The sequence below is a fragment of the Wolbachia endosymbiont of Drosophila willistoni genome, assembly GCF_040084705.1.
Classification (GTDB): domain Bacteria; phylum Pseudomonadota; class Alphaproteobacteria; order Rickettsiales; family Anaplasmataceae; genus Wolbachia; species Wolbachia pipientis.
Genome location: NZ_CP157591.1, coordinates 980,415 through 1,094,570, shown reverse-complemented (window position 1 = coordinate 1,094,570; position 114,156 = coordinate 980,415). Strand labels below are relative to the sequence as shown.

Annotated in this window: 124 protein-coding genes, 2 tRNA genes, 1 other RNA gene and 6 pseudogenes (2 of these 133 running past the window's edge); 88 read left to right on the top strand and 45 right to left on the bottom strand. The window is 35.7% G+C overall.

Going from position 1 to position 114,156, the window contains the following annotated elements:
- The 4 genes from ABL518_RS05645 to ABL518_RS05630 form a co-directional block, all read right to left on the bottom strand.
- Positions 1–145, bottom strand: the 5' portion of a protein-coding gene (locus ABL518_RS05645) for a 3'-5' exonuclease (RefSeq protein ID WP_006279435.1). Its footprint begins 677 nt before the window's first position; 145 of the gene's 822 nt are visible here — the first part of the coding sequence; it begins with the start codon at positions 143–145; its stop codon lies off the left edge, out of view.
- The gene (era, locus tag ABL518_RS05640) at positions 138–1,022 is read right to left on the bottom strand and encodes a GTPase Era (RefSeq protein ID WP_010082484.1); all 885 of its coding nucleotides are present in this window, start codon (positions 1,020–1,022) and stop codon (positions 138–140) included. Before era ends, ABL518_RS05645 begins: the two co-directional genes overlap by 8 nt.
- A 250-nt stretch (positions 1,023–1,272) precedes the next feature.
- Entirely contained in the window at positions 1,273–2,295 is a 1,023-nt protein-coding gene (gene cydB, locus ABL518_RS05635) for a cytochrome d ubiquinol oxidase subunit II (protein ID WP_095742744.1), read from the bottom strand.
- Positions 2,288–3,694 carry a cytochrome ubiquinol oxidase subunit I gene (locus ABL518_RS05630; protein ID WP_348994402.1) on the bottom strand — a complete coding sequence of 469 codons (1,407 nt, stop codon included), beginning with the start codon at positions 3,692–3,694 and terminating at the stop codon, positions 2,288–2,290. The genes cydB and ABL518_RS05630 overlap by 8 nt, the downstream gene beginning before the upstream one ends.
- A 995-nt stretch (positions 3,695–4,689) precedes the next feature.
- Here ABL518_RS05630 and ABL518_RS05625 point away from each other — a divergent pair.
- Positions 4,690–5,310 (top strand): superoxide dismutase, encoded by a 621-nt coding sequence (locus tag ABL518_RS05625; protein ID WP_010082437.1) that lies wholly within the window; start codon positions 4,690–4,692, stop codon positions 5,308–5,310.
- Positions 5,307–6,578, top strand: coding sequence for a M16 family metallopeptidase (locus ABL518_RS05620; RefSeq protein ID WP_095742743.1), 1,272 nt, complete (start codon positions 5,307–5,309; stop codon positions 6,576–6,578). Before ABL518_RS05625 ends, ABL518_RS05620 begins: the two co-directional genes overlap by 4 nt.
- Positions 6,579–6,584: 6 nt before the next feature.
- On the opposite strand, the gene ABL518_RS05615 is transcribed toward ABL518_RS05620, so the two are convergent.
- The 3 genes from ABL518_RS05615 to nuoE form a co-directional block, all read right to left on the bottom strand.
- Positions 6,585–6,902, bottom strand: a complete 318-nt coding sequence (locus ABL518_RS05615) for a hypothetical protein (protein WP_010082444.1) — start codon at positions 6,900–6,902, stop codon at positions 6,585–6,587.
- 191 nt (positions 6,903–7,093) lie between these two features.
- Positions 7,094–8,308, bottom strand: a complete 1,215-nt coding sequence (gene tgt, locus ABL518_RS05610) for a tRNA guanosine(34) transglycosylase Tgt (RefSeq protein WP_010082445.1) — start codon at positions 8,306–8,308, stop codon at positions 7,094–7,096.
- Entirely contained in the window at positions 8,309–8,809 is a 501-nt protein-coding gene (gene nuoE, locus ABL518_RS05605) for an NADH-quinone oxidoreductase subunit NuoE (protein ID WP_010962799.1), read from the bottom strand. It abuts the gene before it with no gap.
- A 224-nt stretch (positions 8,810–9,033) separates the two neighbouring features.
- Here nuoE and ABL518_RS05600 point away from each other — a divergent pair, with 224 nt between their 5' ends.
- Both ABL518_RS05600 and rnpB read left to right on the top strand, forming a co-directional pair.
- Positions 9,034–11,160, top strand: a complete 2,127-nt coding sequence (locus ABL518_RS05600; RefSeq protein ID WP_095742742.1) for a hypothetical protein — start codon at positions 9,034–9,036, stop codon at positions 11,158–11,160.
- A gap of 157 nt (positions 11,161–11,317) precedes the next feature.
- Positions 11,318–11,667, top strand: an RNA gene (gene rnpB, locus ABL518_RS05595) — RNase P RNA component class A.
- A gap of 51 nt (positions 11,668–11,718) precedes the next feature.
- Here rnpB and ABL518_RS05590 read toward each other — a convergent pair.
- Positions 11,719–12,489, bottom strand: coding sequence for a response regulator transcription factor (locus ABL518_RS05590; RefSeq protein ID WP_010962797.1), 771 nt, complete (start codon positions 12,487–12,489; stop codon positions 11,719–11,721).
- 325 nt (positions 12,490–12,814) lie between these two features.
- Here ABL518_RS05590 and ABL518_RS05585 point away from each other — a divergent pair, with 325 nt between their 5' ends.
- The 4 genes from ABL518_RS05585 to ABL518_RS05570 are packed head-to-tail and all read left to right on the top strand — an operon-like array spanning position 12,815 to position 16,248.
- On the top strand, positions 12,815–13,798 hold the full coding sequence (locus tag ABL518_RS05585) for an NAD(P)H-dependent glycerol-3-phosphate dehydrogenase (protein ID WP_010962796.1): 984 nt from the start codon (positions 12,815–12,817) through the stop codon (positions 13,796–13,798).
- Positions 13,799–13,817: 19 nt separating this feature from the next.
- Positions 13,818–14,300: a phosphatidylglycerophosphatase A gene (locus ABL518_RS05580; RefSeq protein WP_006279290.1), complete on the top strand. Its 483-nt coding sequence runs from the start codon at positions 13,818–13,820 to the stop codon at positions 14,298–14,300.
- The gene (locus ABL518_RS05575; protein ID WP_010082453.1) at positions 14,290–15,069 is read left to right on the top strand and encodes a GNAT family N-acetyltransferase; all 780 of its coding nucleotides are present in this window, start codon (positions 14,290–14,292) and stop codon (positions 15,067–15,069) included. Before ABL518_RS05580 ends, ABL518_RS05575 begins: the two co-directional genes overlap by 11 nt.
- A 42-nt stretch (positions 15,070–15,111) precedes the next feature.
- Complete coding sequence (locus tag ABL518_RS05570; RefSeq protein WP_070356889.1) at positions 15,112–16,248, top strand: hypothetical protein; 1,137 nt, start codon at positions 15,112–15,114, stop codon at positions 16,246–16,248.
- A gap of 3 nt (positions 16,249–16,251) precedes the next feature.
- Here ABL518_RS05570 and ABL518_RS05565 read toward each other — a convergent pair whose 3' ends face one another.
- Both ABL518_RS05565 and ybeY read right to left on the bottom strand, forming a co-directional pair.
- A complete protein-coding gene (locus ABL518_RS05565; RefSeq protein WP_010082472.1) occupies positions 16,252–17,040 on the bottom strand; it encodes a succinate dehydrogenase iron-sulfur subunit in 789 nt (262 codons plus the stop codon).
- 86 nt (positions 17,041–17,126) lie between these two features.
- Positions 17,127–17,579 (bottom strand): rRNA maturation RNase YbeY, encoded by a 453-nt coding sequence (gene ybeY / locus ABL518_RS05560; RefSeq protein ID WP_010082473.1) that lies wholly within the window; start codon positions 17,577–17,579, stop codon positions 17,127–17,129.
- Positions 17,580–17,603: 24 nt separating this feature from the next.
- Here ybeY and ABL518_RS05555 point away from each other — a divergent pair, with 24 nt between their 5' ends.
- Both ABL518_RS05555 and ABL518_RS05550 read left to right on the top strand, forming a co-directional pair.
- A complete protein-coding gene (locus tag ABL518_RS05555; RefSeq protein WP_255322244.1) occupies positions 17,604–17,735 on the top strand; it encodes a hypothetical protein in 132 nt (43 codons plus the stop codon).
- 15 nt (positions 17,736–17,750) lie between these two features.
- Positions 17,751–17,930, top strand: coding sequence for a hypothetical protein (locus ABL518_RS05550; protein WP_022626337.1), 180 nt, complete (start codon positions 17,751–17,753; stop codon positions 17,928–17,930).
- 33 nt (positions 17,931–17,963) lie between these two features.
- Here ABL518_RS05550 and ABL518_RS05545 read toward each other — a convergent pair whose 3' ends face one another.
- The 4 genes from ABL518_RS05545 to ABL518_RS05530 form a co-directional block, all read right to left on the bottom strand.
- The gene (locus ABL518_RS05545) at positions 17,964–18,362 is read right to left on the bottom strand and encodes an EVE domain-containing protein (protein WP_007549395.1); all 399 of its coding nucleotides are present in this window, start codon (positions 18,360–18,362) and stop codon (positions 17,964–17,966) included.
- On the bottom strand, positions 18,362–19,558 hold the full coding sequence (gene ftsZ / locus ABL518_RS05540; protein ID WP_010962790.1) for a cell division protein FtsZ: 1,197 nt from the start codon (positions 19,556–19,558) through the stop codon (positions 18,362–18,364). Before ftsZ ends, ABL518_RS05545 begins: the two co-directional genes overlap by 1 nt.
- 248 nt (positions 19,559–19,806) lie before the next feature.
- Positions 19,807–20,256, bottom strand: coding sequence for a hypothetical protein (locus tag ABL518_RS05535; protein WP_010082668.1), 450 nt, complete (start codon positions 20,254–20,256; stop codon positions 19,807–19,809).
- Between the two features lie 83 nt (positions 20,257–20,339).
- The gene (locus ABL518_RS05530) at positions 20,340–21,848 is read right to left on the bottom strand and encodes a YifB family Mg chelatase-like AAA ATPase (protein ID WP_095742738.1); all 1,509 of its coding nucleotides are present in this window, start codon (positions 21,846–21,848) and stop codon (positions 20,340–20,342) included.
- Between the two features lie 122 nt (positions 21,849–21,970).
- Here ABL518_RS05530 and ABL518_RS05525 point away from each other — a divergent pair, with 122 nt between their 5' ends.
- The 3 genes from ABL518_RS05525 to terL all read left to right on the top strand — a co-directional run bounded on the left by ABL518_RS05525 (position 21,971) and on the right by terL (position 26,557).
- Complete coding sequence (locus tag ABL518_RS05525) at positions 21,971–22,810, top strand: polysaccharide deacetylase family protein (RefSeq protein ID WP_010962787.1); 840 nt, start codon at positions 21,971–21,973, stop codon at positions 22,808–22,810.
- Positions 22,765–24,339 carry a penicillin-binding transpeptidase domain-containing protein gene (locus ABL518_RS05520; RefSeq protein WP_006280388.1) on the top strand — a complete coding sequence of 525 codons (1,575 nt, stop codon included), beginning with the start codon at positions 22,765–22,767 and terminating at the stop codon, positions 24,337–24,339. Before ABL518_RS05525 ends, ABL518_RS05520 begins: the two co-directional genes overlap by 46 nt.
- A gap of 766 nt (positions 24,340–25,105) precedes the next feature.
- A complete protein-coding gene (terL, locus tag ABL518_RS05515) occupies positions 25,106–26,557 on the top strand; it encodes a phage terminase large subunit (protein ID WP_010082396.1) in 1,452 nt (483 codons plus the stop codon).
- Between the two features lie 192 nt (positions 26,558–26,749).
- Here the strand turns inward: terL and ABL518_RS05510 are convergent, their stop codons facing one another.
- The gene (locus ABL518_RS05510; RefSeq protein ID WP_010962785.1) at positions 26,750–27,799 is read right to left on the bottom strand and encodes a class I SAM-dependent methyltransferase; all 1,050 of its coding nucleotides are present in this window, start codon (positions 27,797–27,799) and stop codon (positions 26,750–26,752) included.
- A gap of 101 nt (positions 27,800–27,900) precedes the next feature.
- Here ABL518_RS05510 and ABL518_RS05505 point away from each other — a divergent pair, with 101 nt between their 5' ends.
- Entirely contained in the window at positions 27,901–28,272 is a 372-nt protein-coding gene (locus ABL518_RS05505; RefSeq protein WP_022626336.1) for a hypothetical protein, read from the top strand.
- Positions 28,273–28,557, top strand: coding sequence for a DUF2610 domain-containing protein (locus tag ABL518_RS05500; RefSeq protein ID WP_010962783.1), 285 nt, complete (start codon positions 28,273–28,275; stop codon positions 28,555–28,557). It begins immediately after the preceding gene.
- Between the two features lie 6 nt (positions 28,558–28,563).
- Here the strand turns inward: ABL518_RS05500 and dapD are convergent, their stop codons facing one another.
- A complete protein-coding gene (gene dapD / locus ABL518_RS05495) occupies positions 28,564–29,394 on the bottom strand; it encodes a 2,3,4,5-tetrahydropyridine-2,6-dicarboxylate N-succinyltransferase (protein ID WP_010962782.1) in 831 nt (276 codons plus the stop codon).
- Between the two features lie 73 nt (positions 29,395–29,467).
- Here dapD and ABL518_RS05490 point away from each other — a divergent pair, with 73 nt between their 5' ends.
- Positions 29,468–29,896 (top strand): zinc-ribbon domain-containing protein, encoded by a 429-nt coding sequence (locus ABL518_RS05490; RefSeq protein ID WP_010962781.1) that lies wholly within the window; start codon positions 29,468–29,470, stop codon positions 29,894–29,896.
- 94 nt (positions 29,897–29,990) lie between these two features.
- The gene (gene rpe, locus ABL518_RS05485) at positions 29,991–30,668 is read left to right on the top strand and encodes a ribulose-phosphate 3-epimerase (protein ID WP_095742736.1); all 678 of its coding nucleotides are present in this window, start codon (positions 29,991–29,993) and stop codon (positions 30,666–30,668) included.
- Between the two features lie 146 nt (positions 30,669–30,814).
- Here rpe and tnpC read toward each other — a convergent pair.
- From tnpC to ABL518_RS05470, 3 genes and pseudogenes are all read right to left on the bottom strand, one after another.
- Positions 30,815–32,161 (bottom strand): annotated as a pseudogene (tnpC, locus tag ABL518_RS05480) (IS66 family transposase).
- 112 nt (positions 32,162–32,273) lie between these two features.
- On the bottom strand, positions 32,274–33,356 hold the full coding sequence (gene ribD, locus ABL518_RS05475) for a bifunctional diaminohydroxyphosphoribosylaminopyrimidine deaminase/5-amino-6-(5-phosphoribosylamino)uracil reductase RibD (protein WP_010962779.1): 1,083 nt from the start codon (positions 33,354–33,356) through the stop codon (positions 32,274–32,276).
- On the bottom strand, positions 33,356–34,555 hold the full coding sequence (locus ABL518_RS05470) for a deoxyguanosinetriphosphate triphosphohydrolase (RefSeq protein WP_070356885.1): 1,200 nt from the start codon (positions 34,553–34,555) through the stop codon (positions 33,356–33,358). Before ABL518_RS05470 ends, ribD begins: the two co-directional genes overlap by 1 nt.
- Before the next feature lie 47 nt (positions 34,556–34,602).
- Between ABL518_RS05470 and ABL518_RS05465 the strand changes: the two genes are divergently transcribed.
- Positions 34,603–35,064: a HesB/IscA family protein gene (locus tag ABL518_RS05465; RefSeq protein WP_010081891.1), complete on the top strand. Its 462-nt coding sequence runs from the start codon at positions 34,603–34,605 to the stop codon at positions 35,062–35,064.
- 39 nt (positions 35,065–35,103) lie between these two features.
- Positions 35,104–35,778 carry an ABC transporter ATP-binding protein gene (locus ABL518_RS05460; RefSeq protein ID WP_010962776.1) on the top strand — a complete coding sequence of 225 codons (675 nt, stop codon included), beginning with the start codon at positions 35,104–35,106 and terminating at the stop codon, positions 35,776–35,778.
- Positions 35,779–36,016: 238 nt separating this feature from the next.
- Here ABL518_RS05460 and ABL518_RS05450 read toward each other — a convergent pair whose 3' ends face one another.
- A complete protein-coding gene (locus ABL518_RS05450) occupies positions 36,017–36,715 on the bottom strand; it encodes an alpha/beta hydrolase (RefSeq protein WP_010081989.1) in 699 nt (232 codons plus the stop codon).
- A 155-nt stretch (positions 36,716–36,870) separates the two neighbouring features.
- On the opposite strand from ABL518_RS05450, the gene ABL518_RS05445 reads away from it, so the two are divergent.
- From ABL518_RS05445 to tsaD, 4 genes are all read left to right on the top strand, one after another.
- The gene (locus ABL518_RS05445) at positions 36,871–38,007 is read left to right on the top strand and encodes a cysteine desulfurase family protein (protein ID WP_010081988.1); all 1,137 of its coding nucleotides are present in this window, start codon (positions 36,871–36,873) and stop codon (positions 38,005–38,007) included.
- A gap of 528 nt (positions 38,008–38,535) precedes the next feature.
- Entirely contained in the window at positions 38,536–39,273 is a 738-nt protein-coding gene (locus ABL518_RS05440) for a hypothetical protein (protein ID WP_010081987.1), read from the top strand.
- 118 nt (positions 39,274–39,391) lie between these two features.
- Positions 39,392–39,556 carry a hypothetical protein gene (locus ABL518_RS05435; RefSeq protein WP_022626335.1) on the top strand — a complete coding sequence of 55 codons (165 nt, stop codon included), beginning with the start codon at positions 39,392–39,394 and terminating at the stop codon, positions 39,554–39,556.
- A 156-nt stretch (positions 39,557–39,712) separates the two neighbouring features.
- Positions 39,713–40,720 (top strand): tRNA (adenosine(37)-N6)-threonylcarbamoyltransferase complex transferase subunit TsaD, encoded by a 1,008-nt coding sequence (tsaD, locus tag ABL518_RS05430; protein WP_010962772.1) that lies wholly within the window; start codon positions 39,713–39,715, stop codon positions 40,718–40,720.
- A 352-nt stretch (positions 40,721–41,072) separates the two neighbouring features.
- Here the strand turns inward: tsaD and ABL518_RS05425 are convergent, their stop codons facing one another.
- The 4 genes from ABL518_RS05425 to ABL518_RS05410 form a co-directional block, all read right to left on the bottom strand.
- Positions 41,073–41,588 carry an IS110 family transposase gene (locus ABL518_RS05425; RefSeq protein ID WP_010081946.1) on the bottom strand — a complete coding sequence of 172 codons (516 nt, stop codon included), beginning with the start codon at positions 41,586–41,588 and terminating at the stop codon, positions 41,073–41,075.
- Positions 41,578–41,829: a hypothetical protein gene (locus tag ABL518_RS05420; RefSeq protein ID WP_010081945.1), complete on the bottom strand. Its 252-nt coding sequence runs from the start codon at positions 41,827–41,829 to the stop codon at positions 41,578–41,580. The genes ABL518_RS05425 and ABL518_RS05420 overlap by 11 nt, the downstream gene beginning before the upstream one ends.
- A gap of 521 nt (positions 41,830–42,350) precedes the next feature.
- Positions 42,351–42,908, bottom strand: a complete 558-nt coding sequence (locus tag ABL518_RS05415) for a hypothetical protein (RefSeq protein ID WP_251371757.1) — start codon at positions 42,906–42,908, stop codon at positions 42,351–42,353.
- Between the two features lie 99 nt (positions 42,909–43,007).
- Positions 43,008–44,435 (bottom strand): hypothetical protein, encoded by a 1,428-nt coding sequence (locus ABL518_RS05410; RefSeq protein ID WP_251371756.1) that lies wholly within the window; start codon positions 44,433–44,435, stop codon positions 43,008–43,010.
- 127 nt (positions 44,436–44,562) lie between these two features.
- Here ABL518_RS05410 and ABL518_RS05405 point away from each other — a divergent pair, with 127 nt between their 5' ends.
- Positions 44,563–45,918, top strand: a complete 1,356-nt coding sequence (locus ABL518_RS05405) for a phosphomannomutase/phosphoglucomutase (RefSeq protein ID WP_022626332.1) — start codon at positions 44,563–44,565, stop codon at positions 45,916–45,918.
- A 106-nt stretch (positions 45,919–46,024) separates the two neighbouring features.
- Here ABL518_RS05405 and ABL518_RS05400 read toward each other — a convergent pair whose 3' ends face one another.
- The 4 genes and pseudogenes from ABL518_RS05400 to ABL518_RS05385 form a co-directional block, all read right to left on the bottom strand.
- Positions 46,025–46,753 carry an Rpn family recombination-promoting nuclease/putative transposase gene (locus tag ABL518_RS05400; protein WP_095742735.1) on the bottom strand — a complete coding sequence of 243 codons (729 nt, stop codon included), beginning with the start codon at positions 46,751–46,753 and terminating at the stop codon, positions 46,025–46,027.
- The gene (ltrA, locus tag ABL518_RS05395; RefSeq protein WP_010082015.1) at positions 46,750–48,297 is read right to left on the bottom strand and encodes a group II intron reverse transcriptase/maturase; all 1,548 of its coding nucleotides are present in this window, start codon (positions 48,295–48,297) and stop codon (positions 46,750–46,752) included. The genes ABL518_RS05400 and ltrA (ABL518_RS05395) overlap by 4 nt, the downstream gene beginning before the upstream one ends.
- Positions 48,298–48,334: 37 nt before the next feature.
- Entirely contained in the window at positions 48,335–48,478 is a 144-nt protein-coding gene (locus ABL518_RS05390) for a hypothetical protein (protein WP_173862902.1), read from the bottom strand.
- Between the two features lie 438 nt (positions 48,479–48,916).
- Positions 48,917–49,162 (bottom strand): annotated as a pseudogene (locus ABL518_RS05385) (PD-(D/E)XK nuclease family transposase); the annotation flags it as partial.
- Between the two features lie 210 nt (positions 49,163–49,372).
- Here ABL518_RS05385 and ppdK point away from each other — a divergent pair.
- Complete coding sequence (gene ppdK, locus ABL518_RS05380; protein ID WP_179949430.1) at positions 49,373–52,108, top strand: pyruvate, phosphate dikinase; 2,736 nt, start codon at positions 49,373–49,375, stop codon at positions 52,106–52,108.
- Positions 52,109–52,192: 84 nt separating this feature from the next.
- On the opposite strand, the gene ABL518_RS05375 is transcribed toward ppdK, so the two are convergent.
- Entirely contained in the window at positions 52,193–53,482 is a 1,290-nt protein-coding gene (locus tag ABL518_RS05375; RefSeq protein WP_095742717.1) for an ankyrin repeat domain-containing protein, read from the bottom strand.
- Positions 53,483–53,605: 123 nt separating this feature from the next.
- Here ABL518_RS05375 and glpX point away from each other — a divergent pair, with 123 nt between their 5' ends.
- From glpX to ABL518_RS05340, 7 genes and pseudogenes are all read left to right on the top strand, one after another.
- The gene (gene glpX, locus ABL518_RS05370) at positions 53,606–54,523 is read left to right on the top strand and encodes a class II fructose-bisphosphatase (RefSeq protein ID WP_095742862.1); all 918 of its coding nucleotides are present in this window, start codon (positions 53,606–53,608) and stop codon (positions 54,521–54,523) included.
- An 81-nt stretch (positions 54,524–54,604) separates the two neighbouring features.
- Complete coding sequence (locus ABL518_RS05365) at positions 54,605–55,642, top strand: hypothetical protein (protein WP_182309092.1); 1,038 nt, start codon at positions 54,605–54,607, stop codon at positions 55,640–55,642.
- Positions 55,608–55,829: a hypothetical protein gene (locus ABL518_RS05360; RefSeq protein ID WP_251371799.1), complete on the top strand. Its 222-nt coding sequence runs from the start codon at positions 55,608–55,610 to the stop codon at positions 55,827–55,829. Before ABL518_RS05365 ends, ABL518_RS05360 begins: the two co-directional genes overlap by 35 nt.
- Positions 55,830–56,069: 240 nt before the next feature.
- Positions 56,070–56,213: a hypothetical protein gene (locus ABL518_RS05355; protein WP_173862902.1), complete on the top strand. Its 144-nt coding sequence runs from the start codon at positions 56,070–56,072 to the stop codon at positions 56,211–56,213.
- Positions 56,214–56,250: 37 nt separating this feature from the next.
- Positions 56,251–57,798, top strand: coding sequence for a group II intron reverse transcriptase/maturase (gene ltrA, locus ABL518_RS05350; RefSeq protein WP_010082015.1), 1,548 nt, complete (start codon positions 56,251–56,253; stop codon positions 57,796–57,798).
- A pseudogene (locus ABL518_RS05345) lies at positions 57,795–57,920 on the top strand (transposase); the annotation flags it as partial. The gene ltrA (ABL518_RS05350) and the pseudogene ABL518_RS05345, both read left to right, overlap by 4 nt.
- A gap of 140 nt (positions 57,921–58,060) precedes the next feature.
- Positions 58,061–58,264 carry a hypothetical protein gene (locus ABL518_RS05340; RefSeq protein ID WP_348994371.1) on the top strand — a complete coding sequence of 68 codons (204 nt, stop codon included), beginning with the start codon at positions 58,061–58,063 and terminating at the stop codon, positions 58,262–58,264.
- Between the two features lie 420 nt (positions 58,265–58,684).
- Here ABL518_RS05340 and ABL518_RS05335 read toward each other — a convergent pair whose 3' ends face one another.
- Positions 58,685–59,179, bottom strand: a complete 495-nt coding sequence (locus tag ABL518_RS05335; protein ID WP_010962761.1) for a hypothetical protein — start codon at positions 59,177–59,179, stop codon at positions 58,685–58,687.
- Between the two features lie 205 nt (positions 59,180–59,384).
- Here ABL518_RS05335 and carA point away from each other — a divergent pair, with 205 nt between their 5' ends.
- From carA to ABL518_RS05155, 36 genes are all read left to right on the top strand, one after another.
- Complete coding sequence (gene carA, locus ABL518_RS05330) at positions 59,385–60,584, top strand: glutamine-hydrolyzing carbamoyl-phosphate synthase small subunit (RefSeq protein ID WP_010962760.1); 1,200 nt, start codon at positions 59,385–59,387, stop codon at positions 60,582–60,584.
- 114 nt (positions 60,585–60,698) lie between these two features.
- Positions 60,699–60,781: transfer RNA gene (locus tag ABL518_RS05325), tRNA-Tyr, on the top strand.
- A 4-nt stretch (positions 60,782–60,785) separates the two neighbouring features.
- A tRNA-Gly gene (locus tag ABL518_RS05320) sits at positions 60,786–60,856 on the top strand.
- 78 nt (positions 60,857–60,934) lie between these two features.
- Positions 60,935–62,107 carry an elongation factor Tu gene (tuf, locus tag ABL518_RS05315; protein WP_095742716.1) on the top strand — a complete coding sequence of 391 codons (1,173 nt, stop codon included), beginning with the start codon at positions 60,935–60,937 and terminating at the stop codon, positions 62,105–62,107.
- Between the two features lie 14 nt (positions 62,108–62,121).
- Entirely contained in the window at positions 62,122–62,442 is a 321-nt protein-coding gene (rpsJ, locus tag ABL518_RS05310) for a 30S ribosomal protein S10 (protein ID WP_095742861.1), read from the top strand.
- A 9-nt stretch (positions 62,443–62,451) separates the two neighbouring features.
- Complete coding sequence (gene rplC, locus ABL518_RS05305) at positions 62,452–63,174, top strand: 50S ribosomal protein L3 (protein ID WP_348994370.1); 723 nt, start codon at positions 62,452–62,454, stop codon at positions 63,172–63,174.
- Between the two features lie 2 nt (positions 63,175–63,176).
- A complete protein-coding gene (gene rplD, locus ABL518_RS05300) occupies positions 63,177–63,791 on the top strand; it encodes a 50S ribosomal protein L4 (RefSeq protein ID WP_012673183.1) in 615 nt (204 codons plus the stop codon).
- Positions 63,788–64,075, top strand: a complete 288-nt coding sequence (locus ABL518_RS05295) for a 50S ribosomal protein L23 (protein ID WP_010962755.1) — start codon at positions 63,788–63,790, stop codon at positions 64,073–64,075. Before rplD ends, ABL518_RS05295 begins: the two co-directional genes overlap by 4 nt.
- 1 nt (position 64,076) lies before the next feature.
- Entirely contained in the window at positions 64,077–64,901 is an 825-nt protein-coding gene (rplB, locus tag ABL518_RS05290; RefSeq protein WP_015589143.1) for a 50S ribosomal protein L2, read from the top strand.
- A 3-nt stretch (positions 64,902–64,904) separates the two neighbouring features.
- Positions 64,905–65,189: a 30S ribosomal protein S19 gene (gene rpsS / locus ABL518_RS05285; protein WP_006279181.1), complete on the top strand. Its 285-nt coding sequence runs from the start codon at positions 64,905–64,907 to the stop codon at positions 65,187–65,189.
- 5 nt (positions 65,190–65,194) lie between these two features.
- Complete coding sequence (gene rplV, locus ABL518_RS05280) at positions 65,195–65,542, top strand: 50S ribosomal protein L22 (protein ID WP_007549821.1); 348 nt, start codon at positions 65,195–65,197, stop codon at positions 65,540–65,542.
- A gap of 39 nt (positions 65,543–65,581) precedes the next feature.
- On the top strand, positions 65,582–66,196 hold the full coding sequence (gene rpsC, locus ABL518_RS05275) for a 30S ribosomal protein S3 (RefSeq protein ID WP_095742714.1): 615 nt from the start codon (positions 65,582–65,584) through the stop codon (positions 66,194–66,196).
- A gap of 14 nt (positions 66,197–66,210) precedes the next feature.
- Positions 66,211–66,624, top strand: a complete 414-nt coding sequence (gene rplP / locus ABL518_RS05270; protein ID WP_010962752.1) for a 50S ribosomal protein L16 — start codon at positions 66,211–66,213, stop codon at positions 66,622–66,624.
- Positions 66,625–66,635: 11 nt separating this feature from the next.
- Positions 66,636–66,839, top strand: a complete 204-nt coding sequence (rpmC, locus tag ABL518_RS05265; RefSeq protein WP_095742713.1) for a 50S ribosomal protein L29 — start codon at positions 66,636–66,638, stop codon at positions 66,837–66,839.
- Positions 66,832–67,068, top strand: a complete 237-nt coding sequence (gene rpsQ / locus ABL518_RS05260; protein ID WP_007549925.1) for a 30S ribosomal protein S17 — start codon at positions 66,832–66,834, stop codon at positions 67,066–67,068. The genes rpmC and rpsQ overlap by 8 nt, the downstream gene beginning before the upstream one ends.
- 13 nt (positions 67,069–67,081) lie before the next feature.
- The gene (gene rplN, locus ABL518_RS05255; RefSeq protein ID WP_006279348.1) at positions 67,082–67,441 is read left to right on the top strand and encodes a 50S ribosomal protein L14; all 360 of its coding nucleotides are present in this window, start codon (positions 67,082–67,084) and stop codon (positions 67,439–67,441) included.
- Positions 67,441–67,758 (top strand): 50S ribosomal protein L24, encoded by a 318-nt coding sequence (gene rplX / locus ABL518_RS05250; RefSeq protein ID WP_006279347.1) that lies wholly within the window; start codon positions 67,441–67,443, stop codon positions 67,756–67,758. Before rplN ends, rplX begins: the two co-directional genes overlap by 1 nt.
- A 6-nt stretch (positions 67,759–67,764) precedes the next feature.
- Positions 67,765–68,298: a 50S ribosomal protein L5 gene (gene rplE, locus ABL518_RS05245; RefSeq protein ID WP_010962750.1), complete on the top strand. Its 534-nt coding sequence runs from the start codon at positions 67,765–67,767 to the stop codon at positions 68,296–68,298.
- Positions 68,299–68,314: 16 nt separating this feature from the next.
- A complete protein-coding gene (gene rpsN / locus ABL518_RS05240; protein WP_006279345.1) occupies positions 68,315–68,623 on the top strand; it encodes a 30S ribosomal protein S14 in 309 nt (102 codons plus the stop codon).
- Between the two features lie 21 nt (positions 68,624–68,644).
- Positions 68,645–69,040, top strand: coding sequence for a 30S ribosomal protein S8 (rpsH, locus tag ABL518_RS05235; RefSeq protein WP_348994369.1), 396 nt, complete (start codon positions 68,645–68,647; stop codon positions 69,038–69,040).
- Between the two features lie 16 nt (positions 69,041–69,056).
- On the top strand, positions 69,057–69,602 hold the full coding sequence (gene rplF, locus ABL518_RS05230; RefSeq protein ID WP_007551152.1) for a 50S ribosomal protein L6: 546 nt from the start codon (positions 69,057–69,059) through the stop codon (positions 69,600–69,602).
- Between the two features lie 5 nt (positions 69,603–69,607).
- The gene (gene rplR, locus ABL518_RS05225; protein WP_006279867.1) at positions 69,608–69,979 is read left to right on the top strand and encodes a 50S ribosomal protein L18; all 372 of its coding nucleotides are present in this window, start codon (positions 69,608–69,610) and stop codon (positions 69,977–69,979) included.
- Positions 69,980–69,991: 12 nt separating this feature from the next.
- Positions 69,992–70,504: a 30S ribosomal protein S5 gene (gene rpsE / locus ABL518_RS05220; protein WP_010962748.1), complete on the top strand. Its 513-nt coding sequence runs from the start codon at positions 69,992–69,994 to the stop codon at positions 70,502–70,504.
- 3 nt (positions 70,505–70,507) lie between these two features.
- Positions 70,508–70,978 carry a 50S ribosomal protein L15 gene (gene rplO / locus ABL518_RS05215; RefSeq protein ID WP_006279863.1) on the top strand — a complete coding sequence of 157 codons (471 nt, stop codon included), beginning with the start codon at positions 70,508–70,510 and terminating at the stop codon, positions 70,976–70,978.
- Positions 70,979–70,981: 3 nt separating this feature from the next.
- Complete coding sequence (gene secY, locus ABL518_RS05210) at positions 70,982–72,310, top strand: preprotein translocase subunit SecY (protein WP_095742712.1); 1,329 nt, start codon at positions 70,982–70,984, stop codon at positions 72,308–72,310.
- Positions 72,307–72,948 carry an adenylate kinase family protein gene (locus ABL518_RS05205; RefSeq protein ID WP_007550178.1) on the top strand — a complete coding sequence of 214 codons (642 nt, stop codon included), beginning with the start codon at positions 72,307–72,309 and terminating at the stop codon, positions 72,946–72,948. The genes secY and ABL518_RS05205 overlap by 4 nt, the downstream gene beginning before the upstream one ends.
- 59 nt (positions 72,949–73,007) lie before the next feature.
- Positions 73,008–73,376 carry a 30S ribosomal protein S13 gene (gene rpsM / locus ABL518_RS05200; RefSeq protein WP_010962745.1) on the top strand — a complete coding sequence of 123 codons (369 nt, stop codon included), beginning with the start codon at positions 73,008–73,010 and terminating at the stop codon, positions 73,374–73,376.
- A gap of 24 nt (positions 73,377–73,400) precedes the next feature.
- The gene (gene rpsK, locus ABL518_RS05195) at positions 73,401–73,787 is read left to right on the top strand and encodes a 30S ribosomal protein S11 (RefSeq protein WP_015589137.1); all 387 of its coding nucleotides are present in this window, start codon (positions 73,401–73,403) and stop codon (positions 73,785–73,787) included.
- Positions 73,788–73,808: 21 nt separating this feature from the next.
- Complete coding sequence (locus ABL518_RS05190) at positions 73,809–74,876, top strand: DNA-directed RNA polymerase subunit alpha (protein WP_095742711.1); 1,068 nt, start codon at positions 73,809–73,811, stop codon at positions 74,874–74,876.
- 7 nt (positions 74,877–74,883) lie between these two features.
- Positions 74,884–75,312: a 50S ribosomal protein L17 gene (gene rplQ / locus ABL518_RS05185; protein ID WP_007550873.1), complete on the top strand. Its 429-nt coding sequence runs from the start codon at positions 74,884–74,886 to the stop codon at positions 75,310–75,312.
- A gap of 23 nt (positions 75,313–75,335) precedes the next feature.
- Positions 75,336–75,686, top strand: coding sequence for a YraN family protein (locus tag ABL518_RS05180; RefSeq protein WP_012673177.1), 351 nt, complete (start codon positions 75,336–75,338; stop codon positions 75,684–75,686).
- Positions 75,687–75,727: 41 nt separating this feature from the next.
- Positions 75,728–76,288: an ATP synthase F1 subunit delta gene (gene atpH, locus ABL518_RS05175; protein ID WP_010962742.1), complete on the top strand. Its 561-nt coding sequence runs from the start codon at positions 75,728–75,730 to the stop codon at positions 76,286–76,288.
- Positions 76,285–77,826, top strand: a complete 1,542-nt coding sequence (gene atpA, locus ABL518_RS05170; protein ID WP_038198926.1) for a F0F1 ATP synthase subunit alpha — start codon at positions 76,285–76,287, stop codon at positions 77,824–77,826. Before atpH ends, atpA begins: the two co-directional genes overlap by 4 nt.
- A 9-nt stretch (positions 77,827–77,835) precedes the next feature.
- Positions 77,836–78,330, top strand: coding sequence for a transcription elongation factor GreA (gene greA / locus ABL518_RS05165; protein WP_010082628.1), 495 nt, complete (start codon positions 77,836–77,838; stop codon positions 78,328–78,330).
- 6 nt (positions 78,331–78,336) lie between these two features.
- Positions 78,337–78,990, top strand: coding sequence for a 3,4-dihydroxy-2-butanone-4-phosphate synthase (gene ribB, locus ABL518_RS05160; protein WP_038198925.1), 654 nt, complete (start codon positions 78,337–78,339; stop codon positions 78,988–78,990).
- 71 nt (positions 78,991–79,061) lie between these two features.
- Positions 79,062–80,342 (top strand): M48 family metalloprotease, encoded by a 1,281-nt coding sequence (locus tag ABL518_RS05155; protein WP_095742709.1) that lies wholly within the window; start codon positions 79,062–79,064, stop codon positions 80,340–80,342.
- A gap of 21 nt (positions 80,343–80,363) precedes the next feature.
- Here the strand turns inward: ABL518_RS05155 and ABL518_RS05150 are convergent, their stop codons facing one another.
- Together ABL518_RS05150 and fabG are read right to left on the bottom strand one after the other, a co-directional pair.
- Positions 80,364–80,699 (bottom strand): TrbC/VirB2 family protein, encoded by a 336-nt coding sequence (locus ABL518_RS05150; protein ID WP_095742708.1) that lies wholly within the window; start codon positions 80,697–80,699, stop codon positions 80,364–80,366.
- A gap of 95 nt (positions 80,700–80,794) precedes the next feature.
- Entirely contained in the window at positions 80,795–81,529 is a 735-nt protein-coding gene (fabG, locus tag ABL518_RS05145; protein WP_010962736.1) for a 3-oxoacyl-[acyl-carrier-protein] reductase, read from the bottom strand.
- A 265-nt stretch (positions 81,530–81,794) separates the two neighbouring features.
- Here fabG and ABL518_RS05140 point away from each other — a divergent pair, with 265 nt between their 5' ends.
- From ABL518_RS05140 to ABL518_RS05130, 5 genes are all read left to right on the top strand, one after another.
- Complete coding sequence (locus ABL518_RS05140; RefSeq protein ID WP_010962735.1) at positions 81,795–83,315, top strand: HlyD family type I secretion periplasmic adaptor subunit; 1,521 nt, start codon at positions 81,795–81,797, stop codon at positions 83,313–83,315.
- Between the two features lie 142 nt (positions 83,316–83,457).
- The gene (locus ABL518_RS05135; protein ID WP_010081854.1) at positions 83,458–83,721 is read left to right on the top strand and encodes a transposase; all 264 of its coding nucleotides are present in this window, start codon (positions 83,458–83,460) and stop codon (positions 83,719–83,721) included.
- 51 nt (positions 83,722–83,772) lie between these two features.
- On the top strand, positions 83,773–84,114 hold the full coding sequence (locus ABL518_RS06615; protein WP_095866567.1) for an IS3 family transposase: 342 nt from the start codon (positions 83,773–83,775) through the stop codon (positions 84,112–84,114).
- 84 nt (positions 84,115–84,198) lie between these two features.
- Complete coding sequence (locus ABL518_RS06610; protein ID WP_156768648.1) at positions 84,199–84,363, top strand: DDE-type integrase/transposase/recombinase; 165 nt, start codon at positions 84,199–84,201, stop codon at positions 84,361–84,363.
- Entirely contained in the window at positions 84,353–84,517 is a 165-nt protein-coding gene (locus ABL518_RS05130; protein ID WP_080717620.1) for an IS3 family transposase, read from the top strand. Before ABL518_RS06610 ends, ABL518_RS05130 begins: the two co-directional genes overlap by 11 nt.
- 23 nt (positions 84,518–84,540) lie before the next feature.
- Here ABL518_RS05130 and ABL518_RS05125 read toward each other — a convergent pair.
- A protein-coding gene (locus ABL518_RS05125) for an IS5-like element ISWpi1 family transposase (protein WP_095742620.1) occupies positions 84,541–85,373 on the bottom strand; the annotation gives its coding sequence in 2 pieces (ribosomal slippage) (positions 84,541–85,004 and positions 85,004–85,373; 834 coding nt in all).
- A gap of 90 nt (positions 85,374–85,463) precedes the next feature.
- On the opposite strand from ABL518_RS05125, the gene ABL518_RS05120 reads away from it, so the two are divergent.
- Positions 85,464–86,729: an ankyrin repeat domain-containing protein gene (locus ABL518_RS05120; RefSeq protein WP_010081832.1), complete on the top strand. Its 1,266-nt coding sequence runs from the start codon at positions 85,464–85,466 to the stop codon at positions 86,727–86,729.
- Between the two features lie 9 nt (positions 86,730–86,738).
- On the opposite strand, the gene secA is transcribed toward ABL518_RS05120, so the two are convergent.
- On the bottom strand, positions 86,739–89,399 hold the full coding sequence (gene secA / locus ABL518_RS05115; RefSeq protein WP_022626296.1) for a preprotein translocase subunit SecA: 2,661 nt from the start codon (positions 89,397–89,399) through the stop codon (positions 86,739–86,741).
- Between the two features lie 249 nt (positions 89,400–89,648).
- Here secA and ABL518_RS05110 point away from each other — a divergent pair, with 249 nt between their 5' ends.
- The 3 genes and pseudogenes from ABL518_RS05110 (at position 89,649) to ABL518_RS05100 (ending at position 94,043) form a co-directional block, all read left to right on the top strand.
- Complete coding sequence (locus tag ABL518_RS05110; protein ID WP_095742706.1) at positions 89,649–90,611, top strand: hypothetical protein; 963 nt, start codon at positions 89,649–89,651, stop codon at positions 90,609–90,611.
- Between the two features lie 20 nt (positions 90,612–90,631).
- Positions 90,632–91,463 (top strand): annotated as a pseudogene (locus ABL518_RS05105) (IS5-like element ISWpi1 family transposase).
- A gap of 45 nt (positions 91,464–91,508) precedes the next feature.
- Positions 91,509–94,043 carry a tetratricopeptide repeat protein gene (locus tag ABL518_RS05100; protein ID WP_348994368.1) on the top strand — a complete coding sequence of 845 codons (2,535 nt, stop codon included), beginning with the start codon at positions 91,509–91,511 and terminating at the stop codon, positions 94,041–94,043.
- 38 nt (positions 94,044–94,081) lie between these two features.
- Here ABL518_RS05100 and odhB read toward each other — a convergent pair whose 3' ends face one another.
- The gene (odhB, locus tag ABL518_RS05095) at positions 94,082–95,254 is read right to left on the bottom strand and encodes a 2-oxoglutarate dehydrogenase complex dihydrolipoyllysine-residue succinyltransferase (protein ID WP_010962667.1); all 1,173 of its coding nucleotides are present in this window, start codon (positions 95,252–95,254) and stop codon (positions 94,082–94,084) included.
- Between the two features lie 955 nt (positions 95,255–96,209).
- Here odhB and hemC point away from each other — a divergent pair.
- From hemC to ABL518_RS05080, 3 genes are all read left to right on the top strand, one after another.
- Positions 96,210–97,088, top strand: coding sequence for a hydroxymethylbilane synthase (hemC, locus tag ABL518_RS05090; RefSeq protein WP_010962666.1), 879 nt, complete (start codon positions 96,210–96,212; stop codon positions 97,086–97,088).
- The gene (gene murB, locus ABL518_RS05085) at positions 97,079–97,966 is read left to right on the top strand and encodes a UDP-N-acetylmuramate dehydrogenase (protein WP_010082163.1); all 888 of its coding nucleotides are present in this window, start codon (positions 97,079–97,081) and stop codon (positions 97,964–97,966) included. Before hemC ends, murB begins: the two co-directional genes overlap by 10 nt.
- Positions 97,967–98,062: 96 nt before the next feature.
- Positions 98,063–98,257 (top strand): hypothetical protein, encoded by a 195-nt coding sequence (locus tag ABL518_RS05080; RefSeq protein ID WP_244263355.1) that lies wholly within the window; start codon positions 98,063–98,065, stop codon positions 98,255–98,257.
- 110 nt (positions 98,258–98,367) lie between these two features.
- On the opposite strand, the gene ABL518_RS05075 is transcribed toward ABL518_RS05080, so the two are convergent.
- The 4 genes from ABL518_RS05075 to ABL518_RS05060 form a co-directional block, all read right to left on the bottom strand.
- Positions 98,368–99,165 carry an Rpn family recombination-promoting nuclease/putative transposase gene (locus ABL518_RS05075; RefSeq protein ID WP_095742704.1) on the bottom strand — a complete coding sequence of 266 codons (798 nt, stop codon included), beginning with the start codon at positions 99,163–99,165 and terminating at the stop codon, positions 98,368–98,370.
- Positions 99,162–100,709 carry a group II intron reverse transcriptase/maturase gene (gene ltrA, locus ABL518_RS05070; protein ID WP_010082015.1) on the bottom strand — a complete coding sequence of 516 codons (1,548 nt, stop codon included), beginning with the start codon at positions 100,707–100,709 and terminating at the stop codon, positions 99,162–99,164. The genes ABL518_RS05075 and ltrA (ABL518_RS05070) overlap by 4 nt, the downstream gene beginning before the upstream one ends.
- 37 nt (positions 100,710–100,746) lie before the next feature.
- Positions 100,747–100,890, bottom strand: a complete 144-nt coding sequence (locus tag ABL518_RS05065; protein WP_173862902.1) for a hypothetical protein — start codon at positions 100,888–100,890, stop codon at positions 100,747–100,749.
- A 240-nt stretch (positions 100,891–101,130) separates the two neighbouring features.
- Entirely contained in the window at positions 101,131–101,343 is a 213-nt protein-coding gene (locus ABL518_RS05060) for a hypothetical protein (protein WP_223823088.1), read from the bottom strand.
- On the opposite strand from ABL518_RS05060, the pseudogene mutL reads away from it, so the two are divergent.
- The 6 genes and pseudogenes from mutL to ABL518_RS05030 all read left to right on the top strand — a co-directional run.
- Positions 101,330–102,511: pseudogene (mutL, locus tag ABL518_RS05055) on the top strand (DNA mismatch repair endonuclease MutL); the annotation flags it as partial. The gene ABL518_RS05060 and the pseudogene mutL overlap by 14 nt on opposite strands.
- 68 nt (positions 102,512–102,579) lie before the next feature.
- On the top strand, positions 102,580–103,518 hold the full coding sequence (locus ABL518_RS05050; protein ID WP_190321206.1) for a helix-turn-helix domain-containing protein: 939 nt from the start codon (positions 102,580–102,582) through the stop codon (positions 103,516–103,518).
- Positions 103,519–103,688: 170 nt separating this feature from the next.
- On the top strand, positions 103,689–104,345 hold the full coding sequence (locus ABL518_RS05045; RefSeq protein WP_010082269.1) for a RadC family protein: 657 nt from the start codon (positions 103,689–103,691) through the stop codon (positions 104,343–104,345).
- A 116-nt stretch (positions 104,346–104,461) separates the two neighbouring features.
- Entirely contained in the window at positions 104,462–105,718 is a 1,257-nt protein-coding gene (locus ABL518_RS05040) for a hypothetical protein (RefSeq protein ID WP_010082270.1), read from the top strand.
- An 88-nt stretch (positions 105,719–105,806) separates the two neighbouring features.
- Complete coding sequence (locus ABL518_RS05035) at positions 105,807–106,727, top strand: helix-turn-helix domain-containing protein (protein ID WP_010082271.1); 921 nt, start codon at positions 105,807–105,809, stop codon at positions 106,725–106,727.
- A gap of 25 nt (positions 106,728–106,752) precedes the next feature.
- Positions 106,753–107,656 (top strand): annotated as a pseudogene (locus ABL518_RS05030) (helix-turn-helix domain-containing protein).
- A 326-nt stretch (positions 107,657–107,982) separates the two neighbouring features.
- Here the strand turns inward: ABL518_RS05030 and ABL518_RS05025 are convergent.
- A protein-coding gene (locus ABL518_RS05025) for an IS5-like element ISWpi1 family transposase (RefSeq protein ID WP_095742620.1) occupies positions 107,983–108,815 on the bottom strand; the annotation gives its coding sequence in 2 pieces (ribosomal slippage) (positions 107,983–108,446 and positions 108,446–108,815; 834 coding nt in all).
- Positions 108,816–109,049: 234 nt separating this feature from the next.
- Between ABL518_RS05025 and ABL518_RS05020 the strand changes: the two genes are divergently transcribed.
- Entirely contained in the window at positions 109,050–109,955 is a 906-nt protein-coding gene (locus tag ABL518_RS05020; RefSeq protein WP_010082202.1) for a DMT family transporter, read from the top strand.
- A gap of 320 nt (positions 109,956–110,275) precedes the next feature.
- Here ABL518_RS05020 and ABL518_RS05015 read toward each other — a convergent pair whose 3' ends face one another.
- The gene (locus ABL518_RS05015) at positions 110,276–111,070 is read right to left on the bottom strand and encodes a transposase (RefSeq protein ID WP_010082203.1); all 795 of its coding nucleotides are present in this window, start codon (positions 111,068–111,070) and stop codon (positions 110,276–110,278) included.
- A gap of 465 nt (positions 111,071–111,535) precedes the next feature.
- Positions 111,536–112,450: a patatin-like phospholipase family protein gene (locus ABL518_RS05010; RefSeq protein ID WP_010082204.1), complete on the bottom strand. Its 915-nt coding sequence runs from the start codon at positions 112,448–112,450 to the stop codon at positions 111,536–111,538.
- On the opposite strand from ABL518_RS05010, the gene ABL518_RS05005 reads away from it, so the two are divergent.
- Positions 112,449–112,970, top strand: coding sequence for a phospholipase D family protein (locus ABL518_RS05005; protein ID WP_095742646.1), 522 nt, complete (start codon positions 112,449–112,451; stop codon positions 112,968–112,970). The two genes, ABL518_RS05010 and ABL518_RS05005, sit on opposite strands and share 2 nt — an antisense overlap.
- Here the strand turns inward: ABL518_RS05005 and ABL518_RS05000 are convergent, their stop codons facing one another.
- The 3 genes in view from ABL518_RS05000 to ABL518_RS04990 are tightly spaced (at most 56 nt apart) and all read right to left on the bottom strand, a layout consistent with a single transcriptional unit that may run on beyond the window.
- On the bottom strand, positions 112,971–113,180 hold the full coding sequence (locus tag ABL518_RS05000) for a hypothetical protein (protein WP_019236585.1): 210 nt from the start codon (positions 113,178–113,180) through the stop codon (positions 112,971–112,973).
- Positions 113,181–113,234: 54 nt separating this feature from the next.
- Complete coding sequence (locus tag ABL518_RS04995) at positions 113,235–113,756, bottom strand: ankyrin repeat domain-containing protein (protein ID WP_095742854.1); 522 nt, start codon at positions 113,754–113,756, stop codon at positions 113,235–113,237.
- 56 nt (positions 113,757–113,812) lie between these two features.
- Positions 113,813–114,156: the end of a contractile injection system protein, VgrG/Pvc8 family gene (locus tag ABL518_RS04990; protein WP_095742647.1), read on the bottom strand. It continues 601 nt past the right edge of the window; 344 of the gene's 945 nt are visible here — the last part of the coding sequence; its start codon lies beyond the right edge, outside the window; it ends in the stop codon at positions 113,813–113,815.

Here is a 114,156-nt window from a genome sequence, read left to right as displayed (position 1 = left end):
GCCCGTTTGTTATTTCAAGATGATATTTTGTTAATGCATCCCTCTTCTCTTCTACACTACTATCATCACTAATATTGAGTAAATTTTTGCAGGAATTTACATCTGGTATAGTTTCAATATCAAATACCAATAAAGAATTAAGCATTGCCTATATACTCCTCCGGACGGTCGATCCAAGGTCGCACTTTCACAAATAAAAAGAGGTGTACCTTGCACTCAAATAATTTTTCTAGTTCAGCACGCGCTTCGATATTAATTTTTTTAATATTACTGCCATCTTTTCCTAGTACTATTTTTTTATGACTATCTTTCAACACAAATATGATCTGTTTGATGACTAAACTCTTATCTTTTTTTTCCTCAAATTGTTCAGTTATAACAGCTGTAGAGTATGGCAATTCTTCACGCAAGTTCAAGAATAATTTTTCTCTCGTAATTTCTGCTGATAAAAAATTTGTCGAGGAATCGGTTATTTGATCTTCTTCATAAAACCAGGGGCTCACCGATGCAACTTCAGACAAGTAATTCATCAAATCAGAAAGTCCATCATTCTTTAATGCTGATATCATAAAAACCTTTTCAAATTTATAAAGCAAATTCAGATGCTCATGCGCCATCTTTAATTCAGGCCTTTTTACCAAATCAGTTTTATTGATAACCAAAATGCATCTGCCTTTTGTGCGCTGCAGCCGCATAAATATAGTCTTAATTCTTTCTATATTTTTCAAATAATTGCTTACATCAACAAGCAACAAAGTGATGTCACTATCCTTAACTGCCGACCATGCAGATTTGACTAAAGCTTTTTCAAGTTTTGTTTCTGCTGAGAAAATTCCTGGGGAGTCAGTAAAGACAATTTGTGTGTTGTTGCATGTTGCAACACCCCTTATTTGCGTCCTTGTTGTTTGCACTTTAGGGGTGACAATTGCAATTTTCTTGCCTATGATGCTGTTAATTAATGTAGACTTCCCAGCATTTGGTAAGCCAGCTATGGTTACAAATAAGCATTTTTGTTCTTTCACAAAGAAAATTATAAAGAAAACTGAATGCCCGCGTCAAGCTACTTATATGACAAGAAGGATGACAGAACCCTTTTTGGTTAGCATGCAAAAAGGAAAAAAACTTATTCTACAAATTAAAAATACAATATACTCAAAAACTTTTCAGAAAATCCATAGGAGGGTTTGCTAATGAAGGCTCTTGAGTTGACGCCATTGCCTGAACGACTGCTTGATTTAAGGGTAACGTTTTAACCATAAGGTCACTAACTCCTTAATATCTGTGTTCATAATTTGATTTTCCACGAAAGACATAATAGCAATAACCAGTGTAAGTTAAAATGATTGGTAAAAGCGGTATTATAACAATGAGCATTAAAGATAAACTTGGCCCAGAAGCAGCTGCATCCAGAATGGTATATTGAAAAGGTATAATCCATGGGTAGATACTAATTCCTAAACCTAAATATCCCATAAAAAAAATAGCAATACTGAGAAAGAATGGACGGTACTCCCGTTTAGTATTCTGAAGATCAAACCACAGCATGAAAAATAGCCAAGATGTGAGTAATGGAATAGAAAATAAATAATAAAAATTTGGCATGCTAAACCAAAAGTTTTTAATACGTTCATTTAAAAATGGTGTCACTACACTCACTAGTCCCATGAAAATACCTACAAAACCAAGCGTATAAGAAGCAACCTTGCGTGCCCATTCTTGTGTTATATTTTCTGTCTTCATTATGAGCCATGTAGAACCTAAAAGTGCATATCCAAATATCACAGCAATGCCTGTCATTACACTAAAAGCACTTGCCCAATCAAATTGGCCACCAGAAAAGTTGCGTCCGTTTACTTCTACACCATGTATAAATGCACCTAAAATCATGCCTTGGCAAAATGCAGCACCAAGTGACCCAAAATGAAAGGCATAATCCCATAATCGCCTGTATTTTCCTTCTGCCTTAAAACGAAACTCAAAGGATACTCCGCGCACTATAAGGCCAAGCAGCATAATAATGATTGGAATATAAAAAGCAGGCATTAATATTGAATATGCAAGAGGAAAAGCAGCAAACAACCCTCCACCACCCAATACCAACCATGTTTCGTTTCCATCCCAAAATGGTGCAATTGAGCTTATCATGTGATCACGGCATTTATCTGACGGTGCAAAAGGAAGTAAAATACCAATACCTAAATCAAACCCATCCATTAAAATATACAGTAAAACAGCTATGGCAATTAGTAATCCCCAGATTAGGGGTAAATTAATTAAGGAAGAAAAATCAAACATAATTGTTGTCCTTTCCAGATGTACCAGCATCAATCACTGAAGCTCCAATACCGTGTTTATAAAATTGCTCTTCTTCTTTAATGACAGGAATTCCTTTGTATATAAGTTTCAGAATATAGTAACTACCTGCTCCAAATATAAGGGTATACATAACGATAAATGCAATCAAAGACCATGCAACCTGAGGACCGGTAATCGCAGATGAAAATGATTCAATTGTGCGCATAATTCCATATACAGTGTAAGGTTGACGGCCAATTTCAGTAGTAAACCAACCTGCAAGTAACGCTATGAACCCAGACGGCATCATTGATATCCACCATCCATGTAAGAAACAACTTTGGAATAATTTGCCACGAAGATACTGTATAACACTTACTGACCCAATTATGATCATTAAAATTCCAACTCCAACCATTACACGGAAGGACCAGAATACCCATACTACAGGTGGTCTATCTTCTTTTTTCCATTCCTTTAATCCTTTTACTTCTCCTAAAAAATCATGTGTTAAGATCAAGCTGGCAAGATTAGGAATTTTTATCTCGTAGTGATTAATTTCATTTTGCTGATCCGGATAAGCAAATAAAAGTAAGCCAGCCCCTTTTTCGGTTTCCCATATACCTTCCATTGCAGCAATCTTAGTAGGTTGATGCTTTAGTGTATTTAATCCATGCCTATCTCCCATGAACAGCTGAAATGGTGCAGCTAAAGCTACCATAATGGTTGCCATACCAAGCATAATTCTTGCTTGAGGAGCATGTCGTTTTCTCCAAAGATAAAATGCTCCTACACCACCAACCACAAAAGCTGTTGTAAGATAGGCTGCTGTTACCATATGAATAAAGCGATAAGGGAAAGAAGGATTAAAAATAATCTCTAACCAATTGGTTGGATATAGGAGACCATTCTCACCAATCGTGAATCCAGCGGGTGTTTGCATCCAACTGTTGGCCGCAATAATCCAAAAAGCTGAAATAAGCGTTCCCACTGCAACAATACAAGTAGAAGCAAAGTGCATACGAGAACTTACTCTATTCCATCCAAATAGCATAATACTCAAAAAAGATGCCTCCAGAAAAAAGGCTGTTAAAACCTCAAAGGAAAATAGAGGGCCGAGAACATTGGCTATGCGGTCAGAAAAAATCGACCAATTGGTACCAAGTTGATATGACATTACAACTCCAGATACCACTCCCATGCCAAAAGCAACGGCAAAAATCTTGATCCAGAATTTATAAACATCACGGAAACGTGTATCACCAGTCTTAAGCCAACACCATTCCAAAAAGGCTAGAAAACTTGCAAGCCCGATCGTGAAAGCAGGAAATATAATGTGAAAGCCTATTGTGAAGGCAAACTGAATTCGAGCTAGCAGCACAGAACTAAATTCAAACATTTTATCCAATACCCATGTATTACAAATAATAGCCAAATCTACCTATAATTCAATCCATTTTTTCACAAAATTGACCTTACCCAGAAAAAGTAGAGAGAAAGTTAAGACGTTTTTGTCATGAGAATAAATTGTGCAGGAATACAACTGTTCTCCCTTGTCATACCGTCACGGTATCTCTAGATCCCGCTAACACGTAGCGGAATGACGAATTACTTAACCATCATTACACCGTCATACCGCGATTCATTCGCGGTATCTCTTAGCCGCTAACAAGCAGCGGGATACTTAACCATCATCTACACCGTCATACCGCGATTCATTCGCGGTATCTCAAAGCATAGATCCCGCTGCGGGATGACGGTTGTTGTTTAGCTATAAATATTAAGAAATTCACCAAGTGAAAAAAAAGGCAAAAGAAGCCCCGTGGTTATTATCCGCTTTAAAATATTGGCGTTTTTTATGTTTTAAACGCTTGACAAGCGAGATTCAGCCGCTTTTAATTGCAACTAACTTACGCTGCAAATGTTTAAGAAATTTACTAAGCAGAAAAAAAGACAAAGAATCCCCGAGTTAGCTAGTCTTTTACTATCTCTGTCGAGTATTGGCATTTTTTGATGTCTTGTAACGCTTTATAAGCGCGTTCAGCTTATTTAGATAAAAATCTAGATGTAGATGAAGTTTTGTAAAGACATACAGTATCTATATACTGCAAAAAATTGAACATAAGACGCCGATACATTAAGTAATCCTTACCTTTTAATCTGCAGATTGGCGAAAGCAAATACAATAGCTTCAGTTTCATGATAAGGGGGTTGGCGAAGGGTGTCAAGTAACTTTTGCATTTAATCCATTTCTATGGCTTATATAATAATCGTTATTGTAGTATAATTTAGAATAATGCAATAGATACCTAAATGTTTTAGCTATTAATTATATGTTGCACAAAAGCATATATTGCCCTACCATCCAAGTAGGTTAGAAATAAAGAGGTTTTTATGAGTTTTACTTTACCTGAATTACCATACGATAAAACAGCTTTGGAGCCTTATATATCTGCAAAAACCTTAGATTTTCATTATGATAAGCACCATAAAGGATATTTAAATAAACTCAATGAGCTAGTTGAAAATACGGATTATCAACATGTAAAAATTGAGGAATTAATAACAAAAGTGCATGGTAATAGCGGCAACTTGCCTATATTTAATAATGCAGCACAAGTTTGGAACCATACTTTTTATTGGAATTCAATGAAAAAAAATGGTGGTGGTAAGCCTAAAGATGGTAGTCTTCTAGCAAAAAAAATTCAAGACGATATCGGTGGCTTTGATAAATTTTATGAAGAATTTTCGAGTCATGGAGTAAGCCAGTTTGGCAGTGGATGGGTATGGTTAGTGCTCGAAAAAGGTAGGTTAGGAAAGCTCAAAATCACCAAGACTCCAAATGCAGATTTGCCAATAATTTATGGCCAAGTGCCACTACTCACTATGGATGTGTGGGAGCACGCCTATTATTTAGATTGTCAAAACCGTAGAATTGACTACATAAAAGTTTTCCTTGATCATTTGATTAATTGGGATTTTGCAGAAGAGAACTTAGAAGAATATATGAGATGAATATACCCCGGGTAACAAAATTAGATAATGGTCTGCGCATAATAACTGAGCAGGTGCGTGATATTGATTCCGTAGCTTTAAGCATACGAGTTGGTGTTGGCAGTAGAGCAGAAAGTGCAAAGCAAAATGGAATATCCCATTTTTTAGAACACATGGCTTTCAAAGGGACGAAGACAAGAACTGCCTTTGAAATTGCAAAAGCTTTTGATGACATAGGTGGAGTTTTCAACGCTAGCACCGGTAGGGAAAGCACCACCTATTATGCAAAAGTCCTCAAGAAAGACATAAAAACTGGTATTGATATATTAATAGATATATTGATGAATTCCACGTTTCCAGAAGATGAATTGGAACGTGAGAAGGGTGTTGTAATACAAGAGATTTTTCAAACTAATGATTCACCAAGTGACATTATTTTCGACAAATATTTTGAGGCAGCTTATAAAGACCAACCATTTGGTAGGTCAATCTTAGGCACGCAAAATACTGTAAAATCTTTTACTCGAGGAGATCTAGATAATTACATAAATGAGCATTACTTTGGTGAGAATATGCTATTTGCCGTTGCAGGAAATGTTGAACATGAAGAAGTTGTTGCATTAACCAAAGATTTTCTCTCAAAGATTCATTCTAAAAAGCTGAAAAAAAGCCAAAATGCGAGCTGTACTGGTGGTGAGTATTTAGAACATCGTAAATTAGATCAGGTACACTTGCTAATTGGTCTACCTAGTGTTTCTCGCCATGACGATAAATATCACACGTTTCAAGTGCTTGATTCTATATTAGGGAGCGGAATGTCATCACGTTTATTTCAGGAAGTAAGGGAAAAGCAGGGATTAGCTTACTCTGTTTATTCATTTAATTCCAGCTATACTAATACAGGAATGTTTTCCATTTTTGCTGGTACAGACAGTAGTAACTTAGATAAGCTTTTAAAATCTATAACGACAGAGTTGAAGAAGTTGTCTACAGATGATCTGAAGGAAGAAGAAGTAAATAGAGTGAAAGAGCGAGTAAAATCCCAAATTTTAATGTCACGCGAAAGTGTTAGCTCACGTGCTGAAACATTGGGACACTACTACGGTAACTATAATAGGTACATCAGTAAAAATGAATTAATAGAAAAAATTAGTGCAGTTACCACTGCTAACGTAAAAAAAGCAGCAGAAGAATTGTTATCTCAGCATGGAAAAACCACTCTAGCTGCAATTGGAGAAATTGAATCATTGCCAAGTTACGATAAAGTGGTTTCTATGCTTAAAGCTTAGTGTACTTTAATTATGTTGCTTAAGCTCACTAAAAAGTTCAATGAACGGTTGCAAAATCCTTTCTATAAAAAGTTTGCTTTCTGGTTCATCGCGTATATTACTTATCAGTTTATTCAAAGTTTTCTCGCTGTTTCGTAAAAATAAATAGCTTTCTACTGCTTGCACACCAGACAAGACAGTCAAAATTCCTCCTATCACTAGACAAGCAGCTATAGCAGGTACGGTACCCACTGCAATTGCAGTTGCGATTAATGATAACCCAGCTAAGAATGTAACGGCTGAAACGCAAAACGCTATTTGATGTTTTTCTTTATTGTTAACCATAAATACCTCACAAAAACTATATTTTTAACATACCAGTGTTGTCATGTATTGTCAAGTTTTTAAAGAAGATTAAAAAATGCAACGCACATGTGCAAAAAACGCTAACTATGGATTAGCCAAGGAAGAAAGAGTAGGAAGAGGAAGGCTTTTTCTGTTTTAGGGAATATAAAATAAGCGTAGAAAAATATGAACTAGGTGTATAATTCACAGTGTAGTGGTGTCTCACTAATCCAATTATTTTTCTCCCGATCTAGCCTATCATCTAATATAGCCTGCCTTATTGATGCCATTAACTTATTCATAAAGAAAATATTATGAATGGTAACGAGCGTGTAAGCCAGGAGCTCTTTAGCTTTCAGTAAATGGTGTATATAAGCTCTTGAATGTTTTCTGCAGGTAAAACATAAACAGTCACTTTCAATTGGGTTGTTGTCCAGCTCAAATCGTTGATTCCGCAAATTAATATGCTCTTTGCACTTTGAAGAAATAGAATTTCTGTTTTTTACTTTAACAAGTGCGCCACCATGCCTTGCTAAGCGGGTTGGATGCACGCAATCAAACGTGTCAATTCCAAGCTCTACTCCGCGAAAGATGTCCACAATTCCACCAATACCAAGCAAATGAGTAGGCCTGTCTTTTTTCAGGTGGTCCATAGTGAAAGAAACTACATCATGCATCTGCTCTTTACTTTGACCAAGTGATCCACCTATTGCTTGACCAAAAAATGGCAAATCGTTGATAAAATCACAACTTTCTCTACGTAAATCTTGATACACTCCGCCTTGACTAATTCCATACAGTGCCTGCTTGCCATTATTGTTTTTTTCAAATTCATTTAAAGAACGTTCAGCCCATCTGTGGCTCATGAGCATTGATTTTGCTGTGTATTCTTTGCTTACGTGAAATGGAGTGCATTCATCTAAAACTAGGATTAAATCTGCACCTAATTTCTGTTGAATTTGTACAGATTTTTCAGGAGTTAAGCAATAAATTTTACCATTAATGTAAGAACGGAAAATTGCCCCATCCTCATTAATTTTGATCAAAGTTTTTTGTTTTTTTCTTATTCCTTTTATCTCTTCCGAAACTGATCCGTGGCCTAAGCTAAATATCTGATATCCACCTGAGTCAGTTAGCATTGGCCCATTCCATCCTATCATCTTGCGCAAACCACCAAGTTTTGCAACAGTATTCTCTCCTGGTTGAAGCATTAGGTGATAGGTGTTGGAAAGTATGATTTGGGTACCAGCTTCACTTATTCTTTCAATATCTGCAGCTTTAATTGCAGCTTTTGTTGCGCAGAATATAAAAGCGGGGGTTTCTACGCTTCCATTTGGAGTTTTAATTGTTCCAACTCTTGCAGAACCTGATTGCTTGATTCTCTTGAATGAAAATTCTTCTTTCATCTATTTGCCTGAAAGTTCTGTTATGATGTTTTCTACTTTCTCAGGAGTAAGATTTTCATAGAAGTCATTATTGATCTGCACAACGGGAGCATTAACGCATGCACCTAGGCATTCAACTTCTTTTAAAGTGAACAAATTATCTTTAGTAGTCTCACCGATATTGATTCCAAGTTTTTTTTTAAAGGTATTTAAAACTTCTTCACTATTGCACAACCAGCAAGGAGTTGTTCTACAAATTTGTATTAGATATTTGCCTACTGGTTTTAAATTATACATGGTGTAAAAATTTGCCACTTCATATACACGAATATGTGGAATATGCAGCATATCAGCAACATAACGCATAGCAGATTCAGAAACCCATCCGCATTGCTCTTGAACCAGATATAGTAAAGGCATAACAGCACTACCTTCTCTACCTTTGGGATACATCTCTATAAACTTTCCCGCTTTCTTGAGGTTTTCTGATGTAAAACTAAACTGCTCTTCTTTTTCTATCATTCATGAGACTCGTGTAAACTTTAACAGATTATACCTGTAGAACCAATGATTGCAATTGTTGGTTTTTTGAGAAATAGCATAAAGCTTCTTAGCCCTCTTCAAGCTTATATTTACCTTTTAGTATAAAATATTATATTAATTTTTTAATTTTAGTTAAAATTTTCATTGACATTAACACACAGGAGTAATCATAATAGCATTTTATTAATATTTTAAATAAAATTATGTCTATATTAAGAAGATTGCTCGGGATCAACTCAAATACACCGGAAATTAAAGAAGCGATAGGTTTTAATCCAACAAACGTAGAATTAATTGAGGGGAATGGAGTTGCTTACGGACTCAGCTATCAAGATAATGGTAATGGGAGCAGTAAAGTAAAATTACTTATTAGTCCATTATATCAATCAAAAACATACGAATGTGGTACAAATATCAGCGTAGCAAATGAATTCAAAGATCAATTATCTCTCACATTAATAGAAGATTCAGCTGAAATAGATAAAGTTGGAGTTATCTTTCCTGAAGAAGGAATTAGCGAAGAAGGAGAAAAATGCGTTAAAGGCTTATCTTTTAACACTTACGGAATTAAACAATCAGTTAATACTCCTTCAGTTGAACATTTAGATAAAAGAAAATTACAAAAGAATATTGATAATAATAGTCTTGCAAATGTGGGCAATAGTTACTTTCAACCAAGAGCAGTGAAAGTTGGTAATGGTGACGTAATTGTAATCGCCCATAACTTAAAGGATCAAACTTTAGTTTCTTGGTACTTAAAGTCAAGCGAGAGCGGAAAATTTAAGGTATTGACTGGAGAAAAAGGTGTTACAGAAAGAAAATTGTTCAATTTTGATAATCAGGGGCAATTGGCATTAAATGGAAACACGATGCTTTATTCGCAAGTGAGCAAAAGGATTACTAAGGAAAATCAAGAGGTGAGAAAAACACGTATTTTTAAATTTGATATGGCTAAAGTGATTCAGGGTCTGAAGGATAGAGTTAATGGCTTTTTACTTGGTAATCGAAAAGGTCAAATAGATAATAAAGCACTATCTCTTTCTAGAGAACATGAAATAAGCTTTTTGCAGTATGTTGAACAAACGGAAGGAAATGATCTAGTTGCTTTTCTTGAAAATGACCAATCAGCTAATGAGCAGAGGTTACATATAGCAACTCTACTTAAAAATGGATCAGTGTCAGATTTTCCTATCTATCAATTTACAGATCCTATAGAGCAATTATATATTAAAGGCAACGGTCAGGGTGGTTTTATCGTAACTGCGGTAAGTGGAGAAAATATTGTAACTTTTAATCAAAACGGCTCTGGAAAATCTTCTGAAGCAACAATAATACCGGCAAATAGCATCAAAACTCTCAGTGATTTTGTTAATATCATTAACGGTCGATTAACGCCAGATATTATTTCTAGTAGTACCGTGGCTCCTATAACTGTTGCAGAAACGGTTGTGACTTCTAAGAAGACGCCGACTGCTGCAATTACTAGCACAGCAGAAACCGACGCTGTGAAGACTACTAAATTGACAACGGAAGCCGTTGCACCTACTTCTACAATGAATAAACCTTCAACAGAGTCAACGACTCAAACAAGTACAGTAACAGTGGAGCCAACAACAGCAACAAAAACAACTGCTACTTCACAAGCAACCACGATTACTGCAACGTCAACTAATGTGCCTTCGGAAACTGAAATAAGTACTGTAAAACCTACAGCAGCGACTGGTGCGTCGACTTCTACGATGAGTAAACCTTCAACAGAGTCAACGACTCAAACAAGTACAGTAACAGTGAAGCCAACAACAGAAGCCGTTGCACCTACTTCTACAACGAATAAACCTTCAACAGAGTCAACGACTCAAACAAGCACAGTAACAGTGGAACCAACTGCGCCAACAACAAGCTCAGAGAAAACTACACAAACAGTATTTAGTATACCAAGTACTAGAACAAAAGAGTCAACAACTCCTATATTCACCACGACTTTACTTCCTCAGTCTACTTCTTCACCACAACCTACTCAACTTGCTATAGGGTCTAATAAGGCAGGAATGATAGGGGGATCTTTGGTTGGAGCAATAGGTATTGTTGGAATTATAGGATTCATAGCATATAGATATGTTAAGGGTCGTAATGCTGCTCCTGTATTAGAACTAACTGATTTGGGTTATAGAAGGCGATCATCTTCAAGTAGCGATGAAGAAATTTTTACCACTGGTAACAGAATGCGAACTATATATCAATCTGAAACAGTGCTAAATAGTATATCAGTAGAAAGTAGTAGTCGATCAAGAAGTAGCTCATCGTCTTCAAGCGGTGGACCAGGCTCTTGACTAACTGAAGCGGAGTCTAAAAGTGAAAAAAGCTTATCTTGGGATAGTGATGATGTGCCGGAATATCACCTTTAGCTATTTGTCTAAATGTTTTTAATATGTAGACTGTTAGGAAATTGTCTTTTGCTTTTGTGATTTTCATGTTAAAGTATAATTCCTAGGTGAAATAAGTAGCTGCTGTTGTGTGATAAACATAGCAGAGGAAAGTCCGGGCTCCAAGGAAAAATAGTGACGGGTAATGCCCGCCGGAGGTAACTCCAGTTATAGGGCTACAGAAAATTACCGCCTAAAATATTTTTAGGTAAGGGTGAAAAGGTGTGGTAAGAGCACACCATGGCAATGGCAACATTGGTAGTCGAGTAACCAACACTAGGAGCAAGATTAAATAGAAGTAGATTTTATGTTTTCCTCATATCTACTCGGGTAAATCGCATGCGGTAAATGGTAACATTTACTCCAGATAAATAGCTACATAAACAGAACTCGGCTTATATTTCACCTAGGCGTTCACATGATACGTGCGATATAAGCCATGCTATATTTAAATGTGTAGGCATTTCATGCGTTGTCCTTCACTTGTTCTGCTTGATAGCCATCACTACTTTCGCCTACATTAACATTAGAATATTCATCATCATCAATATACTCTTTCAGAACATACCCTCTGCCCCAAACGGTTTCTATGTGGCTTTTTCCATCATTTGCACTTTCAAGTTTCTTACGTAATTTGCACATAAAAACATCAACTATCTTGTTATCTGAAGGTTCATCCAAGCCATTGTAAAGATGATTTAAGAACATTTCTTTTGTTAGTACTGTTCCTTTACGCAGTGCTAGCAATTCTATCATAGAATACTCTTTATTAGTAAGGTGAACCGTTTTACCTTTCACCTCAACAACCCTGTGATCAAAATTGATATTTATATTACCAATCTTTATCACCGATTCAGGATGGCCTTTAGTACGACGCACTATGGCCTTAATTCGAGCTAATAACTCGCTTTTATGAAATGGCTTGGTTAAGTAATCATCGGCACCATACCCGAGTCCTTTAGCTTTGTGATTGACAGCGGATATGCATGAAAGTATTAAGACAGGAACTTTGATTTTTGCACTTCTTAGTCTTAACAATATATCATATCCGTCAATATCACCAGGTAAGTGTATATCTAAAATAACTAGGTCATAGTAATCTCCGTTTGAGGAAACCATATTATTGTTATAATCTTGTGCAGAAGTAACAACGTCACAGAAGTGTCCATCAGAAGTTAAGGCGTTAACTACAGTCTTTGCACTTACTTGATCATCTTCAATTAATAATATACGCATATTTTACACCCCATAAATAATTTATAATTTTAGTAATATATATAACTAAGGAAAGTAATAAATCAAATTTTTATTAACAAATGATCAAAATTACACTTATTAATTAATAGTAAATATATTGTTCCAAAGTTATATAAATAGATCTAAAATATAATAGACATACCATGATAGTAATAATATTTTTAGTAAATATTGAATTAAAGTTACTATTATTAAAAGAATACTTCGGTTAATAAATATTTAACTATTCTATATGTCTGTGTTATATTTTTAATTTACTTATCCTACTATTTTAAAGTATAAGTAATATTTTCAGGAATATTGTGTGGCAATATCAATTTTAGGTGCTGGTGCATGGGGTACAGCAATCGCAATTTCATTAGGTAGTAAGAAAGATGTGATTTTGTGGACTCACAATGAAACTACATTTGAATCAATCAACGGGAAAAGAGAAAGTGACAAGCTACCCGGTTGTCGAATTTCTGATAATGTGTCAGTAAAATTGGCTATAGAAGACATAATTAATGCTTCAGTAACAATCCTCGCTGTTCCCACTCAGTCTCTGAGGAAGGTATGTCAGCAATTGCATAATTGTAATCTGAAAAAAGATGTAGCAATAATTTTAGCTTGTAAGGGAATAGAAAAGTCTACATTAAAATTACCTAGTGAAATAGTAAATGAAATTTTACCTAACAATCCTATTGCTATTTTTTCAGGTCCTAGCTTTGCTGTAGAAGTTGCAAGAAAATTACCCTATTCAATGGTTCTTGCATGCCAAAATAACACATTAGGTTCAAAGCTAGTATCAGAGCTGCAACAAGAAAATGTTAAATTGGAGTTTAGTAACGACATTATAGGAGTACAGATTTGTGCAGCGTTAAAGAACGTTTTTGCTATAGCGTGTGGGATTGTTCTAGGTAGTAAACTTGGGTTTAATGCTCATGCAGCATTGATTACGAAAAGTATGAGCGAAATTAAGGCTTTATACTCAGCAAAAATTGGTGACGGTAGTGTGGATATAAATACACTACTTGGGCCAGCATGTCTGGGTGACCTAATTATGACATGCACATCCTTGAATTCAAGAAACTTATCTTTTGGGTTTAAAATAGGTAATAGTGACAATGGCTTTAATGTTCAGCAGATTTTGTCAGAAGGCAAGTCAGTGATTGAAGGTTTTAGCACTGCTGAGTCCATATTTAATTTAGCAGGAAAGCTAAAGATAAAAATGCCTATATGTGAAGCGGTCTATAGATTATTGTATGAAAGCGCCTCTATAGAGGATACTCTTTCTGTTCTTATAAGTTAATTTTGTATTTGGATATATTGTGAAATTTTTATATAAATTAATATCAACGTGGTGGCTGTCTGGAACAGTAAAAAAAATGCCAGGTACTGTGGGTAGTTTGGCTTCTTTTCCGCTTGTTCCTGTAATCCTGAGCAACAAAATTTTAGGTGCAGCAATTATTTCTTTTTTATTCTTAATTGGATTATGGTCTACAGGTAATTATATAAAACATTACAAGACTTCATGTGATCCAAAAGAGGTAGTAATTGACGAAGTGGTTGGTCAATTGCTGACGATACTTTTAGTTTCGATATTGTTAAGCCAAGAGATGAATTGTTCTTCATTGTTGTTGTGCTTTTTTTCTTTTAGGTTTTTTGATATAATAAAAACGTGGCCTATAAATTTAATCGATAAAAATACCAAAGGTCCTTTAGGTATTATGCTAGATGACGTTATAGCTGCAATTTTAGCCTGTGTTCTTATAGGAGCCTTTTATTGTTTATTGTTGGTGTATGCAGGATAAAAAAATTTATTATTCAAGCTTAATTGTTCAAAATCTAAAGGATTATATACTGTACACAGCGAATTTATCTGAGTGGGAAGTACACGATGAATTTGATAACATCATATTTACAATAAATGGTACCAGGGAGTCATTATTTAATTTTGTGTTCTGTGGAGATCAATGTACCGAGCTTTCTATACAAAAAACTCTAGATTATCTCAGAACAAGAGATATAGAAGCAACATGGGTAATAAATTCACATATGAAAATAAGAGATATTTTAGAAAAGTGTGAAATAAAACACGTTAGCACACAAAAAAAAGCTTTACTTAATATGAAAAATTACTTTTTACCTGCTGATGTTATTCCAAACTTGAGGTTAAATGCTGTGAATGGTAGCAACCTCTTAGAACAGTTAGATCTACACACTTCTAAAATTTTTTATCATGGCGTTGGAATTGTCAGCACATTTTTTCGCGGATTATCAAATTATGATGATAAGAACTCAAGATTAAGATTTTTTCTTGTAACACTAAATAATGAAATTATTGGGACATGCGGTCTTTATGTTCAAGATAGCGTAGCTGGTTTTTATAGTGATGGAGTTTTACCAATTTACAGGAATCGTGGAATAGGTACCCAAATGGTTTTAGAAAGAATAAAGATAGCTAAACAGCTTGAATGCAAATATATAGTAGCACATTGTATGAAATCTTCTGTGAACCTTTATAAGAGATTGGGCTTTCAAATGTTAGGCAATCTTTACTTATATACCTCTTCAGCATAATTCTGAGCGGTTACAAATTTTTACATTTGTTTTAAAAGTGCTATGTTTTTTTTGTATGAAGTGGTTTTAATATTGATTCTAATATTATTCTTTCTCTCTTATTCTAAATTAAAAATTAGTAATAAGATTAAGAACTTACAGCATCAAAATGTTATCATAAATAATTTAATTGATACTGTGAATGATGGGTTTTATATTTGGGATGCAAAAAAACGTATAGAAAAGTTCTCTCCCAATTTACTAATTTTGCTTAATACTGTTTTTTACTCATTTAATGAGTTTGTGAATTTTTTTGAGCAATCAGAAAGCTTAATCAAAAATTTTGTTGAGGCAAAGGAAATAAATAAATCTTTTACTCTAGATTTAAAGTCAAAAGACAGTGAGGTTTATTGCATATGTTACGGTAGAAGCATAATAGATGATTCTAACAATGTGATAGGTGTGCTGTTATGGATAAGGAATGTCTCAGACTGTAAGATAAAGGCTAACGGACTTGAGTTAGAAAATAGTAAGCTTACACAGGAAGTGGAGAGCTATAAAAACGTTTTCAACTCTTTACCATTTCCAATACTAAGATATAACAAGAGTAGAAAGGTGGAATTTTATAACTTGTTTTATGATAAATATGTAGATGGTTCTAAGAAATTTGCTATTACCGGTAGCGCTCATAGCACAAAACCAGGAAGACATGTCATAACTTATAAGAACGAACCTAAGGTTTTCGATTTTGTTAAAATTCCAATACAAGTTTCTGGTAGCATAGTAATGTATGGGAAAGATGTTAGTGATGCAGAGAAATTATATACTGAATTAAACAGTTATTTAGCTACACAGAAAAATTTGCTTGAGAGGTTACCGGTTGCTATAGTAATATATAGTAAGAATCAAAAGCTAAAATTTTATAATAATGCTTTTATAAAAACCTTTCAATTTGACCCAAAATTTTTGGCATCTTACCCAACTTATCACGAAGTTATGCTTTACCTCTTCGAATCTAAAAAGCTTTTAGAAAAAGAGGATTTTCAAACTATTAGTAACCAAAGACATGAGTTGTTCAAAAAATTATTTGAATCGTACGATGATACGATGCACTTCACAAACGGAAAAGCGTTCAGGGTATTAACAATACCCTACGCTTCGGAAGGTTTGCTGTTCTCTTACGAAGAATGCAAAAGATAATACTTAAACTCCTTCTCTCTCTACCATGAGCTGTTTTACTTTCGCTATTGCTCTTGCTGGATTAAGTCCTTTAGGACAAGTTTTTGTGCAATTCATTATTGTATGACAACGATACAACTTGAATGGGTCGTTTAAAACATCAAGTCTTTCACCTGTCTTATTATCACGGCTGTCAGCAATCCATCTGTAAGCTTGTAATAGTATTGCTGGTCCTAAAAATTTATCACTATTCCACCAGTAGCTTGGGCAACCAGTCGAACAGCAAGCACATAATATACAGTCGGACAAGCCATCTAATTTTTTTCTATCTTCAGAAGATTGAGAGTATTCTTTATTTGGTAGGGCAGGCTTATCTGCTTGTAACCAAGGTTTAATTGATTTGTATTGCTCATAAAATTGGCTCAAATCCGAGACTAGGTCCTTTATTACATACATGTGAGGTAATGGATATATTTTTACGTCACCTTTTATATCATGTATAGATCTAGTACATGCAAGAGTATTGGTTCCGTCAATATTCATGGCACAAGATCCACATATGCCTTCTCTACAAGAACGTCTGAAAGTTAAAGTCGAATCTATTTCATCCTTTATTTTTATTAATGCATCAAGTACCATAGGGCCACAACTATCCATATCAATAAAAAATGTGTCTATTCTAGGGTTTTTCTCGTCATCAGCAGACCAACGGTAAATTTGAAATCTTCTGATGTTTTTTGCTCTAGCAGGAATAGGATAAATTTTGCCCTTTTGATTAATTTTAGAATTCTTTGGCAAAGAAAACTGAACCATATCACTTACCTTTTATTGTTTATAGCTAAAACCCTTTGTAGATAACATATTTTATTATCATCTACTATATTTTTATTAAATTCCTTTTAAATCGCACACATATTGTAGCCAAGCGAAGCTAAAATCTCCCTTTCTAGATTTTTCATTATAATTTCTTCATCTTTTTTTTGGTGATCATAACCAAGTAAATGCAGTAATCCATGCACTAACATGTGTGCAATGTGAGCAAGAATGGGTATATAATACTCATGCGATTCTCTTTTTATTGTGTCTATTGAAATTGCTATGTCTCCTAAATCGCACTCATTAGACAATTGTTCATACGGAAATGATAGTACGTTAGTTGGCTTATCCATTTCTCTAAATTTTAAATTAAGTTGATGTAGCAAGTCATCATCAGCCAGAGCTATTGATATATTTGGTTTATAGTGGTCTATTTTTAATTCTTTTAGAGAAGCATTGATGACACCTAATACAAAATTTTTAGGATTTTCTATAATGCTGCACCATTTCTTGTCAAGAATATTTACTTCTAACATGAGTGACACATCAGTAAGGGTGTCATGCAAATAGCTGACACTGGAATCCAAAAAAGAAGAGTTATAGACCCTTGTGTCATGTACACAACTGTACGAATATTGTACACTAGAAGGATGTCATCCCAGTGTCTAGGCACTGGGATCCAGGAATTTTGATTAGACATCAAGTTAGTGAATATAAAAGTAGCTAATCTTATATTAAAACACAACGGCTTTAATGTGGTTGCATTAAGGCTGGATTCCAGTGTCAAGCACTGGAATGACACCTTTGTGTTTGATGCAAAATCGGCTATAACGTTTAATGCACTGCCTTCGAGACAAATATTCATACAGCTGTGCGTTGTGTGCTGAGATGACATCATTTAGGAACTGAAATGACAGGTATTACACATCACTCATCCTTATTATTTCATTCCATTCAATTTCCGAAACTGGGGCAATTGATAAACGTGGTTGTTTTAATATAGTCATATTTTTCAAAAGTGGGTTTTGTTTTATATTATTTAACGTTACTTGGTTATTTAAAGGTTTCAAAAACTTTACATTCACTAATCCGAACTTGGGATCATTAACATGATAATACTCTTTAAATACTTCAACGATTCCAAGTATTGCTTTCTCTTTACCTGTATGATAAAAAAACGCAAGATCGCTTGCTTTCATAATTTTCATGTAATTTTGAGCTTGATAATTGCGCACACCATCCCACTCAACTACCTGCTCCTTTTCCATTTTTTGCCATGAGTATTCACTTGGCTCTGACTTAAGTAGCCAAAATTGCATTATTTTTTTCTTCTTAAGTAAGCTGGTATATCATAGATATTGCTGCCCCACTTAGCTCCTTCGCTTACCTGTTCAGCTGGTTTTGTTTCCAGTGTTTTGTCTTGTGTACTTTCACTTTGACTATATGGCCACTTAAATTTCTCTTTCTCTGAGTCTTCGCTCTGACTTATAGGTGAAGTTTCTGATTTATTATTGCGACCATCAATGCCAGTTGCAAGAACAGAAACTCTAACTCTTCCCTCCATCGCTTGATCAAAAGTAGCACCAAATATTATATTTGCATTTTCATCTACTTCTTCACGCACTCTATTGGCTGCAGCATCAACTTCAAACAGAGTCATATCTCCGCCACCAGTAATGTTAATTAATATTCCTTGCGCACCTTTCATTGATACATTATCAAGCAATGGATTAGATATTGCAGCCTCTGCAGCACTAATTGCTCTATCTTCTCCTTCTGCCTCTCCGGTGCCGATCATCGCTTTGCCCATCTCGCTCATTACTGTTTCTATATCAGCGAAGTCAAGATTGATAAGCCCTGGCATGACCATCAAGTCAGTTACTCCTCTGATGCCAATGTGCAGAACATTATCAGCAAGTTTAAATGCATCAGAAAATGTAGTTTTTTCATTTGCAATTCTAAATAAATTCTGATTTGGAATGACAATAAGTGTATCCACGTATTTTTGCAGTTCTTCAAGTCCAAGCTCTGCAATGCGCATACGGCGCACACCTTCAAAACCGAACGGTTTAGTTACAACTCCAACAGTCAATATCTTTTTTTCTTTTGGCGCTCTATCCTTAACTGCGGCTCTTGCTTCTCTGGCTGCTTTTGCAATTACCGGTGCTGCACCGGTTCCAGTACCACCGCCCATTCCTGCTGTGATGAAAAGCATATGACTATCTTTTATATGCTCCATAATCTCATCAATTGACTCTTCTGCTGCACCTTTGCCAACATCAGGCAAAGCACCAGCACCAAGCCCCTTAGTTAAATTAATGCCAAGCTGAATTTTTTTATCACATAACGACTTTTCTAGTGCTTGAGCATCAGTATTTGCGACAACAAAATTCACTCCTTGCAAATTAGATTGGATCATGTTATTCACAGCATTTCCACCAGCACCACCCACTCCCACAACGGTAATCCTTGGGTGTAATATAGGCAACTCCGGCAGACTAAGATCAATAGACATTTAAATTACTCAAATTTAGCGAATTCACTTGATAATAAGTTACCGCTTTTTTAATAATATGCAAATACTTTTCACTTCTATAGGCGTAAATAGTAAACGGGATTTACTTATTCTTAACATTTATACTAATAAGTGCCGTTAATTATAATAACTAGATTCTTAGATGACATCACTTAACCGATGCAAAAAATAGAAAACGTTTATAAAAAGGGACAGAAACCTATCCCTTTTTATTTTGTTGAAGATTATTATAATGCCCGACCTTTCCCTTTCAATGCTTCAACTGCAACATCTTTTAATTTTGAGGCAACTTGATATGTTCCATAAACAGCAGCAACTGCAGCAATTGCCATTATGGCACCCGCAACTATCTGACCAGCAACACCTGTTCCGATAAATCCAGGTAATGAAGCAGCTATTGCTTGATTTGTTCCAACAAAGTAACTGGCAGTCTTAGCAAGAAACCCAGAAGCTTCTGCTGCACTAACAAAGCCTGCTTTCATATGCATTGCTGTAAAGACAACACTTGCAACTGCAAGCGGAAATAATGCTGTTCTCCCTTTATTATGCATAGCGTACTGACCAGCTCCACCAGCAGCACCAGGAATTCCCCAGTATTTTTCAGCTTGTATATATCCTGCTGAAATAGCATGAAAAATGCCATCCTCTTTTCTATACTCATAATTTGTTAATGCCATAACTCTACTCCTTAAATAGAATGTTAAAATTTCGTTAAGGAAGCATATAGTAAAAAAAATTGCCTGTCAAGTAAACTAATTTTTTAATATACCTTTATTCTGTAATTGAGCGCTTCAGCAATGTGTGCTCTTTTTACTTCTTCACTTTTTGCAAGATCTGCAATAGTTCTTGCAACTTTTAATACGCGTGTGTAGCCTCGATTGGAAATGTAATTTTCTTTCAGTACGTATTTTAGCAATTCTAACCCTGCCTGATCTGGTTCAGTAAATTTATTAAATGCTTCACCGCTTACTTCTGAATTGCAACGAATATTTAATTCACTATAGCGCTCAGTTTGAACTTTTCTTGCTGCTATCACTCTTTCTCTTATAATTTTAGTACTTTCTCCCTCCACAGAGATTTCAGGAGAGAGTATGCTAACGTTTGGCATTTCAATGCATATGTCTATTCTATCAAGCAATGGGCCTGATATTTTGTTTTTGTAATCTGTGCCACACTTTGGAGCTTTGTTGCACGATCTGCTTGCATCACCTAAATAACCGCACCTGCAAGGGTTCATTGCAGCTATCAGTTGAAAATTGGCAGGGTAGGTTATGTGAGCATTTGCCCTTGCAACGGTAACTTTTCTATCTTCAAGTGGTTGGCGCAGAGAATCAAGCACGAGTCTTGGAAATTCAGGTAGCTCATCAAGAAATAACACGCCATTGTGAGCCATGGTAATTTCTCCGGGTTTTGCATTCTTTCCTCCTCCTATCATTGCTGGCATGGAACATGAGTGATGAGGTTCACGAAAGGGGCGAGTTACTTTGAATATTTCATTACCAGTTTTTGTTATGCTGGAAATAATATTAACATCAATCATCTCCTGTTCGGTTAAATCAGGCAGCAATCCTATAAAGCGCTTAGCAAGCATTGATTTTCCAGTACCAGGAGGGCCAACAAGAAGCATATTATGCCCACCTGCTGCTGCAATTTCAGCTGCTCTTTTTGCAACAACTTGGCCTTTAATATCCTTCATATCGGGAACCAATCTTTTTTCTTTGGGTGCATCACTATATTTAAAAATTACTGGCTGAATTAATTGCTCACCCTTAAAGTGTCTGATAATATCAGTTAATTTCTCTATAGCTAGAATTGAAACATTCTTTACCCATGAAGCCTCTACTCCATTTCCCCTTGGGCAAATTACTCCTTTATTTGCCTGTTTTGCATTGATCGCTGTTGGCAGCACTCCTGAAACTGGAATAACTCTGCCATCAAGGGCAAGCTCACCCATAATGATATAAGACTGAACTTTTTCAACTGGTATCACATTCATTACAACAAGTAGTCCAATAGCAATAGCCAAGTCATAATGACTACCTTCTTTCAGTAAATCCGCAGGGGAGAGATTAACTGTAATTCTTTTTGGAGGTAGTAGTAGATTGATTGAATTTAACGCTGCTCTGATGCGTTCTTTGGATTCCGCAACAGTTTTATCTGGCAATCCAACAATATTAAAAGCTGGAATACCATTTGCCATATGAATTTGTGCATTGACATTTACTGTGCTAATTCCCTGAAGCGCAACGGTATTTATATTTGCAATCATAATATATTATATAAAATTGTTAATATAATATATTAAAGAAGTGATGAAGTAAAGGCTACAGCAATTAAAGATGGCTTAACTTAGCAAAAAAGTGTAGTATTCTATCACTTTGCTGATTACAAATGTTTATAAGGATAATCACTTTTTTCTTACTATATTCAAGTACGGCTTTTTGTAGTGATTGTAATTTTAATTTACCATACTGTGGGCTCAGTTGTAATCTAGATCTATCATATAGAAATTTAAGTAATATAAAAAAATTATTGAATAACGACGATAAGTTTGTTGCGCTTACGTTTGATGATGGACCGTCTAACAATAGAGTAAACGATATTATTAATGTTCTGGAAAGCTATGAAGCAAAAGCAACATTTTTTGTGCTTGGTGAACGTATAAATGAAAAAACGTCTGAAATAGTAAAGAAAATTCATGAATCAGGTCATGAGTTAGGCAATCACTCTTGGTCGCATAGGAAGTTGACATCACTTTCAAGTGAGGAACAATTGCAAGAATTGGAAAAGACAAATACAGCAATTAAAAATGCAATAAAACAAGATGTAAAATGGTTTCGTCCGCCATATGGATGTTATGACGATAATCTGATTGAAAATACTGATCAATTAAATATGTATTCAATATTATGGACAGTTGATTCGCTAGATTGGCAAGGTGATAAGCCAGAAACTTTAGTTGAAAGAGTTTTAAGTAATGTACATAATGGAGCAGTTATACTGTTTCATGATCACAATAACAGGTCAAACACAATTGAAGCTTTACCTCATATTATTAAAATACTAAAAAAATCAGGTTATAAGTTTGTGACCTTAAGTGAGTGGGAAAAAAGGGTTTGTAATACGGTAAAAGCCAGAAGTGTAACAATAAAAGAGGGGAAAAAAGTGTGTTTTGAAGGAATGTTATGTGGACAAAAAACAAAGTCTTTAACCGCAGAGCATTCATATTAGGTGGTATTCAGCTTACCATTTCTGCGGTTTTTAGTTGCAGGTTATATAATTTACAAATACGAAACAGACAAAAGTACGAAGCACTATCTAATAGTAATAGAATAAGAGTTGCTACTATTATGCCTAAGCGGGGCAAAATTTTAGATAGGAATAGCATTGAACTTGCGGTAAACAAAATTTCGTATGTTGTTTTGTTTGATGGTTCTGGTAAGGAAGTTGATTTGCAGACATTATCAGAAGTCGAGTCTAAAATAGCAAAATCGTCAGAAAAAATAACTGCTCTTTATAAACGTTATTACCCGTTTGGTTCAATGTGTTCTCATGTAATCGGATATACAAAAAGACAGCAAGGCATAAGCGAAGTAGGAATCAGCGGTATTGAATATACATATGATCATATATTGAAAGGCAAGTCAGGAAAATCTGAGCAGGAAATAAATTCTAAAAAACGCGTCATAAAAGAATTATCAAGCATACCACAACAAGACGGACAAGATGTACAACTGACAATTGATATTAATCTGCAAGAGAAAACCGCAGAGGTATTTAAAGATCACCAAGGCTCCGCAGTGGTAATTGATGTAAATAATGGAGAAATTTTAGCATTATATAATTCACCTTCTTACGATAATAATCTTTTTGCTAGCAGGCTATCAAATGAGACTTGGGAGAGCTTGAATGCTCCTTCATTGCCGCTCGTGAATCGTGCGTTATCATATCAAATTCCACCTGGTTCAATATTTAAAGTAATAGTTGCGCTTGCGGGTTTAAAAGACGGGATAATAACACCAGAAGAGAAATTCTCGTGCAAGGGCTATATGAAAATAGGTGAGCGGAAATTTCGTTGTCTGAAAAGCAAAGTCCATGGGTATGTATCTTTAAATGAGGCAATGGCATTATCATGCAACACTTACTTTTATAATATAGGGAAAAAAATAAGTGTAGACTCTCTAGTAGAAATGGCCAGAAAATTTGGTATTGGAAGTGGGCCACTGATTGGAACGTTTAAAGAAGAAGCTCCAGGGTTGTTGCCAGATAGAGATTGGCGTACACGAAAGCTATATTCGCAGTGGTATTTAGGTGACACTATCAACTTAGTTATAGGACAAGGGTATATGCTTACAACACCACTACAGCTTGCAGTTCTTGCAGCGAGGATTGCAACAGGAAAAGAGGTAATTCCCCGCATTAAGATGAATGAAACGATACAAGATTTTCCCGATATTGATGTGGATTGTGAGCATCTTAGCATAGTTCGAAAAGCTATGTTTGACGTGGTGAATTCTAAAACTGGAACCTATAAGAAAGGGCTAAGCGGTATACAAATTGCTGGCAAAACCGGTACACCAGAAATAAACTCTAAGGGCGAAAGTCATAAGTTATTTATCGCCTATGGCCCTTACCATAACCCGCGCTATGCAATCTCTGTGTTTATAGAACACGGCAAAGCCCCACGCCAAGATGTTGCTATAGCTAATGAAATATTTCAGTATATGCTTGAAACTATGAGTATTAAACTTCTTGCATAACCATATAACAAACTTTTATTGGGAATAGAAACGAAAAAACTTACTTGACACCCTTCGCCAGCGCCCTTATCATGATAGTGAGGCTATTGTATTTGCTTTCGCCAATCTGCAGATTAAAAGGTAAGGATTACTTAATGTATCGGCGTCTTATGTTCAATTTTTTGCAGTATATAGATACTGTATGTCTTTACAAAACTTCATCTACATCTAGATTTTTATCTAAATAAGCTGAACGCGCTTATAAAGCGTTACAAGACATCAAAAAATGCCAATACTCGACAGAGATAGTAAAAGACTAGCTAACTCGGGGATTCTTTGTCTTTTTTTCTGCTTAGTAAATTTCTTAAACATTTGCAGCGTAAGTTAGTTGCAATTAAAAGCGGCTGAATCTCGCTTGTCAAGCGTTTAAAACATAAAAAACGCCAATATTTTAAAGCGGATAATAACCACGGGGCTTCTTTTGCCTTTTTTTTCATTTGGTAAATTTCTTAATGTTTATGGCTAAACGACAACCGTCATCCCGCTGCTTGTTAGCGGGATCTATGTTAAGGTATAGTAGGGGGATCTATGTTAAGAGATACCGCGAATGAATCGCGGTATGACGGTGTAGATGATGGTTAAGTAATTCGTCATCCCGCTACGTGTTAGCGGGATCTATGTTAAGAGATACCGCGAATGAATCGCGGTATGACGGTTAAGTAAGGTGTCATTCCAGTGCTCCTTTTTTTGTCATCCCAGCGTCACGCGTTGGTTTCAACATTATATCATGAACTTTCTAAAATTCATTGAACTGTGCTTTCAAACGGTAGTGCCGGGGTGTGAGTATAACGATTATCAGTATATAAAAGTCATAGCAGACAGGCTGGAAGCAGCGAGCGCTGGTGAAGTGAAACGAATAATATTCAATATGCCTCCGCGCTCGATGAAGTCCATGTGCATAAGCGTTGCGTGGCCCGCATGGATACTGGGAAACCAACCAACTGCGAGAATAATAGTTGCAAGTTATTCTCAGCGGCTCAGCGAAAAGCACTCGCTCGACACCAGGTGCGTGATGCAGTCTAGTTGGTATAGAGCGCTATTTCCAGAGATAGAACTATCCAAAGACCAGAATACCAAATATAAATTTCAAACAGTGCAGAGAGGATACAGAATCGCAACATCAGTTGGTGGAACACTAACTGGTGAAGGTGGTGATTTTATCATTGTGGACGATCCGCTCAGTTCTGCTCAAGCTTTGAGTGAAACGCTTAGAAAGCGTGCCACAAACTGGTTTGATCAGACTTTAGTAACCAGGCTGAACGATAGAAAAAAAGGAGTCATCGTTCTTGTAATGCACAGGCTACACCAGGAGGACTTAACTGGACACCTTCTCTCCAAGCCAAAAAACATATGGCATCATATTTGTTTGCCAATGATTTCTGAAAATAAGCAGGTTATTTATTCAATCAAAAAGCCAATGCCTCCCGTTCCTGTCATCCGAGTAGCTCAGCACTGTGCGACCAGGCGATTATATAATAAACCAGCGTCACCTGTAAGGATATTATATTCAAGAGAAGAAGGTCAGTTGTTATATCCCCTCGATGGAGGAAAAGAAGAAGTTGAGATAATAAAAGCTGAACTTGGGAGTTACGCTTTTGCTGCTCAATATCAACAAAACCCTCTGCCGCTTTCAAGTGGTATAATTAAACCAGAGTGGTTGAAACGCTATAAAAAATTTCCTGATAATCTCTCGCATATAACACAAAGTTGGGATACTGCGGTTTCAACAAGTAACATGAGCAACTTTAGTGTCTGCACCACCTGGGCAAAAATGGATAATAAATTCTATTTACTCAACGTATATCGCGCAAAGCTTGAGTATCCAAAGCTTAAAGAACAGGTTTTGTCACTAGCTGCAAGATGGACGCCACACGCAATTTTAATCGAAGCAAAAACAAGTGGTCAACAATTGGTGCAAGAGCTAAAGACAAACAGTGATTTACCGATTATTGAAATAGTGCCACATGATGACAAGCTCACTCGATTTCATCAAATTGTTCCGATTATAGAGTCTGGCAAGGTTTTTCTGCCACATCAAGCAGTATGGCTGAACGATTTTGAGTATGAGATTTTAATGTTTCCTGAAACGCGCCACGACGACCAAGTGGACAGTACCGTACAATATTTGCAGTGGGTGAGAAACAGTACCTCTAGGGTTGCAGCTATACGAGCATTGTGATTTGAGTCTACCAGTACTGGGATGACAGCTAGGAGACAACCGTCATCCCGCTACTTATTAGCGGCTGAGATACCGCAGCGGTATGACGGTTCGCGGCGGCATGACAATAAGCTCGTCATTCCGCTACTCGTTAGCGGAATCTATGCTGAGATATCGCGGCGGTATGATGTAGGGAAACCTTTCTTGGGTTAGCTATATCAATAGCATTGCTTTAAAAAGAGTGCCCATATTTTCAGTCAACCTTAAGAATTCACTAAAGATCCTATTCTTTTGTTCATCACTTGCGCTTTTCATTAAAGCCTGGGTTCTTTCTTTTATGCCAAAAAGATATAAAAATTCCCTTTGAGTTAAAATCTCACAATCTACATGCTTTAATGGATCTCTTAACGCTTGAAAGTTCACAAGTGCGGTAATATCACTATTACCAACATTCTCAAGAAAATTAGCATACTTATGTTGTTTTATCGATTGCAAAGTGCTCTTATATGCGGGGTATACATAACCGTAATCTACAATCAAAGCAGCTCCTTTATTATTATATATCTTCTTCTCAAGTTTTTTTAATATTTCAACCCCAACTGAACATATTTCCACCACTGCACCATTAAAAAATTTTCCATTTGTCATCTGAGTAGCTGACACTGGAATCCATGATTCTTTTTTTCTGGATTCCAGTGTCACGCACTGGCATGACACCAAGAGACTGCCATCATCTTGTTTTGTCACCATATTTTCATACCACCCCTCATCATGATATACAAACTGATCTATCGGAAGAGCGTCAAAGAACTCATTTGCTAAAAAAATGGTTGGTTGTTCTGGTAGGTTGTCAATATTTTTGTGCCAATTAACATCTAAGCTTTTTAATTTTTCCTTTTGTATCTTCCGTAAAGTAGGGCTTATTTCAACTAAGTGGATCAACATTGAATTAAAAAAGCTGCTGTATTTTTTAGTGACTCTTATTATATCGTGAATGAGTGTTCCTTTGCCTGGCCCAAGTTCAACTAGAGAAAATTTTGATGGCTTTCCTAATTTTTCCCATGTATGCATTATCCAAACTGCAATTACTTCACCAAATAATTGGCTGATCTCAGGTGCGGTAGTAAAATCACCATCCTTACCAAGCGGTAATTTACTTGTATAATAGCCGTATTTTTCATGGTACAAAACGGCATTCATGAAATCACTGATGGATATTGATCCTTGACTTTTGTCAATTAATTCGTGTATATAAGTGAGCATGTTATTAATAAATGTTTAACTATAGCGTGCCATAATATAAAATAGTAGAGTATTTATATATATAGTATAAACTTAAGTTTGTGAGTAATAGTGCTTCAGTTATGGACGACAAAAACACCGATTATGTTGCCCTTATACCTCAAGATGATAGTATTGAATACAAATTTGAAGAAGCTGTCAATTTTATAGAAAACAAGGTTATAAATGCTGATGGGCTAACTTTAGCGGAAGTGTTTCAAGTGCTAGTTCAAATGCTAAATGGTGATCTAGAATTGGTAAAAAAAGTACTAGCATGTGCTAATATTATGGCAAAGCATGGAATGAAGGTAGCAAAAGAGTCGCAATTAAGCAGAGCTGATGTTCGCCGAGCTTTGGAAGGTAGAGAAAGTGTTGTCAATAGACAAGATTTTATAAAGAAACCACCTCTTCCACCTGCTATAAAATCGACCAAAAAGAAAAGTAGAGGTCTTTAAATGGCCGAATCTATAAAAAAATTTACTGTACAATGTGACTTCAAAGGGCAAAGTTCACCTTTTGCAATATATATAGGAAATCCAAAAAGCGATGCTCATCCAATTCATCATCAAGATTCCTGGCTTGTAAAAGAACGTGGAGGGAATATCCCTAATAAAGTAAAAGAAAGTCTACAAAAATTATATAAACTATCTCAAGAAAATGGAGTCTCTTTCTCAGAGTTATGCGCGTATGCCATTACTGTGGTTAGTAATAATGATAAAAAAAGTGACGACAAGGAGTAAGATAGTTTAATCCCTCAATATTTCATTTATAGAGATTTTCGATCTCGTCTTTTCATCCACTTTTTTTACTATGACTGCACAATAGGTTGAAATATTATTTTTAGATGGAATAGACCCTGGTACCACTACAGAATAAGGTGGCACTTCGCCGTAAAATACCTTGCTAGTTTCTCTATCAATAATCTTTGTTGATGCCCCAATAAACACGCCTATGCCAAGGACTGATCCTTCTCTCACTACCACACCCTCGGCCACTTCGCTACGTGCTCCAATAAAGCAATTATCTTCTATAATGACAGGTGAAGCTTGAATAGGCTCAAGAACTCCACCTATTCCCACTCCACCAGAAATATGACAGTTTTTTCCTATTTGCGCACAGCTACCAATCGTTGACCAGGTATCTATCATTGTTCCTGAATCAACATATGCACCAACGTTGATAAAACTTGGCATTAGAACAACATTTGTACCTATATAAGCAGATCGGCGAACAAAACACCCAGGAACTGCTCTAATTTTTAACCGGCGAAATTTCTCCTCATTCCATTCACTAAACTTGTTACCGATCTTATCAAACCAGCAATTGGTATTATCTATTATTTTATTTTCTTCGGTGAGAAAATGTAATAATATTGCTTGCTTTATCCACTTATGTACTACCCATTCTCCACTTGATAGCTTTTCTGCTACTCTAATTTTGCCACTATCAAGGAGCTCAATTACCTCTTTAATTGCTATTCTTGCTGTTTTCTTTAGATTACAGTCATTAAATTTTTCTCTATTTTTCCAAATATCTTTTATCTCACTCTGTGTTTTTTTTAGTTGCAAACCTTCCATTTGTTATATATATATTGATATTAAATTTGTAGCTCGTATCATTTGGGCTTGTTACTACTTATATGTAAGTGCTATGAAAATACAATGTAATAGTTGTACTAAAACTTACTTAGTATCTCCTAAGCAAATTGGCGCGTCTGGAAGAAAGGTAAAATGTACGAACTGCAATCACATATGGCATGAATATCTAGAAGAAGTGTCAAACAAATCGCACTCTGCTAATATACAGGAAAAAAAAGTTAGTGGAAGGAATTTTTTACAAAATCTAGCATTTACCACTCTAGCTTTTGCAACAGCTACAGGGTTATGCGTCGTAATTGCTAACGGCATCTTTCCTAGAGAGATGAACAAAGCATACAAAACGATCAGTTTATACAAGGATTCAATAAGCTATAAATTAGGGTACAAAAAAGAACAAACAGAAAGTCCAAATGTAAAAAAACTTGCTGTAAATAAGTTTTATCAAGACTACCTTTTTTTATCTAATTTAAGATCTAGTTAAATAGGCATACCGATATCGGTCTCTAGCTACTCAGATGGTGCTTAGGGTGACAGAGTTTTGAAAATAAGTTATTTTTTAGCAAAAAAGGCAGCTCATGAGTATTAAAATTGCACCTTCTATACTTTCAGCAGATTTTGCAAAATTAGGGGAAGAAGTAAGAAAAATTAGCGATTTAGGTGTGGATTACATACACATAGACGTTATGGATGGGAATTTCGTTCCAAATATTACAATTGGTCCTAGCGTTGTTTCTGCAATACGTAAATATAGCAATCTTCCTTTTGATGTGCATTTAATGGTCAAATCTCCTGGTAACCACATTGAAAGCTTTATAAATGCTGGTGCTGATATTATCACTGTACATGCAGAAGCAGAGACACACCTTGAGAGGTTGATAAGAGAGATAAAGTCATACAAAAATGTAAACGACGAAAAAAAACCGATTCAAGTTGGAGTTTCAATTGTTCCTTCAACTTCTCCAAGTGTGCTTGAATATATAATACATGAGCTAGATATTGTGCTGATTATGACAGTCAACCCTGGCTTTGGAGGGCAGGAATTCATTCATTCACAGTTGAACAAGATATCTACTATAAAAAAAATGATACAAGAGCGTAACCTTAAAACACAAATTTCAGTAGATGGTGGAATTAACTTTTTTAACGCAGCTGATATAATAAAAGCAGGTGCAGATATTTTAGTTGCGGGATCGGCGATATTCAAGGCTGAAGATATTAAGAAGGCCATAAACTATCTTAAAAATCCATCGTAGTAATCCTATATAGCTAAAGTGGCTTAGGTTTACCTACAATTTGAAAAACAACAAATTCGTCATTCCGCTACTCGTTAGCGGAATCTATGCTGAGATACCGCGGCGGTATGACGTAGAAAAACCTTTCTTGGGTTGTATCCGTTCAGCTAAGCGGTGTGAGAGATGATAGATAAGAGGTTTTGGAAAGGATTGAGACCCCTTTGTTTCCATGTCAAGTATAATGAAATTATCCGTTCAAGTTCCCCACTTCGATTGGGTAAAATATGAATTTTTGCGATAAACGACATAATGCCGTATCTGCTGTTCAGCATGGTTGTTTGTCAGCGGAATGTTTTCTGGGTCATCTAAAAATTTCCACATCATTCTTTCAGATTTCAAAATATTCTTTGCAACTCGAGAAGCTCCAATTGCTTCAGGTAAACGGCTTCAAGTAATACCTTGTACGTTTTCGCAACTTTCTGGCACGTCTGGTAAATCTAAAAACATCTATCTCATTTTTTAGCAAGGCCTTTTTTAGTGCAAATAATTCAGTGGCTACGTTTCTTAAGTAACAGCCCAGAACTTTAACTTCAACTATGTGCTAATCTTTCAAAATCTCTTGATAAATGTGCCCAACAGATTTGCCTATTCTTATCGGCAAAGTAGTTGTATGCTGCGTACCTGTCGTAAGCTATTGCGATTGCAGAACTTACTATTTTGTAAAACCTTCATTCCTCTTGACTCTGTCAATTTTATAAAACTTGCTGTATTACTGGCAAACATCCAGCACCAACCAAGTTTACCTTTGTTATAATGGCTCGTTTCATCGATATGCAGAACTTCACTTTTACTTACTTCTTGCTCGATTTGCTCATATGCTTCTTGGCATTTTTCTGCAACTCTAGCCTCGCTATTTGACACGCTACCAACACTGATGCCCAGGTTGAAAATATTTTTTATAATATTTGCTACTTCTCTTTTCGAGTTCTTGTAAAATCCGCTCAGCGCCGCAATTGTTGACTTAACTTTTGGACCAAATGTATCCGCAGTAACACCTTCTGGTAGCCTGCTACTTTTTCTTTTTCCACACTTGCAACAGCGGCCATTGGTATTCCACAACATAAGCTGGCAAATCAACTTTTTGATGAATGTATGGCTCTTTCGATATCGCAATTTCTCCTCCGCACTCGCAAGAACTCTATTTTCACCACTTCATCTGCTTCCATTTTAGGGCGATACTTTCCTTCATGCCCAATCTGTGCCCCTATTTTCCTGTCACTTTTTTTCTTTTTCTTCTTTAGCTTGTATAACTCTTTTGAGCTCGGTATCGATGAATTTTGTGAATTCAGACCTAGTCTTTCTTTCAATTCAGCATTTTCGATTCTTAGCGCCTTATTCTCAGATCTAAAATTTTCGTTTTCTATCTCTAACCTCTTTATCTCTGCTTTTAGTTGCTCTATCTCTATTTTAAAGCTTTCACAGAGCTTGAGAAGACTAGCTAGTAGATCAGACATATTTACCACACATACTACTTGTGATATTATGTTTTTAGCACTCCTTGTCTACTTTTTATTTTACCGCTCCGCTGAACGGATACCTTTTTTTTACTGTTTGAGTATGTAAGGATTATGACGACCTATCCCAAACCTCAACTATATCCTCACTAAACTCTATTATCTTTGTTTTTTTAAACTGATAACAGTTGTTAATGAATTGAATCCCTAAATCTCCTACAAAAGGAGTGGCATCATTGCCTAAAATTTTACCACTGCGGCATATTATCAACCTGTCGATTAAATTACACTTTAATAGTTCTGTGATTAACACTCCTCCACCTTCAACTAATAATCTTGTTATACCAATTTCTGAAACAAGTTTTAATGCCATGTCCTTTAGGCAAACCTTACCTGCGTTGCTTGAATTAACTACTAAGTAGTTAATGTTTTTTATTTTTTTCTCTACTTCTTTATTTGTGATGACCCAAGTTATTACTTTGTCTGCAGTCTTTGCAATGTTATGCTCTTCCTTTAATCTCCCTTGACTATCTATAATTAGCCTTATTGGCGATCTACTTCCGAGTCCTGGTAATCTGCAAGTTAAGAGTGGATCATCATTAATAAGAGTATTGCTGCCAATCATAATTGCATCATATTTCGTTCTGAGCTCATGCACCCAGTTTCTCGTATTTTCACTTGTTATCCATTTGCTATCGCCTGTAAATGTTGCGATTTTTCCGTCAAGAGTTGTTGCGACTTTGCAAGCTATAAATGGTCTATGTAATTCTTTAGTGGTGAAAAAACCGACATTCAGTTCTTTTGCCTCTTTTTGCATAATACCTTGCTCAACTTCAATTCCTGCTTCTTTCAGAGCTTTCATGCCTCTGCCTGAAACTCTACTATCTGGGTCAATAGTTGCAATTACTACTCTTTTTATGCTAGCTTTTATGATTTTTGCAGTGCAAGGCCCCGTGACTCCGTGATGACAACATGGCTCAAGAGTGATATATATAGTTGCGCCATGAGTTGAATCTTTAGCGTTTTGCAAAGCGACTACCTCCGCATGCGGACGCCCGCCAATCCCTGTGTATCCCTCACTAACAATTGTACCATCCTTTACAATAATACACCCGACAGCAGGATTTGGTGCAACATTTCCAAGATTTTTTTCTGCAAGCCTTAATGCAATTGACATGAAATGATCATCAGTCATTAGAAAGAAGTCATTTCGTATGAGGTATCAAAAATTCTTCTGTGCTCGTGTATAGCAAATCTATCTGTCATACCTGAGATATAGTCACATATTATTACTGAACGCTGAGATTCACAAGCGAGTTTGCTCCACTCTGTGGGAAGTAATCCTGGGTTTTCATAAAAACATTGAAAGAGTTCCTGTATTATGCGTTTTGCTTTGTTCATCGTTCTACTCAGTTTATAGCTTCTGTATATTTTCTCCATGTTGAATCTTTTCATTTCTTTTGTAGCATTCGCAACTTCTGGTGAAAATGTGACTAGCATTTTATTTAGACTTCTTACGTCTTCTACGCTTTTTATTTTGTGATCTTCAATATTTCTTTCAGTCTGAGAAACAACATCACTTATCATAGTTCCTATAGTTCCACTCAGTGATTCATGTATGAGTTTGCTCTGAGGCAATTCTGAATATCTGCTCCTTATGTCTTTAAACATTTTTTCAATTAAAGGAACATTCAGCAAATCTTCGATGGTTACTAAATTCGCCCTGAGTGCATCATCAAGATCGTGAACACTGTAAGCAATATCATCGGCAATTGAAGCAACTTGCGCTTCAATGCTTGAAAATTCTTCAAGTTTTAGATCATATTTTTTGTTGTATTCTAATAACAGCTGATTATTTGTAGAAGACTCCGCGTTTTGACCAAGCAAGGGACCGTTATGTTTTGCAACTCCTTCAATCACCTCCCAACTTAGATTCATACCATCAAAATCAGCATGTTTTTGTTCGAGGTAAGTTAAAATCCTTATAGCTTGAACATTATGATCAAACTCATACTTCTCGTTATCAAGATTCAAATCTTGAACTGATTTCTTTAGAGCATCTTCACCTGCATGACCAAATGGAGGATGACCAAGATCATGTGCGAGCGCTATGCATTCAGTGATATCCTCATTTAAGCCAAGTCTACGCGCAATGGACCTTGCAATTTGTGCAACTTCAAGGCTATGAGTAAGCCGAGTGCGATAGTAGTCGTGCTCATAATTGATAAAAACTTGTGTTTTGTACTCCAATTTTCTAAACGCATTAGAGTGAATGATACGGTCCCTATCACGCTGAAAGCAGCTGCGATTCTCATCTTCTGGCTCTTTGAAGTATCTCCCTTTTGTTTTGCTTGGAAAACATGCATAATTTAATAGAAAGTTATTGTTTGACATGTAAAATTTCTACTATAATAAGTTATCAATAATAAACGGTGGTTACTATGTCAACAAATTACAACATCAACTTAACTGATAATGCACTAAAAAAAATCCACTCTCTTGCAGAGCAGGAAGGGGATAAGAGTTCCATTTTACGGGTTGCAGTTTCAGGTGGTGGATGTTCTGGCTTCAAATACAATTTTCTTATGGATCAAATGAATAAAAATCTATCTTTGGATGATGAAGACGATGATTACGATGATGAGTTTGATGACGAAGACGAAGATGATGACTATGAAGAAAGTGAGGACTATAGAAGCCACTCCAGTTTTAGCGAAAAAGGTAAAGATATAGTAATTAATGATGAAAATGGAAACCCTGTATTAATGGTTGATAATTGTTCAGCAAAATTTTTAAATAACTCAGTTATAGATTATACTGAGGATCTCAGTGGTTCTGGTTTTCAAATAAAGAATGCCTTTGCTAAGTCTCAATGTGGTTGTGGTAACAGTTTTTCGGTTTAATTATTACTAAAACTTAGATGCCTTCTGGATCTTTTAAACATGGGTGGTAATGTAGCACTAGAACTAACTTCCGTAGATAAAAGCTTCAAGAACAATTCTGCTGTTGTAAAGGATATCAACTTAAGTGTCACAAGAGGGCAAGTAGTAGCGCTGATTGGCGATTCAGGTGCAGGGAAAACAACTATATTGCAAATCGCAGGCTTGTTGGACAAGCCAACTTCAGGTATAGTTACGATAGATGGAATAAATTGCACACAAGCCAGTAATAAGCATAAAACTCATGTAAGAAGAAATTTTCTTAGTTTTGTTTATCAATTTCACTATTTGTTACAAGAGTTATCGGTGTTGGAAAATATTATGCTTCCTCAACTCATTGCAGGAAAAAGCAAAGCTGAAGCAAAAAAAAATTCGCAAGCAATGTTGGAAAAATTTGGTCTGGAAAACAAAGCAAGTAGCATGGTATCTGAAGTTTCGGGTGGGGAAAGGCAGAGAGTTGCAATTGCAAGAAGCATTGTAAATTCTCCAAAGCTTTTACTTGCAGATGAGCCAACAGGAAACTTAGATCCAACAAATTCTTTTAACGTGTTTTTACTGCTACATTCATACGTAAAGGAAAATAACAGCTCTATGCTTATAGTAACACACAATCATCTCCTTGCAGAAAAGGCAGACTGCATTTTCCAATTGAGAGATCGATCATTAGTGAAGTTGTGAATAGGAAAAATAGCACAATTTCTATGCCTTATACTTATCTAACCAATGATCATTAACAGAGTACAACTCGCATGAAATGCTTTCATTGCTTTTTATACACGGACTTTTTAACTTACGCTGTTTACTTAGGGAACACCCCGATAACATAAACACAGCTAAAACAAAAAATAATAGCTTTTTAAACATAACAAAACCTTTTCATTTATATTACTACACTCATTTCTCTTGTTTGTAAAGATTAGGCATATTCTTTTACCCTTACCTCTTTTTTGACCTTTTGAAAAGAAATAGTTGCACTATTCAAGCGCAGTTTTATATAATTGTCCACGATTTGAGTCACTTCCTCTTCTTTATCCTTTAGAAAGTGATTAGTATCATCTATTATATAGTATTTCATGTGATCACTTCTTACTGAATTTATCAACCTTTTTGCTAATTCTGTTACATCGCTTTCTTCTGAGATTGTATCATTACTGCTTTGTATTATAAGCCCAGAAACTGGACAGGGAGAAAGAAAAGAAAAATCGTACTTAGTTACCGGAAGAGAAAGAGCAATAAAACCCACTATCTCAGGGCGGCGCATTGTTAGCTGCATAGCCACCCATGCTCCAAAAGAAAAACCAGCGATCCAAATTGGAACATTGCTAGGATTATGTTCCTGAAGCCAATCAATGGCTACCGCAGCATCAGTTAATTCTCCTATACCCTTATCAAAAGTTCCGGTAGATTTTCCCACACCACGAAAGTTAATTTTCAATGCAGAAAAATTGTTATCGATAAAAGACGTATATGTACTATGTACAATTTTACTATCCATATTACCACCATATTGAGGATGATGATGTAAAACCAGCACAACCGGCGCGTTGGCATCTTTGCTTTGGTGGTATTCACCTTCTATCTTTCTTGTTGCATTATTCAAAAAAACTTCAACCATGGTAACCCCTAATAAGAACCCGCTTGACAGGTATTAATGACGTGAGTTATTAATTATGTATTAATTTCGCTGTTTTTGCAATAAATTTTTTATCGTGTTAAAGCTAACGTACATAGTTATGGCTATAGTTGATGGTAAACTTATTTAAGTGACAGATGAGTCCATTCTCTTTAGAAAATAGTGGTTGCGTATATGCTGATTACAATGCAACTGCTCCAATTAGTGAAAATGTAAAAAAAAGTATATTTGAGGTCTTGTTAAAACAAACGCTCAATCCATCATCACTACATAAAAGAGGACAAGAAGCGAGGAAGATTCTTCAGGATGCAAGAGATAACGTACGTGGTGCTATTGGCGTCTCAAGTGATAAAGAAATAGTTTTTACGTCTGGTGCAACTGAAGCGAATAACCTTGTTATGAGAGGAATAGCAGGCTACCTGCATATAATTTCAGCTATAGAGCATCCTTCAATTCTTAATTCTGCATGTAATCCATATATAATACCTGTTAATCAGGAGGGCATTGTTGACTTTTTAGAGCTAGAAAAAATTCTAAGCGAACTTAAAGGAAACAAAGCAATAGTTTCAGTTATGATGGCAAATAACGAAACCGGAGTTATTCAACCTATTGAGGAAATAGCTGAAATAGCCCACAAATTTGGAGCAATTTGCCACACTGACACTGCTCAAAGTGTTGGGAAAATTAAAGTTAATATGGAAGATTTAGGAGTGGATTTACTCACTTTATCCGCCCATAAATTTGGCGGTGTAGCAGGCAGTGGAGTTTTAATATTCAATAAAGAACTTGCGATAGAACCTATTATAATAGGTGGTGGACAAGAGAAGGGATTTCGTGGTGGTACGGAAAATATTGTTGCGATTGCAGGCCTTTCTGCTGCACTGCAAAATATTCCAGACCTTCTATCAAAAATGGATGAAGTAAAGGAGCTACGTGATCAATTAGAGTGTGAATTATTAAATCTTGCCAGTGACATAAGAATCTTCGGTAAAAACTCTAAGAGGCTGCCAAACACAAGTTTTATTTATATGCCAGGAGTAAAGAGTGATGTGCAGCTTATGCATTTTGACTTGAATCATATTGCAGTTAGTAATGGCTCCGCATGTTCTTCTGGAAAAGTTGAGCCTTCCCATGTTTTGCTTGCAATGGGGGCAACAAAAGAGCAAGCGGAGTGTTCAATTAGAATCAGTATAGGTCCAGAAACTAAACCACAAGACATAAAAAAAATAGTGGATTGTTGGTATAATATCTACAAGCAGAACACCTTGGTATAGATAATACGTGGTATCATGCAGGCACTGGCCGAGCATTAGATGTAAAAAATTACTTTACAACTCCGCGGTATCTCTAGATCCCGCTAACAAGCAGCGGGATGACGGTTGTTAGGCTAGCTGTCATCCAAGTAGCTGACACTGGTTCCTTTATGACGGCAGTGCCCCTATGGTGTCATTCCAGTGTCCTGACTACTTGGATCTAGCAAGCTTTGCTTGCAAATAAGTCTAATACGTGTCGCGTTTTATGCCAAAACACAATTGGAGTTACATGCAAAATAGATCCCAGACTGGGATGACAAAAAAAGAGCACTGGAATGACACCATTTGCTGTGCAATTTACCTTCAAAAATGAATGTTCGTACAGCTATGGATTCATTCGCGGTATCTCACCATAGATCCCGCTGACAAGCAGCGGTATGACGGTTATCAGTAAACATGAATTACTTTAGCTATGCAATCAGGCTTCCTAAAAACACTTTGTAGCCAATCAATTCTTGAGTATAAAAAGAATTCCTTTAATAATAAGGTATGCTAATCAGGAATTTAATAAAACAAGCAACTCAAGTAGGAAGCAGTGAAAATGCAATACGGTATGTCGAATATCTCTATCAATTTGAGAAGTTTAGAAACACATTAAACCTCACTTTATCACTAATAAAGCAAAACAGGCTCTCATTTGAAATATACCAAGAGGGATTAGTGGATATGGAAGAGGGAGTGTGTAAGACAATCAGGTCTTCCAGTGTAAATAGATATGTTATTGTACTGAGGAAGTCAAACCCATACATTATAGTGCATGAACTTTCACACATGGTTGAAAATGAACTGAACTTAAGTTTGGAACAGGAATTTCTCCATAAAGTTTACCAGGATATTGAGCAGAACCTAAAGCAAGCAAATATTCTTGTGCAGAAAATTATCGGCCAAGTTATATTTAAGGAGATACAGGCTTATCAAACTGCAAAATCACGTGCATCTGAATTATTTGCACGCTATTTTGAGCTATTTGCTTGGGCGCAGGAGGTTTACCCTAAAGATAAAGAATACTTAATCCGCACTCAAGACTTAAACAAAGTGTTCCTTGCTACTGGCCAATGGAAAAAGAGCTACCTTGATTCACAAATGATGGAGAGAATAGATAAGGAAATCAAGGAATACAGCAATAAAACTGCCACTAAAGACGTAACCAAAGTGCAAAGCAGTTGGACTAATAAATTTTCTCCTGGGGGCAAAAAAATTAGCTCTATATTTGGAGATGATGATTAGCTTATAGTGCAGGTTTTCCTACGTCATGCCGCCGCGAACCGTCATACCGCGATTCATTCTTTTGGTGTACGAACATTGCAATTTGCAGGTAATTTGAGTAGTAGATGGTGTCATTCCAGTGCTTGACACTGGAATCCAGGAATTTGGATTGGGCACTAAGTTGGTGAGCATAAAAGTGGCTGATCTTATGTTAAAACACAACGTTCTTGATGAGATTACGGCAAGGCTGGATTCCAGTGTCAAGCACTGGAATGACACCATTTGCTGTGCAGTTTACCTTTAAGAATGAATGTTCGTACAGTTGTGCGCGGTATCTCATCAGCTAACACGTAGCGGAATGACGGTTGTCGGTAAATCTTTTAGCTATAGAAGTTAACTTTGCAGTTAACTTCTACAGCGTTTCAAAGTATAGTTTTGGTAATACAGTAACTAAATATACATGAAAACCATTTTAGCTGTTGAAACAAGCTGCGACGAAACTGCAGTAGCGATTGTAAATAGTGACAAGCAAGTCCTTGCTCACGAAATTCTCTCCCAAGCAGAACACAAAAAACGTGGTGGGGTGATCCCTGAAATAGCTTCACGTGCTCATATGGAGCATTTAAGTGGTCTAATAAAAAGCGCCGTGGAAAAATCTAACCTTAACTTTTGTGACCTCAATGCAATTGCAGCAACATCAGGACCAGGACTCATAGGTGGATTAATAGTTGGTACAATGATGGCTAAAGCAATTGCGCATGTAGCACAAAAACCATTCATTGCAGTGAATCACTTAGAAGCGCATGCATTGGTTATTAGGTTACTGCATGAGGTAAAATTTCCATTTTTAGTCCTACTAATATCAGGTGGTCACTGTCAATTTTTAATTGCACAGGATGTAGGTAAATACATTAAACTTGGAGAAACGCTCGATGATTCACTAGGAGAAGCATTTGATAAAGTTGCTAAGATGCTGGGTTTAAGCTACCCAGGAGGCCCATTAATTGAAAAGTTGGCTAAAAAAGGCAATGGCACAAGATTCAAACTGCCAAGGGCAATGATAAAACGTTCTGGATGTAACTTTTCGTTTTCTGGGATTAAAACAGCAGTAAAAAACTTAGTACAAGAACTTAAAATGAGCGAGCAAGATGTGTGTGATGTATGTGCTTCGTTTCAAGAGTGTATTAGTGACATACTGCTGGACAGGGTTAGTAATGCAATTATTATGGCCGAATCTTTAAATATCAAAATCAATGACTTTGTGATTACCGGCGGAGTTGCAGCAAATAATTTCTTGAGAGAAAAATTAAAACAACACATAAACTTAAACATATTTTTTCCCCCTAACGACCTATGTACAGACAATGCAATTATGGTTGGATGGACAGGAATTGAAAGGTTACAGAAAAATTATATAGATCCACTTAATTTTGCACCAAGACCTAAGTGGGAGTTAGAGAGTTATTAAAAGCTCTCAATTCTGAATTATAGCTAAAGTGACTTAGGTTCTCTAATTGCACATAAGTCAACAATAATTTTCACACAAATCAAAACAGCATATCTTCTCCATAATCCTTGGTAATTTTACATAAGTGAAAAGTAGCATATGGTTCTCTCCGCGGTCTGAGATGACAATAAATTTGTCAAGCCGCATTATACTTGTTAGGCGGAAGTGGACGGCAACATGTTTACCACGAAGTCTAACTAAGTTCTTGCTTGTCCCTTCCATCGGCATTGCTATCTTTATTTTCAATAAAATTATTGTCCTATGCTCTTTTGATATTTATTGATAATAAAATTCTGTTTTATCAACCAACATCCTATGCATAATTACAGCTAATTTTCTTGCTACTGCTACAATTGCTTTTTTCATTCCTTTTTTCTTCGCAACCCCAGTTTTTTAATTTAAATGTCCTCTTGGTAACTGTAAGCATTGTTTGTGCAGCTTCATATAACATACTTCTACATTCCGCTGGTCCCATCTTTGATATGCTGCCATGCCGATCAACTTCTCCAGAAGAATATTGCCTTGGTGTCAACCCTATATATGCTCCAACTGTATCAGATTTCTCAAACCTATGTGGGTTATCAATTGCAGCTTTATACGTCATTGCTACTATAATCCCCACTCCTGGAACAGTAGTTAACAATTTACAATCATCGTCTTTTTCACCTTGTTCTGAAAGCATTTTGTCAAGCTTTCTTAATGACTTTTCTATTGCTTCCAAACTACAAACTAACGCTTCAATTGAACTCCTACTGATTTCATCCAAATTATTTATTGCCTCTTGTATTCTTAAAGCGAAAGTTTCAAATTTTGATCCTTTACCGACCATGTATCTTCAACAACCCTCTTATTGTTCCAATAACCTGCTGTTTGCTACACATTAGCTGTCTTCTGCTTCCAAGCGCTATTTTAATTTGACAACTGATTTTACTAACACTTCTCATCATCTGCGCTATACCCCTCGCATCGTTTTTATCATTCTTATTGATTCTTGCAGACAACGCTGCTGCCATATGCCTTGCGTCTACACAAATTACTGGTAATCCAAAACTCCTTAACTCTTTGCACATTGATATTGACAACTATCCACTTTCTATTCCTATGGGTTCGTATTTTTTGCCTTGGCTAATCTGCTATTGCCTTACTTTCGCTTGCAACAACTTCTTCCTTAACAACTTTTCCTTTCTCATCAACGATACTTATAAAAGTTTCTTTTAATGAGATCGCTATAATATTTCATGACCTACTGTAAAAGTTTAAATTATTTTTGAAGAACCAATTCATTGAATTTGTTACTTCGTGCTAAAATAATGGAGTATGTCTCTCCATCATTCAATAGCAATTACAGTATGTTTAGCTATAATTTGAAAAACAAAAATTCGTCATTCTGCTACTAGTTAGCGGGATCTAGAGGTACCGCGGCGGCATGACGTAGGATTGCTGTCATCCCGCTGCTTGTTAGTGGCTAAGAGATACTGTGAATAAATCACGGTATGACGGTTAAGTATCCCGCTACGTGTTAGCGGCTGAGATAACGCGAATAAATCGCGGGATGACGTGTTGCTTGGGTCAGCTATAGAAGCAAAACTCATCATTTTGAAAGAGGAGGAGATTTTTCCGGACCCTCAGCAGGGATTGATTTTGGATCTGATAATTCTGTATTTACCTTGATTGGCTCTAATGGAGTTTTCTGCTCTTCCGGTTTATCATCTGGAATTGGAACAGGCCAATCCATAATGTTTTGCGGTATAACTTTTGCTTCTTTAGCTTCTTTTTGACCTGTTGAAGATGATGCATCAACTCCTGCATTTTTGGTAACTTCTTGTTTTAGTTGTTTATTTTCTTCTTGCAGTTGCTTTAAATTTTTCTTTAACTCGTCAATCTCTCTTATTTTTTGTTTTAATTGTTCAGATATAGTTAGTTTGTCTCTAGTCAATTTTTTGTTTTCTTGTCTTAACCCACTAGCTGTTCTGCTTGAGTTGTTGTTTACAGCTTGTATACCTTGGTCTTGCTGCTGCATGCTTGTTCCTCTACTTTCATATTCAACTTCAGTTTGAGTTGCCTGACCTTTTTCCTGCTGTAATATGTTCTGCAGTTGCTCTAGACTCTCTTTGACAGATGCCAGCTCTTCCTGTGTACACGTTAACATCCCTTCCTTTTCCTTAAGTTGATATTGAAGTTTTTCTATTTCCCTCTTCGTATTTTCTTCGCTTAGCTCATCTGCAAGTGATCTTCCAGGTTCAAGTTGTCAAATTTCCCTCTCTAAATCTTCCTTTTCTCTCTGTAATTCATTTAATTCTTTAGACAATTGGCTCGCCGTTTCAGCCAATGTATTGTTTTCCTTTTTTGTTTCCATTAACTGTTCTGCCAACTGCTTTTTATGATCATCCTTTAAACCTTCCACTATTTTCTTCAGGTCATTCTCCAAATTTGCATTCTTTTCCTTTAGTACAGTTAAATTAGCTTCACTTTGCTTCAATTTTCTCTGTAATTCTTTATTTGCCTCATTTGTTTCACCTTCCTTATCTTTCAACTGATCATTTAAGTTCTTTATTACATCATTTTTATCCTGTAGTTCTTCCTCTTGTTCCTTTATTCTTTGACCTCTTTCAAATATCGCTCGCTGTTGTTCATTGACTTTATCTCTCAAGGAGTCACGTTCTAATCTTAGATCCTCAAGCTGCTTTGCCTGCACTGCAAAATATTTAGCAAATGTTTCTTTTTCTTCCTCTAATTCCTCAACTTCATCTTTTAATCCTTCTTGCTCATACTCTTCTTCATCACCAGACATATCATCCTCAAATATTTCATCTTCATCACTAAATTCACTGCTGGTGGATATAGAACTTCTACGTGAAGAAGGTGTGCTAGGAGAGGAATACCCACTGCTGCTTGGTGTAGGTGACTGTGGTGATATATGTAGATCTTTTGTAAATATTTCCTCTGCTGGTACTTGCTGATCGTCTACACTCTTGGATATGCCAGTAAAAGCTTGATACAGAGTTTTTCCGTTGATAAAAACTTCTTTATTTTGTCCAACTAACTTTAATACTTCTTCTGAACTCGTTATTCCTCCAAATTTTGGCTCACCAATAACACTCTGTATACCACCAGAATCCAATTTTACGGTCATGCTACAGTCTATGCTGTTACCTTCAGAATCCTTAGCCTGCCAATTAATGGTCATTTCACATGAGCTTGAACCAGTAAAATCATAGTGCCTTTCGCTGCCTTTTTTGGTTGCAGTTATTTGACTATCTTTCCCTAAAGATATGTTATAAACCTTACCTTCACTGCTGGTCCTTAAAATATTGCTAATTTCTATTGGTTTTTCTTCATTTTCAAATCTAATTTTGAAGTCATTATCCTTTGTTGGATACACTAAGAAATTTTGACCAGGCAGAGACGACTTAAGTTCTTTATGCATTGCGTCTATTGATTGCTCAAATTTTTGGAACTCCTTTTCCCACTTTAAATTTATCTGTCCTGTAATGTTCTCATCTTTGCGTAAAGGACCAATAAAGTACCAGATTAAATTTTCTTCCTCCAGTCTTTTGATAAAATCCTGAAGATCGTTGCAAGATTCAATGACATTTAAAGTATCATTTTTCTTTTGTTCATCTACATCTAAACTTTGACTTTCAGCTATAAATACATTTTCGTTTTCCTGTGGCATAATTTTACATTTTAAAAAATATACTATAATATTAACAGATTTCTTTAAAAAATCAACTAATTGTTGGATAAATAAACTTGAGCATTTGGCCAAAATGTTATATAGTAGTCACTTCAAGAAGTACAGTATGGACAATACCATTATAAGAAAATACGATATTAGAGGTATAGTAGGCAAAGATTTGCAGATTAATGATGGGTACGAGATAGGTAGAAAGTTTGGCCAAACCGTAGCTAGTGTTTGTGTCGGCTACGACAGCAGAATAGATTCACCAGGTATAGAAAGAGAATTAATTAGGGGCTTAACTTTATCCGGTGCAAATGTTATACGCGTTGGGCTATGCTCTTCACCTATGCTTTACGCTGCAACACAAATCACACAGGCGGATCTTGGTATCATAATAACTGCCTCTCATAACCCCAGCGAATATAATGGCTTTAAATTTTTTAGTAATAAAAAAGTCTTCTCAGATCAAGAAATGAAGGAAATTATAAGCAGTCCAATTAAAAACAGCACAAGAATTGGAAGCTTAATTAACATAAATATATATAGTGAGTACATTAGCATATTGAAAAGTGCAGTGAAGAACGATACTACACAGAAATTAAAAATAGCCTGGGATTGTGGAAATAGTCCAGCAAGTGGAATTATAAGGTATATTGAAAAGATCTTGCCTGGTCATACGCACATCGTAACCAATAACTCTATAGATGGGGCATTTCCACTGCATGATCCAGATCCCATAGAGGAAAAAAATCTTGCTCAATTAATTGACATTGTGAAGGAATATGGATGTGATCTTGGCATTGCGCTAGATGGCGATAGCGATAGGGTGCGCTTAATTGATAATAAAGGCAACGTTGTTTCCAATGACCATTTATTTATAATTTTTGCACGTGAAGTGTTGGAGGAATATCCAGAAAGCAAAGTTATTGCTAACGTAAAAATGAGTATGAAAGTGCATGATTTTGTTAGCAAGTTAGGAGGGCAAGTTATCACCTGTGCTACTGGACATTCACTAGTTAAGAAGAAGATGGTAGAGGAAGAGGCAAAGTTTGCTGGTGAATTAAGCGGGCACTTCTTCTTTTCTGAGCTAAGTTTTGATGATGGGCTATATTCTGCTGTTAAAGCAGTTGACATTTTGCTTAAGAAAAACCAAAGCCTATCTCAGGTGATTGAGGATTTACCGAAGTTATATATCACTCATGAAGTGAAGATTGTAGTGAAAGATGAGAAAAAGTTTCAAATAATTGAGTCAATAAAGAAAACACTGGAGCAGCAAAATATTGTATTTTCAGATCTTGATGGTGTTAAGGTAACCGATAATAAAGGTTGGTGGCTTCTTAGGGTATCAAATACGCAAAACTGCATTACAGCAAGATGCGAAGGAGAGACTTTAGAGGGTTTTGAACTTACTAAAAAGGTTTTGTTCCATTACATTGATGAAGCAAGGTCTTTAAATTGTAGCTACTCACAGAAATAAATTTGATTTATAAAATTGACATGAAAGTATAAAGATAAATAGGCTAAATGTACTTATCACCTGGTCAGGCTGCAGCATTATTTCGTGTAACCGTTTGCGGGTCCACTTAATTCTGCAATTCTTTGATCTCACTCATGGAGAGGCCAGTAAACTTAACAATAGTGGTGACATCAACATTATTAGCTAGCATTGTTTTTGCAACTTCAATTTTTCCTTCCTTTTTAGCATCATCAAGTTTTTGTTCAAGAACAGCCCGTTCATCACGAATACGTTTTATTTCCTGTTCGTAGGCAATAAATTCTTTCTCTGACCAGTTGAATCTATTTAGTTCTTCATATGCCTTTTTAATTATTACATCACTACCTATTATCTTTTCCAATTCTTCTTCGCTAGTTTCATCTGCATATTTAAAATAATAGATCCATTTTTCAACTATACTCTCCAATTGGTCTTCTTTAGTTTTAGGAAATTTTGGTAACTCAATAAATGTAAAATAAAAATCTTTTAAATCATGTTCATAGCTATCTTTGTCTAACATTACATGATCTGACTTATACTCAGATTTATTAGGAAAGAGAATACAATCAGCAATAGCTATAAAAATGATTTCTTTAAGACCCTGATATTGATCACCTTTATCAGCTTGCCTTGAATAAGCTTTAGCAGCATAAAGTTGTGCGCGTTTTTCAAAGCCTTTATCACGAGCGAGCTGGTTAGGTAAGGAAGTAGTATTGCTACTACTCCCTCCCTTAGAAACGCAGCATGCAGGTTTCCCCACACTACGCTTGAGCCCCTTATCTAAGTCCTTCTTTTCTCGAACCGGCTTGTCCTTCATGATTCCTCAGAAAACATCATTCTTAATGGTGACACCAACAGTAGAGAACCTTCTCTTGAGAAAGAGCTTGCTAACATTTTTGTTTGTTTCACTCTTTCATCAAAATACTTTTTCCATTTTAAGTCAAGTGGATTTGCATCCGCCCTGATTTTAACATGTCGTCTGATAGGTATATCAATCAACCTAAGCAGTCTTAAATACCTTATCTCTTTCGGTTTGTTCTTGCATATGGGTGCAGCAAAGACCCATTGGCGTTGTTTCATTACCTTGAAGTAACGATTCTTTATCCAACGTAATCCTTTACGAGGATGTCTTTTCTTTGCCCATTTCCATAGAGCACACATAATTTCATGGTCTATTTTGTTAAAAGCTCTTTTCGCACACACATGGCTGTAGTAATTTCCCCATCCCCTTAATAGGGAATTGAGCAACTTGATTAGTACGGCCTGAGTGTTCGCTATGTTTGCCTTTATCAATGTACGTGCTTTATTAAGAAGTTTCTTAATACTTTCTTTTGAAGGTTTTATAATTAACTTCTTATTATACCTGCGTACATTACAACCAAGAAAGTCAAACCCTGTTGTAATAGATGTAATTTTTGTTTTCTCTTCGGAAAGGATAAGACCTCTCTCCTGAAGAAAGGACGATACTAGAGGTTTTACTTCATTTTCCAGTACTTCACGTGTGATTCCTGAAATGATAAAGTCATCTGCGTACCTGATTACATTTACTCCACTTCTGATTTTGCTTCTTCTTTTACTGCCAAGTTTACCAAATTGACTTTCCAATGATTTTTCAAGTCCATTTAGGGCTAGATTTGCTAGTATTGGAGAGATGATACTACCTTGTGGGGTACCTGCAGTTGTGGAATACAGAGTTTTTGATTCTAGGAAGCCAGCTTTTAACCAGCTATGAAGAATTTTCTTCTCCATAGGAATATGCTTCATGAGCCATTCATGGTTAATGTTATCAAAACACCCTTTAATATCACCTTCGAGTATCCATTGTAGTTGGTTACGGCTTGCCAGTAACAAGTGACAAGCCACAGTAGCGTCTGCGCAGGATCTTTTTGGTCTAAAACCATAAGAGTGACGATCACTGATCGTTTCAGCTATCGGTTCCAAAGCAAACAAGTATAATGCTTGCATGGCTCTATCTTTTATCGTAGGGATTCCAAGAGGTCTTCTTTTGCCATTAGACTTACTGATGTATATCCGTTTTAGCGGAGAAGGTTTGTATCCTCTTTGTTTTAATAGCTTTATTCCTTGAAATTTTGTGTTGCAAGTTGACCATATTTGACGATCTACACCTGCTGTGTTTTTTCCTTGGTTTTCAGTTACTCTCTTAAACGCCAAAGCTTTGCCGCTAAAAGAGCGTGTGAGAAGGTGTTGTAAAGTTTTCACCTTACCCCATCTGCCTTGTTGGACAGCCTTAACAATACGCCTCTGTAGCCTCATAACAACTTTTTGGCATTTCTTCCAGGGTAACTGGTTCCATGCTTCGGAGTTATTGGTAGGTACACTTACAGTTGTACTTGTAATCATCTGCTTTCCTACCTTAAGTGGTTAACAAAGTTTCTTGTCATGAGGGACCAAATGGAAGTCTGCTCGTTTTCACGCGAATTAATGTTACAAATTCTATCCATTTCGTTACAAAATGGCATTCGCTTTCTCCATTATCCTTTACCTGCACATCCATCAGCATTCCTTGCGGGTTGCCTGCCATATAGGCGAAAATACAGGCTTATCCTGTTCCTTTTGTCATACAATAGTGGGTTAGGTGGCTTCTCTATACCGGTGATTTGCGTACATCCAGAAATGAAAAATGTCACATTACCTTTTGGTCGGAGCTTATCAGCATCTTTAGCTCTTTAATCGTTACGATACTTATGAAGCTTCACTTACGTTCACCATACCACTAAGCCTAGCCCTCCAACCACATGATGCTTGTAGTTTATGCTTTCTCTCACGATTGAGCATCTTCTTTATCAAGAGGAGGTTCATTGTCCGCGTCGCTCGGCACCAACTGGTTACCCAATTCGCACTGATGCGTAGACTCAGATGGCAAAACATCTGGTTCAATAAGCTTTAGAATCCTTTCAGTTTCTTTCTGAATGAATTCCTCTCCTTTTAAACAATATGACCGAAGGCTTTCAGGTCGCACCATTTCAATCACATACCTAGCCCCACTAGAGTCCCTGCAAAGAACATCAACTATACTTTGCTTATCAGAGGCAATTTCAGGATCCATTATAGTACTGAGGAATTCTATTTCTTTTATTTCATCTTTGCCAGTGAACCCCAAAATATCATTGAGAAAGTGAATGAGGATGTCTTTATTTTTTTCAGTACCAAAAATACGCCGGAACGCAACATCATTCTTGGGGTCGAGAAATTTAGAAAGAGCCATAAAAAAATTTTTAAATGTATCTTTATATTATATATTCTTATTAATAATAATTCAATAATTTGTCGTCTTTTTTGTTAACTTTACTGATGTTGTTGTAAGGAACGTTGTTGCAAAATTTTGTAAAATTTATTATCCTAAGGTTTCAAGTTCTCACAGGTTTATTGGAGCTATATGTACAATGTGTTTATCAGTGAAAATCCGGAGAAAGTGATGGGGGAAAAGTTAATACATTACTTTAGCCAGGGTAAATGCGAAGGCAATGCAGAAATGAAAAATCTGCTGGGAGGAAAGGGGGCAAATTTAGCAGAAATGTGCAATGTTGGCATTCCTGTTCCACCTGGTTTCACAATTTCCACCTCTGCTTGCAAAGTCTATTATCAAGACAATAGATCTTCTGTTATCCAAGTAGCTGACTACTCGGATCCAGAAAAAAATGTGGTCACGCACTGGAATGACATATGTAGTGGAATCAAAAACTACATGGCGATGCTCGAAAATGACATCGGTTGTAAATTTGGGGATTTAAATAATCCCTTATTAGTTTCCATACGCTCTGGTAGTGTTAGTTCAATGCCGGGCATGCTTGATACTATTTTAAATGTTGGTCTAAATGATGAAACCGTTGTTGGGCTTGCAAAAAAAAGTGGCGAACGTTTTGCTTACGATAGCTACTGCCGTTTCATCATGATGTACTCCAATGTTGTACTACAGCTTGATCATCACCTATTTCAAGATGTTGTTGATAATAAGCAGCAAAAGAGTGGAGCAAAAAGCTTAGCTGATCTTGATGTTGATGTTTTAAAAGAAATTGTTAACAATTTCAAAAGGATAGTACATGAAAAAACAGGAAAACATTTTCCGCAGAACGTTGAAGAGCAATTGCTCAGCTCAGTGAATGCAGTATTTGCTTCTTGGAAAAATGATAGGGCTGTTTCCTATAGAAAAATACATAATATTCCTGAAAACCTTGGAACAGCGGTCAACGTGCAAGCAATGGTTTTTGGTAATTTAAATGATAATTCTGCAACTGGTGTGATATTTACACGAAATCCTTCAACTGGAGAAAAAAAATACTTTGGTGAATTTCTGATTAATGCTCAGGGTGAGGATGTGGTTTCTGGTGTTTATACTCCTATGCCAATTGACGGAGAGCAAAAAAACACCATGGAGAAGTTGCTGCCAAGTGTCTACCGAGAATTATGCGTGGTATGTGAAAAACTTGAAAGGCATTATAAAGACATGCAGGATATCGAATTTACTGTGCAGGACGGTAAGTTATGGATTTTGCAGACTAGGTCTGGCAAGCGCACGGCTGAAGCTGCTATTCGCATAATAGTTGATATGGTAAACGAAGGAACGATTACAAAAGAAGAAGGAATATTGAGAATTGATCCAAAAACCTTTGACAATTTATTGCATCCAGTTCTTGACGTTAAGAGTGACCAAAAAGTAATAGGGAAGGGGCTGCCGGCTTCTCCAGGGGTTGCTTCTGGGTATGTAGTGTTTAGTGCAAGTGATGCTGAAAAAGCTGCAGAGCAGGGCAAAAAAGTGATTTTAGTAAGGTCAGAAACGAGTCCTGAAGATATTAATGGAATGAATGCTGCAAGTGGCATAGTAACAGCACGGGGAGGGATGACCTCGCATGCTGCTGTTGTAACCCGTGGAATGGGTAAGCCATGCATTTGCAGTGTGAGTGGACTTTATATCGATAAAGATGGAACTTTCTTTTCTGTAGGGGATACAAAAGTAAATAAAGGTGAACCAATTACCATCAACGGAGGAACAGGGGAGGTTATGCTTGGCATTCTCCCTACAATTTCACCTGAATTATCGCAAGAATTCAAAACGGTAATCAACTGGATAGATGAAATCAAAACGGTCAAAGTGAGAGCGAACGCTGATACTCCAAAAGACGCAAAAATTGCAAAAGAATTCGGTGCAGAAGGTATAGGCTTATGTCGCACAGAACATATGTTTTTCGCTAGTGATAGAATCGAATTCATTCAAAAGTTGATAATAGCTGACGATGAAAATGAAAGGGCAAATGCGCTCATTAAACTAGAAGAAATGCAAAAGTCTGATTTCAAAGAAATATTTTCTATTATGGAGGGCAGGGAAGTCACTATACGGTTGCTTGATCCACCTTTGCATGAATTTTTACCCAATGATCAGTCTACTATAGAAAAAATTGCCAAATCACTTAGTAAGTCAGTTGAGTCAGTAAAAAATAAAATAGCACAGTTATCAGAAAAGAACCCAATGCTTGGCCATCGAGGTTGTAGACTTGCTATTTCTCATCCTGAAATATATAGCATGCAGATTAGGGCAATACTTAGTGCTGCAAGTGAATTAAAGAAAGAAAAGAAGATAGAAGTGGAGCCTGAAATCATGATTCCTTTTATCATGAGCGAGAAAGAATTTATTCTGATATGCGAGCTAGCAAAGAAAGAATCCTCTGTTATCTCAGCTGGGATCCAGACGCAGATTCCAGCTTCACGCGCTGGAATGACATCAGACAAGGCTTATTCAATTGGAACGATGATAGAACTACCAAGAGCAGCACTGATTGCTGATAAGTTAGCAAAACATGCAGAGTTCTTTAGTTTTGGCACTAATGATTTAACGCAAACAACCATGGGACTTTCAAGAGATGATTCAGTTAATTTCCTCGATTCTTATAAGGAAAGCAACATATTCGAAAACGACCCATTTGAAGTGCTGGACATCGAAGGGGTAGGGGAGTTAATCAAGATGGCCATTGAAAGAGGCAAAAAAACCCGAAAAGAAATAAAACTGGGTATATGTGGAGAGCATGGAGCAGATCCAAAATCTATAGAGTTTCTCATCGAATCAGGGGTGGATTATGTTTCATGCTCACCCTATAGAGTACCGATTGCAAAGTTAGTGGCAGCACAGTTTAGTGTTAGATCTAAATTTGCTAGGTAAGTATAGTGGCAGTGTTGGCTACTCATATGGTTTGAGCCCACCAGAGGGTGTCATTCCAGCGCGTGACGCTGGATCTAGTTTTTATTATGGCTTTCTGGATCCCAGTGTCTGGGCACTGGGATGACATCCTGTTACACGTTCAACTTCATTCTCTCTCATCTCCCTATAACTTGATAATGTAGAATTTTTTACATGCAACCCGGTGTATATTGCAACCAAAGCAGCTATGACACTGCAAACTACTGCACCAGCTACAAATGGAACCATTACAGCAGCAGTAATGAATAATCCTGTAATAACAACTCCAACAACATCTTTTGTCAATGAGGTGTAAAAATCCTTTTTGCTCTCTTTATATTTAGTTTCTTGTTCATTTGGCATAGAAAATTGAGCATCTACGAAGCCGTTAGCTTTATTATCATTATTTGGTGTGGCAGTTTGCTTAGTATTTGTTTCCTCTGGTATTACAGGCGTTTTGTTTTTGTTATTATGATTATCACCATTGGTACTGGTTAGAGGAACTGTTGCTATAGGTCTACTACCAATGTTCCCATTACTGCTGCAAGGTTTTGCTCTGTTTTCTTCATTAAGCTTACCACTATTCAAGAACGCATTAACAATTTCAGTTTTACCTACCTGTATGGCCACTTCTAAAGCCTCTTTCCTGTTTGCAGGACTCACGTAACCTAAAATTAGCTCAACTTCTTGGACATTACCTTGAACAATAGCAGAATTCAAGGCATGCAATTTTTCTTCTTCATTAAATTTGCCACTATCCAAAAGTACCTTAACAACGTCAGCTTGTTTTGTTATTGCAGCTATATCCAATATAGTCCTGGAAGCAGTATCTGTAAGATGGATTACAGCATCTAAATCTGTAAACAATTTTACAACATCTAGAAATACGCTACGATCGCCGGTAATATTGGACTCTCTTACAGCATTTGCAAACGAGTCAAAAATTGCCGAATTTGTTTTTTTTCCTTGTATTAGTTGCCCGTAAAGTACTTCAGCAGTCATACCAGGGTTTATGGAGTTACTAGAATCTACTTCATTACTGTCTGCTCTATTCTCTTCCACATTAGGTGCCTCTTCTTCCTTGTTTATCGCTGCGGTTATTTGCTCTTGTTGAAGGGGTTTACACCCATTTTGGAGGAGAAAATCCTTAACGCGTGTGTTGTTATTTTCGGTTGCATGTTTTAGAAGTAAGTCTTCTAATGAATTGTCTCCTTCACATTTATCTTGGAAATTAACTTCTTTCCACTTTGGTTCCTTTTGCAAATCTTTAAGACTAGCAATTCCCTTATCATCATATTTTACAATTGTAGCTATCTTTCGATACAACTCTCTAATATCATCATTACTATATACCATAACTAAACCTACTACTATATGTTAGTTTATTACAGCAACTTTCCCACAACCAGTCAAGACATATTGCAGTCTAAAGTTGCATGATATATATTGGATTCTTTATTTATGATTCTCGAGCAAATGATGGAAGATTTAGCTTATAAATTAGTTAAAGTGACCGAAGCTGCAGCACTTGCTGCATATAAACTAGCAGGCTTCGGCGATGAAAAAAAGGCTGATCAGGTTGCAGTTGATGCAATGCGTACAGTATTAAATTCAATGGAAATAAATGGTACTATCGTAATTGGTGAAGGTGAGAGAGATGAAGCGCCGATGCTATATATTGGCGAGAAGGTTGGCACTGGAAATGGTCCTGAAATCGACATTGCCGTTGACCCACTTGAAGGCACTACGATTTGTGCTCATTACAAATCAGGGGCAATGTCCGTTCTTGCTGCAACGAAAAAAGGTAATTTTTTACATGCACCTGATGTTTATATGGAAAAGATAGCAGTAGGAAAAAATCTTCCAGAGGGTGTAGTCTCACTAAAAAATAGCATTGAAAAGAATCTAGACAATTTAGCCAAGGCAAAAAAATGCAAAGTGAATGATCTCGTGGTAACTGTACTTAAACGTGAAAGGCACAATGAATTAATAGAGAAAATCAGGAAATTAGGAGCAAAAATTAAACTAATAGATGATGGCGATGTTGCAGCCGTAGTTTCACTAGTAAATGGCAATCATGATACGTATATCGGAATAGGAGGGGCACCAGAAGGGGTGCTTGCGGCTGCAGCGCTGAGTTCAATCGGTGGGCAGATGGAGGGAAGATTAATATTTGACACGGATCAATTAAAAGAAAGAGCAAAAAATTTAAATATCCATGACCCAGAAAAAATCTACACCGTAAAAGATATGGCAAGAGGTGAATCAGTGTTTATTGCAACTGGAGTAACAAGCGGAGAACTTGTGGATGGAGTTGATAACATATGTTCAACTAGTTCTTTAATAATTCTACCTAATAAGCTGATAAAGCTGCAAACAATGCAGAACTTATGTTAGCTTTTTTAGTTTCTAATTTTAGCTTTACAACATTTAGCATTAAGATATAATCAAGTTTACTTATAACAATAGAGGTGTGAAATGTTTTCTAGTATTGTAAATCTATTGAATGGTTTTTACAAAAATTCGAGTACCAAGGAAAGTGAAGAAAAGTTGACTCTTCTATCTCCTCAAGCAAATCTTCAATTCGATGAGACTCAGGTACAAAGTGTGCTCTCAGATTTTGAGAAATTGGAGTTTAAGGATAATAAGTGTTTTGACAAAATAGCAGACGATTATGAAAAGAAGGGGAAGAGTTCCCTCTTTAATTACGTGATATTGAATAAGCGGAAAGAAATAATCGATATATTAGATAGGAATCTTCCTCTTCTCGAAGAACAGGAGGAGTTTAGAAAGAAATATAGTCAATATGTTTTTCAAATTGACAAAGGAATGAGTTATGGAAAAGAACTTCAAGATAGACTTCAGTCTTTTAAAGATAGGGCAGAAGAAGTGTTATCAGATTTTGAAAAATTGAATTTCAATTTTAAGGATAATAAATGTCAAGATTCTTCTGATTCTGTAAATTATAATAACGGCCGGCCAGCGGATCCATTTGACAAAATAGCAAACTATTATCGACGGGAGAAGGAGAGCATTTTCCTTTTTAACTATGTGGTATTAAGTAAGCAAAGAGAAATAATGGATATATTGGATAAGAAGCTTACTTCTAAAGATCAGGAGGAGTTAAAAGAAAATTTTAAAAAGAGGTTGGGTAGATATCTTCTTCGAATTGACGAAGCAATGAATGATGCAAAAGAATTTCTAAACAAAGATGATCTAATTGGTTTCTTTGATGGATGTTATTGGCCAGACAAAAAGGCAGGACATCTTGTTAATCATTATGATAATCTTAGTATCAACATTACTAAACCTGGACAGAGTTTAGAAACTAGTCGTCTTTTTAGCGAAAAGATTAAAAGGATGGAAACAATTAAAAATGAGGTACAAAGAGTAAAAATATACAGTAATGATAAAAGAATAGTAACAATTGAGAAGAATGAGAAACAACAGAGGAACTACTCCTTTACAAAATTTGCAATATGTGACATCGAAATTAGTTGGTTTGGTGCGACCTGAAAGCCTTCGGTCATATTGTTTAAAAGGAGAGGAATTCATTCAGAAAGAAACTGAAAGGATTCTAAAGCTTATTGAACCAGATGTTTTGCCATCTGAGTCTACGCATCAGTGCGAATTGGGTAACCAGTTGGTGCCGAGCGACGCGGACAATGAACCTCCTCTTGATAAAGAAGATGCTCAATCGTGAGAGAAAGCATAAACTACAAGCATCATGTGGTTGGAGGGCTAGGCTTAGTGGTATGGTGAACGTAAGTGAAGCTTCATAAGTATCGTAACGATTAAAGAGCTAAAGATGCTGATAAGCTCCGACCAAAAGGTAATGTGACATTTTTCATTTCTGGATGTACGCAAATCACCGGTATAGAGAAGCCACCTAACCCACTATTGTATGACAAAAGGAACAGGATAAGCCTGTATTTTCGCCTATATGGCAGGCAACCCGCAAGGAATGCTGATGGATGTGCAGGTAAAGGATAATGGAGAAAGCGAATGCCATTTTGTAACGAAATGGATAGAATTTGTAACATTAATTCGCGTGAAAACGAGCAGACTTCCATTTGGTCCCTCATGACAAGAAACTTTGTTAACCACTTAAGGTAGGAAAGCAGATGATTACAAGTACAACTGTAAGTGTACCTACCAATAACTCCGAAGCATGGAACCAGTTACCCTGGAAGAAATGCCAAAAAGTTGTTATGAGGCTACAGAGGCGTATTGTTAAGGCTGTCCAACAAGGCAGATGGGGTAAGGTGAAAACTTTACAACACCTTCTCACACGCTCTTTTAGCGGCAAAGCTTTGGCGTTTAAGAGAGTAACTGAAAACCAAGGAAAAAACACAGCAGGTGTAGATCGTCAAATATGGTCAACTTGCAACACAAAATTTCAAGGAATAAAGCTATTAAAACAAAGAGGATACAAACCTTCTCCGCTAAAACGGATATACATCAGTAAGTCTAATGGCAAAAGAAGACCTCTTGGAATCCCTACGATAAAAGATAGAGCCATGCAAGCATTATACTTGTTTGCTTTGGAACCGATAGCTGAAACGATCAGTGATCGTCACTCTTATGGTTTTAGACCAAAAAGATCCTGCGCAGACGCTACTGTGGCTTGTCACTTGTTACTGGCAAGCCGTAACCAACTACAATGGATACTCGAAGGTGATATTAAAGGGTGTTTTGATAACATTAACCATGAATGGCTCATGAAGCATATTCCTATGGAGAAGAAAATTCTTCATAGCTGGTTAAAAGCTGGCTTCCTAGAATCAAAAACTCTGTATTCCACAACTGCAGGTACCCCACAAGGTAGTATCATCTCTCCAATACTAGCAAATCTAGCCCTAAATGGACTTGAAAAATCATTGGAAAGTCAATTTGGTAAACTTGGCAGTAAAAGAAGAAGCAAAATCAGAAGTGGAGTAAATGTAATCAGGTACGCAGATGACTTTATCATTTCAGGAATCACACGTGAAGTACTGGAAAATGAAGTAAAACCTCTAGTATCGTCCTTTCTTCAGGAGAGAGGTCTTATCCTTTCCGAAGAGAAAACAAAAATTACATCTATTACAACAGGGTTTGACTTTCTTGGTTGTAATGTACGCAGGTATAATAAGAAGTTAATTATAAAACCTTCAAAAGAAAGTATTAAGAAACTTCTTAATAAAGCACGTACATTGATAAAGGCAAACATAGCGAACACTCAGGCCGTACTAATCAAGTTGCTCAATTCCCTATTAAGGGGATGGGGAAATTACTACAGCCATGTGTGTGCGAAAAGAGCTTTTAACAAAATAGACCATGAAATTATGTGTGCTCTATGGAAATGGGCAAAGAAAAGACATCCTCGTAAAGGATTACGTTGGATAAAGAATCGTTACTTCAAGGTAATGAAACAACGCCAATGGGTCTTTGCTGCACCCATATGCAAGAACAAACCGAAAGAGATAAGGTATTTAAGACTGCTTAGGTTGATTGATATACCTATCAGACGACATGTTAAAATCAGGGCGGATGCAAATCCACTTGACTTAAAATGGAAAAAGTATTTTGATGAAAGAGTGAAACAAACAAAAATGTTAGCAAGCTCTTTCTCAAGAGAAGGTTCTCTACTGTTGGTGTCACCATTAAGAATGATGTTTTCTGAGGAATCATGAAGGACAAGCCGGTTCGAGAAAAGAAGGACTTAGATAAGGGGCTCAAGCGTAGTGTGGGGAAACCTGCATGCTGCGTTTCTAAGGGAGGGAGCAGTAGCAATACTACTTCCTTACCTAACCAAAAGATGAATCTGGAAAAGACCTTAACTGTACTGTTGTTCTAAATATAAATTTAGGTCAAGTTAGTATTAAAAAATCAACTATTGACGGTAAAGATGTTGAACCAAAGAAAATTTTAGAGTTAGCTAAGCAAAACGAGGCTGTGCTTATAAAAGGTAAAGCTTTACATGAAGTTTTAGCAGCACATTTCATTAAGCAAACACCATGTGAGGAAAAGAAGGATATGCAATCGCACGAGAATATCGTTGTACCTGGTTCCAGTGCACCTCGCTCTATTAATGAGGAAATAACTGTAGAGCATCCGTTCGGGAAAGCGGCAAATAAAGATAATCATAGAGAAATGTGAGTTTACAACAAATGGTGCCATGAAAGTAGCTGATACATAACTGTACGAACGTTTGTTTGCGAAGAAATGTTATAGCAGGTTTTGCCTCAAACACAAAGGTGTCATTCCAGTGCTTGACACTGGAATCCAGCCCTTTTACGCAGTCCCATTAAAAACGTTGTATTTTAACGTAGGATTAGCTACTTTTATACTCACCAACTTAATCTCTAATCAAAATTCCTGGATCCCAGTGTCTGGGCACTGGGATGACATCCTCCCTAGTGGATTCAAATCACAATATTCGTATAGTAAGCACTGACCACTTTTGCTTCAATATTTGCGATGCCCCTGAACAGATACAATTATTCTATTATCAGGAGGATGCCATTAATCGCTTTATATAATGCTACTTGTAACACTTATGCCCTGAACGGAGACAGTTTAGGCTGTTATGCCTGGCGGCTTTGTTGGAATAAGTTTTTCAACACTGCTAACAATAAAATTGATTGTATCGTCAGCTACCTTATCGAATTTATCATTTATCTCTTTTCCTATTTCTTGATTTTTAACATATTCGTGTAGAGCTAAAGCAGTTATAGCTGCACATGCTGCAATTAAGCCAGTTTGTGCTATAATGAATAGTGATAATCCTCCTACGAATATAGATGTTAATCCAATAGCCAGGTTTATAATTTTACTTTGTGTTGTTTGTTGCGTCGCTTGGCTTTGATCTGCCTGTTTATCCTCTAAAGCATTCGATATTGTTTTTAAGGCAACTTTTATCGCTATTGCTGCAACTGAAACCATAATTAGCCCTATAGCTATTTTTGCTAAAAGAAGAATCGACGGTAGCATCATTACAAATAATAGCGCGCCAATTCCTCCAGCTAACCACTTCTCATTTATTTTTTTTGATTGATTTGTACCAGTATTCATTATTACCCTCCACTTTACTTATGATTTACCTATATCTAATACGAAATATGAAGGTAGTCAACTATATATTTTATATGAAAGATTGTATTAAAAGTTTTTCATGTTATTTTTTGCTGCTTCGTGGTTAAATTTGGAATTTTAGAAAGAGTTACGTATTATTTGAAATTCTTGTATACTGTTTTGAATCAGTTAAATAGATAATGAAGTGCAGGACGCAGTTTTAATTTTACAAGATGGCAAGTGCTTTTGGGGAAAATCAGTAGGTAAAAAAGGCAAGTGCATAGGCGAGGTTTGTTTTACCACTGGTATGACCGGTTATCAGCATACTATAACTGATCCTTCTTTTGCCGATCAAATTATAACGTTCACTTTTCCTCATATTGGTAACATTGGAATAAATCATAAAGATAATGAAGGAAAGAAAATTTTTGCAAGTGGTGTGGTTATGCGTGAACTTTCTTCTATGTCCCACCCTTCTTCATATATCAGTTTAAATGATTGGTTAGAGAAAAATAACGTGATTGGGATATCAGGAGTTGATACTAGAGCTTTAACAAGACATTTGAGAGAACATGGATCTCAAAATGGAATGATATGCTCATCGAGTAAGGCGCATGCATTAGACAAATTGAAGGAATACAAACCTGTAAATGGGATAGAAATAACTAATAAGGTTAGTTTAAATAACAGTTTTGAAAATAATAGACTAGCGGAGCACTTTGTCATCCAAGTAGCTGACTACTCGGATCCAGCAAAAAATATATGGATTCCAGTGTCACGCACTGGAATGACATCAGATAGAGCTATTGACCTTAATGCAAAATATAGGATTGTAATCGTTGATTTTGGCGTAAAAATCAGTATAGTTTCACGCTTAATAGAACTTGGTTGTACAGTTGAATTAATCAGACCAAGCACAGGTTTTGCTCAAAAAGTGTTGAGTATGAATCCAGATGGTATAGTGCTTTCAAATGGTCCTGGTGATCCGCAAGAAATAGGAGAAAGTGTAGTTTCAGAAATAGACATTATTATAAAATCTAAAATACCAATTTTTGGCATATGCATGGGCCATCAATTACTTGCGATTACTTTGGGGGCAAAGACCATCAAGATGGATATAGGTCACCGAGGGAGTAACCATCCAGTTTATGATGTAATTAGTGGAAAAGTTGAGATCACTAGCCAAAATCATGGTTTTGTTGTTGATTCAGCTTCTCTTCCAAGTAATGTTGAAATTACTCACATTTCTCTATTTGATAATAGTGTAGAGGGAATAATGATGAAAGATTACCTAGTCTTTTCTGTGCAATATCATCCAGAAGAAGCGCCAGGTACGCATGATTCGCATTATTTGTTTAGGCGTTTTATTGGCAATATTGTGTTATATAAAATGAAATCTGCATGATTTTAATCAGGGTAGGTTTTATTGCTTGATTTTTTAATTTTAGGCGTTTAGTATTAAATACAATAAGAGCTTAAGTTAAGATGCTAAAATAGTATTCTCTTAACAAATTTTTGCGGAGGAGTGACCGAGTGGTTAAAGGTAACAGACTGTAAATCTGTCCGCGTGAGCGTACGTAGGTTCGAATCCTACCTCCTCCATTGTGCGGGTATAGCTCAATGGTAGAGCTCTAGCCTTCCAAGCTAGTGACGTGGGTTCGATTCCCACTATCCGCTCTTTTTTTTGTTGTATTTTTATAAAATCAACATATTATTTATTGATGTATTTGTATTTTAGGTAGAAAAGTTTAAATTATGACAGCAATAGTGGAAGCATTTGGAAAGCCGCATGTAAATGTGGGAACAATAGGACATGTGGATCATGGGAAGACGACGTTAACAGCGGCGATAACGAAGCATTATGGAAATTTTGTAGCGTACGATCAGATAGACAAAGCGCCAGAAGAAAGGAAGAGGGGGATAACGATAGCAACAGCGCATGTTGAGTATCAGACAGAGAAAAGGCATTATGCACACGTTGATTGTCCTGGACACGCTGACTATGTAAAGAACATGATAGTAGGTGCAGCACAGATGGATGCGGCGATATTGGTAGTGTCGGGGGTTGATGGGCCAATGCCACAAACGAGAGAGCATATATTGCTGGCGAAGCAGGTAGGTGTTGGATATGTCGTGGTGTATATAAATAAAGCTGATGTTGCTGATGCTGATATGATAGATTTAGTAGAAATGGAAGTGAGGGAATTACTGAGTAAATACGGATTTCCAGGGGATGAAGTGCCTGTGGTGGTTGGTTCAGCGCTCAAGGCGCTGGAGGATGACAGCAGCGAATATGGAAAGAAATCAATAGATAAATTGATGGAAAAGTTAGATGAATATGTAGCGGTTCCACCAAGGCCTGTGGATTTACCATTTTTATTGCCAATCGAAGATGTATTTTCGATATCGGGGCGAGGAACAGTGGTAACAGGAAGAATAGAGAAGGGAGAGATAAAGACGGGAGAAGAGATAGAGATAATAGGTCTGAAAGCGACGCAAAAGACGATATGCACAGGTGTTGAGATGTTTAAGAAGTTGCTGGATAAGGGAAGTGCAGGACTCAATGTAGGAATATTGTTAAGAGGAACAAAAAGAGAAGAAGTGGAGAGAGGGCAAGTATTAGCGAAACCGGGGACGATAACACCGCATAGAAAGTTTAAGGCGGAGGTTTATATATTAAAGAAAGAGGAAGGAGGAAGGCATACACCATTTTTTGCGAATTACCAGCCACAGTTTTATTTAAGGACAACGGATGTAACTGGGAGCATAAAATTGTTAGATGGGAAGGAGATGGTAATGCCAGGAGATAATGTGAGTGTAGAAGTAGAATTGCAAGTACCGATAGCAATGGATAAGGGATTGCGTTTTGCGATAAGAGAAGGCGGTAGAACTGTTGGTTCTGGTGTTGTTTCTGAAATTTTGGAGTGAGTGTAGTAACTAAGATGAAGCAAGATATATATATTAACATTAAGGCTTTCGATTGTTCTTTATTGGAGGAGTGTGTTCGAAAATTTGTTGATGAATTAAAGCGGTCCAGTGCAAAATTATCTGGTCCGATTGCGTTGCCAAGGAAAGATTCTAAATTTATTGTTAATAGATCTCCTCACGTTGATAAAAAATCTCGTGAACAGTTTGAAATGAGAACTTCTAGGCGTTTGGTTGTTTTACATGATCTTACTCCTACTATGATGCAGATGCTTACAGGTTTATCTTTTTCTGCTGGCGTAGAAGTGGATTTAAAAGTCAAGGAAGTTAAGGTTTAGGAGAAGGAAATGAAGAGAATAAATTCGCTGAGGAGAATTGGTTTACTAATGATGAATGTTGGTCATACTGCTATGTATTCTGACAATAGTCGCATGGCTGTAACTTTATTGCATCTCAGCGAAACTCATATTATTGATATAAAAGGACAAGATAAATGTGGCTATAATTCAGTCATTTTAGGCACAGGAGATTTTAAAAATATAGCAAAACCTCAGTTGGAATATTTAAAGAAAAAGGGTATAAATAATAAATGTAAGTTATACGAAAGTAGATTAAATGACCTGTCGGGAATAGAATGTGGTAAAAAAGTGGGAATCAATCATTTTGTGGTTGGTCAATATCTTGATATTACGGGTTATTCTATAGGTAAAGGATTTGCTGGTGTGATGAAGCGGCATAATTTCAGTGGGCTTAGGGCATCTCATGGTGTTTCTATTGCTCACAGATCACAAGGTTCCACTGGCCAATGTCAGGATCCTGGTAGAGTATTCAAAGGAAAGAAAATGGCTGGTCATTTAGGTAACAGCAGGATAACTGCACAAAATATGAAGATATTATCCATTGATCATGAAAATAGTATAATTGCTGTGAAGGGTAATAATGTTCCTGGGTTTAAAAATTCCTATGTTTTTGTAAGAGATGCAGTTAAAAAATCTTTACATAAAGATGTTCCTTTTCCGGTAGGTTTACTGTTAGATGTAAATGATGATGCTAGTAATTTGGTAAGTTAGTTATGGAATGTAATTTAGTTAATCTATCTAATGATAATGTAGGTACTGCTCAGCTCAATCCTTTGATATTTTCTGCTAAGCAAAAATTGAGTATTTTGCATGATATAGTGAGATGGCAATTAGCGAAGAGAAGAGCTGGTACTCATAAAACAAAAGGTATTAGTGATGTCTCTGGTACAACAGCTAAACCTTATGGTCAAAAACGTACCGGTAGGGCAAGACAAGGGAGCTTGCGATCTCCTCAATTTAGAGGTGGTGGGATTATTTTCGGCCCTGTTGTGAGGAGTCATACTTATTCTCTTAATAAGAAGGTACGCAAATTTGGTTTAAAAATTGCTTTATCTCTAAAGTATTTAAATAATCAAGTAATTATTCTGGATAATTTAAATATTGATGTGAAGAAAACGTCTGAAATGTGTAAATGTATTAAAAATTTTAAATTTTCTTCCTTTTTGATAGTTGGTGATTATGGAGATGATTTGTTGCGTGCGGCTAAAAACTTGCACTATGTAGACTTAATCAAACCTATTGGGTTAAATGTTTTTGATATATTGAATCACGAATGCGTGATGTTGACAAAGGATACTTTAAAGCATCTTGAAGGTAGATTGTTATGATCAAATATAATAATATAATAAAATCTTCTATAATTACAGAAAAGGCCTCTTTTTTGAGGGAGAAGTTTAATAAATATTCTTTGTATGTTTTTGTAAATGTAAATAAGCGTCAAATAAAGTTGGCAATAGAGTCTCTATTTGATGTTAAAATTTCTTCTATAAATGTTGTTAGAATTAAGCCTAAATATAGGCGTTTTAGGGGTGTGGTTGGTTGTGAAAAACAGAAAAAGAAAGTTTATTTTTCTTTGATGGATGGTCAAAAATTAGATATAATGAGCGTTTAGTATGGGTATGAAATTTTTTAATCCTGTTACTCCGTCTTCTCGTGGGACTGTGTTAGTAAGTAAAGTTGGTTTATCAAAAGATGAGCCAGAAAAGTCTCTTACATCCGGTAAAAAGTCCAGTGGTGGAAGAAATAATCATGGTAGAATTACAACTCGTCATAGGGGTGGTGGTCACAAAAAGAAGTATAGAGTGATAGATTTTAAGCGTAATAGAAGTGGTCAAGGTATAGTTGAAAAAATAGAGTATGACCCAAATAGAAGTGGGTTTTTGGCGTTAATATCATATAAGGAAGATGATATTAAGTCTTATATATTAGCTCCTCAAGGTATGAAGCCAGGTGATGTTGTTACAGCTGGGAATGATGCTGATATTTTGCCAGGGAATTGTTTACTACTCAAGCATATACCTGTTGGTTCTTTCGTTCATAATGTTGAGCTGAAGCCAGGTAATGGTGCTGCGATTGCTAGAGCTGCTGGTTGTTATGCACAAATCGTTGGTCGTGATGGCCAATATGTTTTATTACGACTCAGGTCTGGTCAAATTAGGTTGATTTTATCTTCTTGCAAGGCTACTATTGGTGTAGTATCTAACCCTGACCATAAGAATAGAAAGTTGGGTAAAGCTGGGAGAAGTAGGTGGCTTGGGATTAGACCTACTGTACGTGGAGTTGCAATGAATCCAGTTGACCATCCTCATGGAGGCGGGGAAGGAAAAACCTCTGGTGGTCGTCATCCTGTTACTCCTTGGGGTGTTGCAACAAAAGGAAAGAAAACTCGAAGGAGAAATAAATCTAGTGATAAGTATATAAAACAATTGAAAGGTTAGTTTATGAGTAGATCTGCATGGAAGCCTCCTTTTTGTCATCCTTCTATATTAAAGTCGGTGAATAATGCTTTAAACAAGGGGTTTGTTAACATGGCTATAAAAGTTCATTCCAGGGCTTCTGTAATTCTTCCTAATTGTTTAGGTTTAAAGTTTGCTGTTTATAATGGTAAGGATTACATTCCTGTGAATGTTAATGATCAGAATATGATAGGTCATAAGTTTGGTGAGTTTTCACCCACTCGTAAATTTACTGGGCATAGTGGTGATAAAAAGGCGACAAGAAGGTAATTGATATGAAAAACAGAGATGTAATAGTTAAAGCTGGTTCTAGGGTTTTAAAATCAACTCCTCGTAAATTGAATTTGGTTGCTGGTTTAGTACGTAATAAAAAAGTTTCTTTTGCCACTGTGCAATTAAGATTTTGTGAAAAGAAAGCTGCAGGTCTTATAAGGAAGGTATTAAATTCTGCGATTGCTAATGCTCAAAATTATGGATTGGATATCGATAATTTATATATAAAAGAAATTTTAATAGGTAAGTCTCTTACTTTGCGTAGGGTATGTCCAAAAGCTATGGGTAGAGCTAATAGAGTTAGTAAACGTTATAGTAATATAACTGTAAAATTGGGGGAAATTATATGATTCATAAAAATAGAAAATTAATAAGGAAAGTGCAAAAATATGGGAAACGTTAATCCTAAAGGATTTAGGTTAAAAATAATTAATACTTGGTCATCTATTTGGTATGCTGAGAAGGGTTATAAACAAGGGTTGCATCAAGATTTATCTATTCGCAGTTATATAAATGAATCTTTTAAGCATGCTGGTGTTTCTAAAGTAATTATAGAGCGTACGATCGATTTGGTGTCTGTAATAATACATTCTTCTAGACCTGGAGTGATAATAGGTAAGAAAGGCTCGGATATTGAGAAGATAAAGCAAAAGATAGCTGAAAAAGTAAAAAATAATGTGGAAGTGAATGTAGTAGGGGTTAAAAGGTCTGAAATAGATGCAGTTTTAATATCAAACAGCATTGCACAGCAGTTAGAAAAAAGGGTTTCATTTAGAAGAGTGATGAAAAAAGCTATTCAAAGTTGTTTGAGGATGGGTGCTAGAGGTATTAAAGTAAGTTGTTCTGGGCGCCTTGGCGGAGCTGAGATAGCTCGTACTGAGTGGTATAAAGAAGGCCGTTTGCCTTTGCATACTTTACGTGCTAATATAGATTATGCTTTTGCTGAAGCAAAAACTATATATGGCATCATAGGAGTTAAGGTCTGGGTTTATATTGGTAACTAATTAGGTATATTGAAATGTTTATTCCTAAAAAAAGTAAATATAAAAAAGTATTTAAAGGACGAATTAAGGGTAACACGAAAGGTGGTAGCACATTATCTTTTGGAGATTATGGTCTAAAGGCTATGGAAGCAGGTAGGATTCAATCTAAGCATATTGAAACTGCAAGGCGTGTAATATCTAGAACATTAAAACGCTCTGGTAAAGTGTGGATAAGAATTTTTCCTGATACCCCTGTTAGTAAAAAGCCGGCGGATGTGCGTATGGGTAAAGGGAAAGGTAGTGTTGAGTTTTGGGTATTTAAAGCTAAGCCCGGTAGAATGTTGTTTGAAATTAGCAGTGATGTTCCCATGCATTTAGCAAGATTGGCGCTTGAAAAGGCAACTGCTAAGCTTCCTATGAAGTGTAAATTTGTATCTAATCATAATTAAATGGAGTTGCAATGGATATAGCTGACATTGAATCGAGGTCCTCGCAAGAATTGCATGAAATTCTTGTGAATTTGAGAAAAGAGTTTGTTAATTTGGTTTTTCAAAAGAAGCTGGACCAGTGCAACAATATTTCGCGTTTTAGCTTAATAAGAAAGAGCATAGCTCGTATTTTAACTACATTAAATAAAAGAAGAAGAGAGGAAAAGAATGCCTAAAAAGGTTTTTTGTGGTACTGTAACTAAGGCTAAGTGTGATAAGACTGTAAAGGTTTCGGTATTACAAGTGTATAAGGATGAGCTGTATAAAAAGGTTATAAAAAAATACAAGAAGTATACAGCACATGATGAGAATAATAGTTGTAAAGAAGGGGACAAGGTTTTAATACAAGAACACAAGCCTATTTCTACTACTAAAAAATGGGTTATTGTTAATAGCTCACATTGAATAGGATGTTTATATGATTCAAAAAAATACATTGTTGGAAGTAGCTGATAATTCTGGCGCGCGTGCAGTGCTTTGTATTGGTTTATTGGGTGGTAGAAAGTCTGCATCTATAGGTGACACAGTTATTGTATCTACTAAATCTATTACTCCAAGAGGGAAAGTTGAGAAGGGAAAAGTATATAGAGCAGTTGTGGTGAGGGTGAAAAGCCCTATTAGGAAATCTGATGGTTCTGTAATTCGTTTTTCTAGCAATGCTGTAGTTTTGATTAACGATCAAGGTGAACCACTTGGCACTCGGGTGTTTGGTCCGGTAAAAAAGTTATCATCTGGTTCTTTTATGAAGATAATGTCATTAGCTGTTGAGGTTTTATAATGAGTGCTAAAATAAAAAGTGGTGACGACGTTATAGTTTTAACTGGTAAAGATAAGGGAAAAATTGGTAAGGTAATCAAAGTTATAGCACGTGATGCTAAAAAGAAAGTAATTGTTTCTGGAGTGAATGTGCATAAGAGACATACTAAACCAAAAGCTGGTAGTAGTGGTGGTATATTAAATAAAGAGTTAGCTATTGATATATCCAACGTTGCAACATTGGACCCTAAATATAAAACTCCAACTAGAGTGGGGTTTAAGGTTATAGACGGTAGAAAAGTGCGTTTTGCAAAAGTTTCTGGAGAAGTGATAGATTAGGTTGATATGTTTAAAGAATTGTATAAAGATAGCATAGTAAAGTCCTTGAAGGATAAGTTTAATTACGGCAATATAATGCAAGTGCCTAAACTTGTCAAGGTGTGTATCAATATGGGCGTTGGAGATGCTGCTACAGATAGTAAAGCAATAAATGAACCACTTGATAGCCTATATTTGATTGCTGGGCAGAAGCCTTTATCAACTTTTGCAAAAAAATCTATTTCTGGCTTCAAGATCAGAAAAGGTGCTACAGTAGGTTGCAAAGTAACTTTGCGTAGAGATAAAATGTATGAGTTTTTAGAAAGATTGATATATATTGCTTTGCCAAGGGAAAAAGATTTTAGAGGATTTAGTGTGAAGCAATTTGACGGTAATGGTAATTTTTCCTTTGGTATAAAGGAACATATCTCGTTTTTAGAAATAGACTATGATAAAATAAGTAAAATTAGAGGTATGGATATTAATATTATAACAAGTGCAGTTAGTGATAAGGAAGCAAAGGAATTATTACTGGCTCTTAAATTTCCTTTTTTTGATTAATTGAGAGGAGAAATATATGGCAAAAAAATCTATGATAGAAAGAAATCTTCGCAGAATAAAGTTGTGCGATCAATATAAAGAAAAAAGAGAAAAATTGAAATCTATAATAAATAATAAGAATTTGTCTATTGTAGAAAGGTTTACAGCTCAAAATAAATTAATTAAAAAATTGCCTAGAAATTCTTCTAAAACCAAAATTAGAAATAGGTGTGCTTTAACTGGGAGACCAAGAGGAGTATATAGAAAATTTGGTTTATGTAGAATTGTTTTGCGTGATTTATGTTCTTTTGGGCAAATTCCAGGAGTTACAAAGTCTAGTTGGTAAATATAATATAAGGAGTATATTGTGGCGTTATCTGATAGTATTGGTGATTTTTTAACAAGGATACGTAATGCTCAATTGGCAATGCATAGGGCAACAAGGGTACTATTTTCTAAGATGAATTCTTCTATATTGGAGATTTTAAAAGAGGAAGGGTATATCCTTGATTATGAAAAGCAAGTTGTAGATAACTTACCTTCTTTCATTGTACAATTGAAGTATTATGAGAAGTCACCTGTAATTAGTGACATAGTTAGGGTGTCAAAGCCTGGTTGTCGTCGTTATTCTAAGTATAAGGACATTTCTAAAGCATATAATGGTCTTGGTATTTTTATTATATCGACACCCAAAGGAGTGATGACTGATTATAATGCACATAAATTAAAGGTTGGTGGAGAAGTTTTGTGTCGTGTGTTTTAAATAATAGGAGAAATTCATGTCTCGTATAGGTGCTGCTCCTATCAATATTCCTGCTGGTGTTTCAGTTGAATATAATAATGGTAGTATGTTAATAAAGAGTGCTAAGGCTGAAAAGGAAGTTAGCTTGATCAGGGATGTTGTGTGTCAGATTATTGATAATCAGCTATTGCTTTCTGTTGATCAAGATAAAGATAATTATGATAAAATAAAGCCTATGTGGGGCACTTATAGGAGTAATATTAATAATATCATTAACGGCATGGTTGATGGTTTTTCTGTTAATCTTGAGATTAACGGTGTGGGATATAAGGCAGAGTGTGATGGTAAGTATTTGACTTTATATCTTGGTTATAGCCATAATGTTAAATATAAAGTGCCTAAAGATGTTGAGATTAAGTGCATAAAGCCAACTCACTTAGTAGTTAGTGGTATGGATAAGCAGAAGGTCTATATGGTGGCGTCTGATATATGCAAAATTAGAAAATATGATCCTTATAAAGGTAAGGGTGTTGTAATAAAAGGCAAATTTATGCTGCGTAAGGTTGTAAGTAAAAAGAAGTAATAAAAATGAAAAGATCGTATAATTTTTTAAGTAATTCTGAAAAAAGGAAGTTACGTAATAGAGCGAAGCTTGACAAGAGCGCTGAACGTTTACGTATATCCATATTTAAATCTAATAGGCATTTTTATGTCCAGTTAATTAATGATGTAAAAGGAATAACTCTCACTTCAGCTTCTACTTTGGATGCTAAAATTAAGGATGTATGTAAAGGGAAAGTCAACGCTGAAACTATAAAACAGGTTTCTTCTTTAATGGTTGAGCGTCTGTCTGGCATGAAATTAGAGCAGCAGCTTACGTTTGATCGTGGAGCGTATAAATACACAGGATTAGTTTCTCAATTTGCTGAGGCTTTAAGAAGTTCTGGATTTGAATTTTAGAAGGTTTTGAATATGGCTATAAAGAATTTACAAAATAATAATGATTTATCAGAGCTTTTAGTTTCGGTACGAAGAGTGACAACGGTTACCAAAGGTGGTAGAAGATTTTCATTTTCAATTTTGGTTGTTGTTGGCGATGAGAAGGGTAGGGTAGGGTGTGGAATAGGTAAGCACGCAGAAGTTGCTGAAGCAAGAGTCAAAGCTGTAAATGCTGCAAAGAAATCAATGATTAGAGTATACTTGCGTGAAGGTAGAACTTTGCATCATGATATTAAAGCTAAATTTTGTTCTGGTGAGATAGTTTTAAGAACCGCAAGAGCCGGAACAGGTATTATTGCTGGTGGAGCGATTAGATCAGTTTTTGAGGTGTTAGGTATAAAGGATGTGGTAGCTAAATCCACTAGATCAAATAATCCTCATAACGTTATATGTGCGGTGTTTAAGGCTTTTGATAGTATGTTATCTCCTCGTCAGGTAGCAAGCAAAAGAGGCAAAAAGATTAGCGAGATAGTTGGAAACAGGTAAAGTATGAATAATGCTGTAAAATTAAACTCTATATTTACTAAATTATCTAAGAAAAAGAAGCCTAAGTTGCTGGGTAGAGGTATCGGTTGTGGTAAAGGTAAAACATCCGGTAGAGGGCATAAAGGGCAGAAGGCTAGAAGTGGAGTTTCTATAAATGGTTTTGAGGGTGGACAACAGTCTATATATACTCGTTTGCCTAAAAGAGGTTTTAAGCCTATACGTAGGAGCATATACTCTATAATTAATGTTGGCGATATACAGCGCTTAATGGAAGCTAAAAAAATAGTGAAAGACTCTGTTATAGATAAGGAGAGGCTGTATAAATTAGGTTTTATAAAGTCTATTAAGGATAAAATTAAACTTCTTAATAAAGGTAAGTTGAGCGAAAAATTTGTGTTTCATGTTGATTTTGCGTCAGAAGCTGCAAAAAAATCTGTAGCTTCAGTTGGTGGTAGTGTGGAAATACTATCGTAAGTCATGGGCAATAAATCAGCATTTAATAGCTTGGATCCTACGTTGTTATATAAAGGCGATTTATTAAAGCGTATATTTTTTACGCTAATAGCTTTAATTTGCTATCGCTTGGGTACTTATGTGCCTATTCCTGGAATTAATCTTGATGTAATTAATGATATATTTCCCAAAGATGGCTCAGGCGTTTTTGGAGTATTTAATTTATTTTCTGGTGGTGCATTGGCTAGAATGACAATTCTAGCATTGAACGTTATGCCATATATAATGGCTTCTATCATTATTCAGTTACTTTCTTCTGCGATTAAAGGAATGAAGGAAGTTAAGAATGATGGAGAGTCAGGCCGTAGAAAGATGAATTCTTATATACGCTATCTGACCATAGTAATTTGTGTATTTCAATCAATTCCAATTTTGGTTGGATTGGAAGGGATGAATAGGGAAGGGGTATTGGTTGTAATCGAACCTGGTGTTATGTTTCGTACAATAGGTGTTTTCAGCCTTTTAGGTGGAACTATGCTTTTAATATGGCTTGGTGAACGAATCAGCGCTAGCGGTATAGGCAATGGTATCTCATTAATCATTTTCACGGGTATAATATCAGAGTTACACAGCTCTTTGTCATCTTTGTTAACGTTAAATAAAAACGGTAGCGTATCGTTATTTATTATCCTTTTTGTTTTGGTATTGTTTTTTTTGCTGCTACTCTTAGTCATTTTTGTAGAGTCTTCTTATAGAAAGGTTATTGTTCAACATCCTAAAAAGCAATTTAAAAGATTACATAATGACGATTTTACTTATATTCCATTGAAGATTAATTTATCTGGTGTAGTACCAACCATTTTTGCTAATGCAATTTTATTGACACCTATTTCAATTGCAAATTTCTATAAGGGGCACGCTTTTTCTGATTTTATTTTGAATTACTTTATGGCAAATAAAGTAGTATATATTGTAGCCTATTTGGTGCTGATAGTATTTTTTAATTTTTTCTATACCAATTTTATATTTAATCCAGAGGAAAACGCAGATTTTCTTAAAAAAAATGGTGGTTTTATACCTGGTAGAAGGCCTGGGAAACATACTTCTGATTACCTTCAAGATATAGTTTTTAAGTTGACATTCATTGGCTCTGCGTATTTGGTAGTCATATGTACTGTACCTGAAGTTATGAGATATTATTATGATATACCATTTATTTTTGGTGGGACGAGCTTACTGATTATAGTGAACGTTATTACTGATACTATTATGCAAATACAATCTTATATTTTTTCAAATAGGTACGACAACTGGATAAAGAAATATGAGTCTAAAACGAGGAAAGTAAGATGATCATTACGATTTTTGGTCCTCCAGGTTCTGGTAAAGGTACTCAGTCAAGCTTGTTAATAGCAAAATATAATTTAAAATTAATTTCAGTAGGGGATTTATTAAGGAATATTATATCTAGCAGTAGTGAGTTAGGTAAAAAAATAAAGGGTACCGTGGAATCTGGTAATTTAATTCAAGATGAAATTATATGTGGATTATTACGTGACCAGCTTGCATTAGTGGATGATAATTGCTTATTAGATGGTTTTCCGAGAAATTTAAACCAGGCTCATTTTTTGACTCAAGTTTTGCAAGAAAAATATAATAGGGATGTTGACATTGTAGTTGAGCTGCAGCTTGACGATAATATTGCAATCGATAGGTTAAAAAATCGTCTCGCGTGTTTGGACTGTAAAAGCATATATAGTGTATCTTCTTTTAAGAGTACTACTTGTGCTAAATGTAAAAGTACGAGGTTAGAGAAAAGAATTGATGATGCTGATATGTCTGCAATTAATAAGAGAATAAGTGAATATCACCTTCAAATGAAAGGTTTACGCGAGTATTATAAAGGCAAATTATTAACAATTGACGCTAATTTGAGTGTTGATGAGGTAACGCAAGAGATTGAAAGTAAAATTTCTTGTAATTTGGTTTGACTCTGAGTTGTTTTATGGTATAAATTAAGAGTTGTTATTAATAAAGTATCGAGGTACCAGTGGCACGTATTGCAGGCATAAATATTCCAGTGAGGAAATGTGTTCCTTTTGCATTAACTTATATATATGGTATAGGTATTGCTACTGCGAATGTAATTTGTCACGCTTGCGAAGTTGATAAGCGCAAACGTGTTTCAGAATTACGAGATGAAGATATAGAAAAGATCAGCGGTTTCATTAGACAAAATTATGTTATAGAAGGTGAGCTCAGAAAAGAAGTGGCTATGAACATAAAATCTTTAGTGGAAATGGGATGCTATAGAGGGGTGAGACATAGAAAAGGTTTACCTGTGAGAGGGCAAAGGACTCATACTAATGCTAAGACTCGTAAAGGTAGATCTCGGTTGCCTATTGCTGGGAAAAAATAAAATTTATTATTATTGTGAGTTTTAATGAAAAAAGTCAAAACGGTTAGTAAGAGTAAGAAGGAGTTTATTACTGGTGTTGTCCATATTCGTGCAACTTTTAATAATACTTTTGTAAATGTAACTGATGTTCATGGTAATACGCTATGTCAAACTTCTGTGGGTGCATGTGGTTTTTCAGGTTCGAGAAAATCCACACCTTATGCTGCAGGTAAGGCTGCGGAGTCTGCTGCGAAGAACGCAATGGAGAGATTTGGTATGAAGGTTGTCTCTGTAATAATTCGCGGCCCTGGCTTTGGTACCGAAGCTGCGGTTAAAGCACTTCAGAGCTGTGGGTTGACTGTGACTTCAATTGCAGATAAAACCGCAATTCCTCATAATGGGTGCAGGTTAAGAAAAAAAAGAAGAGTATAGGATATTTGAAAAGGTTGTTTTATGTATTATAATAATGATGTTTCTCTCTGTAGCAATTTAGATAAATTGATTAAACCTAGTTCAGTTAAGGTAATATCAGATGATTCAAGTGAAAAAAGTGATATAGTGCTAGAACCGTTGGAAAGTGGTTTTGCTTTAACATTAGGCAATGCATTAAGACGTGTAATGTTATCTTCTCTTAAAGGTAGTGCTGTTTATGGAATAAAAATTGAAGGTGTAACTCATGAGTTCACTTCAATTCAAGGGGTGAGAGAAGACGTAACTGATATAGTATTAAATATGGGTACGTTGAGGTGTAAATTAAATGGTGCTTCTAATAAATGCTTAAATTTAAACGCTAAAGGGCCTTGCCAGGTATTAGCTGGGATGATAGAAACTGATGATCAATGCTCTATTGTTAATAAAGATTTGTTAATATGTACGCTGGGGCAAAATGTGGAGCTTAACATGACCATATATGTGGCTAGCGGAAAAGGTTATCTTCCTGTAACTAAATATAAAGAAAATGAACTTTTGAAGCTTATGAGTGAACAGGATTTAATTGGTTTTATTCCAGTTAATGCTTTGTATAGCCCTGTCAACAGGGTTTCGTACAGGGTAGAGAACAGTCGTGTTGGCCAAGTGACTGATAAGGATAAGCTGATATTGTCAATTGAAACTGATGGTACAATTTCTCCGAGTCAAGCTGTTGACTCTGCTGCAAGAATATTACAGGAGCAACTTCAGCCCTTTATTAGTTCTGATGTAAGTTATAAAAAATCGCAGGTTTCTTCGTCTAGTGGTGCTAAAGATTTGGGTTATGACCCTGTCTTATTGCGTAAGGTAGATGAAATGGAATTATCTGTCAGGTCTCATAACTGTCTGAAAAACGAAAACATCACTTATATAGGTGATCTTGTACAAAAGACAGAAGGTGAAATGTTAAGAACTGCTAATTTTGGCAGAAAGTCTTTGAATGAGATTAAGGCAGTTTTGACTAATTTTGGCTTGTCTTTGGGTATGAATGTGCTAAACTGGCCACCTAAGGATATAGATGAGTTGGCTAAACAACATACTGATGAAGATTAGGTGATATATGAAACATGGAATAAAAAAACGTAAACTATCTCGTTGTACTGAACATAGATTATCGACGTTAAAGAATCTATCTATCTCATTAATTAACCATGAGCAGATTGTAACTACTTTACCAAAAGCTAAGGAACTTCGTCCATATGTCGAAAAGTTTATTACAATTGCTAAGAATAAGAATACTTTACATGGTAGAAGACTTTTGCTTTCACGCCTTCATAATAGTAAGTTAGCAGTTGATAAGTTATTAAACGTCTTAGCCAGCCGTTATCAAGATCGTAAAGGTGGGTATTCTAGAATAATAAAATTTAGCACTCGAAAGGGTGATTGCGCTTCAATGGCAGTGATAGAACTGGTTGATAGGGATATTGCAGCAAGAGGTAAGGTTTATAGTAAAAATAAAGAAGGAGGCAAAGTAGTTACACAAAGTTAATTGTTATCATAATTGTTCTTCTTGTGGTAAGTAGGTTACGCTACTTTGTAGGTTACTTTGGCGAGTTATTAGTTTTAGTATATTTAAAACTGAAATGGTATAATGTTATAAAACGCCGTTACCGTTGTAAGTTCGGTGAAATTGACTTAATTGTATCTAAAAAAAAGGAGCTGATTTTTATAGAAGTTAAAACAAGTTTACTTGGAAAAGAAATACCGATATCTCATCTTCAATGTCAGTCTATTATAAATTCTTCTAAGTATTTCTTAAGTAAAAACCTTAGTTTTTTAGATTATTCAGTCAGATATGATTTATATTTTCTTTCCTTAAAGAGAAGACCTGTTTATATAAAAAATGCTTGGATTGAAGAATGAAAGATTTGTAGCTGAATTAATTTAGATTTACTGGATTTAATATGAAAAAGACCCAATACAATAATTTAGTTTCATCTTACGCTAGAGTGCTATTTCATGTCTCAGGAAGCAGGTTAGGTATTATAAGGAAAGAAGTAGAATTTTTGTTGGCTTTTTTTAAGGATCAACGTGATGTTTTTGTGTACCTATCTCATCCTATGATTTCTTTTGCACACAAAAAAGAAGTGATGCTTTCTATAAATGAGCACTTGAGTGAGAATTTAGTAAAATTTATTATGGTTATATTTGCAAATAAACGCTCTAGTTTATTGATCCTTATATTAGAAAAATTCTTAAGTCTTGCAAGAGAAAATGAAAATGAATTCGAAATTACTATAAAGTCAGCAGAAACTTTAAAGGAATCTGATATAAAAATAATTACTGAATCTTTGAGCTTTCTTGGTAAAATAATAAAAGTAAGCAATGTGGTTGACCCTTCTATACTAGGTGGCTTCGTAGTTAGGTATGGTTTTAATTTGATCGATGCTTCGCTAAAAAGTTACTTGGATAGGTTAGTTGACTTAAGTAAAATGGAAATATTAAAAGTAAGGAATTTTGTATGAAGAACAGTATGAATGTTTCTGAGATAGCAAGTATAATAAGAGAAAAGGTTGAGACGTTTGATAATCCTATAAAGCGGGAAAATATAGGTGAAGTAATTTCAGTAACAGATGGTATCGCATTGGTTTATGGGCTGGAAAAAGCAAAATTCGGTGAAAAGGTATTTTTTGCAAGTGGTGTAGAAGGAATAGTTCTCGATTTAGATCATAATACGGCTGGAATAGTTGTGCTTGGTAATGACCGTGATGTGAAAGAAGGGGACGTTGTAAAATGTAGTGGTGATGTTGTGCAGGTGCCTGTAGGGCATGAATTGTTAGGGAGAGTTGTAAATGCGTTGGGCCATCCTATGGACGACGGTGGGGAAATTAGAGCCAAAAACAGAATGGATATAGAATCTAAAGCGCCAGGCATTATTGATCGTAAGTCTGTGCATGAGCCACTGCAAACAGGAATTAAAATTATAGATTTGCTAATTCCAATAGGTAGAGGGCAGCGTGAATTAATTATTGGTGATAGACAAATTGGTAAAACTACTATTGCGCTTGATACTATTATCAATCAGAAGAAGATTAACGATGAGGTAAACGAAAATCAAAAAGTTTACTGTGTTTATGTTGCTATTGGGCAAAAAATTTCAACAGTAGCAAAAGTGGTAAATAAGCTGAAAGAAAGCGGAGCATTAGAGTATACAACTGTAGTTGTGGCTAGTGCATCTGACTGCGCGCCTATGCAATTTTTAGCACCTTATGCTGGTTGCACTATTGGGGAATTTTTCCGTGACAATGGAATGCATTGTTTGATTATATATGATGATTTATCTAAGCATGCTGTGGCATATAGGCAGATGTCTTTATTGCTCAGACGTCCTCCTGGTCGTGAAGCTTACCCTGGAGATATATTCTATGTACATTCTCGCTTGCTTGAAAGAGCTGCTAAAATGTCTGATAAAAAAGGGCAGGGTTCTTTAACTGCTTTGCCAATTGTCGAAACTCAAGCTGGTGATGTATCCGCATATGTGCCAACAAATGTTATTTCAATTACCGATGGGCAGATCTTTCTTGAGTCTGAATTATTTTATAAAGGATTTCGACCTGCAGTAAATATAGGTTTGTCGGTTTCACGGGTTGGTTCTGCTGCACAATTAAAGTCTGTGAAAAAAGTTGCTGGTTCTATAAAGCTAAGCTTAGCTCAGTATAGAGAATTAGAAGATTTTGCAAAATTTGGTTCTGATCTTGATGCTAGTGTTCAATTATCCTTGAATAAGGGTAAATATCTTGTTGAGTTATTAAAGCAAAAACAACATTTACCTATGTCAATAGAAGAGCAAGTAGTGCTGATGTATATTTTTTCTAACCTGTATAATCAGTTAAGTAAAATACAAATAAGTAACGTTAATAAATTTGAACATGATCTTGTTAATTATTTTCGTACTGTACACCCTGGGGTTTTAAAAAAGTTGTCAAATGACATGAATGGTGATATAAAAGGTGATATTTTTAATATTGTGAGTAATTTTGTTACTCAATTTAATTGCGTTTAGGTGGTAATTATGGCTTCATCTATTATTAATAAATTTCCTATGACGAGGGAAGGTTTTGAGGATATACAAGCCGAACTTGAAAAATTAAAGGAAGAAAAGCCTTCTGTTATACAAGCTATTTCTGATGCTCGTGATCAAGGTGATTTGTCTGAAAACGCAGAGTATCATGCTGCACGGGAAAGGTTAGGTTTTATTGAAGGCCGTATAATGGAGATAGAAAGTAAGCTCTCACATGCGGAAGTAATAGAAGTAAAAAATTTGTCTGGTGATTCAGTAATATTTGGTGCAACTGTGACATTAAGAATGTTAAGTGATAATAACGGTGAAGTGGAATATGTTTATAAGGTTGTAGGCGAATATGAAGCTGATGTTTCAAAGCAGTTAATATCTACTAGTTCACCACTCGGGAGTGCCTTAATCGGCAAAAAAGTCGGTGAGTATGTGGAAGTGACAGTGCCAAATGGAGAGAAATTGTATAAAATAGTTAAGATTGAATTTAAGTAAATTATTATGGTACAGGCCACTTATGCTTCAATGAGTCTACCCGGTATTTCTTCTGTGGAAGATGTATTAGAGGATGCTCGTTCCGGTAAATTGTTCATTTTAGTTGATGATGAAAGTAGAGAGAATGAAGGTGATTTGGTTGTCTTAGCTGAAAAAGTAAAACCAGAACATATGGCTTTTATGGTTAGATACGGTACTGGTATTGTATTTTTAGCTATGACAAAGCTTCATATGAGTAAACTAAATCTTGAGTTTATGAGGAAGAGCAATGTAGATGAAAAGCTTACTCCTCATACTGCATTTACTACGTCAATTGATGCGCGTTATGGCATTACAACAGGTGTTTCTGCTCATGATAGAACGCATACGATACTTACTGCCATTGATGAAAAGAGTACTAAGGACGATATTATTACTCCAGGGCATGTTTTCCCTATTATTGCAAATGAAGGCGGGGTTTTAGCACGCAATGGTCACACTGAAGCAAGTGTTGAAATAGCAAAGTTGGTTGGTCTTAATCATGCAGCTGTAGGGTGTGAATTAGTGAATGATGATGGCTCTATGATGCGCTTACCTCAGTTGCTTAAATTTGCTGAACAACATAAAATTAAGTTAACTACCATCGACAAACTTATCAGTTACGTTAAAAAATTAAACTAGCGTTTATAAATTTGTATAATTTAAGTGTTAAAATATAAAATTCCTGTAAATTATACAAGCACAGAATTTTCATGTTTAGAATTGCTAAGTTTTTGACCTTATTGTTCTTTCTTGCATATTATAATAATGCTTACTCTATTAACATTATTAGAGATAGTGAGGTGGAAGCAATAGTGAAAGAGCTAGCGCAACCTTTATTTTCTGCTGCAGATATTGATCATGATCAAGTGAAAGTTTTTGTAATTAATGACAGTTCGATTAATGCTTTTGTAATTAACAATAACAGTATCTTCATTCATTTAGGGCTTTTACGATATTCGGCTAAACCTTATGTCTTGCTTGGTATATTAGCACATGAGATTGCTCACATATCTGCTGGTCATATATTGCAAATGAGTAGTGCTATGGGTTATTTTCAATCGATAGCAATGATTAGTTATATGGTAGGATTAGTTTCTAGTATTATCATTAACCCTCAGGTTGCTGGTGCAATTTTGCTTAGTGGTGTAGCACTCAGTTCAAGGCTATTTTTTAACTATTCTCAAGAGCAAGAAAGTGTAGCAGATAGCTATGCTTTAAGGTACCTTGATGAATCTGGCTATGATAATTCAGGTATGAAAGAGATTTTTGATTATTTTAAAAGTATTGAGCATGAGAATACCGAGGAATATTTCCGTACTCACCCACTTAGTGAGAAACGTATATTTGCTGTACAGAATTATAAGGTCAAAAACAACGTAAAACCAATTTTTGCGGATAAGTTACTAAAGTTTGAGCGTGTGGTTGCAAAGCTAGACTCTTTCTTTGCTCCTATTCATGTGTTATCTAATAAATATGAAGATAATTCTGAGTATGTAAATGCTATAGTTTGCTATAGGCAAGGAAAGATAGAGGAGGCTATTGCTAAAGTTAATTCATTGATTCAAGAGTCACGCAATGACCCATACCTATATGAATTAAAAGCAGAAATGCTATACAAGGCTGGAAATTTAAGTGAAGCAATAAAAATGTATGAGGAATCGCTTAGGTATTTATCTGAGAAAAACAGTTATTTAGTGAAACTTGCATTATCTCATACTTTATTATTACACGGTGATGCAAAAAAGGCAATTTTTTACCTGGAGCAGATTTTGAATGTAGAACCAAATAACGCTTTTGTCTGGAAATATTTAAGCGTTGCATATAAATGTGACGCTGATACGGCAATGCATTATTTTTCTTTGACAAAAAAGGCTTGTATTGAAGGTGATTTAAAGCAATTTACAAAATATGCTGAGCTAGCTGTTAAAACTTTACCAAAAGATAGCCCTTATTTGTTGCAAGTTGAAGATATGAAGCGATTTAATGGATAACAAAAAAGCATTTCTGTACTTTTATGGGTTTCTCTTTCCACAATTTTCCAACATAGCTTTTGCTTCATCGCTTACATTGGGCATAATTTTCGTTATGATAGTTTTAGCGCCAAAAAATACACCACAGAACATGCCAAGAGCAAAGAGGGCTGGCCACGGCATCCTGCCAAATATTGCAAGCAAAGCTGCACCAATTATTACTACCGTCATAAGTGGACCGCCTATCCCCCAAACATAACCAATAATATTGCATATTACTTTAGTTGTGTCATCCATATCAGGGTTAGCTGCATAACCTGAGAAAGAGAAAAGCAATACTACGCAAAAAACACTAAAAAATTCCATTATAGAGCTCATTTTTTTGCCTCTAAATAATAAATTAACGTAAACCTACACCTACACATATTTTTATTTTAAAGTAAAAATTATAATTTGTCCATACATAAGTGTTGCTACATAAATAACCCACCATTAATGTTAAGCACATGCCCTGTTATATATTTTGCTTCATCACTTGCTAAAAATAAGACCCCTGCTGCTATTTCTTCCCCTGTTCCCATTCTTTTCATTGGAATATTATCTAATATTTTTCCCTTTTGCACTTCATTTAAAACTTCAGTCATTTTAGTATCTATAAACCCAGGAGCAATACAATTTACTGTTATATTACGACTTGCAACTTCTTTTGCTATAGATTTGCTCATAGCTATTATTCCAGCTTTAGACGCTGCATAATTTGCTTGCCCGGCGTTTCCTGTCAGCCCTATTATTGAGGAAATATTTATAATTCTTCCCCAATTATTCTTAATTAGTTTCCTGCATGCTTCTCTACTCAGCTTAAATGTAGAACTCAAGTTAATATCAATTACTTTTTGCCATGTTTCATCTGTCATTCTCAATAATAAACTGTCTTGCGTAATGCCCGCGTTGCATACAAGCCCGTCAAAGCCTTCCATCAACTCACTTGCTCTGTTTACTAGTTGATTTACTTCCTCAGCATTTGATAAATCACAAGGGAGTACGTGCATATTTTTTTCATATTGTTTAGCAACTTCTTCGAGCACTTCTTTTTTTGTGCCAGAAACACATAAAGTTGCTCCGGCTTTGTGCATAATTTTTACAATTGCTTGCCCTATTCCGCCTGATGCACCAGTAATCAGGAACTTTCTGCTTTCCAATCCAAACATAATAACTTTATATTATCTTAATTCCTAACAGAATATTGACTAGTTGGCAATAGATTTCTTACATAATATAAGTAACTCAGATATTCACAAAATAAAGGAAAAGTTATAATAAAGTTAAACGTCAAAAAATTTTAAAAACATAGTTATGCAGGAATTGTTACTAAATAGTTTATTCTGGTGCTCTACAGTCTAAATGGAATGCTTAAATTATAGATTCTTTGTTTTTGTGTGTTATCTTGAGTTAACACAAATTCACAGTAGTATTATGATCAGTAAGTTAAAAAAGCTTAGCACTGGATTTTCTTTGACAGGCTTGATTGGCCATAGTGATAATATAAATATGCAAGGAGCAAAAAATAAAAAGAAGAAGTACCCAAAATTTTTGGATAAGACGTTCGCATTGATTGATGCGATGATAAATTTTATTTTAAAACGTGAAAGTAATAACGTAAATGAAGTTCTGAGAGTAACATGGGGACCACTATTTTTTGGTCTGGTAGTAATACTTATCTTTTTTGGGATAGGTGGTATTTGGTCGGCTATAGCTCCAATTGACGGTGCGGTGCATGCAAGTGGAGAAGTTATTGTATCTTCAAATAGGAAAATAGTTCAACACTTGGGTGGAGGAATAATAAGCAAAATTTTAGTCAAAGAGAGCCAAGCAGTTAAAAAAGATGAGCCTCTAGTTTTGTTGAGTGATGTTAACGAGAAGGCGAATTTAAGTATTATCAAAGAGAAGCTCTTATCATTTTTAGCAACAGAAGCAAGGCTTCTTGCAATCAGAGTAGATTTGGACACGCTCGAGTTTCCTGATGAGGTTAAAAAATTATCTCACGATGAACTTGTAAATAAAGCGATAAAGAATCAAGTAAAGTTGTTCAACTCTCAGAGAAAGAGCATATTGGGAAAAACAGACATACTGCAACAACGTATAAAGCAGTTAAATGATGAATTAGCGGGGCTAAACTTTCAACTAAATGCAGCTCATAAGCAATATGACTTGATAACTGAGGAGTTGGAAACAAAAAGACAATTACTTGATAGTGGCCATATAAGCAAACCACACATTTTAGCTTTAGAAAAGCAGTTTGCTGAAATTGAAGGCAGAGTTGGACATTACCGTTCTGCAATATCTCAAGTGCAGCAAAAAATTGGAGAGAACGAATTAGAAATTATAAACGTGAGAAACGATTCTCAAGAAAGAGCAAACGCTGAACTTAAGGAAGTTAGTACGTCTATTGCAGACTTGAAAGAGAGGCTGATGGTTGCTGAAGATTCATTAGCACGTACAATAATTAAATCTCCTCAAGATGGGATAGTCACAGATATAAGATACCATACTGAAGGTGGTGTTATACAATCTGGAGTTCCGATCATGAGCGTAGTGCCATCGGATGATGACCTAATAATAGATGCTAAAATTCAGACCAGAAACATAGAAGAGGTACTGTCGGCACAAAAGAAAGATAGCAACATAGTCTCTATTGATGGGCTAGAAGGGCTAAAGGTTAAAGTCCGGTTAAGTGCTTACAGTGCACGTCGTTTAAGTTTAATTAGTGGTATAGTAAGCCATATTTCTCCTGACGCTCTTGATGATCCAAGACTAGGGCGTTATTATTCAGTACGTGTAGTGATACCAAAACCAGAGCTTGCTCAGTTTAAAAACGTATACCTATACCCTGGTATGCCAGCAGAAGTGTACATAGTTACTCAATCTCGTACTCTTTTATCATTCTTGTTTACGCCTATAATTGCAACAGTCGATAGGTCTTTTATAGAAAGGTAGCTCACTCGTTAAAGTAGTAGTGAAAGTGCCGTAATAAAATTTAGGTACATAATTAGACAATAGGCTTCTTGACCTTACCCAGAAAAAGTGGAGAGAAAGAAAGGAGTTTTTTCGGGTAAAATAAAATTTTGGAGGATTAGAAATGGCAAGAGAATGTACGGCAGAATTCAAATTGGAAGCTGTTAAGCTGGCAAATGAACAAAGAAAGGTAGGTCAACCAGTTGCAAAAGTAGCAAGAGATCTAGGAATAAGGGATAGTGTATTAGGAAAATGGATGAAGAAATATAACGAAAAAAAGTCAGCGGCAAATGCATTTCCAGGTAGAGGTAACATGGCTCCTTACGACAAAGAGAGGTTTGATTTACAAAGAGAGTTAGCAAGAGTAACAAGGGAAAGAGACATTTAAAAAAAAGCCCTGGCCAGTCAAAAAGAGTAAAATATTTTTTCATAAAAGAGCATAGTAAACACTATAAAGTGCAGGAATTATGTAGGGTTTTCTGCTAGTGGCTACTATAAGTGGACTACAAGGAAAATAAGCAGTAGAGAATCAGCAAATAAAGAGTTATTAGCAGATATTCAAAAAATATATCAAGCTTCTAAATGTAGATATGGAGCTCCTAAAATTCATGCTGAATTGAAGGCTTTGGGTAAAAGTTGCAACTTAAAAACAGTGCAAAGTATTATGCAGAAAAATGGTATTCAGGCTATATTGAGAAGAAAATTTAAAATTAAGAAACAACAAACGGACAGTAGCTCCCAATATATTAGACCAAAACTTTATTGTCGATCAACCAAATAAAGTATGGGATTACTTATATAAAAACCAAAGAAGGATGGCTATATTTGGCAACAATAATCGATCTATATTCACGCATGGTAGTTAATGAGCAGTTCAATAAATAAACAATTGGTTATGGACTCTTTATTAATGGCCGTTAACAAGCGTAAACCTGCCAAAAATCTACTATTACATAGTGATCAAGGTTCACAATATACTTCGCAAGGTTATCAATATCTCTTATCCATAAAAAACATAGATGAGTTATAAAGGTTGTTGTTACGACAATTCTGTTGTGGAAAGCTTCTTCAGTTCTCTAAAAAGGGAGTTACCAATAGACACCTCTCGGCACTCTAAACAGCATATCAAAACTGCTATATTTGAATATATAGAAATTTTTTATAACAAACAACGTCACTATTAGAGGTTGTCCGGAAACAAGTAAATTCAAGCATATTCCCTCTTTAACATAACCCTACTCATAGCTAGGTATATGAAATTCTCAGTGGATGTTGTGAGTAAATCATACTCCTTCGATAGCCTTCTATTCCTATTAACCCAAGCAAAAGTCCTTTCTACAACCCATCTTCTTGGCTGTACTTTAAACCCTTGTTCTCTTGTTGGTAGTAGCTCAGGTGGCGTATCTTTGTGCACCCAAAATCTACATGGAGGCCTTTTAACAATTTCAATATCTATGTCATATTCTTCCTTTATGTGATTCTTTAAATTTCTTCCTTGGTATCCCATGTCAGCCCACATTTTTTTAACTTTAGTATATTTTGTTCTCATATTGTTTAATGCTATTTTAATACCATCTCTATCATTTTCGTTAGCAGCGCCTACGTAACAACCTAGTATAAAACCCTGAGTGTCTGTAATTATATGCCTTTTTCTACCCTTTACTTTTTTACTTCCATCATAGCCTTTGATCCCCCCTTTTCTGTAGTCTTTACAGATTGACTATCTACTATACAGGCACTCGGCTGCTCATTCCTTCCTATTTTTCTTCTACTATATTTTGTAATTTCATAATTCATTTTCTCAAAAATTCCCTGCTTCTTCCATTGCCTGAACTGCTCATACACAGTCTTCGATAGCGGAAAATCATTTGGTAAATACCGCCATTGACACCCTGTACGCAATACATAGAAAATTGCTTCTAATATTTCTTTTTTGCTATACTTTGGCAGCCTTCCTCCTTTCTTGTATGATACTCTGAAGTGTTTTTCTATTCTTGCCCATTCCCTTTCGCTTAGATCTGTTGGATACTTTTTTCTCATCTTTACCCCGTACTAAAATTTCAGATATTATAGCCTTTTACTTGTTTCCGGACAACCTCTTAATAAAGTTTTATAGCTTGGTAGGAAATAGTGGGATCAGAATTTGAAGAAATGCTAAAGGAAATATTACAAGAAATTAATGATCAAGGCTTCAATAAAGATAATATAATTGATAAAATTAAGGATAAGCTGCAGGAAAAGGATCCACGCGTATACAACGGGTGGAAAGATAACAAGTTTGATATAGATCACCTGTTTTTACCAGGTATCATGTTGCGTATGATAGCTAAAGATACAAAATTAACAGGGTTCTTTATAGAATATGAAAGGACTCTTTTATATGTTGCTGCTGAACATGGGCACATACAAATAGTAGAAAATCTATTAGACAATGGAGCGAAAACCGGTATAAAAAATGGATATTGCAAAGAAGCTCCTTTACATGTTGCTGCTAAACATGTACACATACGAATAGTAGAAATTTTGTCAAAAAAAGAAGCAGATATCGATCTGAAAAATAGGTATGGGGAAACTCCTCTACATTATGCAGCTAAGTATGGACATACACAGGTATTAGAAAATCTATTGGGAAGAAGCACTAATGTTAATGTGCAAAGTGAAGTTGGAAGAACTCCTTTACATGATGCTGCTAATAATGGTCATATAGAGGTAGTAAAACATCTTATAAAAAAAGGGGCAGATGTTAATGTGCAAAGTAAAGTTGGAAGAACTCCTTTACATAATGCTGCTAATAATGGTTATATAGAGGTAGTAAAACATCTTATAAAAAAAGAGGCAGATGTTAATGTAGTGGACCAATATGGAAGAACTCCTTTACATGATGCTGCTAAGCATGGTCGTATAGAGGTAGTAAAACATCTTATAGAAAAAGAGGCAGATGTTAATGTGCAAAGTAAAGTTGGAAGAACTCCTTTACATAATGCTGCTAAGCATGGACACACACAAGTAGTAGAAGTTTTACTAAAAAAAGGAGCAGATGTTAATATACAAGATCGAGGAGGAAGAACTCCTTTACACTACGCTGTTCAGCGTGGATACCCAAAGCTAGCAAAACTTCTACTAAATGATGGTGCAGATCCATCATTTATTCATAGATCTAAAGCTATAACAGCAGGAGTTGCTGTGGGTATATTAGCTGCCATTGTTACTCCATTAGCACTCGTTTACGCTACTGCATTACCTGCACTAGCAATAATTGGAATTACTGTAGCATCTGCACTGATAGTTGGTGGAATTTCCTATGGGGCTGCGTATAAGTCATCAGAGCACTCATTAAACAGTAAGCTAAGTGAGGTTAGATGCAGTAATGTTGATGGAAATAAACAAACTGTATAACCATAATTATTAGCTCACCACAGTAACCGCACCATGGCAGTGTTTGTATTTCTTTCCGGAGTTGCAAGGACATTTGTCGTTTCTTGAGACTTTGGGAAGTCTGCTATTTCTAGCAGAATGTAACCTATTGCCTATCTCTTGGTTGTCTGCCAACTTAAAGTGTGCTAAGCGGTGAATGGTGAGTTCCTTCCATTTTTCAAGCATTGACTCAAACATCAAGAAAGCTTCGCGTTTAAATTCATTCAGTGGATCTTTCTGCCCCATAGCACGTAAGCTTATGCTTTGTCTTAGGCTCTCTAGAACTGAAAGGTGTTCCCTCCATAAATGATCAAGTGTCATTATCATCATTTGCTTCACGATCGTATTCCACAAATCTGTAGTGTGCTGACTGTTGAAATATTTTTCTTTCTCAGTAAAAAATTCTTGTATCTTATCATTTATATAATTCAAAGCTTCTTGTTTATTCAAAAACTTTGCCAAGTCTTCTTTATCAAGCGTTATTCCATACCTTGTATGGAATTCTTTGACTATATTTTCAATATAATCCTCATAATAGCCACTTTGGATTATACCTTCTACTACGCTCTCATTTACTTCGCTATATACTTCAAGTAAATCATTAATTTCGTTGCCTAAGATATTGTTTCTCTGTTTAAAAATAACTTTACGTTGGTTATTGATTACGTCATCAAACTTAAGTAGAGATTTCCGCACGTCATAGTTTCTAGCTTCAACTTTCTTTTGCGCTTTCTCGAGTGCCTTATTGATCCATGGATGATGAATAGCTTCGTTATTCTTTAACCCTACTTTTTGTAAAAAGCTTCTCATTCTATCAGAGCCAAATATTCTCATTAGGTCATCTTCGAGCGATAAAAAGAACTTAGAAAGTCCAGGATCCCCCTGACGACCAGAACGGCCGCGTAATTGATCATCTATTCTCCTGCTTTCATGTCTTTCGGTTCCAACCACACATAAACCACCAGCTTTTATAGCAATTTCCTTATCTTTTTTTACTCTTTCAACTATTTCTTGGTATTTTTTTTCTCTTTCATCAGCATTTTTTATCTTCTTTAGCTCTACCTTTGCGATCATTTCAGCATTTCCACCGAGTTGAATATCAGTTCCACGCCCTGCCATGTTAGTTGCTATAGTGATACTACCTGGCACCCCAGCTTGCGCTATTATGTACGCCTCTTGTTCATGATAACGAGCATTCAATACTGAATGCTTAAGAGAATGGCTTTGCAAAAGCGCAGAAAGCTTCTCAGAGTTTTCGATGCTCACCGTGCCAACAAGGACCGGTTGAAGGCGTTTGTAGCATTCTTCTATAAACTTCAACACAGCATTAAATTTTTCCTTTTCTGTACCGTAAATTTCATCATCAATATCAACTCTTTTTACAGGTACATTGGTTGGAATTTTTACTACATTTAATCTGTATATATCACGAAACTCTTCTGCCTCTGTTGCTGCTGTTCCCGTCATTCCGGAAAGTTTATTGTACATACGAAAGTAATTCTGAAATGTGACCGATGCTAAAGTTTGGTTTTCATGCTGAATTTCAAGATTCTCCTTCGCTTCAAGTGCCTGATGAAGACCATCGGAATATCTCCTGCCCTCCATCATACGCCCAGTAAATTCATCAATAATCACTACCTTGCCATCCTTTACTATATAATCTTTATCAGCAGTAAACAGCTTATATGCACGTAATGCTTGGTCTATATAATGAGTCATTATCATGCTGTCAGTATCATAGAGCGAGGAATTTTCAGGAATGAGATTGTATGACCTTAGTAGTTCCTCCACTCGTGAAATACCATCTTCAGTCAAGAATACCGTTCTACCTTTTTCATCTACTTCATAATCGGAGTCAACTAATTTGGTTACTATTTTATTGATATGCTTATATATCTGATTGTTTTCCTCAACCGGGCCAGAAATAATAAGCGGAGTGCGAGCTTCATCAATGAGTATTGAGTCCACTTCATCAACTATTCCGTAGTGAAAGCCTCTCTGAACCATGTCTTCTTGAGAAAATTTCATATTGTCTCGCAGGTAATCAAAGGCAAGCTCGTTATTTGTGGAATACACGATATCTGCACTGTAAGCCTCTTTCCTCTCTTCGTCTGTCAAGTTATTCGTAATAAACGCAACAGAAACCCCAAGAGAATTATATAATTTGCTCATCCACTCTGTGTCTCGTTTTGCAAGGTAGTCATTAACAGTTACGACGTGTACGCCTTTCCCTTCTAAGGAATTTAGATATGCTGCTAAAGTTGCAACGAGTGTCTTTCCCTCTCCTGTTTTCATTTCTGATATCATACCATTGTGGAGCACCATTCCACCAATCAGTTGAACATCAAAGTGCCTCATGTTAAGAAACCTTCGAGAGGCTTCACGCACAACTGCAAATGCAGGTACGAGAAGATCATTTAACGTTTTCCCATTTTTCAATTCTTGTTTGAATTCTTCAGTTTTACCAGCAAGCTCCTCATCAGATAAACTCTGCATTTCTGTTTCTAATGCATTTATTTGCTGAACAATTTTCCTAAAGGATTTTATTATCTTCTTATTTGTTGACCCGAATATCTTTCTTATAAAAAAGAATGACAACGTAAAAATGAAAAATATAAGAATGGCTGTCAAAATTAGCGGAGAATCTAGCATAAACTTAAGTAAAGTCTTATTTAATATGAGATTATATTACTAAATGCAGCCTACAGCAATTACATATTAGATTTGGGGAGTCTTTGGAAAGTCTTTTTTTAATCAAGAATTAAGAGTTTGCCAGGCAATTCCTACCCTCGAAGGCCTTTCTATCAACACATAAAGACTCTATTGCATTATTTTAGGTGTTTGGTAATCTTTAATTCTAGATCAAACAAATTTATAGCAGCCTGTATGAGGTAACTAGTTATGCACGGTAATATCTACCAGCTAAAGGTATTGATGCTATTTTTGCATCGAGGAGTGCTCTATCAGCACTCTTTTCGCTTAGGTACAGAAATAGAAGAGGCCAGAAAATTCGATGATTTAGTATTTGAATGTACCCAAGGTAGTAAGAAAGTATACCGTTTTTTGCAGGCTAAACACACACAAGATGAAGATAACAAGAAAATTGGAGTAGGGAACTTACTTACAAAAGATAAAAGTGGTGAGTTTGGATTAGCAAAGTATTTTGTTTCTTACCTAAAGATCAAAAATAATCAAGATTTTGCAGATGGTAACCTGAAAGATTTTATTATCTGTACTAATATCGATTTTGATCTGGATCAAAGCACAGCACGAAACACAGTGAAGAAGTTGAGGGTAAAAACTTTAGGACCAAACGAGGAAATAGAAATTTTAGTTGAAGTAATCGACACTAGTGATGTCTTTTTTAAAGATGGTGGCACTAGATATAAGTTCTCTTATATTCACAATAACATGATTTCAGTAGTGCAACCAGCATTTGAAAGTGCTGTAGAAGAAGCGATGGAAGAATTAGAAGAGGAGATAAAAAAACTCCAAAACAAGCCAGATCAGAACTCAAAAAGGAAATTGGAAAGAAATCAGACGTGGCAACGTGAATTTGGACGAATGATGAATGAAGGTAGGTTGGAAGACAATATAAAAGAATTTTTTGATAAGTTAGTATTTGCAGTAAATCAGCCCAATGAAATAAAACTAGCGGATATTATCAAAAGTGAGCTAGGCGAGCAATTTAATGATATTGATAGACAGAATGTTTACGCTCGCTTCCAAGAAAAAATGCTAGATTGGTTGAAAGAAAAAGGGAGACGTTTTCTTACACATGAAGACGGAAGAGAATTCTTTCGCAAGATGAAAGAAGAAATCTTAGAGGTTGTCCGGAAACAAGTAAAAGGCTATAATATCTGAAATTTTAGTACGGGGTAAAGATGAGAAAAAAGTATCCAACAGATCTAAGCGAAAGGGAATGGGCAAGAATAGAAAAACACTTCAGAGTATCATACAAGAAAGGAGGAAGGCTGCCAAAGTATAGCAAAAAAGAAATATTAGAAGCAATTTTCTATGTATTGCGTACAGGGTGTCAATGGCGGTATTTACCAAATGATTTTCCGCTATCGAAGACTGTGTATGAGCAGTTCAGGCAATGGAAGAAGCAGGGAATTTTTGAGAAAATGAATTATGAAATTACAAAATATAGTAGAAGAAAAATAGGAAGGAATGAGCAGCCGAGTGCCTGTATAGTAGATAGTCAATCTGTAAAGACTACAGAAAAGGGGGGATCAAAGGCTATGATGGAAGTAAAAAAGTAAAGGGTAGAAAAGGCATATAATTACAGACACTCAGGGTTTTATACTAGGTTGTTACGTAGGCGCTGCTAACGAAAATGATAGAGATGGTATTAAAATAGCATTAAACAATATGAGAACAAAATATACTAAAGTTAAAAAAATGTGGGCTGACATGGGATACCAAGGAAGAAATTTAAAGAATCACATAAAGGAAGAATATGACATAGATATTGAAATTGTTAAAAGGCCTCCATGTAGATTTTGGGTGCACAAAGATACGCCACCTGAGCTACTACCAACAAGAGAACAAGGGTTTAAAGTACAGCCAAGAAGATGGGTTGTAGAAAGGACTTTTGCTTGGGTTAATAGGAATAGAAGGCTATCGAAGGAGTATGATTTACTCACAACATCCACTGAGAATTTCATATACCTAGCTATGAGTAGGGTTATGTTAAAGAGGGAATATGCTTGAATTTACTTGTTTCTGGACAACCTCTTAGGAGGCTTTCGATTTGAGGTGAGAAATCCAGTAGGATCGTTCACTGGAAGGACAGAAGAATTACGAGAACTACACAAATTAATACAAAAAAGTCAAGGTGTAGCCACAGTAATATCGCAACTGGTTTCTATTAGTGGGTTGGGAGGAATAGGTAAGACTGAGCTGGCCAAAAAATATATTGAAGAACACAGTAAAGATTATGACAACAATATTATATGGATAAAAGCTGAAACCCATGAAACCATGGTGCAGTCTTTTCTCAGGTTAGCTAGAGATCCTTTAGGCATTCCTACAGAAGATAGGGATATTGAATCTATTGTAAGAGACATATACGCTTTTTTCGCCAAGAGAAAAAGTCTCTTTGTTTTCGATAATGCAGAAGAATATAGAAGTGAAGGTCAAGATGCTGGTATTAGTCAATTCTTACCGTCCCACTTTTTATCATCTGATGATAATAAACCTAGTGTTTTGATTACCTCTCGTAATCAGAAATGGGGAGATATAAAATCATTAACATTGGGTGCATTTACTGAACCAGAATCAATAGACTTTATTAGAAAAGCATTAGGTATAAAAGATGGTTCACAAGAAAATGAAATAAAGAATTTGGCAGAAACATTACAGCATTTTCCTTTAGCTTTGCAGCAGGCAGTTGCATACATAAAAGAAAGGGATATAGCATTAAAGAATGTAGGCTTGAAGTTTGAAATTAGTGATTATTTAAAGAGATACAAAGAGGAAGCAGAAAAATTACTTGATTTTAAGTTTCCTAAAGACAGCGACAATAGCTACACCAAGACAACTTTTATAACCTGGAGAATTACTATTGATAAAATCAAAGATAACCCAGAGTATGGTCAGCAAGCCAAAGAAATCTTGGATATCATTGCCTATATTGCTCCTGACAACATTCCTGCAAAAATGTTTTTAGGGGTAGAACGCAATGAAGAAAAGTTAGGTGATGCTATCCAACTACTTAAACAATATTCAATGATCAACTCAGGAGAAGAGCAAAGCTCAGTCAATATCCACAGGTTAGTACAGCAAGTAACAAGAATAGAGTTAGAAAAACAAGGCAAAAACAAAGTTGTGAAAAAGACTTTTGAGTTACTGGAAGAAAGCTTTCCTTACGGCAGTGATAAATTAGAAGATTATGCTAAGAAACGACAATTATTGCCGCATTTAGAAGCGTTCTTATCACATGTAGATAATTGGCTAACAAAAAATCCTTCAGAAAAACAAACAATAGAAAAGGATTATCTTGTAAATTTGTTAATATGGATAGGCGATGGATATTTTGATTTAGATCCTAGAAGACAAAAGAAGTCGCTTGAACGGGTTTTACCTATCATCAAGAAACATTATGGCTCTGATCATTTTCAAGCTGCTATTACATTAGCAAACCTTGGCATTGCTTATGGTGCTTTAGGTGATCCTCAGAAAGAAAAAGAGTTGCTTGAACGGGCTTTACCTATCTTGAAGACACATTATAGCCCTGATCATTTCGAAGTTGCTAAACTGCTGGCAAACCTAGGTAACGCTTACGGGTATTTAGGCAATTATAAGAAACAAAAGGAATTGCTTGAACGAGCTTTAGCAATTCAAGAGAAACATTGTGGTTCCGATCACTCTGAAGTTGCTAGAACACTGGCAAACTTAGGTAACGTTTATGGTGCTTTAGGTGATCCTCAGAAACAAAAGGCTTTACTTGTGCGAGCTTTACTTACTTTTGAGAAACATTATGGCACTGGTCATCCTGAGGTTGCTAGAACACTAATAAGTTTAGGCACCGCTTATAGGGCTTTAGGTGATCCTCAGGAAGAAAAAGAGTTGCTTGAACGGGCTTTACCTATCTTTAAGGAATATTATGGCTATGATCATTTTGAAGTTGCTAAACTACTAGCAAACCTTGGTATCGCTTGTGGTGCTTTGGGTGATCCTCAGAAAGAAAAGGAGCTGCTTGAACAGGCCTTAACAATTAAAGAAAAATATTACAACTCTGATCATTTTGAAGTCGCTATTACTCTGACAAACCTTGGTATCTCTCATGTGGATTTAGGTGACTATAAAAAACAAAAGGAGTTACTTGAACGGGCTTTAGCAATCAAAAAGAAACATTACAGGCCTGACCATTTTGAAGTTGCTAGAACACTGGCAAACCTCGGTAATTCTTATAGGGTTTTAGGTAATCCCCAGAAGGCAAAAGAGTTGCTTGAACAGGCTCTAGCAATTCGAAAGAAACATTACGGCCTCGACCATTTTGAAGTTGTTAAATTACTGGCAACCCTCGGTATCGTTTATGGCACTTTTGGCGATCATCAGAAAGCAAAAGAGTTGTTTGAACGAGCTTTACCTATTTTTGAGAAACATTATGGCTCTGGTCATGTTCAAGTTGCCAAACTACTGGCAAATCTTGGTATTGCCTATGGCGCTTTGGGCGATCACAAGAAACAAGAGGAATTGCTTGAACAGGCCTTGCCTATTTTTGAGAAACATTATGGCCCTGATCATCCGGAAGTTGCTAAACTGCTGGCAGAACTAGATGACATTTAGGTTTTTAGCAATACTGGATTAACAACAATTCATTTGAGCTACACTTCCAAAACTAATCTATTTGGATCTTCTATATAATTTTTTATTTTAACGAGGAAAGTTACTGCTCCTTTGCCGTCAACTATTCTGTGATCGTAAGAGAGAGCAATGTACATCATAGGTCTGATTTCTACTGCATTACCAACAGCAACTGGCCTGTTTTGTATTGAATGCATTCCAAGTATTCCAGATTGCGGAGGGTTTATTATCGGAGTGGAAAGAAGTGAACCGTATACTCCACCGTTTGAGATGGTAAATGTTGCACCTTCCATTTCTGATACTTGTAATTTACCCTCACGAGCTTTTTTGCCAAGAGCAACTAAAGTCAACTCAATTTCTGCAAATGACATCTGATCGGCACCCCGAATAACTGGTACAACAAGACCTTTATCGGTGCCAACAGCAACACCTACGTCATAGTAATGTTTATATATGATTTCATCGCCTGAGATTTCAGCGTTAATTTCAGCAATTTCTTTCAATGCTTGCACCGCTGCCTTTATAAAAAACGACATAAAACCAAGTTTTATTCCATATTTTTTTTCAAAGGCGTCCTTATATTTTGCTCTTAGATCCATGACATTCTTCATGTCAATTTCATTGAACGTGGTCAGTATTGCAGCAGTATTTTGCGATGCTTTCAAACGAGCGGCAATTACTTGCCTTATTTTGCTCATTTTTACTCGTTCCTCTCTTTGCTCTCCATTTACTACACTTTTTGGCAATTCATATTGTTTTATTGCAGGTTGTTCAGCTTTGTTCATATGGCCTATCACATCTGCTTTTGTTATTCTGCCTCCCATGCCAGTTCCTTTGACGCTTTCTGCACTGATTGCATTTTCTTCCATAATTTTACGAGCTGATGGAGCATCTTTTTTAGCAGCACTTTCGCTTTTATCTTCTTTTCTCGCTTCCTCTTTTACTTCTCCCATGGAAAGCTTCGCTAACAATTGATCAGGACTTATTACATCATCTTCTTTTATAAGAAATTCAGTTATTTGCCCTGAAGCTTCTGCAGTTAATTCGAGTGCTGTTTTGTCAGTTTCAATTTCAAAGATCAAGTCATCTACTTTTACTGCTTCTCCAATACCCTTCTTTATTTTTACTATACCTTCTGTAACTGATTCACCACCAAGAGTTTTTGGTGCTCTGATTTCTATAATTTTGCTCATAAAACAACTTCCGTATAAAACTTTCTATAGATTTATACATGAAAAGAGACATGTAATAAACTAATAAATTCATTGAGGCTCTTATCATTTAGAAGTGACAAACGGATAACATATTCCCAAATGTCATTCCAGCACGTGACGCTAGGCCATAAAAATTCCTTGACAAGCTTTGCCATCCCCCCTATCATGAAACTGAAGCTATTTATTTATCTTCGCAATCTGTGCAGGTTAATGACAAAAAACTTAGGGTATTTGGCGTCTCATGTTTAATTTTTCGCACTACGTGCATCGCATGTCTTTAAAAATTTTTAGGTTTTTACCTATATAAGCCGAAACGCGCTTACAAAGCGTTTAAGACAGCAAAAAACGTCAAATTGACAAGGGAGAATTTGAATGCTAGCTACTACGGGGTTTCTTTGCCTTTTTTCCTGCTTGGTAAATTTCTTAAACACTTGCGGTGTAGGTTAGTTGCAAGTTAAAAGCAGCTAAATCGCTCTTAATCAAGCGTTTTAGAATAAAAAAAACGCCGATATTTTAGTACATAGTAAATAGCCAACCACCATGGGGCTTCTTTTGCCTTTTTTTTCGCTTGGTAAATTTTTTAATATTTATAGCTAAACGACAACCGTCATCCCGCTGCTTGTTAGCGGGATCTAGAGATACCGCGAATGAATCGCGGTATGACGGTTAAATAATTCGTCATCCCGCTACGTGTTAGCGGGATCTAGAGATACCGTGACGGTATGACGGTTCGCGGTGGTATGACGATAAGGTTTATACCTTGTCATGCAAGTACTAGAATCCAGTAAGCTTATTTATGCATATAAAAGGTTATTATTTTGTAAAGTCAAAGTTGCTTTTGGTTTTAAGTTAAAGTACAATAAATGCAAAGGTTTATATAAACTGGATCCAAGTAGTCAGCTACTTGAATGACATCAGACAAACAATCGTACACATGCTAGTCAAAATAGGTACCAGAGGAAGCAAGCTTGCAGTTGCCCAGGCTTTGGAAGCAAAACAAAAGTTGCTGGATTCTTTTCCTAACTTATCTATTGAAATTGTTAAAATAAAAACTTCTGGAGATAAGTATGCAAACGCAAATCTTGCTGAAATAGGAGGCAAAGGATTATTCATTAAAGAAATTGAGACTGAATTGCTCGAAAATAATATAGACATGGCAGTTCATTCGCTAAAAGATATGCCTGCGTTTTTCTCAGGGGGTTTAACAATTCCTTGTGTTTTAGAAAGGCTAAGTTCATGCGATGCGTTTATTTCTCATAAACACAATAGCCTTGAGTCTTTGCCACAGCAGGCTACTATTGCCACTTCTTCAATAAGAAGAAAAGTTCAGTTGTTAAATGTTAGACCAGATTTAAATATAGTACCGCTACGTGGAAATGTAACAACCAGATTGCAAAATCAAAGTTTTGATGGAATAATTCTAGCTGAAGCAGGACTCATAAGATTAGAAAAACATCACTTGATTACAGAGGTATTGCCACCAAAAGTTATGTTAAGTGCAGTGGGGCAGGGGGCGGTTTGTATTCAATGTAGAAGGAATGATGTAAAAATTATCGATCTTTTAGAGAAAATTAATAATAATATGTCTTTTATAGGAGTGAAATCAGAGCGCAGTTTTATGAAGACAGTGAATGGTTCATGTTTTACACCACTTGCAGCTTTGGCTGAATATGTGAGCGAAAATATGCTACACCTTCGTTGTATGTTAGCAAGTGGAAAAAATATATACTTCACTGAGCGCACTTCATTTATAGAAGATGCGGAGAAAATGGGTATGGATGCAGGATTAGAGTTGAAATCAAAATGCTTATAAGCTTACCTAAAGTACGTGGAATCTATCGTTATGATGTCTTAATGTCTAAAGCGACGTGGTTAAATGTTGGTGGACGAGCTGATGTATTATTTAAACCATGTGATATTGAAGATTTAACATACTTGATTAAAAATACTGAACTGCCAGTTAGCGTTATTGGTGCAACATCCAACATAATAGTGCGAGATAGTGGCATTCGAGGAATAACAGTAAAATTAGGTAAGGAGTTTGCATATATTAAAAGTAAGGGTAACAACTCTATTGTAGCTGGGGGAGCTGTGCTGCTCAGCAACCTTGCTCACTTTGCGGGAAATCAGCAGATTAGTGGGTTGGAGTTTCTAGTTGGAATTCCAGGAACAGTTGGTGGCGGAATAGAAATGAATGCAGGTGCATATGGTAGTGATATCGCAAGTGTTGTACAATCCATAAAAGCAGTGAATCTAGAGGATGGAAACCTATATGAGTTCTCCAGCGAAGAAATGGGGTATTTTTACCGTGGACATAGCCTAAAAGGAAATTGGATTTTTGTTGAAGCTGAGTTTAAAGGAGTAAACTCAGAGTATGAGCTTATACTGCAAAGGTTAAAGGAAGTTATTGAGAGGAAAAATAAAAGCCAGCCAATAAGAGGAAAAACTGCTGGGTGCATATTCAAAAATCCAAAAAACTACCGAGCATGGGAGTTAATTGATAAATCTGGCTGCCTAAGGTTAAATATTGGTGGAGCTAGAATCTCTAAGAAACATTGTAACTTCTTGCTCAATTACGATAATGCAACTGCATCTGACTTGGAAAACCTTGGCAACAAAGTAAAAGATGCAGTAAAGGATAAATTTAATGTTGAACTTGAGTGGGAAATAAGGGTTTTGGGTAGCTATTAGATAGTTTTTATAGCTTATGTATATTCGTTCAGGAGAACGGCAAATAAGGTAAACAAGTAATCTAAAAAAATAATCATAGAGAAACCGTGAGGTAATGTGGTTAATCTTGTAGAACTTTGCAAGAATCTAGAGAGAAAAATAGCAAAGTTATACCAATTCTCATTATTAGTGAATCAAATAAGCGATATTGTAGAGTTATTTAATTGTGGAGTGAGAAAGAAAGGCAATAGTATGGCTTTTTTCCATTGTTATCTATCCGTTTATTGTGCAGTGGGAATTGGTATTAGCTGAACGGACACTATTGTTATACTATATCTTATATACAATTGTGCAATATGGACAATGGCAACAAATTTACTAGCGAAATTCAGTGATTTATGATTGATAATTAAAGTTCTTAATTAGTAACCGTTCACACTTAATTCTTCAATCTCACTAATAGAAAGGCCAGTAAATTTGACAATAGTGTTGACATCAACATTGTTAGCCAGCATTGCTTTTGCGACTTCGATTTTTCCTTCGATTTTTCCTTCCTCTTTACCGATTTTGATGCCTCTTTCTTCGCCAATTTGGATGCCTTTTTCAGTAGCAAGGTCAAGTCTGTATTCAAGAATGGCTTCTTCTTTGCGCAGATCCATTATTCTTTCTTCATAAGTTATTAGATCTTTTTCATTCCAGTGAAACTTATCTAATTCATCATATGCTAGCTTTATTATTGGTGATTTTTCCGCAATTTTTCTGAGATCTTCGTCCGTTGTTTCATCTGCATATTTGAAAAAAAATAGCCAACGGTCTACTACACTTTCTAGTTGTTCTTCTCTACTCTTAGGAAATTTTGGCAGCTCTATGAAGATAAATTGAAAATCTTTTAAGTCATGCTCATTGGTTTTTTCATCTCTTATGGTATGGCTAGATATATAGTCAAGCTTATCAGGGAATAAGGTACAATTTGAAATCGCGATAAAGAAAATCTTCTTTAAATCAACGTATTTACCAGATTTATCAGCTTGTCTTGAGTAAGCCTTAGCAGCATAAAGTTGTGCGCGTTTTTCAAAGCCTTTATCACGAGCGAGCTGGTTAGGTAAGGAAGTAGTATTGCTACTACTCCCTCCCTTAGAAACGCAGCATGCAGGTTTCCCCACACTACGCTTGAGCCCCTTATCTAAGTCCTTCTTTTCTCGAACCGGCTTGTCCTTCATGATTCCTCAGAAAACATCATTCTTAATGGTGACACCAACAGTAGAGAACCTTCTCTTGAGAAAGAGCTTGCTAACATTTTTGTTTGTTTCACTCTTTCATCAAAATACTTTTTCCATTTTAAGTCAAGTGGATTTGCATCCGCCCTGATTTTAACATGTCGTCTGATAGGTATATCAATCAACCTAAGCAGTCTTAAATACCTTATCTCTTTCGGTTTGTTCTTGCATATGGGTGCAGCAAAGACCCATTGGCGTTGTTTCATTACCTTGAAGTAACGATTCTTTATCCAACGTAATCCTTTACGAGGATGTCTTTTCTTTGCCCATTTCCATAGAGCACACATAATTTCATGGTCTATTTTGTTAAAAGCTCTTTTCGCACACACATGGCTGTAGTAATTTCCCCATCCCCTTAATAGGGAATTGAGCAACTTGATTAGTACGGCCTGAGTGTTCGCTATGTTTGCCTTTATCAATGTACGTGCTTTATTAAGAAGTTTCTTAATACTTTCTTTTGAAGGTTTTATAATTAACTTCTTATTATACCTGCGTACATTACAACCAAGAAAGTCAAACCCTGTTGTAATAGATGTAATTTTTGTTTTCTCTTCGGAAAGGATAAGACCTCTCTCCTGAAGAAAGGACGATACTAGAGGTTTTACTTCATTTTCCAGTACTTCACGTGTGATTCCTGAAATGATAAAGTCATCTGCGTACCTGATTACATTTACTCCACTTCTGATTTTGCTTCTTCTTTTACTGCCAAGTTTACCAAATTGACTTTCCAATGATTTTTCAAGTCCATTTAGGGCTAGATTTGCTAGTATTGGAGAGATGATACTACCTTGTGGGGTACCTGCAGTTGTGGAATACAGAGTTTTTGATTCTAGGAAGCCAGCTTTTAACCAGCTATGAAGAATTTTCTTCTCCATAGGAATATGCTTCATGAGCCATTCATGGTTAATGTTATCAAAACACCCTTTAATATCACCTTCGAGTATCCATTGTAGTTGGTTACGGCTTGCCAGTAACAAGTGACAAGCCACAGTAGCGTCTGCGCAGGATCTTTTTGGTCTAAAACCATAAGAGTGACGATCACTGATCGTTTCAGCTATCGGTTCCAAAGCAAACAAGTATAATGCTTGCATGGCTCTATCTTTTATCGTAGGGATTCCAAGAGGTCTTCTTTTGCCATTAGACTTACTGATGTATATCCGTTTTAGCGGAGAAGGTTTGTATCCTCTTTGTTTTAATAGCTTTATTCCTTGAAATTTTGTGTTGCAAGTTGACCATATTTGACGATCTACACCTGCTGTGTTTTTTCCTTGGTTTTCAGTTACTCTCTTAAACGCCAAAGCTTTGCCGCTAAAAGAGCGTGTGAGAAGGTGTTGTAAAGTTTTCACCTTACCCCATCTGCCTTGTTGGACAGCCTTAACAATACGCCTCTGTAGCCTCATAACAACTTTTTGGCATTTCTTCCAGGGTAACTGGTTCCATGCTTCGGAGTTATTGGTAGGTACACTTACAGTTGTACTTGTAATCATCTGCTTTCCTACCTTAAGTGGTTAACAAAGTTTCTTGTCATGAGGGACCAAATGGAAGTCTGCTCGTTTTCACGCGAATTAATGTTACAAATTCTATCCATTTCGTTACAAAATGGCATTCGCTTTCTCCATTATCCTTTACCTGCACATCCATCAGCATTCCTTGCGGGTTGCCTGCCATATAGGCGAAAATACAGGCTTATCCTGTTCCTTTTGTCATACAATAGTGGGTTAGGTGGCTTCTCTATACCGGTGATTTGCGTACATCCAGAAATGAAAAATGTCACATTACCTTTTGGTCGGAGCTTATCAGCATCTTTAGCTCTTTAATCGTTACGATACTTATGAAGCTTCACTTACGTTCACCATACCACTAAGCCTAGCCCTCCAACCACATGATGCTTGTAGTTTATGCTTTCTCTCACGATTGAGCATCTTCTTTATCAAGAGGAGGTTCATTGTCCGCGTCGCTCGGCACCAACTGGTTACCCAATTCGCACTGATGCGTAGACTCAGATGGCAAAACATCTGGTTCAATAAGCTTTAGAATCCTTTCAGTTTCTTTCTGAATGAATTCCTCTCCTTTTAAACAATATGACCGAAGGCTTTCAGGTCGCACCAAACCAACTATCAACCGCGGTAAGTCAACTCAGATCTATACGTTTGTTAATGGAAGGCCAATCAAGGATAATCTACTTATTGGTGCAATTCGATATGCGTATCAAGATTTTATTCCAAGTGGGAGGTATCCTTTTGCAGTGCTGCACTTAGGTATACCATACGATCAAGTAGATGTAAATGTGCATCCAAATAAATCAGAAGTAAGATTTCAGAATAAAAGGTTAATATATGAAATAGTGAGAAGAGGGATAATAAAAGCGTTGTCAATGAGAATAGGTACCTCTTCAGTGAGTGATATTAATGGATCTAGGTGTCAAGGTATTGGAGAAGAACTGAGTGGTTCACCTTTTGATGTTAGTGAAAGTCAAAGGAATAATGAGTGTGTTAATAATGGAAAAAGCAGAGAAGTAAAGGGTCAAAAAGAATTTTACGGAAGGAGGCCAAGTCCTTTTGAGAATCAGCTAATGAAAGAATTCAACTTGCCAAATGCAGGAGAAAAAGGCTTATCAGAACGGTCAGAATCATTTGACTATACTGATACACAGAGATTCCTACTACAAGCGGAGACTATTGCCCTAGAAAGGGAGCAAATTGATTTTATAGAGGATTATCCTCTAGGATATGCACGCTGTCAGGTCTACAATACTTACATTATTGCTGAGGCTAAAGGCAAATTAATTATGGTAGACCAGCACGCAGCCCATGAGAGGTTGATCTATGAGTGCTTAAAACAAAAATCAAGCATAAAAAGGCAAAAGCTTCTTCTTCCTGAAATAGTTGAGATTAAAAACCAAGCAGGAATGGAGATGGTTGAAATGTATAAAGATAAGCTTTTTGAAATGGGTTTTGGTATTGAAATAGAATCAGAAGATAAAGTAAGGGTGAAAGAAATACCTGCAATCTTGGGAACAATAGATATAAAAGAGATGCTAATTGAAGTAGTAGATAGATTAACAGAAATGGAAGATATGTTGCCAATAGAGGATAAGGTGAACAAAATGCTGGCCACGGTCGCGTGTCATGGATCGATTCGAGCAGGGAGAAAAATGAAGTTAGAGGAAATGAATGAGCTACTGAGACGAATGGAAGAAACACCGTATGCTGGGCAATGCAACCATGGAAGACCAACTTACATAGAAATGAAACTAAGTGATATAGAAAAATTGTTTGAAAGGAGATGAATTCAGTTTGTCAAAAAGGTTCCCAATTAAGTATACGTAATAGTTCTTCTGATTATGAAGTATAAGATGTGAGAAAAGAGAATAACTGCTCTAGCTTTTTAGACTACAAAGCAATAGGACAGGAAGTAAGAAATCGTAGATTAGCGAAGAGATATACTCAAAAAGATTTAGCGGGAAAAATCGGCGTAACATATCAAATAGTACTACAATATGAAAAAGGAACACGAAAAATTTCGATTGAGAAATTGTACGCTATAGCGGAAGCATTGTCAGTAAGTATTGTGGATCTCATTCCTGTATCAAATGAGAAAATCTATCTTGAAAATAAAGAAGAAGAGATACTAAATTTAATAAGAGAATATAAAAAGATTAGCGGTCAGGAGTTACGTAAGGTATTTTGCTTATTAACCAAATTTGCCCGAGTTGGTGAAGAAAATAGTAAAAAAACAGAGAGAATAAAAATTGCAAAGGGTCTAGTTAAAGAAGGAATTTCTATCGATATTGTCTCGAAAACAATAGGTCTCTCTGCTGATGAGTGTGTTGAAGAAAAGGTTGGTTCTATATACTGCAAAATAGGAAAGAAGATAAAAGAGTGGAGGATAGTGAGAGGGTATACTCAAAAAGATTTAGCAGAGAAAATGAGTACAACACGTGACGAAATAAGCAACTATGAACAAGGACGTGTGGCTATTCCACTGGAAAAATTGTATGCAATAGCGGAAACATTATCGATTAATATCATGGACCTACTTGAACTAACAGAGGATGCAGATGATAAAGTGGAAAATGAATTACCGAATTTAATTGAAGAATACAAAGAAATTGAGAGTCAAGAATTACGGTATGTGCTAATAAAATCTCTGCTTGAAGGCATACAAATTTACGAAGAGAAAGTGAAAAGAGCAGAAAAGATGAAAATTGCAAAAGATTTAGTTAAAAAAGGAATTTCTACCGATATTATTTTGCAAATAACAGGCCTCTCTTTGGACGAAATTCAACAAGTTTAAAATAAAAAATCATTATACATTAATATCTTCACTTTTTGATGAAAAAATAAGTAAAAAAGATTTAAAAATTGATTTGACTTCACGCAAAAGCTATGGCTTTATGCCAATGCTGATAAGAAAACAGCAGTAAATATCTAAAAAAAGTTTGTTGTTAGTGAAGGGTAAATTATATGAATAAAAGTAAAGAAGAAATAGAATTCAGAATATTAGAAAGCAAAGGCAAAGCTCTACTTGATCGTGAAATAATGGAAACATTTCTAAGTGCAGTACATGAAAGGCCACAAGCTCAAGAAATTGCTAAAAATCTGGTGCATACTTATGCAGGAGTAGGAAGGATCTTAGGTAGAGAAATGGATGATCTGAAAGTTATAGAAGGAGTAACTGATTCTGCAGTAGCAATGATTATGTGTGTTAAGGAAACACTAGAAAGGGTACTGAGAGAAAAGCTCAAGGGAGAGCCAATAATGGACTTACAAGGGCTAGTAGAGTACTTGAACGTAAGTATAGGCCACTCAGAAAGGGAATGTGTAAAAATACTGTACTTGAATAAAAGGCGCCAATTAGTTGGAGAAGAATCCTATATTGGTGAAATGGAAAAAGCACCGGTGTACATAAAGGAGATTATAAGAAAAGCATTAATAAAAAATGCAACATTAATAATAATGTCACACAACCACCCTGGAGGAAGTTTAGAGCCGTCAGAAGAAGATCAAGCAGTAACAAAGAGCCTAGCAGCAGCGTGTAGTACTGTAAGCGTTAAATTGTTTGACCACATTATCATCACAAGTGGGGGCTATTTTAGTTTTAAGGAAAGTGGATTGTTATAGCAGAAAATATTTGCAAATCTACTCACTATAATTTATAATAAGTAATATAGTGTATAACAACTGAGTAATAAAGTTCGTTATACACTTAGAAAGTATATTTAATAGCGGAGGCTAATATGGTTAATAAAATAATTGTACCTTTTGGTGATAAGGAAGGAGGCATCTATGAGTTAAACGTTGATCTTGATAAATTATCAAAAGGTGAGATGTTAAATGCTATTGTAGGAATTGGTCGTACTAGCCAGCAACTCACTTCTACAAGCGATAAGTCGGGAATATTAAGTGGTCTTAGTTGTAATAGCTTTGTAAGCAAAATTAATAAGGCTAAAAAGCTTGGAGAGGTGCCTTTTCCTAGCAAAAACGTTCGCGAAAACAAAATCAACTACGGAAAAGGACTTGATTACATATATGGCACAAAACCTGTGAGCGATCAAGCAGATTATCCGGAAATGTTAAACCCATTTGCTTCATCTTTGCAAAAAATAAAGCCAAGTGCAAGCGAAAGTGAAAAGTTGAGCTGGTTTAAGAGTGCTGTGGTAGAGGCAAAGAACATAAATGAATTGCACAAAACTATAGACCAAGTACTAGCCTCTGGAGCAAGAATAAATGCATATAACGATGGGGAATGGAGCATTGCAGAGTATGTAGTATTGGGTACACATTTTCATAAATTTGATAAGACTGATCGAAAAAAGATAATGCGTAAATTAATGCTAAGTGGTGCAGATTTTCATGATACTTTATTGCAGAATAAACTAATAGGTGAAATCTATAATGAGCTACAGCCAGAAGTTCAGCCACAGATAGATAAGAGACTAGAAGAACTAGAGAAGGCTGGTGAAAGTGCTGTGCAAGAAGGAGAATTAATAGATGTTGAGATAGATAATACAACATCGTATATAGAATTTTCTGATGATAGCAAGGTAGAGGTAGCCAAAATACTGAGAGAATTAGGAAGTAATATTTTAAAAATTGGCAATGATGCAGTTGAGGTTAAAAGTGAGAAGGAAGGTATAAGAAACTATATCGATATGTCAGATGAAAGCTCTATTATATTAGAATTTCCTACAAGCATTGGTAAGCTAAATATTATATTGTACCACGATGTAAAAAAATATGATCAAGTACAATTGAGAGTAGAAAACAAGGAAATGTGGGCTGAATTACAAAAAATAGGAGAAGAAATAGGAAAAAACTGTCTCTTTGGAGGAGTAAAACTTAAAGAAGCAGTAGAGAGAGGTAGTTTCACTAGATGTGGCATATGGAGTGAAAAGTATGCTATAAAAGAAGTTAGCAATGATGAAGTATTGTCTCCGTCTTCGTGGGTGAATAGGATACGTGAAGGTAGTAAAGAAACCTTTAGAGAACTTTAATGCGTCTACAGCCAGCTTTAAGGTTCCAGAGGTTTTTTCTTACCGTTATATCTGGAGCCTTTGAGCTATAGTAGAAAATATTATATGTATGGTTCTTTGCGTGGAAAAAATTTTAGACTATGAAGTAGGGGAAAAAGTGAAAAGTTGGAGGTTAGAGAGGGGGTATACTCAGAAAGATTTAGCTGAGAAAATTGGTGTAAAATACTGGGTAATACTGCAATATGAGAAAGGGAATCGTAGAATTTCAATCGAAAGGTTGTACGCTATAGCAGGTGCATTGTCAGTAAGTATTACCGATCTCATTACTGCATCAAAGGAGAAAATCGGCTTTAAAAATGAGGAAGGAGAAATATTAAATCTAGTAAGAGAATATAAAAAGATTAATGATCAGGAGTTACGTAGGATGTTTTGTTTATTAACTAAATTTGTCAAAGTTAGTGAAAAAAGTAGTAAAAAATCAGAAAAAATAAAAATTGCAAAGGGTTTGGTTAAAGCAGGAGTTTCTGTTGATATTGTTGCAAAAACAATTGGTCTGCCTGCTGATGAATGTATTGAAGAAAAAGTTGGTTCTATATACTGCCAAGTAGGAAAAAAGATAAAAGAATGGAGGCTAGTGAGAGAGTATACTCAAAAGGATTTAGCAGAGAAAATGAATACAACACGTGACGAAATAAGCAACTATGAACAAGGACGCGTAGCTACTCCACTGGGAAAATTATATGAGATAGCAGAAGCATTATCGATTAGTATTACAGATCTACTAACAGAGGAAGATGAAGGTAGTAGAGTGGAAAATGAGCTACCTGATTTAATTAAAGAATACAAAGAAATTGAGAGCCAAGAACTACGGCATGCACTAATAAAGTCTTTGTTTGAAGGGATACGGATTTGTGAGGAGAAAGTGAGAGAGATAGAAAGGATTAAAGTTGCAAAGGATTTAGTAAAAGGGGGAATTTCTATTGGTATTATTTTGCAAATAATCGGTTTATCCGTTGATCAAATTGCATGAAAATTTATTTCTAAGTAAGGTATATATGTTTGTTTCTGTAAGCGATATTAGTTCTATAAGCTACAAAATAGGACAAAAAATAGAAGATAGCAGGTTAATGCGAGGGCATACTCAAGTAGAATTGGCAAGTGAAATAGGTTTAACATACCAAGAAGTAAACAGCTATGAAAATGGGTATATTCCTATTCCAATTGAAGTACTATATGTAATAGCAAGAGTATTGTCAGTTAATGCTATAAGATTTATTACCCGAACCAGTAATAGTAAGGGAAGACAGCTATGAAGACGAGGAAATACTCTATCTAACGAAAATATATGAGAATCAAAAGTTAGGCAAAATAGTACCTTCATTAGTCAGGTTTGTTCATATTAGCGAAAAAATTAATCAAGAAGAGGCAAGATTAGAGGTAGCAAAAAATCTAGTTAAAGAAGGAGTTTCAGTTGACATAATTTCCCAGGCAACCGGCTTATCTATTTACGAGTATGATAATACAGAGAGAGAAATCTGCACTGATTCTATATATTACAGAATAGGGCAAAGAATAAGAGAATGGAGGTTAATAAGAAGGTATACTCAAAAAGATTTAGCGGATAAAGTTGGCGTAACACTCAAGGAAATACATGAATATGAAAGAGGTTATACTACCATACTATTTGATAAATTATATGAAATAGCAGAAGGATTATCAGTGAATATTAAAGTTCTGCTGCCTAAAACAAATGAAGATAGTGAACTACTTAATTTACTAAGAAAAACTGAAGAGCAAGAATTAGTGAAGAAATTTTTATCTAGGGATATGAAGAATAGCAAAGAGAAAGTAAAAAAAACAGAAAAGATCAAGGTTGCGAAAAATCTAGTGAAGGCGGGTGTTTCTACTGATGTTATTTTGCGAGCAAGTGGCCTAACTGCTGATGAGTGTGAAAATTGAATTGTGTTAAAGACGGTACTGAGAAATATTACATTAAGATATAAGTAAAGATGGTTACGTATTTAATACATCTATTCTGAAAATTTGTTTAGCTGACTCAACTGAAGCATTTTCGTAAAGTTTTGCTGCTAATTTGCTTGTTTGATAACTTTCTTTAACGTCTTCACAGCTAACACTGAAAACACATATTGCTAATGCTAGCAGAGAAGCTAGTTGGCACAGCCGTCAGTACTCCCGATTACTTTTCCTGATAATGTGATAGTATTCGCAAGTATTATCATATATTACAAAAAAATCAGTTAGAGGTTGTCCGGAAACAAGTAAATTCAAGCATATTCCCTCTTTAACATAACCCTACTCATAGCTAGGTATATGAAATTCTCAGTGGATGTTGTGAGTAAATCATACTCCTTCGATAGCCTTCTATTCCTATTAACCCAAGCAAAAGTCCTTTCTACAACCCATCTTCTTGGCTGTACTTTAAACCCTTGTTCTCTTGTTGGTAGTAGCTCAGGTGGCGTATCTTTGTGCACCCAAAATCTACATGGAGGCCTTTTAACAATTTCAATATCTATGTCATATTCTTCCTTTATGTGATTCTTTAAATTTCTTCCTTGGTATCCCATGTCAGCCCACATTTTTTTAACTTTAGTATATTTTGTTCTCATATTGTTTAATGCTATTTTAATACCATCTCTATCATTTTCGTTAGCAGCGCCTACGTAACAACCTAGTATAAAACCCTGAGTGTCTGTAATTATATGCCTTTTTCTACCCTTTACTTTTTTACTTCCATCATAGCCTTTGATCCCCCCTTTTCTGTAGTCTTTACAGATTGACTATCTACTATACAGGCACTCGGCTGCTCATTCCTTCCTATTTTTCTTCTACTATATTTTGTAATTTCATAATTCATTTTCTCAAAAATTCCCTGCTTCTTCCATTGCCTGAACTGCTCATACACAGTCTTCGATAGCGGAAAATCATTTGGTAAATACCGCCATTGACACCCTGTACGCAATACATAGAAAATTGCTTCTAATATTTCTTTTTTGCTATACTTTGGCAGCCTTCCTCCTTTCTTGTATGATACTCTGAAGTGTTTTTCTATTCTTGCCCATTCCCTTTCGCTTAGATCTGTTGGATACTTTTTTCTCATCTTTACCCCGTACTAAAATTTCAGATATTATAGCCTTTTACTTGTTTCCGGACAACCTCTTAGCATTTCTGTTTATTAAAATTATACAATAAAGCTGCACTTTATATAATACTTCTCAAATCATTTCTACTAAATATTTATGAATATGGTTAAACAGTAGATAGAGGAAAACTTGTCTAGTATTGATCTTTTTTATAGTAAAGTTATCTCATAAAATATTAAATTGGGAGTTTTATGGATCACAGATTAAGAGCTTATTTGCTTGGAGTTACCTGGTTTATACTCAGTTTACTTAGTAGTGTAGCTAATGATACTATATCAAAATATCTAAGTTTACATCTCCAAAGTTTTGAAGTAATCTTTTTCCGCTTTTTATTTAGCACTATTACCCTTGTACCTTTTATGCTTTACTATGGAAGAGAAGCTTTTAAAACAAGTCAAATATCTATTCAGATAACTAGAGGAGTATTGTTATTTGTTGGAATAACCTTGTGGACCTATGGGTTAGCTATTTTTCCCATAGTAACTGCAACAATTATAAGTTTTTCTATACCATTATTTGTTATACTTCTTGCAATCCCTTTACTAAATGAAAATATAATTTGGCAAAGATGGTCAGTAACTGTTATTGGCTTTGTTGGTATTGCTATTACTACCAAAGCTTATAGTGAAGACTTTAATCCTAAAATTCTTATTTTTATTGTATCTACATTAATCTTTGCTATATTAGACATACTTAATAAGAAACTCGCAATAAAAGAGTCCGTAATAAGTATGTTATTTTATTCAGCTCTAACAACAACTATTTTTTCCACTGTGCCTTTGCTGTTTTATTGGCATTTGCCTTCCTTGTTAGAATTAGTATTACTACTGATTTTGGGAATTAATTCAAATCTAATTCTGTTCTTCACATTAAAAGCTTTTGCTCTTACTGATGCCACTGCACTTGCACCGTATAGATACATAGAGCTAATAATTTCTGCAATAGTAGCATACGTTATATTTAATGAATTACCTGATAAAAGTGCTTTGTATGGTATTTTAATATTAATACCATCAACTTTATTTATAGCTTATTCAGAAGGTAAGGCAATTAAGAAAAATAGTGTAACAACAAAAGTGTATGACTCAAATTGTTAATGGTGTTTATTTTAGATGCTAAACTATATTTTTAAGGATTAGGAGTAGTATCTGGTACAATGTAAGCGTTTGACATAAATACTAAGAACTTTTGAAATCAGGGAAAATTCCCTTATATGAACCTGGATGGCTTTGTTGCATAGCACTGATAGGCATGTAAATCACAGTGAATTTATGCAGCTAATTTAAATTTAGCCATACCTATATCAGTAAATTTGTTCAATAAGTAGCACTTAATTAACAGCTCTTTTTCACGATTTACCTCTGATTTATTTTTCAAGCCAAACCCAAATATTTGCTTCAACCTATAGAAAAAGACTTCAATATAAGACCGTGTTAACTTTTTTCTTCCATGCATTAATGCCATCTTCATAATTCTCATATGACCTAATTCTACTAATATACTTGTTTCTTTCTGATAAGTAGTCAGCTAAACAAATTTTAGTATCCTTCCTAGGGCGAATAATAGGCACAATATTGTATTTTCTGCATTCTTTATACACACTTTTTATATCATAAGCCGCATCTGCTCGAATAGAACAAATGTTATATTTATCACTGACTTCTTCTAACATATCGCAGACCGGCAAATAGTCTACAGCAACACCACTAGTGTAGTTCATGCTTATTGCTTTCTTATCATTTATGTTTAAAATAACATGTAATTTTCTTACTTGACCATAACCACTGTATTTTCTTTTTCGAGTTACTATGCCACCGTTATTATTGTAGATACTAACTCTAGTGCTATCTACGGCAATTTCAACATTTTCCAGATCATCTTTATTGCTTCTATGGTCATCAATCTTCAAATTAAGCTTTTTAAATCTTCTGGAAGCTTGTGTATAGCTGATAATCTTAAGTTTTTTGCCTATTTGTACCATATAACCTTTTACAAAACCTACAGCTTGTCTCAAGCCAATTCTAAAAAGATGAACTATTATGTGTATTAAAATTACAACTTTATCACTATAAGTGTTATTGCCACCTGCAACTTTTGGACTATTTTCATACCAATTTTCTATGGCTTGATTAACAAAATGAAAAACATTTCCTCTTTTTTTGAGAAACTCGTTATATTCTCTTTGGTTACTTACTCTCATTTTTTGTGGCATAAGTTGTACTTGTTTGAAAAATGCCTATTTTACAACAAAATGCGTTAGTAGCCATATATTAAAAAGCTTTTCTTCTTACAATAACCTCAACCAACACTAGCTATGCAACAAAGCCAACCTGGATTAGCAGACATTGACTTTTTAGCTAACAGTATGGCCATAATCTTGAATTTCTGCTGGATTTTTCAGTTCAGCTTCTTTAGATTTTGCTGCTAATTTGCGTTAACTTCTTTAATGTTTTTAAAATTGATGCTGATGGTTAGTACTGGCTAAATTGAACGCTGGTGTGGCAACTGTCAGTAAAAATGCTAATCTCTTGCTCCCTATATTGGATTTAATTTTTTTATTTTTCTTTTCAGTTTTTTGAAGCCATTTTTGAAGTAGTATTTTTGGCTTAGCTTCTTAAAACATTTTTTTGGAGAAGAGATATCCATTGCTACAGAATTTTTTTGGCATTTCTACGTATCAAGATAAAATATCACAGAATTTCTCTATCACTTTCTGATTATCCTCTATCATTTCATTTGCCTCTTGCTGAAGAGATTTGATATTTTTTGATGTAATATTATCCATATCAGGTGATGCTACTTTTAATTGCGATTGTATTCGTATATATTTATCAGCTATTACTTGATCAAGTTGATAGTTTACTGCATCTAAACTTGAAGCAAACATCACATGTAATAGTGGTTTTATCCAGCCTATTTTTCCAAATCTCCTCGAGTTAGAATACCTTATACTTCTATCTGTTCTGCCGGTACCTATCGATAACAGTAGAATATCATCATTTGGAAATAACCTCTTAGCACTTGCATATGCACAAGCCGCTGGATTATTAGCAAACACTCCGCCATCCACTAATACTCTGTTTATCTGGTTAATTTTTAGATGTTTTGGTATGAAATAAGTAGGTGCAGCCGTTGCAGCTCTGAGTGCATCTTTCAGCTTAATATTACCTTCTTTCCAGCTTTTGAAGAAAAATGGGCAATTATTGTAAATGTCGTAACTCGTAATCAACACATTACTTAAAGTGTTTTTAAGGATATCATCGCCAAAATATTTATCCAGTACAAATTCAATATTTTTATGTGGGTATTGTGCGCAATTAAGCCAAGAAAATATTGATCTTCTCAAAAATGAAGATTTAAAAATATATGACCCGTATTTTTGGTAAAGCTCGACTAAATCATTGGCTGAATATTGAGGTTTATCTTTTTTACATAATCCAGCTACAACAATTCCACCGGTTGAGGTCCCTGCCATAAGATCAAAGATTTCAGCTATCGGTTTTCTTGCTCTCTTTTCTATTTCTGCTAGAATAATGGCTGGTATTATGCCCCTTATGCCTCCTCCGTCAACTGAAAGGATGTATTTTTTCATGATTAGATATTTATTAATTCTGTTAACTTGCTCACTTTTATCAGGTTGTGTTACCTGTCCAAAAACTACAGTCTGTTTTACACCTAGGGAAAATTGTGCCGAACAAATAACCAATGCTATAGATCAAGCTCAAAAATCCATATTAATTCAGGCATATCAATTTACTTCAAAGCCTATTGCACAATCTTTAATTAGAGCAAAAAAACGTGGTATTGATATTAGGGTTATCCTAGATGAATCACAGGTCAGCTCAAAATACAGTGTCATCAATGAATTATTTAGGCAAAAAATACCGATATACATAGACTATAAACCTGCAATTTCACACAGCAAAATTATGATTATTGATGAGCAAAAAATCATAACCGGATCATTTAACTTTTCAGATACCGCTCAGCAAAGAAATGCTGAAAACCTATTGATTATAACAGGAGATCCTCCACTAGTTGAGCAATACATCGAAAACTGGAAGGATCGTAAATCTCAATCTGATCCTTATACACCAAAAGTAGAAGAATAATTACTTAAAATCAGCTTTAAGCTCATCCAATTCCTCAGAAAGATTTTTTACCCTTTCCTCAAGTACTAATACTTTTTCCATTAAACCATATTCAATAAGTTTATCGTGAAATTGTACCCTTGAGTCTAACTTGGATAACCACCATATAAATGCTACTGTTTGTATTAATAACGTGATAATTACTGTAATTGGGATTTTTTGATTTTGCATGTTTCTCCTAACTGTGTAATCTTTCAACTACTTCTTGTTTCCGGTTACGAAATATTACTGCTCAGATTCATGTTCTTTTTCAGCATTATAGAGCAAGTGTATAATTTCATCGTATGGTTTATCTTTATTGTGCCGTGATCTTAGCACAGCTACATCTCTTAGGTTTTTCCCATCTGTGTCTCTAATGTTAGGATCTGCACCTTTATCTAATAAAAACTTAATAACTTCTAGGTGTCCTTCACCTGCAGCGTGATGTAAAGCTATTCTTTTAAATGCATTTCTATCAAGTGCGTTTATATTTACTTTTTCCTCTTCTATTAAAAATCTGATAATGTCTAAACATCCTTTTCTTGCTGCACAATGTAACGTTGTTCCACTCAAGTTTGGAGCCATATCCTTTACTAAAAGTTTTACTATTCCTAAGTTGCAATTACTAGTAGCCACTTGTAATGTTTTGTTATAATTATCTGTAGCTTTAGATTTTTGATAGCAATAAGTAATAACAACGCATACTATTAATAGTATGAACCATACGAAATGTAGTTTATCTCTTTCATTATACTTTATTTTTTTCATATTTGGCACACAGTTTCTTAATATTAAATAGATCATTACTCATTTTTTTCTTAACATTACTTACTCAAAGATGCTGACAACATAGTAAGGTAACCCGAGCTATTTAAAGTATGCTCCGCTCTATTAATTATCCATTCACCATCTAACGCTTGATTAAAACCTAGAAGATTAAGTTTAGCTTCTGCAAAAATTTGAGGATTACCAGGCATAGTTACATCTAAAGTTTCATTGTTACGCTTCAATTGTTTCAACTTGGCATTTGCTGCACTTAGTGCTGACTCTGCATTTGAGTAAAGTTCCAGCATAATATAACTTGGCTCACCGCTACCAACTGTTTCTTTAATAGTTTCGCCCTTTTCATAGCTATGCCACTTTGCCACTACTGAATTATACTTATCAC

Bases quoted from the DNA above. Each gene is read 5' to 3' on its own strand.
- cydB (WP_095742744.1), bottom strand. From the start codon at position 2,295: ATGTTTGATTTTTCTTCCTTAATTAATTTACCCCTAATCTGGGGATTA.
- ABL518_RS05630 (WP_348994402.1), bottom strand. From the start codon at position 3,694: ATGTTTGAATTTAGTTCTGTGCTGCTAGCTCGAATTCAGTTTGCCTTC.
- ABL518_RS05625 (WP_010082437.1), top strand. From the start codon at position 4,690: ATGAGTTTTACTTTACCTGAATTACCATACGATAAAACAGCTTTGGAG.
- ABL518_RS05620 (WP_095742743.1), top strand. From the start codon at position 5,307: ATGAATATACCCCGGGTAACAAAATTAGATAATGGTCTGCGCATAATA.
- ABL518_RS05615 (WP_010082444.1), bottom strand. From the start codon at position 6,902: ATGGTTAACAATAAAGAAAAACATCAAATAGCGTTTTGCGTTTCAGCC.
- tgt (WP_010082445.1), bottom strand. From the start codon at position 8,308: ATGAAAGAAGAATTTTCATTCAAGAGAATCAAGCAATCAGGTTCTGCA.
- nuoE (WP_010962799.1), bottom strand. From the start codon at position 8,809: ATGATAGAAAAAGAAGAGCAGTTTAGTTTTACATCAGAAAACCTCAAG.
- ABL518_RS05600 (WP_095742742.1), top strand. From the start codon at position 9,034: ATGTCTATATTAAGAAGATTGCTCGGGATCAACTCAAATACACCGGAA.
- ABL518_RS05590 (WP_010962797.1), bottom strand. From the start codon at position 12,489: ATGCGTATATTATTAATTGAAGATGATCAAGTAAGTGCAAAGACTGTA.
- ABL518_RS05575 (WP_010082453.1), top strand. From the start codon at position 14,290: ATGCAGGATAAAAAAATTTATTATTCAAGCTTAATTGTTCAAAATCTA.
- ABL518_RS05570 (WP_070356889.1), top strand. From the start codon at position 15,112: ATGTTTTTTTTGTATGAAGTGGTTTTAATATTGATTCTAATATTATTC.
- ABL518_RS05565 (WP_010082472.1), bottom strand. From the start codon at position 17,040: ATGGTTCAGTTTTCTTTGCCAAAGAATTCTAAAATTAATCAAAAGGGC.
- ybeY (WP_010082473.1), bottom strand. From the start codon at position 17,579: ATGTTAGAAGTAAATATTCTTGACAAGAAATGGTGCAGCATTATAGAA.
- ABL518_RS05555 (WP_255322244.1), top strand. From the start codon at position 17,604: ATGCAAATAGCTGACACTGGAATCCAAAAAAGAAGAGTTATAGACCCT.
- ABL518_RS05545 (WP_007549395.1), bottom strand. From the start codon at position 18,362: ATGCAATTTTGGCTACTTAAGTCAGAGCCAAGTGAATACTCATGGCAA.
- ftsZ (WP_010962790.1), bottom strand. From the start codon at position 19,558: ATGTCTATTGATCTTAGTCTGCCGGAGTTGCCTATATTACACCCAAGG.
- ABL518_RS05535 (WP_010082668.1), bottom strand. From the start codon at position 20,256: ATGGCATTAACAAATTATGAGTATAGAAAAGAGGATGGCATTTTTCAT.
- ABL518_RS05530 (WP_095742738.1), bottom strand. From the start codon at position 21,848: ATGATTGCAAATATAAATACCGTTGCGCTTCAGGGAATTAGCACAGTA.
- ABL518_RS05525 (WP_010962787.1), top strand. From the start codon at position 21,971: ATGTTTATAAGGATAATCACTTTTTTCTTACTATATTCAAGTACGGCT.
- ABL518_RS05520 (WP_006280388.1), top strand. From the start codon at position 22,765: ATGTGGACAAAAAACAAAGTCTTTAACCGCAGAGCATTCATATTAGGT.
- terL (WP_010082396.1), top strand. From the start codon at position 25,106: ATGAACTTTCTAAAATTCATTGAACTGTGCTTTCAAACGGTAGTGCCG.
- ABL518_RS05510 (WP_010962785.1), bottom strand. From the start codon at position 27,799: ATGCTCACTTATATACACGAATTAATTGACAAAAGTCAAGGATCAATA.
- ABL518_RS05505 (WP_022626336.1), top strand. From the start codon at position 27,901: ATGGACGACAAAAACACCGATTATGTTGCCCTTATACCTCAAGATGAT.
- ABL518_RS05500 (WP_010962783.1), top strand. From the start codon at position 28,273: ATGGCCGAATCTATAAAAAAATTTACTGTACAATGTGACTTCAAAGGG.
- dapD (WP_010962782.1), bottom strand. From the start codon at position 29,394: ATGGAAGGTTTGCAACTAAAAAAAACACAGAGTGAGATAAAAGATATT.
- ABL518_RS05490 (WP_010962781.1), top strand. From the start codon at position 29,468: ATGAAAATACAATGTAATAGTTGTACTAAAACTTACTTAGTATCTCCT.
- rpe (WP_095742736.1), top strand. From the start codon at position 29,991: ATGAGTATTAAAATTGCACCTTCTATACTTTCAGCAGATTTTGCAAAA.
- ribD (WP_010962779.1), bottom strand. From the start codon at position 33,356: ATGACTGATGATCATTTCATGTCAATTGCATTAAGGCTTGCAGAAAAA.
- ABL518_RS05470 (WP_070356885.1), bottom strand. From the start codon at position 34,555: ATGTCAAACAATAACTTTCTATTAAATTATGCATGTTTTCCAAGCAAA.
- ABL518_RS05465 (WP_010081891.1), top strand. From the start codon at position 34,603: ATGTCAACAAATTACAACATCAACTTAACTGATAATGCACTAAAAAAA.
- ABL518_RS05460 (WP_010962776.1), top strand. From the start codon at position 35,104: ATGGGTGGTAATGTAGCACTAGAACTAACTTCCGTAGATAAAAGCTTC.
- ABL518_RS05450 (WP_010081989.1), bottom strand. From the start codon at position 36,715: ATGGTTGAAGTTTTTTTGAATAATGCAACAAGAAAGATAGAAGGTGAA.
- ABL518_RS05445 (WP_010081988.1), top strand. From the start codon at position 36,871: ATGAGTCCATTCTCTTTAGAAAATAGTGGTTGCGTATATGCTGATTAC.
- ABL518_RS05440 (WP_010081987.1), top strand. From the start codon at position 38,536: ATGCTAATCAGGAATTTAATAAAACAAGCAACTCAAGTAGGAAGCAGT.
- tsaD (WP_010962772.1), top strand. From the start codon at position 39,713: ATGAAAACCATTTTAGCTGTTGAAACAAGCTGCGACGAAACTGCAGTA.
- ABL518_RS05425 (WP_010081946.1), bottom strand. From the start codon at position 41,588: ATGGTCGGTAAAGGATCAAAATTTGAAACTTTCGCTTTAAGAATACAA.
- ABL518_RS05420 (WP_010081945.1), bottom strand. From the start codon at position 41,829: ATGTGCAAAGAGTTAAGGAGTTTTGGATTACCAGTAATTTGTGTAGAC.
- ABL518_RS05415 (WP_251371757.1), bottom strand. From the start codon at position 42,908: ATGTTAACGTGTACACAGGAAGAGCTGGCATCTGTCAAAGAGAGTCTA.
- ABL518_RS05410 (WP_251371756.1), bottom strand. From the start codon at position 44,435: ATGCCACAGGAAAACGAAAATGTATTTATAGCTGAAAGTCAAAGTTTA.
- ABL518_RS05405 (WP_022626332.1), top strand. From the start codon at position 44,563: ATGGACAATACCATTATAAGAAAATACGATATTAGAGGTATAGTAGGC.
- ABL518_RS05400 (WP_095742735.1), bottom strand. From the start codon at position 46,753: ATGAAGGACAAGCCGGTTCGAGAAAAGAAGGACTTAGATAAGGGGCTC.
- ltrA (WP_010082015.1), bottom strand. From the start codon at position 48,297: ATGATTACAAGTACAACTGTAAGTGTACCTACCAATAACTCCGAAGCA.
- ABL518_RS05390 (WP_173862902.1), bottom strand. From the start codon at position 48,478: ATGGCAGGCAACCCGCAAGGAATGCTGATGGATGTGCAGGTAAAGGAT.
- ppdK (WP_179949430.1), top strand. From the start codon at position 49,373: ATGGGGGAAAAGTTAATACATTACTTTAGCCAGGGTAAATGCGAAGGC.
- ABL518_RS05375 (WP_095742717.1), bottom strand. From the start codon at position 53,482: ATGGTATATAGTAATGATGATATTAGAGAGTTGTATCGAAAGATAGCT.
- glpX (WP_095742862.1), top strand. From the start codon at position 53,606: ATGGAAGATTTAGCTTATAAATTAGTTAAAGTGACCGAAGCTGCAGCA.
- ABL518_RS05365 (WP_182309092.1), top strand. From the start codon at position 54,605: ATGTTTTCTAGTATTGTAAATCTATTGAATGGTTTTTACAAAAATTCG.
- ABL518_RS05355 (WP_173862902.1), top strand. From the start codon at position 56,070: ATGGCAGGCAACCCGCAAGGAATGCTGATGGATGTGCAGGTAAAGGAT.
- ltrA (WP_010082015.1), top strand. From the start codon at position 56,251: ATGATTACAAGTACAACTGTAAGTGTACCTACCAATAACTCCGAAGCA.
- ABL518_RS05335 (WP_010962761.1), bottom strand. From the start codon at position 59,179: ATGAATACTGGTACAAATCAATCAAAAAAAATAAATGAGAAGTGGTTA.
- tuf (WP_095742716.1), top strand. From the start codon at position 60,935: ATGACAGCAATAGTGGAAGCATTTGGAAAGCCGCATGTAAATGTGGGA.
- rpsJ (WP_095742861.1), top strand. From the start codon at position 62,122: ATGAAGCAAGATATATATATTAACATTAAGGCTTTCGATTGTTCTTTA.
- rplC (WP_348994370.1), top strand. From the start codon at position 62,452: ATGAAGAGAATAAATTCGCTGAGGAGAATTGGTTTACTAATGATGAAT.
- rplD (WP_012673183.1), top strand. From the start codon at position 63,177: ATGGAATGTAATTTAGTTAATCTATCTAATGATAATGTAGGTACTGCT.
- ABL518_RS05295 (WP_010962755.1), top strand. From the start codon at position 63,788: ATGATCAAATATAATAATATAATAAAATCTTCTATAATTACAGAAAAG.
- rplB (WP_015589143.1), top strand. From the start codon at position 64,077: ATGGGTATGAAATTTTTTAATCCTGTTACTCCGTCTTCTCGTGGGACT.
- rpsS (WP_006279181.1), top strand. From the start codon at position 64,905: ATGAGTAGATCTGCATGGAAGCCTCCTTTTTGTCATCCTTCTATATTA.
- rplV (WP_007549821.1), top strand. From the start codon at position 65,195: ATGAAAAACAGAGATGTAATAGTTAAAGCTGGTTCTAGGGTTTTAAAA.
- rpsC (WP_095742714.1), top strand. From the start codon at position 65,582: ATGGGAAACGTTAATCCTAAAGGATTTAGGTTAAAAATAATTAATACT.
- rplP (WP_010962752.1), top strand. From the start codon at position 66,211: ATGTTTATTCCTAAAAAAAGTAAATATAAAAAAGTATTTAAAGGACGA.
- rpmC (WP_095742713.1), top strand. From the start codon at position 66,636: ATGGATATAGCTGACATTGAATCGAGGTCCTCGCAAGAATTGCATGAA.
- rpsQ (WP_007549925.1), top strand. From the start codon at position 66,832: ATGCCTAAAAAGGTTTTTTGTGGTACTGTAACTAAGGCTAAGTGTGAT.
- rplN (WP_006279348.1), top strand. From the start codon at position 67,082: ATGATTCAAAAAAATACATTGTTGGAAGTAGCTGATAATTCTGGCGCG.
- rplX (WP_006279347.1), top strand. From the start codon at position 67,441: ATGAGTGCTAAAATAAAAAGTGGTGACGACGTTATAGTTTTAACTGGT.
- rplE (WP_010962750.1), top strand. From the start codon at position 67,765: ATGTTTAAAGAATTGTATAAAGATAGCATAGTAAAGTCCTTGAAGGAT.
- rpsN (WP_006279345.1), top strand. From the start codon at position 68,315: ATGGCAAAAAAATCTATGATAGAAAGAAATCTTCGCAGAATAAAGTTG.
- rplF (WP_007551152.1), top strand. From the start codon at position 69,057: ATGTCTCGTATAGGTGCTGCTCCTATCAATATTCCTGCTGGTGTTTCA.
- rplR (WP_006279867.1), top strand. From the start codon at position 69,608: ATGAAAAGATCGTATAATTTTTTAAGTAATTCTGAAAAAAGGAAGTTA.
- rpsE (WP_010962748.1), top strand. From the start codon at position 69,992: ATGGCTATAAAGAATTTACAAAATAATAATGATTTATCAGAGCTTTTA.
- rplO (WP_006279863.1), top strand. From the start codon at position 70,508: ATGAATAATGCTGTAAAATTAAACTCTATATTTACTAAATTATCTAAG.
- secY (WP_095742712.1), top strand. From the start codon at position 70,982: ATGGGCAATAAATCAGCATTTAATAGCTTGGATCCTACGTTGTTATAT.
- ABL518_RS05205 (WP_007550178.1), top strand. From the start codon at position 72,307: ATGATCATTACGATTTTTGGTCCTCCAGGTTCTGGTAAAGGTACTCAG.
- rpsK (WP_015589137.1), top strand. From the start codon at position 73,401: ATGAAAAAAGTCAAAACGGTTAGTAAGAGTAAGAAGGAGTTTATTACT.
- ABL518_RS05190 (WP_095742711.1), top strand. From the start codon at position 73,809: ATGTATTATAATAATGATGTTTCTCTCTGTAGCAATTTAGATAAATTG.
- rplQ (WP_007550873.1), top strand. From the start codon at position 74,884: ATGAAACATGGAATAAAAAAACGTAAACTATCTCGTTGTACTGAACAT.
- atpH (WP_010962742.1), top strand. From the start codon at position 75,728: ATGAAAAAGACCCAATACAATAATTTAGTTTCATCTTACGCTAGAGTG.
- atpA (WP_038198926.1), top strand. From the start codon at position 76,285: ATGAAGAACAGTATGAATGTTTCTGAGATAGCAAGTATAATAAGAGAA.
- greA (WP_010082628.1), top strand. From the start codon at position 77,836: ATGGCTTCATCTATTATTAATAAATTTCCTATGACGAGGGAAGGTTTT.
- ribB (WP_038198925.1), top strand. From the start codon at position 78,337: ATGGTACAGGCCACTTATGCTTCAATGAGTCTACCCGGTATTTCTTCT.
- ABL518_RS05155 (WP_095742709.1), top strand. From the start codon at position 79,062: ATGTTTAGAATTGCTAAGTTTTTGACCTTATTGTTCTTTCTTGCATAT.
- ABL518_RS05150 (WP_095742708.1), bottom strand. From the start codon at position 80,699: ATGAGCTCTATAATGGAATTTTTTAGTGTTTTTTGCGTAGTATTGCTT.
- fabG (WP_010962736.1), bottom strand. From the start codon at position 81,529: ATGTTTGGATTGGAAAGCAGAAAGTTCCTGATTACTGGTGCATCAGGC.
- ABL518_RS05140 (WP_010962735.1), top strand. From the start codon at position 81,795: ATGATCAGTAAGTTAAAAAAGCTTAGCACTGGATTTTCTTTGACAGGC.
- ABL518_RS05135 (WP_010081854.1), top strand. From the start codon at position 83,458: ATGGCAAGAGAATGTACGGCAGAATTCAAATTGGAAGCTGTTAAGCTG.
- ABL518_RS06610 (WP_156768648.1), top strand. From the start codon at position 84,199: ATGAGCAGTTCAATAAATAAACAATTGGTTATGGACTCTTTATTAATG.
- ABL518_RS05130 (WP_080717620.1), top strand. From the start codon at position 84,353: ATGAGTTATAAAGGTTGTTGTTACGACAATTCTGTTGTGGAAAGCTTC.
- secA (WP_022626296.1), bottom strand. From the start codon at position 89,399: ATGCTAGATTCTCCGCTAATTTTGACAGCCATTCTTATATTTTTCATT.
- ABL518_RS05110 (WP_095742706.1), top strand. From the start codon at position 89,649: ATGCACGGTAATATCTACCAGCTAAAGGTATTGATGCTATTTTTGCAT.
- odhB (WP_010962667.1), bottom strand. From the start codon at position 95,254: ATGAGCAAAATTATAGAAATCAGAGCACCAAAAACTCTTGGTGGTGAA.
- hemC (WP_010962666.1), top strand. From the start codon at position 96,210: ATGCTAGTCAAAATAGGTACCAGAGGAAGCAAGCTTGCAGTTGCCCAG.
- murB (WP_010082163.1), top strand. From the start codon at position 97,079: ATGCTTATAAGCTTACCTAAAGTACGTGGAATCTATCGTTATGATGTC.
- ABL518_RS05075 (WP_095742704.1), bottom strand. From the start codon at position 99,165: ATGAAGGACAAGCCGGTTCGAGAAAAGAAGGACTTAGATAAGGGGCTC.
- ltrA (WP_010082015.1), bottom strand. From the start codon at position 100,709: ATGATTACAAGTACAACTGTAAGTGTACCTACCAATAACTCCGAAGCA.
- ABL518_RS05065 (WP_173862902.1), bottom strand. From the start codon at position 100,890: ATGGCAGGCAACCCGCAAGGAATGCTGATGGATGTGCAGGTAAAGGAT.
- ABL518_RS05045 (WP_010082269.1), top strand. From the start codon at position 103,689: ATGAATAAAAGTAAAGAAGAAATAGAATTCAGAATATTAGAAAGCAAA.
- ABL518_RS05040 (WP_010082270.1), top strand. From the start codon at position 104,462: ATGGTTAATAAAATAATTGTACCTTTTGGTGATAAGGAAGGAGGCATC.
- ABL518_RS05035 (WP_010082271.1), top strand. From the start codon at position 105,807: ATGGTTCTTTGCGTGGAAAAAATTTTAGACTATGAAGTAGGGGAAAAA.
- ABL518_RS05020 (WP_010082202.1), top strand. From the start codon at position 109,050: ATGGATCACAGATTAAGAGCTTATTTGCTTGGAGTTACCTGGTTTATA.
- ABL518_RS05015 (WP_010082203.1), bottom strand. From the start codon at position 111,070: ATGCCACAAAAAATGAGAGTAAGTAACCAAAGAGAATATAACGAGTTT.
- ABL518_RS05005 (WP_095742646.1), top strand. From the start codon at position 112,449: ATGATTAGATATTTATTAATTCTGTTAACTTGCTCACTTTTATCAGGT.
- ABL518_RS05010 (WP_010082204.1), bottom strand. From the start codon at position 112,450: ATGAAAAAATACATCCTTTCAGTTGACGGAGGAGGCATAAGGGGCATA.
- ABL518_RS05000 (WP_019236585.1), bottom strand. From the start codon at position 113,180: ATGCAAAATCAAAAAATCCCAATTACAGTAATTATCACGTTATTAATA.
- ABL518_RS04995 (WP_095742854.1), bottom strand. From the start codon at position 113,756: ATGAAAAAAATAAAGTATAATGAAAGAGATAAACTACATTTCGTATGG.